This is a genomic window from Mucilaginibacter gracilis, assembly GCF_003633615.1.
In the GTDB taxonomy this organism is placed as follows: Bacteria; Bacteroidota; Bacteroidia; order Sphingobacteriales; family Sphingobacteriaceae; genus Mucilaginibacter; species Mucilaginibacter gracilis.
In genome coordinates this window covers 5,881,961-5,997,303 of record NZ_RBKU01000001.1, presented here as the reverse complement: position 1 = coordinate 5,997,303, position 115,343 = coordinate 5,881,961, and the positions used below count along the sequence as shown (strand labels likewise).

Sequence of the window (115,343 nt, the reverse complement as noted above, 5' to 3'; positions counted from 1 at the left end):
GGAGCGTATGGTAGCCGCGCGCCACGGCAAAATGTATCTCGATTTTTTGCAGAACCGCCCCGGTGCCACCATTGCCGGGCCATATTCGTTACGGCCAAAAGTAGGAGCAACGGTATCAATGCCCTTGCATTGGGAGGAGCTTAAACCAGGCCTCACCATGCGCCACTTTACTATATTTAACGCTATCGACCGTTTAAAAGCGGAAGGAGATTTGTTTAAAGGCGTTTTAGATGAGGGTATTGATCTGGAAAAAACCATTACCAAGGCAAAAAGTATTTTTAAGGTTTAGGTTAATGAGCACATTAAGTGCATTGTGTGTTCAAAAATGCGGCTTAACGTGTTTGCAATTGCGGTATTTTGGTTATTATTGTTTATAAAACCACTTGCCACAATGAAAATTAAATTATATGGACTTATAGGGCTTCCATATTACCCGCCAATTATAAAAAGAGAGTTCTCAAACATTAAATTTTCAATACTATACGTTCGGTTTCTCGCTATATTGTTAATGGCTGCCGCTTTACAAGGCTGCGGCCCCGGCCAGCCTGGAGTTTATAAAAATGAAGCAATTAAGAGTAGTAAACGCGATGAGTTTCATAAATTGAATAACCAATTGCTTGATGCTATTAAGGCCAATAAGGTTTACGCTGTGGAAGACCTGTTATCGAAAGAGCTGTTAGCTAATGACGAATATAAGCGGACGGTTGAACTGGCAAACGTGCAAAGCCAGTTGGGCAATTATTTGCTGCTGGACGAATATTATATTGTGAGTGATAAACCAAGTGACAAGCACAAACTTGATACAAAGGCAACCGACGGCACGCGGTATAAATTATACTGCGCCACCGCAACCGAAGAAATGTACATAGCATTTATGGCACCTAAAAACCAGGCCGATAAATATATGCTAACCGTGGTATACTGTAAATACAATTACGGCTGGCGAATAAATAACCTGGAGTTACAACCCTATACCATAATGGGCAAAACCGCTCCCGAGCTTTATAAAATAGCCCTTAAAAACTACAACAAAGGCTATAATATTGATGCTTTTACCTACTTGCAGTTAGCAGATAAATGCGCCGAACCAAGCCGATTATGGCAGTACGAAGACGATAGCGAGATAACTGCATTTCGCGGAAAATTGATGGATTTTTTAAATAAATTTCATTACCCTTTGGTGATAAGCGGTGTGCCAACCAATCCTAAAATATTCGAAATTACGCACCAAACAACTGGTGAGGGTGTATTTCCGGCTATCCACTATATATCGTCTATCAATGTTAGGGATACAACTGCGTTAAAGCGCGAAAATGAAAATATTATTAAAGTGATAGGGAAGATGTTTAACGGTATTGATAAAGATAAAAAGTATATCTTTTTTTCGGCCTATAATCAAATGCCAACTAGCAAAGCTTCGGTAGCATCTTTCGATATGACTGCTAATTTAACATCAAAGTAAAAAAGCAAGTGGTATGCATTGTTTGCATACCACTTGCCTATAGTTTTCAATGATGGCTGTGCTTGCGTTCGTCAGCACGATAAATTCCAAAAAAAACGTTTGCGGCAATTAGTACAACAATTAGCGTTATCATCCGGGGATCCTCCTTAGTGTGTTTATATATATTATAAATTGGTTACTGTTTAAACGACAAAAAAACCACTTAGTTTTGTCTAAACCAACTTTTATGTATTTATTCGGGGTTTTTTAAATGCGAAAATGGCATTATTAAGGATAATTAAAAGCTAAAATTTTAATACAAATAGAAGTTGAAATTAATTTTACATAGAATTTATTAATTTAATGTAAATAAATTAATTTTTTACCCCGCCCAAAAAACAAAATAGCTTACTTTTTTATGACATTTAAGCAAAGCGGAATCTCATAATATGATAGCCTTTGGCCGAAAAATTTGAAGTCCTGTTAAAAAGGAATATCTTGTTTTTTACTCAACGCGGAGTGCTATTAACATAACAACTGATGCTTTTATTGCAAATTAAGTGGATGTTAAAAAAAAAGTGCGTCAGCGTTAAAAATAATTGTAATTTCAACATTTTTTATATATATTAATGATAATCAGTTAATTGAAGTTTTTTGGTGTGGTTGCCGCGGTGTATAATAAATTAATACTAAATCCATGTAAAAATAAATTACCTAAGTGTTTTTTTTACACATCGCAAAATCATACTTTTAAGGCCAAATTAAACTACAAGATATGATTATCATCGCCGACGGTGGCTCAACTAAAACTAACTGGTGTTTAATAACCGACGAACAAAAGAAGGTTTATTTTAACACCGAAGGGTACAACCCTTATTTTTCGAGTGCCGATTATATTATTAGCTCTTTAAAGGAGAGTTTACCTGTTGACCTGCAAATAGATAAAATAACCGAGGTTAATTACTACGGTGCAGGCTGCTCTGTTGATGATAAGAAAAAAATTGTTGAAGCTGCCATGCAAGCGGTGTTTGTTAATGCAAAGGTTAACATAGGGCACGATTTGCTTGCCGCAGCAAGGGCGGTTTTAGGCACAAACGAAGGTTTTGCGGCTATTTTGGGTACAGGTACCAACTCTTGTATTTATGATGGCCAAAATATTATACACAACATTGATTCGTTAGCTTACATTTTGGGCGACGAGGGTAGTGGCTGTTACATTGGCAAAAAACTATTGGGCGATTATGTACGCGGTTATATGCCCGAGCCGGTGCGCGAACTTTTTTGGGAAACCTACAAATTAACTCCCGACGAGGTGATTGATAATGTATATACTAAGCCACTGGCTAACCGCTTTTGTGCAGGCTTTAGTAAATTTGTTTATGATAATACGGTAAACATTGAGTATTCGCGCAATTTGGTAAAATCGTCGTTCGATGATTTTTTCCGCAACTTAGTTACGCATTACCCCGATTTTCAAAAATACACCTTTAACTGTATTGGTTCGGTAGGTTATAACTTTCGTAACGTACTTGAAGAAGTGGTTACCGAAAATGGGATGAAGATGGGTAACATCATCCGCTCGCCTATAGATAACCTGGTTAAGTATCACATGGAATTAGCACCGTCGTCTAAAAATTAATTTAGGCGCAACCTCAAAATAACAAATAAAGCGATGGTAAACCCATCGCTTTATTTGTTATTAGCCTGTTCGGTTTAATTTTCGGGCGTTAAATCGTTTTGAAATATCTTGTAATATTTCCGCCGGTCAAATTTGTACAGCTTGGCAGCCCTGTATGATACGCCTTTTTGTTTTTCGTCCAACTCTTTCAAAAAACCGTAGCTCAACATTTTTTTACGGAAATTACGTTTATCAAGCTTTTTATTCAATATAGCTTCATAAAGTAATTGTAACTGCGTAAGTGTAAATTTTTCGGGCAGTAGCTCAAATGCAATAGGCTGATAGCCTAAACGGCGGCGTAATTTTTGTATGCTGGTTTCAAAAATTTCACTATGGTCATAAGCAAGTTTAGGTAACTCGTTAACCGAGCGCCACGCCGCTTTTTTTGCATATTTGGTTACCGGTTTTACTTCTTTTTGGCCAATTATTCTAATTAAAGCATAATAGGCAACGGTAATTACTCTGCCCAGGGGGTGCCTTTGTACGGCTCCAAAAGTATGAAACTGCTCCATATGCATATCGTGCAGGCCGGTAAGCTCATATAAAATGCGGGTTGCCGCATCTTCAATACTCTCGTTATTTTCTACCATGTTGCCGGGTAGTGCCCACCAATCTTTAAACGGATCTTCGTTACGCTCAATTAATAAAACCTTTAGCTCACCGGCTTCAAATCCAAAAATTACGCAATCAATAGAAAATGCAGAATCAAATTTAGGTAAACCTGTTTCCAAATGTGTGTAGTTTTAATTAAAAATAAATATAGAGTGTTAATTTCAATCAAAGAGAATAAAAAATAAAAAATAAATTTACATAGTGTAAAAAATACACATTATCTTCGCATATCCTGATAAACCCAAATCGATCATGCAAAATATCCGTAAAATAGCTGTTCTAACGTCGGGCGGTGATGCACCTGGCATGAACCCCTGTATACGTGCCGTTGTGCGCACTGCTATATATAATGGCAAGCAAGCTGTTGGGGTGATGCAAGGTTACCAGGGCCTTATTGACGACAACATGAAAGACATGAACACGCGTTCGGTAAGTAATACCCTGCACCTGGGCGGAACGATATTGAAAACGGCCCGCTGCATGCCCTTTAAAACCGATGAGGGGCAGGCAATAGCCTACAAAAACTTAAAAGACCGGGAAATTGACGCCCTGGTATGTATTGGCGGCGATGGTACCTTTACCGGAGCCTTGCGGTTTTCGAAAAACTATCCTGATATTGCTGTAATTGGTGTACCCGGAACTATTGATAACGACTTATATGGGTCGGACTATACATTGGGTTTTGACACCGCTACCAATACCGTTATTGAGGCTTTAGATAAGATTCGTGATACCGCCGACTCGCACGACCGTTTGTTTTTTGTTGAAGTAATGGGGCGCGATTCGGGCTGTATAGCTTTGCGTGCAGGTATAGCCGGCGGTGCCGAAGCTATTATGTTACCCGAAACAGAAACAGCTTTAGACGATTTGATACGCGATTTGGAAAGTTCGCCAAACAAATCATCAAGCATTGTTATTGTTGCCGAGGGCGATAACCATGGGGGTGCTTATGATATTGCTAAAATAGTTAAAGATCGTATTAAATCATATCACACTAAAGTTACTATATTAGGGCATTTGCAACGGGGCGGAAGTCCGAGCAGTTTTGATCGTATTTTGGGCAGCCGTTTAGGTTATGCAGCAGTTAACGCGCTGTTAAAAGGCGAGAGCCGTAAAATGGTGGGTTTAAGAGGAAATGTTATTGTTTTAACCGACCTGGAAGAAGCTTTAGCTAACCACGAATTTAAACTGGAAGATGATTTGATGCAGATGATGAAAGTTTTATCTATATAAATTGAATGATAGCAGTAGTTTACAGTGGTTCTAATTTTGCCGACTGGCGTTTAGCCATAAAGGATAAAACCGTTGCTACTTTTAAAACTCAGGGCATTAACCCCTATCTTAACGACGAGAAGTTTATACTGCAATTGCTCAACAAAAATATAAACCTTATTCACCACGCCGAGGAGATCAAAAAAATTTATTTTTTTACTGCCGGTGCATCATCAGCCGCAAGGCAGCAAACAGTAAGCAACGGGCTATCGGCGTTTTTTAAAAACGCCCGCATATTTGTTGAACACGATGTTTTAGGGGCGGCAATTGCCACCTGTAAAGAACGTAAAGGTATTGTGTGCATATTGGGTAGCGGCAGCAACGCTGCATATTATGACGGTAAAAAGATAAAGGCCAATAATTATGGTTTAGGCTATATTTTGGCCGATGAGGGATCGGCAAATTGGCTTGGCAGGGTACTTTTAAAGAGTTTTATGAACGAAACCCTGCCCGATAACATAACAAAAAAGTTTACCAAACGTTATGATTACGACCGCAAACAAATATTAGAAAAAGTGTATCGTAGTGCCCAACCGGCTTTATTTTTAAGCTCATTTACCGAGTTTTACTCAGAAAACCAACACGACGAATATTTGCGCGAAACCATAAAATTGGGATTCAAAAAATTTATCACCACCTACGTTAAACCCTTGTTAAAGGATGAGCCGCAAACCCCTGTATATTTTATAGGTAGCGTAGCGGCTGCTTTTCAGGATAACTTAATTGAAACTGCCACCGAACTGGATGTTACCATCAGCAATATTATAAAAGAACCTATCAACAATTTATTAAAGTATTATTCAAATAAAAATTAAAAAAAACATGAAAATAGGAATTAACGGCTTTGGCCGTATTGGCCGTTTAGCCTTTAGGGCAGCAATTGAAAGAGCCGACATTGAAGTTGTAGGTATTAATGACCTGGTTGAGCCTGATTATATGGCTTACATGTTAAAATACGATTCAACCCACGGTCAGTTTAAAGGCACCATCGCTGTAGAAGGTGGCCATTTGGTTGTTAACGGCAAAACTATCCGCGTAACTGCCGAAAAAGATCCGGCAAACTTAAAATGGGGCGAAATTGGCGCCGAAGTTATCATCGAATCAACAGGTTTGTTTTTATCAAAAGATACTGCACAAAAACACATTGATGCCGGTGCAAAAAAAGTAGTATTAAGCGCACCAGCTAAGGATGATACCCCTACGTTTGTAATGGGCGTTAACCACAAATTATTAAAAGCTACTGATACCATTGTATCAAACGCATCGTGTACCACAAACTGCCTTGCACCAATTGCTAAAGTATTAAACGATGCTTTTGGTATTGAAGAAGGTTTGATGAGTACCATACACGCGGTAACTGCAACTCAAAAAACAGTAGATAGCCCATCGGCTAAAGACTGGAGAGGTGGCCGTGGTGCTTACCAAAACATTATCCCATCATCAACCGGCGCTGCTAAAGCAGTAACTTTGGTTATACCTGAGTTAAAAGGTAAATTAACAGGTATGAGTTTCCGTGTACCGGTTGCCGACGTATCTGTAGTTGATTTAACAGTTCGTTTGAAAAAAGCAGCTACTTACGAAGACATCAAGAAAGCGATGAAAGATGCTTCGGAAGGTGAATTAAAAGGTATTTTAGGTTACACAGAAGACGACGTAGTATCCGAAGACTTTAAAGGTGACGCACGTACCTCAATTTTTGATGCCAAAGCAGGTATCGCACTAAACGATAACTTTGTAAAAGTAGTATCATGGTACGATAACGAATGGGGCTACTCAAACAAACTGATTGACATGGTTCAGGAAGTTGGTAAACTTTAATTTAATAACACTTCTTTCAATATTGCAAAGCCGGTTGATAGCCGGCTTTGCTGTTTTAAATGTAAAGTGGGCAAGAGTTAATTTCGTCCGGCATCAGGTTTTCCTCTCTTTGTAAGTTTTTTTTCCCGCTCTGTTGGCGGTTATCATCGTCTACAATACCCACACATCACAACCATTTCGCAAACCAATCCACCAGCATTTTCATATGCTCTGGCGTGGGCCGGTGCGGTTGGTTTAGTGCAATGTTCATTTCTAATCGGTTGGATTTAGCTCCATACGCTACCTGTGCCGATTGATAGGCTATTTTTGCGCCAGGTAAGGGGCAATTGGCATCTAATTCGTTGCTTAATACCAGTAGTGGGCGCGGCGCAAACAAGCGTATCATTGATGGGCAATCAAATTCACCGGTAATGCCGGGTAGCAGTTTATCCCAAACAGCTTTAACATTGCGCTGGTTTAAAACCGAATCGCCCATGTCTTTAGCGGCCTGTAAATGAGCAGCCTGTATGGTACTTGTGCGGCCTTGCCATTTATCATTATCTAAACTCCATTTAAAGCTTTGCGCGGCAATATCCAGTACGGCAACCTTAATCCGGCTATCTACCGATGCTGCCATCCAGGTTTCAATTCCGCCCATTGATATGCCAGTCATCCCTATGCGGTTGGCTTTTACATCTGGCCGGGTAACCAGGTAATCGGTAAGTCGCCACAAATCGTAAACAGTATCCCAAAGAAACGGATGAGTTTGTTTTGCGGGGTTAGTATTTTGCCAGGCTTTAATGGCTGCGGCCACATACTCTTTTGAACCATGGTCACCACCCGGAATACGATCGCCGTGGTAGCGGGCATCAATGGCAACAGCCATCATTCCTTTTTTGGTGATTTGATAAAGCATGTTTTTGATGTCTTTATCCTGCTTGTTGCCACTTGTGCCATGTAAGCAAATAACGGTAGGGAAAGCCTTTCGGGCATGGCCAAGCGGTTTGTAGATAATTATAGGTATCTTTTCATCTTGCTCGCTATAAATGGAACCCTTTTCAATAATAACCGAATCGGTAATTATAACCTCAAACTGCGGTTGTGCGGCAACCTTCGGCCTATCCAGTATTTTATAGAAATCGGCAGCTACCTTTGCGGGAGAAGGGTATTGTTCTGTTTGGCCGAACACTACCGGCGTAAAAAAGCAAAATACAAGCAGTAAGATACAAAAGCTGTATACCCTATTTAAATCTTCTATCTTACTTTTCATGTTTTACGTTAACAACGTTTCAACACCACAGCTCCTAAAGGCGGCGCGGTTATCACTATCGAATCCTTTTTCCATTGCCATTCAACTTCTTCGGTTTTTAGCTTGGCAGAGTTAGTTGCGCCGCTACCCCAAAAATGACTATCGTCCGAGTTAAATACCTCTTTCCAGGTACCGGCATAAGGCACACCAATACGGTAATTTTTGCGGGTTACCGGTGTCATATTTAAAATAATAACCAGGTCGTTTTTGGGGTCTTTTCCCTTACGGGTGTAAACCAATACCGAATCGGTAGCATTGCCGCCATCAATCCAGGCAAAGCCATCGCTGCCAAAGTTTTTCTCGTAAAGTGCCGGTTCGCTGCGGTATAGGTAGTTAAGGGCCTTAACGGTTTGCCTTGCACCTTCGTGCGGGGCATATTGCAACAAGTGCCAATCTAACGATTGCTGAAAATTCCATTCGGCACTTTGGCCAAACTCATCGCCCATAAACAACAGTTTGGTGCCACTGTGGGTAAACATATAGCTGTATAGCAGGCGCAGGTTGGCAAATTGCTGCCACTCATCGCCGGGCATTTTGCGTAATATGGAGCGTTTGCCGTAAACCACTTCATCGTGCGATAGCGGCAGCATAAAGTTTTCGGTAAAGGCATAAACCGTGCTAAATGTAATTTTATTGTGGTGATATTTACGGTTTATCGGGTCTTCTTTAAAGTACTTCAGCGTGTCGTTCATCCAGCCCATCATCCATTTCATGCCAAAGCCCAGTCCGCCTAAAAAGGTTGGCCTGCTTACCCCCGTGAACGAGGTAGATTCTTCGGCAATGGTTTGCACATCAGGGAAGTGGCTATACACGGCCTCATTAAATTCTTTTAACAGCGAAATTGCTTCGAGGTTGGTGTTACCGCCAAAAATGTTGGGTTCCCATTCGCCATGCTTGCGCGAATAATCAAGATACAGCATTGAGGCCACAGCATCAACCCGTAAACCGTCAACATGGTAACGGTCGAGCCAAAAAAGCGCGTTGCTTATTAAAAAGGCCTTAACCTCGTTGCGCCCGTAGTTAAATATGTACGATGTCCAATCCGGGTGATAGCCCTTGCGCGGGTCGGCATGTTCGTACAAATGCGTGCCGTCAAAATTATAAATGCCATGCACATCGCCGGGGAAGTGCGATGGCACCCAGTCAAAAATAACACCAATACCGGCATTGTGCAATTCCTCTATCAGGTACATCAAATCCTGCGGACTGCCGTACCTCGACGATGCTGCAAAAAAGCCCACAATTTGGTACCCCCAACTTGGATAAAACGGATGCTCCATTAACGGCATAAATTCCACATGCGTAAAGCCCATGTCCTTAACATACGGCACCAGTTTGGCGGCCATATCGCGGTAAGTTAAAAATACGCTTGGGTCTTCCAATCCGCGGGCCCATGAGCCAAAATGAATTTCGTAAACCGAGCAGGGGGCATCCAGCGCATTGTGCTGCATGCGGTTATTCATCCAATTCTTATCGTTCCATTCGTAATAAGTATGGGTAACTATTGATGCTGTGCGCGGCGGTTCTTCCCAGCGCAAAGCAAAGGGATCGCTTTTTTCCAAATCTTCGCCGGTAGACGATTTGATGTAATATTTATACGTTTCACCGTCGCCAATATTGGGTATAAAACCCTCCCATACGCCGCTTCCGTCCCAACGTACAAACAGTGGGTGCGAGCCCCGGTTCCAGCCATTAAAATTGCCAATAACCGCAATATACTGCGCATTTGGTGCCCAAACTGCAAAATAAGTGCCCACCACGCCTTTATGCGTTACCACATGCGATCCAAACTTCTCGTACAGTTTAAAGTGCTTTCCACTTTTAAACAAACTAATATCAAAATCGGTTAATAAACTAAAAGGCTCAATGGCATTTAACGTTTCGGTTTTAACAACCGCAGCGGTTACTGCACTTTTATTAGCCGGTTTAGCTTTAACGGCAACAGCTTTATCAGCTTTTTTTGTAACTGGTTTAATCTTGTTTTCGGGTGTTGCAGGCGCTGCAGCTTCGGGAACGGCTTCGGTTAAATTGGTTTTTTTGGCCATAGTACTCGGTATATTATAGAGCTAAACAGCAATTAGGTTAATTTGATTTAGCAATCTTAATTTTGTCCAAGTTAGTATATTAATTTTGATTGTAGATGTTTGTCTGAATCAGAATTAATAGAATTTTAGAATTCACAGAATGTTGTTTCAGGGTCAGAAAATTCCTGGCAAGGGGGGATAAAGTAAGAATATTTTTCAATGCTTAATCAGAATTAACAGGATTTTAGAATTAACAGAATTTATGTCCAAATGTGAACTATCACAAGTATTCTGTTAATTCTAAAATTCAATAAATTCCGGTTCAGACAATACTCTGTTAATTCTAAAATTCAATAAATTCCGGTTCAGACAATATTCTGTTAATTCTAAAATCCCGAAAATTCTGATTAAGTCTTACTTAAATATCTGTATCATCCTAAAGTTCTTATTCGCTTTAAAGCGATAGCGTTCCAGTTCGTCAATTGTAGTCTCAATAATCTGCTTGTTATCCACCATTACCTTTGATGGTTTAAACGGCAAGCCTATTATTTTCATCTCATAATTTTCGTAACGGGGCGTATATAAACCTTCTACCGATTGTGTGATGGTCATGCTCTGTTCATCGCCAATGGTAACAAACTTTTTTTCGAGGTAAATATCCTGCTCGTAGGCAAAGGTTTCGCCATAGTCTTCAAAAAAGAAGGAGTTGGCCTCATAATTAGCATAATAAACCTGGAAAAGCAATTCTTCAATTTGCTTTTCGCCCACGTACTGCATCACCGGCGATTCTGGTATTACCGATCCTGCCTTAACAAATATCGGCATCGAATCCAGTGGTGTTTCAATAACCAGTTCGGTGCCGCCTTGTAGTTTTTCGTGCGTCCAGTAATGGTACCAATCGCCTTTGGGTAAGTAAACGGTGCGGTTTTTGACACCTGCTTCCATAACCGGACAAACCAATATTTTATCGCCAAAGGTAAACTCATCCTGGCGGTAGTGGTTTATCTCAACCTCCTGTTCCTGCATAACCAATGGCCGCAGTATAGGGAAACCATAGCGGTAATGTTCCCAAAAGGCCGAATATAAATAAGGTAACAGCCTGTAACGCAAATCAATAAATTTACGGTTAATGCTGGTATACGGTTCGCCAAAGCTCCAGGGTTCACGTTCGCGGGTATCACCGGCGGAGTGTGCCCGCATAAATGGCGAAAACACACCCAGTTGTATCCAGCGCGTAAATAACTCGCCATCGGGCTCGCCGCTAAAGCCGCCAATATCCGTTCCGCAAAACGGTACGCCCGACATTGATAACCGTTGGCATTGTATATTACCCAATTTTAGGTGTTCCCACGATGCCACATTATCGCCCGTCCAAACACAGGCATACCTTTGCAGGCCCGAGTAACCCGCTCTTGTAATTGTAAACGGGCGTTTATTCTTCATTAGTTTACGCAAGCCCTCGTATGTGGCGCGCACCATTTGCATACCATAAACATTGTGAGCTTTGCGGTGCGAACCGCGGTGCCCGTCGTACTGGTGGCGCACGTCATCAGGGAAGGTGCCGGCTCCAAACACTGCCGGTTCGTTCATGTCGTTCCAAACACCGGCAACACCTAATTGTACCAGTTCATCAAACAAACCGCCCCACCATTCGCGTACCTCGGGGTTTGTAAAATCCGGAAACTGGCAGCGGCCCGGCCAAACGTGGCCCTCCATAAAATAATCGTCGCTGCGGCGGCAAAAGTATTTTTTTTCCTTGCCCTCTTTAAACACGCCGTAATTATCGTCAACACGTATACCGGGGTCAATAATTACAACGGTTTTAAAGCCCTGGTCGCTCAGTTCCCGTATCATCTTCTTCGGATCGGGGAAGTATTTGCGGTTCCAGGTAAAACACCGGTAACCATCCATGTAATCAATATCAAGGTACAGCGCGTCGCAGGGTATTTTATTGTCCCTAAAGCCTTTGGCAATTGCCTTAACTTTACTTTCGGGATAATAGCTCCAACGGCATTGCTGGTAACCCAGTGCCCACAGCGGGGGCATAGGGTGCGTGCCGGTTAAGCTATGGTAACGCTTAACCACATCCATCATGTGCGGGCCGTGTATGTAGTAATATTGCAGCTCGCCGCCATCGGCCCAAAAGCTGGTTTTGGTTTTATCTTCGGCACCAAAATCAAAGTGCGATTTAAATGTGTTATCAAAAAATATCCCGTAGGCAATTCCCTCTTTTAAGCTGATGTAAAACGGTATGCTGCGGTACAAGGGGTCCTGGTCTTTAGCAAAAGAGTAGGCATCGGTGTTCCAGTTTTGTAAACGTTTGCCCTTCAGGTTAAGTTCGGTAGCCTTATCGCCCAGGCCAAAAAAGCTTTCGCCGTTGTGGCATTGCTTGGTGCCAAAAACATAATAGCCGCCAAAGGCCACATTCTCTTCCCAGTGCATCGGCTTGGCGTCTGAGCTGGTAACGTGGTTGTCGTTATCCGAAAAAGAGATCAGGAAATCGGCCTTGTTAATATGGCAGTTAACGGTGTTGGTACTAACTATATATTCTTTATCGGTTTCGTTTAACGAAAATACCGAAACCTTTTGCTCAAGCCCGGTAACCGCGTACGAAAACTCGTCTAAAAAAACGCTGTGCGGAGCCAGCCTCACGCGGATAATATCGTCGCTAACAATAATTACCTCAACCTTGGCATCGCCATCGGTAAAGTAGAATTTATTTCCCTCCTGTAGCACGCTTTTCACAGCACCGAGATATTTTTTCACGATGGGTTTAAGCGCGGCAACCGGATTATTCAAATGCTGAATTACGCCTTCTTCAACTAAATCATGCTCTGGTAGTTCAGGATCTTGTACTTCGTCCATTTTATTTGTGTTTGATCTGAAAAAATGAAAATTAATTAGGGTTAACCGATTGCAATAATATTGTGTTAACCTGAAATTAACTAATATATTTCAATAAACACGCCATATAAAACCTTTTGTTGAAAAAAGTGGATTATTGTTTTAGGACAATAGGTGCCATCGGGACAATAGGTTGGTAGAAAAGATTATAACAGAGATTCTTTTGCCCCGTTAGGGGCAATACTCCACTTTACAGCAAATACGCAATGAATATGAATTTGCGAATAGCTGTTGGGCATGATAACCAAAATTTGTATGTGAAAGATTTGCTAATTGATGTATTGTGCCCCTAAAGGGGCAAAATACTTTATTTTCTACCGACCTATTGTCCCGATGGGATATATTGTCCTCAGTTGTCACGACGTTATCTATCTCAGTTTTTCACGCATGTATACCCAATCTATAACTCCCTACCAGACACTCTAACAGCGAATAGATATTTTAAAAATCAATCTCAAAAACTCAGCACCAACCCACTTGCCCCTGGTATTCTAAAACCTATCCCGTTTTTAATATCCGTAGTATGGTAAACTTTATCGCCCAGCATATCGCTAAACGCGGATGCGCCATCTAAATTCCACTTGGTTAATAGTTCGGTGGGTAGCTTTACGTTAAAATCGTGAGCATTGCGGTCAAAGTTGGTTACTACCAATATGCGCTGTTTATCGGTATAACGCAGGTATGCATAGGTTTTTTGGTCAAAGCCATAGCCTTCGTGCAGGTTAAGCAGCATCAGTTCGTAAAAATCGCCAATGCTAATGGCTTCATTATTTGCAGAAACGTTAAGTAAATTACTATAAAACTCGCGCAGGTGCTTTTGCGAATCGGATAGCTGCCCGCCGTCAAACGCTCCGTTATTTACCCATTTTTGGTGTTCGGGTACACCACAGTAATCAAATATCGAAGTCCTTCCGTCATTGCCGCTAAAGCCTTCGCTGCCGTTGGCCGGCTCGCCAACTTCTTGCCCCGAATAAATCATTACCGGACCAGTAGATAACGTTGCCGTTATTATCATTGCAGGCACGGCAAGCCAGGCATCTCCAGCGAAACCGGGCGCGGCAATGCGCACCTCGTCGTGGTTTTCCAAAAAGCGCAGCATGTGTTGCGGAAATGCCACACTTTCGTGGAAACAAACGCGGTTAATATCCCAAATGGTGCAATTTGCTTCGTTGCGCATCAGGCGTTTCAAGCCATCGTATAAGCCAACTTTATCATACAAATAATCAAAGTGACCGGTAAAAATGTAAGTGCCGTATTTTGCCGAATCGTAAGCTTCGCCAATAAATATCAATGCCGGAAATTCGGTTTTTATTTTCGGGATAACCCAGCTCCAAAACTCCACCGGCACCATTTCCACCATATCGCAACGGAAACCGTCAATACCTTTGGCTGCCCAGTAATGCAATATATCGTACATTTTTTGCCAAACGGGTGGGGTAGGGGTAAAGTGCTGCTGGCGGCCATTAAGGTAGTCAACACCGTAGTTTAGCTTCACGGTTTCAAACCAATCGTTTATGCCGGGCGTGGCACTAAAAACATCGTTACCGGTTGCTTTGGCGGGCCATTCATTAAAAGTTCCGTTTTTTAGCGGATTAACAAACTCATCGCCACCGGGGTTGTAACCCGGCGGTACAACAAAAGCCTGCCCCGGCGTATAATAAAAATCATTTTGCGGACTAAACCTCCTCAATTTATCATCATCCGCACCAAAATCGCGCACGCCTTCAGGCCTGGCGTCCGAGTTATAAGTGCGGGCAATATGGTTAGGCACAAAATCAATAATCACCCGTAGGTTATTAGCATGTGTGCGTTTAACCAGGCTCCCAAATTCGCCCATCCGGTTGTTTACATCAACGGCAAGGTCGGGGTCAATATCATAATAATCCTTTACCGCATACGGCGAACCTGCCCGGCCCTTCACCACATCCGGGTCGTCGGGCTTAATTCCATACTGGCTATAATCCGTCATGGTAGCATGTTCAATTACGCCGGTGTACCAAACATGGGTAAAACCCATTGCCTTAATCTCGGTCAGGGCTTTATCGTTAATATCATTCAGCTTACCAACACCGTTTTCCTCAATCGAACCATAAAATTTATTGGTGGTGTTGGTATTACCAAACAACCTCGGTAGCATTTGGTAAATGATGAGTTTATGATTGGTTTTTTGATCCATTATACTACGTTGATTGTGTATTAATGATTTACAAATGTAGGTTGTGTTTAAATTGGTGTATATGTTTGCAGTATCTCTAATAAACGTATAAATTTTTGTTCTTCTAAAGGAGTTGCGTCCTTAAATTTAAGTGAATTTATGCTGATGCCTAAGTAAACATTATAAGATAGAGTCATTTCGCTGCCTTCAAAATCAAAATCCCAATATAAATCATCAAAGCCGTCAAATTTATTTTTGTAATTGATGCCTGTGAGAGATGCTAATAATTCAGCGAATAAATAAAAATCAGCATAATCGCAATTATCATCAATGGTCAATTGTTTAATACCATTCGGGGTGATCTCTATTCTCATATTACAACCCCATCAACCTCTCCAGCGTCATCTCACTTAACCCACTCACCACCAAATTCGCCTTCCCCAAAACATCTGCCGAACCAATCCCCACGCTCTTCATTCCTCCCGCAATAGCGGCTTCAATCCCGGCAATGGCATCCTCAAAAACCACACACTCATTAGGTTGTACGCCTACCGCTTCGGCACCTTTTAAAAACACTTCGGGGTCGGGTTTGGCTTTGCTAACCTTGTTACCGTCAATAATGGCATCAAAAAGGTTAACCATGTTAATCTTCTCCAATATCATCATCGAGTTTTTACTTGCCGAACCTAATGCCGTTTTCAGCCCTGCATTGCGGCAATCCTCAACAAATTGTTTGGCGCCGGGCAAAACCTCATCAGGCTTCATTCGGCTTATCATTTCAACATACCAGGTGTTTTTCAGGGTAGCCAGTTGCTCCTGCTCGGCCTCGGTTTTAGTAACCCCGCCCCAGCCCAGTATCAGTTGGAGCGATCGTACACGGCTCACGCCTTTTAACTGTTCGTTCTGGTGTTCGGTAAAATCAAAACCCAGGCTGTTAGCTAACTGCTTCCAGGCTTTGTAGTGGTACACGGCCGTGTCAACAATCACGCCGTCAAGGTCAAAAAGGCAAGCTTTAATAGTGCTCATGGTGTTAATGTAAAGTTCTCTAAAGTATCATTTTATTAATTACCAACATAAAATATGCGGGCCAATAAAAACAAACAGGTTAATTATTGTGTAACACAGTCAATACAATTGTAAATTATAGTAATAGTTTTATTTAACTTAGAGCAAAAAGAAACCTCCCCCGATTATGAAATTCTTTATAGCCTGTTTGGTGTCGTTTTGTACACTATTGCTGATATGGGCACTACAAACTAAATTTGGCGACATACCGCCTATAGGCAAGTTTTTAAACCCGGTTAGCGGTTTTTGGCAAAACGCCGAAAGCAAAAATATTGATACTAAGCGCAATATTAAACTCGATGGTTTAAGCGGTAACATTACCATTAAATACGACGAGTACATGATACCCCATATTTTTGCCGATAACGACCACGACCTGTACTTTGCGCAGGGCTATGTTACCGCGCAAGACAGGCTTTGGCAAATGGATATTCAAACCCGCTCGGCATCGGGCCGCTTATCCGAAGTTGTGGGCCCCAAAGCGCTCGATCTTGATAGGTACCACCGCCGCATGGGTATGGTTTTTGGTGCCGAAAACACGCTGAAAGAGTGCATGAAAGACCCACAGGTAAAAGCCATGCTAATGGCCTATTGCGATGGCGTGAATGCTTACATTCATAACCTGCCATCAAAATATTACCCTATAGAGTTTAAGCTGCTTGATTACGCTCCCGAAGATTATACACCGCTGGATTGCACCCTGGTGCTCAAACTCATGTCCGAAACGTTAGCCGGTGGCTCGGATGATTTTCAACTAACCAACACCCTTAAATACTTTGGTGCCAAGGTTACCAATGATTTGTTTCCCGACCATTATTTTAAGGACGACCCCATCATCCCCACAGGCACAAAATGGGATTTTAAACCGCTGCCCATCCCTAAACCATCAAAAGGTTTTATTGGTGAGATGACCGATACCATAAAAACCAAACAAAAGGTTGATGGCATTGGCAGCAACAATTGGGTTGTGGCAGGCAGCCGCTCGGCAAACGGCTATCCCATTTTAGCTAACGATCCTCACCTTAACCTAACCTTCCCTTCCATTTGGTATCAGGTACAATTGGCTGCGCCGGGTGTAAATGTAAATGGTGTTTCGCTGCCCGGTACACCGGCTGTTATTATAGGCTTTAACCAGCACATTGGCTGGGGCGTAACCAATGTAGATGCCGATGTTTTAGATTGGTACCAAATACGGTTTAAAGATTTGAGTAAAAAAGAATACTGGTACAACGGCAAATGGATACCCGATACCCGCCGCGTGGAAGAAATTAAGATACGCGGCCAAAAAACCATGTTCGATACCGTTATTTACACCCACATTGGCCCCGTGGTTTATGCATCGGGCAATAGTAAACCCAAAATGGGCCGTGCGGCAAATGTGCCCGTTGGCCACGCCCTGCGCTGGATAGCGCACGATCCTTCGTTAGAGTTTAAAACCTTTTACCTGCTTAACCGCGGTAAAAACTATACCGATTATCGCGAGGCGTTAAAATACTTTTCGGCACCTGCCCAAAACTTTATTTTTGCCAGTAATGATAAAGATATAGCCATTACGCCAAACGGAAAATTCCCGCTGAAATATAAAGATCAGGGTAAATATATTTTAGATGGTGGCGATACCGCCGATGCCTGGCACGTTTTTATCCCGATGGAGCAAAACCCAACCGTTAAAAATCCCGAACAAGGTTTCCTGAGTTCGGCCAATCAGGAATCAACCGATAGCACTTATCCCTATTATATCAATTGGCACTTTAGCTCGTACACCCGTGGCAAACGTATAAACGATAAATTGAGGGCCATGCACCATGCAACGGTTGATAGCCTGCGCCTTTTACAAACTGATAATTACAGCATATTTGCCGAAGATGTTTTAGGTACCATGCTTGCCGATCTCGATCAATCAAAAATGAGCGGTGAGCAAAAACAAGCCTACAAAGTAATAGCCACCTGGGATAAACAATATTCGGCGGGCTCTATAGCCGCCAGTATTTTTGATTTATGGTGGACTAAATTGTACCTGGCCATTTGGAGTGATGATTTTACCGTGAAAAAAGACATCAACATTCAGCTTAAATGGCCAAGTAACTACCGTACAATTGAATTGCTAACCACCCAAAAAACCTCCAAATGGTACGACGATTCGCGAACCCAGGAGGTTGAAACGCGCGCAGCCCTCATCAACAAATCGTTTGATGGCACAATTGATTCTCTAACACGCAAATACGGCAAGTTAGGAGCAACATGGCAGTGGGGAACGGTTAAGGGTTCGGATATAGCCCACTTAGGTAATGTTCCTGGTTTTGGTACAGGCCCTTTCTCGGCAGGCGGGGCCGCAGGAGTAATCAATGCCCTGTCCGACACGCACGGCCCTTCATGGCGAATGGTGCTGCAATTTGGCCCTAAAGTACAAGGCTACGGTGTGTTTCCCGGCGGCGAATCGGGCAATCCCGGCAGCTATTATTACGATAACATGTTCACCACCTGGAAAAACGGCCAGTTAAACCCACTATTGTTTTTACAAACCCCAACTGATGCCGCCGCTCACATTAAAACAACTTTAACCCTTAGCAACAAATAATTATGTTATTCTTCATCATACTCATATTAAGCCTGGTGGTAAGTTTTGTATTACCCTGGTGGGTAGTTGCCATTATTTCGTTTTTATCGGCACTGGTTATAGCCAAAACGTTGTCGCATGCTTTTTGGTCGGCTTTTTTAGCCATATTTATAGTTTGGGTAGTGTTGGCTCTGTTTAAAAGCGTACCCAACAACCACATATTAGCCACCCGCGTTGCCCACCTTTTACCCTTGGGCGGGCAATGGATAGTGCTTTTATTAATAACCGGGTTTATTGGTGGTTTAGTTGCGGGTTTATCTGCCCTATCAGGAGCTTTGTTTAAAAAAGCCATTAAAAACTGAATTTAATATGTAAGTTTTATTTAACCAGGCTTAATGCTAATTTATCGGCTCGCAAATAATTTCAAATAAGTTATCTTTGCGGTAATGAGCCAGCCGGGTAAAAAACAGGTATTTTCTATCGCTAACAGCGGGCAATTTAACACAATTGCTTTACACGTATTTCGTCACCAGGCCAAAAACTGTGCTGTTTACCGTCAGTTTTTAAACGGGTTAAATGTTGATATTGATTCAATTACCGCTATCGGTCAAATTCCGTTTTTACCTATCGAGTTTTTTAAATCGCATAAAGTTTTAAGTGTTGATAGCAATGCCGAGGTTACGTTTACCAGTTCGGGCACAACGGGTGTAATTACCAGTAGCCACCTCGTTACCGATGTGAGCTGGTATGTTGATAGTTTCCGCAAAGCATTCGGCCTGTTTTATGGCAATATCCAATTGTACACCGTTTTGGCTTTGCTGCCCTCGTACCTGGAGCGCGAAGGCTCGTCGCTCATTTACATGGCGGATGATCTCATCAAACAATCGCAAAACCCGGATAGCGGGTTCTATCTCTATAACCACGAGGATTTGTACAAGCAATTAGTAAGGCAGCAAAATGCGAAAAAGCCTACGCTTTTAATTGGCGTTACCTTCGCACTATTAGATTTTATTGAGCAATACAGCATAAACTTCCCCGAACTCATTGTAATGGAAACAGGAGGGATGAAGGGCCGCCGCAAGGAGATGATTCGCGAAGAACTTCATCACGATTTATGCAAAGGTTTTGGCGTTGAAACGATCCATTCCGAGTACGGGATGACGGAGTTACTTTCGCAGGCTTACTCAAAAGGAGAGGGTGTTTTTAACTGCCCGCCCTGGATGCAAATCATCATTCGCGATACCAACGACCCCTTTACTAACCTGTCTTATGGTAAAGCAGGCGGTATAGATATTATCGACCTGGCTAACATCAATTCCTGCTCTTTTTTAGCAACGCAGGATCTGGGTAAAGTTGAGGCCGATGGCTCGTTCCAGATACTTGGCCGGTTTGACCATTCGGATATTCGCGGCTGTAACCTTTTAATTGGCTGATAAAGCAAACCATAACTAAAAAATATTCTTTATTTTTGTCACAAAGCATTAATCATCAAACTATGATCGAGAAATTTTTGAACGACCAGCAAGATCCTAAAGCCATTGAAAAGGTTTACTCGCGCCTGGTTGACCTTCGTACAACCGACGAAGAAATTTTATATATAGCGGTACAAAAAAAACCTATAGTTAATGTATTGCCCGATTGCATTGCTTTAACCAACAAACGCATCTTGTTTTTTACTCCGGCCAACCTTGGCCTATCAATGAAATTTGTTGATTTTGTTTGGAAAGATGTTGTTGATGTACAAACCAAGGAAGAAATTTTAGGAGCCGTATTCAGCGTTAAAACCGCTAACGGTGCCGAAATGGGTGTTGATTACCTGCCTAAAATACAGGCTCGCAAATTATACCAATACGCCCAGGAGCGTAAAGAGGCCGAGCGCGAAGCCCGCCGCCAGCGTGATTTGGAAGAAAAACGTGCCGAATCTGGCGCCATGCATTTTGAGGCACCCATTACACCAGCCTATCAGCCACCCGTAGTGGCACCAACACCGGCCTACATACCGCTGCCGCCTGCTCCCGAGCCGGTTGCTATAGCACCACCCGAGCCGGTTGTTGCAGCAAAGCCTGATGAATTAACCGAAAAGCTAAAAAAATTAAAAACTCTGTTCGATCATGGTTTGATTTCGCAGGAAGAGTATAACCTCAAAAAAATGGACTTGTTGAGCGATTTTTAAGGCAATAATCGGTCATCAAAACTAAAAGGTTCAACACTAATAATCGTCAGTTTTGCTGCCCCCGTATGTAGGGGATTAGCCAGATAATTAAATTCTTCGGTTACAATTGACGAAGGTACTTTAAGCAGCAGGTTTTTATTTTCGGATAAAAACCTGTCGCCTTTTTCCTTTAAAATCGGCACACTGGAGTTCTTCCAGTTTTTGGGCAAAGTGCTTAAATCAACTGTTTCGTAATCATCCGGTGCTTCAATACTCACCATAACATAGTTATCCGGAATAATTAAAGGCGATAAGTGTACCAATACTTCTAAAACGGCGAGTGATCGGCTTGATGTTAGGTAAAGCATAGCTTTGCCTTTGTTGTTCCACCGGCCACCATAAGCCTTTGCACCCGCTCCCGACAGGTCGTTGGCGTAAGTTTGTTTAGTTAATCGGTAAAGTATCACTATGCAAAAATGCCGTGCTCTATGCGGCCCAATTCATCTAAAACCATATTAAACCCAAACGAAGTATCTAATAACGACAGCGGTGCTTCGCCTTTAAATACCACACTTGGTGTTCGTATCCATATTTTAAATTTTTCTATAGCACCAAAAACCTCGGCACCCCTGTCATAAAGGCGGGCCAATGCGATGGCTTTTTCGGAGTACTCGGTTTTAATAACATCGGCATCATCATAGCGCTGTAGTGTGCGCTCGGATATGTGCATAATATCGGATATTTCTTGTTGGGTTAGCGATATGTTTTTTGCCATTTGCATTAACGTATGCTTTGGCAAGCCCTTACGGGTTAAGTTTAAAATATCCCACTCATTGGCAGCGGTACTAAATTTTGCTCCGCCCAAAATATTAATAAAAGGCGTACCGGTGTTGTGTGCGGTATAGTATGGGGCCTGTGGCTCTTTTACTACGTTATCCTCGGTTTTCTTTTGCTTGTACGACATAATAACAAATATATTTACATTTTGTCGTAATTTCAAATTTTATACCAATTTATAAAAATTTTATCTGTCTCTTGTTTTACACTACCCAGCAATTTTAAATACAAAAAAGGCCATCTCTACCTTATTGAGAAATGACCTTTTTTGTTCGTATCCTAAATACCGGCTACTCTATAATTATCAAAAAGTAATTCTTTTTGCCTTTTTGTGCAACCAAAAACTTGTTGTTAATTAATTGCTCTGTACCATAAATATCGTCGGCAGTGGCCACTTTTGCTTTGTTAATGGCAACACCACCACTTTGTATCATTTTTTTTGCTTCTCCCTTTGATGGAAAAACCGCCGATTTTGTAGCAAGCAAATCGGTAACGTTTATGCCTGCGCTATAATCTTCTTTGTCGATATTAAAGTTGGGCACTCCGCTAAACAGCGCAATAACTTCTTTATCGCTCAACTCATTCAAAAACTCGATGCCCGTACCGCCAAACAAAAACTCGCTCGATTTAATGGCCTTCTCATACTCGGCCTCGCCATGTACGCGCACCGTAATGTCTTTAGCCAAGGCCTTTTGTAGTGTCCTCAAATGCGGAGCTGCAAAATGTTCGGTTTCTAAAGCTTCTATCGTTTCTTTATCAAACAGGGTAAATATCCTAACATAGCTTTTTGCATCCTCGTCGCTGGCGTTTAACCAAAACTGGTAAAACTGGTATGGCGATGTTTTTTCGGCATCAAGCCATATATTGCCGCCTTCGCTTTTGCCAAACTTGCTGCCATCGGCCTTTTTAATTAACTGTGTGGTTAAGGCAAAGGCTTCGCCGGCATCTTTGCGCCTTATAAATTCTGTTCCGGTAACAATATTTCCCCATTGGTCGCTGCCGCCCATTTGCAGCATGCAGTTTTTGTTTTTCCACAAGTAGTAAAAATCATAACCCTGCACCAGTTGGTAGCTAAATTCGGTGAAGCTCATGCCGGTATCGCCGCTTATCCGGTTTTTAACCGAATCTTTGGCCATCATGTAGTTTACGGTAATGTGCTTGCCTACATCGCGTATAAAATCCAGAAAGGTAAAATCTTTAAACCAGTCGTAATTATTAACCACTTCGGCACTGTTTTGGCCGCAGTCAAAATCCAAAAATTTCTCTAACTGGCCTTGTATGCCGTTCAGGTTTTTTTGCAATACATCTTCGGATAATAAGTTACGCTCCGCCGATTTACCCGATGGGTCGCCCACCATACCGGTAGCGCCGCCAACCAAAGCAAAAGGCTTGTGCCCGGCGCGCTGAAAGTGTATCAGCGTCATAATTTGGGCCAGGCTGCCCACGTGCAGCGAATCCGAGGTAGGGTCAAAACCTATATATCCAGATACCATTCCCTTGTTTAACAGGTCTTCGGTACCGGGCATAATATCGTGTAAAATGCCTCTCCAGCGTAGTTCTTCAACAAAATTCATATCACAATTTTTATTCGGAAAGGCGCAAATATAGCACAATCGGGCAAAAGTAACTTTCGTTTTTTAGTTCATCTTAGTCAAATAATTTTTGTACCTTTCCCATTAAGCCGCCTTTCGGGGATACGACTATGAATTTTCTATCGCACTTTTATTTCGACCGCCATACAACCGATCCTTATCATATTTTAGGAACCGTACTGCCCGATTTGCTTAAAAATGCCGATAAGAGTTTCAATATCCATCCCGAGAAACTACCCAAACATCCCGATAATGCAGTTAATTGCATTATTGAAGGCTGGAAGCGGCACCTCGAGGTGGATAAGTATTTTCATTCATCAGCTTTTTTTACCCATCATTCGCACCAGTTAAAATTGGTTTTAGCCCCGGCAATTGTAGGCTCGGTGGTAAAACCGTTTTTTTTGGGTCACATTGCATTAGAGCTTATTTTAGATAATTTGCTCATTACCAAAAGCAAGCTCAATGTTGACGAATTTTACCATCACCTGGATAGGATAGAGGCCGAAAAACTGGAAATTTTTTTTAGTTACAGCGGTTTAGATAATTCGGCTAAGTTTTTTAAATTTTTTGCCGATTTTAAAAAGCACCGTTACTTGCATACTTATGCCGAAAGTGCCCAAATAGCTTACGCTTTAAAGCGTATTTGTATGCGTGTTTGGCAGGATCCGTTTACCAAAGAGCAGGAAGAAAGCATGACCGACGTACTTTTGCAATACCGTTTGCAATTAATGGCAAACTACACGCAAATATTTAACGATATCGACCTTTATTTGGCTTCATTGTAATACAGTGCACAAATTTTTGAGGTTCGCCAATTTTTGAGGCGTTTTAAAACAGGCGTTTGCAATAAAAAACTTCCTATAAATCAGCTAATAAGATAAAAAATATTTTTTTGTTAATTAAATATATCCGTACCTTTGCAGTCCCAATTGAATTGGGAAAAGGAGATAAATTATTTAATGGCAAAAAAACAAGAAGCAGAAAAAGAATTAAAGGCTAAAGAAGCCGAGTTGGGTATCGAAACGCTACCTAAAGAAAAAGAAAGCATCGAATCAGAAGCTGATTCACTTTCTATTGAGCAAATCAAATCAACAATCGCCCATGTAAAACCTGAGGATTTTGATTGGGATGCTGATGACAAAAAATTTGGTAACTACAGCGACTCTGATCGTGAAGCCTTAGAAAAATTGTATGACGGAACTTTCAGTTCAATCAACAAAGGCGAAATCATCAGCGGTATCGTAGTTAACATTAACAACAAAGATGTGGTATTAAACATTGGCTTTAAGTCTGATGGTTTGGTATCGCTATCCGAATTCCGTGATACACCAGATTTGAAAGTTGGTGACGAAGTGGATGTGTTTGTTGAATCGCAAGAAGATGCTAACGGTCAGTTAGTTCTTTCTCGTAAACGCGCAAAAACTCAAAAATCATGGGAGCGTATTAACAGTGCTTTAGATAACGATGAAATTATCACTGGTTTTGTGAAGAGCAGAACTAAGGGTGGTTTAATTGTAGATATAATGGGCGTTGAAGCCTTTTTACCAGGTTCACAAATCGATATTAAACCAATACGCGATTACGATGTGTACGTTGGTAAAACAATGGAATTTAAAGTTGTTAAAATTAACCACGAGTTTAAAAACGTAGTGGTATCGCACAAAGTGCTGATTGAAGACGATTTGGAAAACCAAAAAACAGAAATTGTTGCCAAGCTTGAAAAAGGCCAGGTATTAGAAGGTACCGTTAAAAACATTACCGATTTTGGTGTATTCATCGATTTGGGTGGTGTTGATGGTTTACTTCACATTACCGATATTAGCTGGGGCCGCATAGAGCATCCGAAAGAAGTATTGGCATTAGATCAAAAGATCAACGTTGTTGTTCTGGATTTTGATGACGAGAAAAAACGTATCGCTTTAGGCTTAAAACAATTAACTCCTCACCCTTGGCAGTCGTTAGATGAAAATCTGGTAATTGGTTCTAAGGTTAAAGGTAAAATTGTTACCGTTGCCGATTACGGTGCATTCCTTGAAATTATCCCGGGTGTTGAAGGTTTAATCCACGTGTCAGAAATGTCATGGTCACAAAACTTACGCAACCCACAAGAATTCTTGAAAGTTGGCGACGAAGTTGAGGCTCAGGTATTAACCTTAGATCGCGACGATCGCAAAATGAGTTTAGGTATTAAACAATTAACTCCCGATCCGTGGCAACATGCTGCCGAGAAATATGCTCAAGGCACTCAGCACATCGCTACAGTTAAAAACATGACTAACTTTGGTGTGTTTGTTGAACTGGAAGACGGTATTGATGGTTTGATCCACATCAGCGACCTTTCATGGTCTAAAAAAGTAAATCACCCTAACGAATTCACTAAAGTTGGTGAAAAATTAGACGTGGTTGTTTTAGAACTTGATGTTGATAACCGCAAACTAAGCTTAGGCCACAAACAACTGGAAGAAAACCCTTGGGATACTTTTGAAACCATCTTCACTATCGATTCGATACACGAAGGTACTGTGTTAAAAGTAACTGATAAAGGTGCTATAGTTGCTTTACCTTATGGTGTTGAAGGCTTTGTGCCAACAAAACACATGGTTAAAGAAGATGGGAAGAGCTTAAAGGGCGACGATACAGGCGAATTCAAAATCATTGAATTTAACAAAGAAAATAAACGTATTGTTATTTCACATGCCCGTATATGGGAAGAAGCGCGTACCGAAGCAAGGGTTCAGGAATTTGAGAACCGCAAAAAAGAAGCTAAGGTTGCTACCAACGCAGTAAAGAAAGTTAAAGATTCGGTTGAAAAATCAACTTTAGGCGATTTGAGCGTGTTGGCCCAATTGAAAGAGCAAATGGAAGGTGCCGAAAGCAAAGCCCGCAAGGCTCCTGCAGCAGCTCCGGCTAAAAAAGAAGAAGCAACACCAGAGGCAACTGAAGAAGAATCAGAAGAAGCCGCTAAATAAGCTTTTAAATAATTTTCTCTCAAAGCCCTGTTCTTAATTGAACAGGGCTTTTTTGCGTTTATATTTTACTGCTCCGGCGGATGGACGTTATATAATTTGGCATCGTGCAAACTTATCTTAAGTAAGTTTGCGTTAAAATTAAAGTCCGTTCATGGGATTCTAATCACAACTTCATGAAAAAACTTTTCCTGCTTTTTTTATTATTAAACTTTGCTGCCCAGGCACAGCAACAAATTAAATGGCCCAACAACAAAAAGGCCGTTATTGTGCTTACTTATGATGATGCTTTGTTAACACAACTTAATACCGCAGTGCCCCAGCTTGATGCTGCTCGCCTAAAGGCAACCTTTTTTATTACCGGTGATGTTAACAGCCAAACCATATCCCGCTGGCGCAAACTTGGCCAAAAAGGTTACGAGTTAGCAAACCATACACTGTTTCATCCCTGTGCAAGCAGCAATGATAACCCTGTATCGTCTGATAATTATACCGCTTACCGTATGATACGCGAAATTGAAGTGATGAACCATTTTTTATACGCAATTGACGGTAAAACAAGCCGTACCTATGCCTACCCGTGTACAGAAATAACCGCAGGTGGAAAAAGTTATGTTGATACCTTAAAATATTACAATCTGGTAAAATATGCACGCATTGGCGGCGATTCAAATGCTGTAATTACCGATTTTAAAAACCTCGATCCATTGCAGGTGCCATCTTACGGGATTAAAGATAACACAACCGGGGCCCAACTTATAGCCTTTGTAAAACGGGTACAACAAAGCGGCGGCATGGGCGTACTGATGTTTCACGGCATAGGCGGCGATTACATTACAACGCCCGCCGAAGCACACAAACAATTGCTGGCCTATCTAAATAAAAACCGGAAAGAGATTTGGGTGGCAACATTTCAGCAGGCGATGGATTATATAACCGAGGCAGGTAAATCAAATAGTTTTGTTCCTTTGGAGTAATCCAACTGAGAAGCTATCTTATTCTACAGCAGAAATCCATAATAATATGAGCGGCCTGCTAACGCTCCTATTAGCATCCAATAACTATTTGGTTACCTGGTTAATAAACCTGTCAACCGTATAAGTAGCTAGCTGGCCGCTTGGTCCATTCAGCGTATAGTCGCAACCGTGCGTTGCCCAGGGCAAAGTGAGCAAAAAATGTTTAACACCCAATTGCTGTAATTTTGCATCAAGGCGGCGGCTATGCTCGTAAGCCACCAGCACATCATTTTCGCCATGAATTAAAAGCGTTGGCACCGAATTTTTATTAACCGCCAATATAGGCGAACTGGCCGCGTAGTGTTGAGGCACACTATTGTAAGTGCCACCCAGATAATCTTCCATCACCTTGCGCGAATCTAACACCAGCGGGTTTGCCGGTACCGAGTAGCCCCAAACCATATCCGCAGGGGCGTAATAACTTATTACAGCTTTTATACCAGTCGTTTTTAGCGTGTATGCGGCCTCTAAAGCTATTTGCCCGCCTGCCGACCTACCGAGCAATACAAAGTTATTGGTGTCTATCAGTAGCGCTTCTGAGTGATTTTTTAAGTATATAATAGCATCGCGTACATCTTCAACAGCAGCCGGGCTCTGGTATTTGGGCGCGAGCCTGTAATTTATAGCTGCAATATTGTACCCCATTTTAATTAAATGAGTATTTAACTCGGGCAGTTGGCGGCTATTGCCACTACTCCACGAGCCTCCATGAATTACAATTATACAAGGCTTTTTTTTGTTTCCGGTAGTTTTATAATAATCAAGCGTTAAATTATTGGAGGCCTTATAGGTTAATGTTGTAAAAACAGCCAGCCTTTCGCCAATGCCCGCCAGCATTTTAAAAAACCTAAAGGGCTCTTTAAGCATACGCGCTTTGGGCGTAGTAGTACCGGCACCAAATACAGCCTCAAATTTGGGTTTAAGCGAGCTTGCTACATTATAGGCCCGGGCAACCGGCGTGCAAAATAACACCAAAGCAATTAGGCCGGGCACGGCACCTGCTACCTGATATTTATTTACACCTATTCCCCAAACCAGCAAAAACAAAGTTACCACAATAAATATCCACGGAAATTCGGTTACAACTATTGATACCAGCCATAAATAATAAACAGGTGCTTTGAAAACAGTAAGCAACGATAATAAAAACAGAAACCAAATAAAACCTACTCGTATCATCTTTCTTTTTAGTCTTTAACTATATAATTGGCGGCAACTGCAATGTTGCCCAAAGCATTTTTTACACTATTGCTATAGCCCTTTAATATAAAATACCTGTAAGCGTAGCAACTGTTATATCGCCATATTGTAAATAAAAAAATGCCTCGTATCAGTCAGTTTAGCTCATAGCAAACAAAATGCTGCGGATTAAAGCCAAACAAACAGATTACACTCGGTAGATTACAATATTTTTAACGCTGCGGTTTAAATTGGTTCAGCTTTATAAAAAATGAAGATAGATATTATTATTATGAAAACAGGCTAATCAAATAAATTTAACTTAAAGGTATAAAAGGCAATCCCTAAACAACTGTAAAAGGCAACGTTAATTAGTTAATTGCGCGGGCATGCTATAAATATCCCCGCTTACATGCACTTGTGTTTGTTAATGGATAACCCCCCAATAAACAGCACCAGAGAGTGCAAATAGTAAAAAACAACAAAAGTGAGCACAGTACTCATCTTTCTATAAAATTTTTTTAATATTCAATTAGTTGTTTTTGAGCAGGTTAAAATAGAATTAAAAATTTATTAATAAATACCTTGCACTATATACCAAATAACTCTATATTTGCACCACCAAAAAAAACGGGAATGTATTTAAGATTCCGTAGCTCAGCTGGTAGAGCATAACACTTTTAATGTTGGGGTCCTGGGTTCGAATCCCAGCGGGATCACAGATTCCAGAATCAAATCCGTTTAAAAGCCTGCAAATCAAATAATTGCAGGCTTTTTGCTTTTCAGGGCAGCCCCAAAATATGCACCGGTTCGCATAAAAAAAGTGAGTGATCCGGTGAGTAGTTTTAAGAATGCCGTTTACTCACCGAATCGTGTATAAATATCTGATATACAGCTAGTTCAATAACTGAACATCTTGACGTTTTAGACTGTAAGGCTACTTTTGTTAACCTTTTAATCAGTTTATTATGAAAACTAATTTCAGTTTGCTTTTTTACATGAAGAAGCAAAAAAACTACATCAAGGGCTTGGCCCCGATCTACATGCGCATTACCGTAGCCGGGAAACGTTCAGAAGTGACCACCGGGCGGGAATGTGAGCCGGAACGTTGGAATTCCAAGACAGGGCGCATGGCCGGGACGAAGGAAGATGCCAAAAGCTTCAACGCTTATTTCGATCACTTACAGGCGCAGGTTTACCAGGCGCATAAGACACTGACCGAAGCTGGGGAAATCCTTACAGCTGACTGCCTCAAAAATAGCTTCCTGGGCAAAGAAGAAAAAACGCACACTTTATTAGAAGCTATCAAAGACCATAATAAAAAAATGGAAGCTTTAATCGACAAAGAATATGCATTAGGGACATTAGACCGGTTCGAGGCGCTGGAAAACCATGTCACTTCGTTTTTGAAAACCAAATACCAAGCTGACGACATCAGTGTTAAAAAGATAGATCATGCCTTTATCAGTGCCTTTGAATTTTACCTGAAGACGGAAAAGAATTGCGCCCACAATACCGCTATCAAATACCTTAAGAATTTAGGCAAGATCGTCCGCATCTGTATCAGCCTTAAATGGATTGACAAAGACCCGTTCTTTGGCTATAAGCTTAAATCCAAGTCTGTAGAGCGGCCATTTCTTTCCGATGATGAATTGCAGCGTATCGCTAATAAAAAATTCAGTACGGACAGACTTTTACAGGTACGTGATGTATTCCTTTTCTGCTGTTTTACAGGATTGGCCTATGCCGATGTGAAGGAACTTAAACTGTCCAACATCAACAAAGGCAGTGATGGTGAGCAATGGATCACTATCAACAGAAAGAAAACCAAGACACGTTCCTCAATCCCGCTGTTGCCCCCGGCCATTGCAATCTTAGCGAAGTACAGTGATAGCCCGTACTGCATCAATAAGGACAGGGCCATGCCGGTATCAACCAATCAAAAAGTGAACGAATATCTCAAAGAAATCGCTACGCTCTGTGGAATTGATAAAAACTTGAGTTCTCATATTGCCCGCCATACTTTTGCCACTACGGTAACTTTACAAAAAGGTGTACCGATGGAAAGCGTGTCCAAAATGCTCGGTCATGAACAGATCAGGACAACACAGATCTATGCAAAAGTTTTAGATATGAAGGTTGCTGCGGATATGGCGCATTTAAGGGATAAATACAACGATGCCATTTAACCTGCCGTAATAACCTTGAGGCGTAAGTTTCAGGGTTATTACTTAAACAAGATGGAGCGCACTTGAATGTACCCCATGCAAGCAGGAAATGCAAGTACAGCATAGATTTTGCCGATAGCAGCCGGAACGCCCCCCCCCCCAAAAAAAGTCGGCCATCTGTGCCTATATTCCTTATTACTCTCACACAAACAACTTTTCGAATGATATTAATGAATAGGGTAATTTATGGGTATAAATTGGTAAAATCCAATATTTGCAAGTCGTTATATATCATATATTTAAGTATATAATCTATAACCTTAAAAACAAAAAAATGAAAAAACTAATCTTTATTGGCTTTTGTGCGATAAGCTTTGCCGCGCAAGCACATGGTGTAAAACCGGTTACTATTGAAAAAAAGCCGGAGCTTAAAAAAGTAGAAAGTGCTACCGCGTTTGAAGATTGCATTGTAACTGTAGAGAAATCAGGGATTGTTGACTTCACCTGTATGTATACGGGAACTGAAACTATTGTAACTATCTCAACATCCTGCACCGTTACATCATCGGCCACGGAAACTCCATGTAGTGATGCTTTTAATAGGGCTAATCAATGTGCTACAGCTGCTATGGGGAAAGCTACGCAAGAAAAAATGACCCAACTTCAAAATTCATGTATCGCGCCATAATCGGCCTTGAAAATTGAACTTAATTAAGCTCAGCTTCATTCCTGATAGATGGCCGCAGCGTAATCCTTTTTAAAAATCGATTACGCTGCTATCGTTATTTTGCCATTCACGGCATATAGCGGAAATATCTTTTCAAAAGGAATAAGAAAGATATGCACATATAAAATTTTACACCAACACGCTACTATTATGTTTCAACTTAAGAGAGTCTCATTACTTTTTTTATTATTATTGATAAATTGGGGTACCAGTGCACAAAATATAAAAGCTATTTATCGGATAGAAAAGGAGATTAATATTAATGGAGGGAACGGTAACAAATCCCTATCCCTGAGCCTTACCGGGCATTATTATAAAAGTGGTAACAAGTATATCTACTGGGAAACCCCTGATTATCTGGCTAAATATCCTGATGGTAAGGTTTCTATTTCAAACGATAACGTATTTAATATTTACACGCTTAATCCTGATACAATTCAAAAGCTATATTATCATGACTATGATAGCCTGATAGTAAGAATGGGCTTATTTAGCGAATATCAACGCCCTATAACGGAATTTAAGTTTGAGGCTGATGCCTCCTTACCCTGGGTTTTTGAAACCGATACCAAGGTAATAAACGGGTTAAAATGCCAGCTTGCCACATGGAGCAACCAATGGCGTGTTTGGTTCTGCCCGGATATATCAGTGAAAACCAGTTTGCATGGATTACAAGGTTTACCGGGGCTGGTGGTTGAAGCCGATTGCCCGCCGACCAATGCTCATTATACCTTACTGAACTACGATATGCCGACCATGATTCAAGAAGCGGTATTTAACCCCGCTGTGTTTAAACAGCCTATGGTTAAAGGCGGACTGCTGAAACGCAAGGCAATCCCTGTAAAGACAAAGCAGGAAAAACAGGCAGAGTTGCTCAAACAATAGACCTTGACTTTTTAATAAGATGAGGTGGCTGGTGATTTTTTTGATTTGGTTCCCGGCCAGTGTACGCGTTTGTATAGCCCAGGTTACACCGGTCAACCTTGCCATAGTAAGCGAGGCAGGTGATGGTATCACCGATTGCAACGTAAAAATCATGGGCAATAATAGTGGTTTGATATACAGCTACTTTAGCATGGGGAATACCTGGGTGATAAAAAGACAAATTACACCAGTCAGAAAAGACGACAGTTTATTGGTGTCGATAAGTCATATTTCATATAGGGATACCACGGTACGAATAGTTGTTGGTAAAGCCAGCAAAATCAATCATGTTGTCCTTAAGCTGAAGTTCAACATCTTAAAAGACATTAAAATTAAAGGGCCGCCGGTGTGGAAGCAGGGTGATACCACCAGTTTCAGGGCAGATGCTTTTACACAAGGGGACGAAAAAAAATTAAAAGATATCATCCGGAACCTGCCCGGATTCAGCATTACAGAAACTGGCGAACTGCGTTATCATAACGTGGCAATAACGCGTATTTTAATAGATGGCGATGAACTATTTGCTGATAAAATCAAACTACTGCTGAACAGTTTCCCTTCCAGGGTGATCAACCTGTTGCAGGTAAGACAAAACCAAAGCAATAATAAGTTACTGAAAGGGGGATCGGAAACGGTTTTGAATCTTACACTGAAAAAAGGCACATTTAGGGCAGCCTTTGGCGATTTTGACGTGGGGATAGGCGATAAGGGGCGTTACCAGGCTAATCCGGTACTATTTTCTTTAAATAGATCTTTTAAATTGGGTTATATTGGCAATCTCAACAGCCTGGGCCAGGGTTTGGGATGGCAAGAATTACAGGAAGTTAAATCTTTAAACGAGACTGATGCCGATGGTCTTTTGATCAGTGGTACACCAATACACCTGATAACAAATATGCCCGAAAAGTATTATTTAAAAAACAGGCTCCTTGATAACCGCTTTGAAGCAAACACACGCATATCCTCCAAATTGAACATTAAAAGTTCTGTTAGTATTATTAGCGACAGGCAGCCGCAAGAAACCTACGACTCCAATAATTACTTTAACGGCTATACTTACCAAAACAGGCTTGAGCATTGGCAATCTGCCTCAAGGCCCTTTTTGATCAATATTGGACAAACTTACAATTATGACATCAACGCCGCAAGCAACCTGTTGGTTAAAGCCTGGTGGTTTGCTGATTACGGACGTAGCGTAACCAATACCACATATCTCACGGGCGATACGAGCAGCTCAATCGGCAATCAAACCAAAACAAACCGTAACAGCTTTAATATCATTGCGCGGTACACGCATATAAATCAGCAAAAACGGGCTACGACCACAACAATACAGTATAATTGGCAGCAGCTTAATCAAAATAGCGGGACTTTTTCGTTACAGTGGCCACAAATTTTTCAGCTGTCAAATCCCGGTTACAATGCTTTATATCAAAAAGAAGCACATCGTTATTCTTCACTTGCTGTCGACCATTCAAGGTATTTTAAAATCGGAAAGCTTAATTTTTCTGAATCTCTTTCATTTAAGCGTAAGGAGATGTGGCTCGAACCTACATTAAGTTTGTCGGACAGCTCCGGCACTCTTCCGGCTATCGCTCCGGAAGTATTTAATTTGAAAGGAAATTATGTTAGAAATAGTCTGTCATTGATAACGGACGGTAAATTTGTCATATCGACCGATAAACAAACATTACGCGCTAAAGAACTATCCTATCATCTGGATTTAGGCCTAAGCGATACCCACTATGAAGAATTAATTTTAAGACAAGCCGTATTTCAACCCCAAATCAGCATCCGGGTTGAATTTAAGCCCGAGTTGATAAAAAAACTTAATGATATGATCTCACTTTCATACGATGCTGCGCCTCCGCAATTTACCGGTATTAATACACTCTTCTTACCGCAAAGTGCAACCACTTATCGAAGGTCTGCTTTTACGGGTGAGACGGCCAAAACCTTTGCCATTAACTACAATAGTTCGCTCTTATGGAAAGACGATCTCACTACAACTTCATTTTTCGCTTACTATTTACATAATTTTAATAATTATGTAACCATCAGTGGCTACAGCGACTACTTGAATAAAACTACCGATTCATTAGCCAATAAAAGCGTAAACTCAATGACTTTCGGAGTATCAAACACCATACCCTCGCTGTTACTAAACGCTGTTATAGTGCTTGAAGGGCAAATAAACTATTATCCCAATCTGTTTTTTTATCAGAATGCGCTTTTGAAGAGCATCAACACCCAAATGGCATTGAAGCTATCAATAAAGAAAAATTGGAACAAAAAATATTTCATCATACTCAGCAGCAATTACAATTATACGGGCAATTATAGGCCAGCTTTGGATAACACCCTAAGCTATAACAGTAGGCTGGATAATTTTACCTTGGGATTAAAGCAACGCGCGGTAATTTCCAAATCCATTAGCGCGATTATAGAAACACAACAAGCCTACAATGATTTCCGGTCGCCCGGCGGGGCAAATTTTCTGCTCCTTGATACTGAGTTAAACTGTAAACTTAAAAGAACGCCGTTAACGATAACTTTGAAGGGCGAAAATCTCACCGATCGCAGAAGCTACATCGTAGCATACAATTATGTTGCAAGCCAAAGCGTTAGTACAATTCCATTAATAGGAAGAAACTTTTTTGTTGCTCTTCGCCTTGAATTATAATAGTTTACTAAGCAAACGGACTTAGCCCAAGGATTCGTTCGCTTTGTCAAACAGACGAAACGTTTACCTGTTCGAATATGGGTGGTATTGTTCGATTCCTGAAGGTAATATCAATTCCAATTAACGTTTGCTGATCCTATAGAATTCGGACTTCAACGGCGGCCCCATGGAACTGATCAGATCATCGCTTGAATAAAATTCAAACTCCGCTATAGTTTTCCATGTGATTTTAACTGTGTCAAATAGGCCAATCCTTCCACAGTCAATGCCAATTAGCTATTATCATTCCATTGGAATAAGCCCACTTCGCCTAACTCATCACCTATCGTATTAAACTCTTCCGTATCAAGAAGATGCTGATGTTTTTTAGTTAGGCCTCCTCGGACTATGCCCACCACCACTACATCATTAATTTCAGGGCAGTGATAGAGTTTAAACATTGACAGAAAAATTTTAGTCTAATTTGATCAATGGTTGGCATACATTACAGTTACTTGTTGGGCGATATTGTTACGGTTTGTAATAACAATGTTGGTTGGATAGCATTAGCGACTATTCATTTTCTAATAGCAGCCTCCCATATTCAGTTGTAGTATAGGTCTTTATAACCTTGCCTTCTTCTTTAGTCTGCTTTTGAGTTAACCAATTAATTTGAACACAAGCCTTAAGCAAGGCAATAAAATTATGAGATTTTCTTTTAAGACTTATAAGATTTAATATTTCAGCTTCCGTTTTACTGGTCATACAGAAAGTTATTATTTTCCCAATTCGCTCAATAGCTTTAATATCGGTAATGATTTCGTTTTGAGAATTATTAGAAACTTTTAGAAGATTAATAATTTGAATGTTAAGTCTTTCTTGTTCAGAGATGTTTTTATTATCTTCTTTGAGTTTCAAATTACCGAATAAATCGTTCTGCATTTCGGATGGAGCAACTTTTATGCTCATTGCAATTAATTGTAATTCATACGCTTTTAGAAAAGTTATCGATTCATAGCATAACCACGTCATTCGAGTCGGATGAATTCCTGTTTTACGACAGACTTCTGATTTATTTATTGATCTCTTAGCTAAATATTCTCCTAACTCGTTTAGTTTTCTGTCGCTTTTTTTAGCCATCGCAGGTGATTTTAGTTGAAAGTACCTGCTCGGTGTTTATTTACACATAATAGTTTGTTTTATACATATATTATGTATATTTACTGAAATTAATGCAAGTTTAGAGTTGAGGACTCTCAATTTGTAATGAATGTATTGAAGTTATTACCAAAGGTCTTGTGAAGAAAAGTAGGACGTTCTGAACACAAGAGGCATGGTAGAACTCAATTCCTATACTATCTTTGTGTAGTATAAGGATTTGGGTCGCCTGCTTTATTCTGTGTTCAGCCGTGAAAGCGGTGGCGGTCCTACGCCTTCTTCGCAGAATAAGCACTAAGGCGGCCCTTTTTTGTGCTTGTTAAGTTTCCTTTTGGTATCAAAATGATATTGAAAGAAAAATGAAACGTCTGAAAAGCAACTTATTTTATAATATATACATCAGATGGTTTAAGAGTGGATTTGTTCGTATTCTTTTACTCCACCGTAAAAGGCCTTCTGCTAATCTCATCAAGCCGGTATTCAAACCTGATCATGTTATTTCTGATCATAATCAAATTGACCTTAGCCGACAAAAGCCATTTGCCGCGGATGTTAATGTCAGACCTTTTAAACCAGCTCTATTCTCCCCGGAGGAAGTAGCCGTAGACGATTTCTTCAGTAATGTTAAGTTTGAGCAGGTTAAAGACGAACTCAACAGGTGGTTCTTTTTCGGACTTGCAGGCCATGGTAAACAGATTGCCGACCTTACGCCCGCACAGGTAGAATGCTTTAAAAACGAATTACCGCAACTAATCTCCGCATTATATAACTATCACCGTTCTACAAGAAAGGAGGCCGGTAATGACGCTTAACCCCTCATCTTTCCTATTTCTGCCAATAGTATTATTGGGCTCATCCGAACCACAGGACATCAAATACTATCGATTTTTCATCTTTTAACTGAAAGAAGTCATGACACGAAAAGACTATCAAACCCTTTCCGATGCTGAACTGACCGAATTGCTGAAAGCCTCCGATCATGCCGCTTATACAGAAATTTACCTGCGTTACGCTAAAATCCTTTACGTGCATGCTTATAAAAAGCTTCAGAATGAAGCACTGGCCAAAGACATCATTCAGGACTTGTTTACGGCCATCTGGCATAAAAGAGATAGTTACAATATTCCAGGTGAAAATCTTTACGGGTATTTATACAGGGCTATGAAAAACAGGATATTTGAATTTTTTGCTCATGAGAAGGTAGAAAGGAAATATCTTGATTCATTACAGGCCTTTATCAATAGCAATCATAGCCCCACAGCAGATTACCAAATCCGTGAAAAACAGCTACAGGCCCATATTGACAAAAACATTGCAAAGCTAACCCCTAAAATGAAGGTTATATTCGAATTAAGCAGGAAAGAGCAACTCCGCAATAAGGAAATTGCAGAAAAATTGAATACCTCCGAAAACAACGTTTCCAAACAAGTTAATAATGCTCTGCGGATTTTAAAAACGACGCTGAGCGTCATCATGTTTTAACAGAAAGAAGCCATGACCAGAAAAGACTATCAAACCCTTTCCGATTCAGAACTGACCGAATTGCTGAAAGCCTCCGATCATGCCGCTTATACAGAAATTTACCGGCGTTACGCTAAAATCCTTTACGTGCATGCTTATAAAAAGCTACAGAACGAAGCACTGGCAAAAGACATTATCCAGGACTTGTTTACGGCCATCTGGCTTAAAAGAGATACCTATAATATTGGAGGTACAACTCTTTACGGGTACTTGTACGTGGCGATGAAAAACAAGATATTTGGATTTTTTTCCCATGAGAAGGTAGAAAGGAAATATCTTGATTCCTTACAGGCCTTTATCAAAAGCAACCATAGCCCCACAGCAGATTACCAGATCCGCGAAAAACAGCTACAGCGCCATATAGACAAACACATCGCAAATTTGCCCCGGAAAATGAGGGGTATCTTTGAACTGAGCCGGAAGGAGCAACTGAGCAACAAAGAAATTGCTGTCAAATTGAATGTAACTGAAAGTAACGTATCCAAGCAGATTGGCCATGCAGTCAGGATTTTGAAAACCAAGCTGGCCGTTATAGTCTTCATCAGCCTACTCATCCAACACTGATTCATAATGCAAGCACAGCACAGTACCATAACATTTTATGTAGACATGATCTACAGGCTGCAAATGAAACGTATCGCGGCTGACTATACTCAGGAAGAGTTATCTTTTCTGCTCGGTTACCCTCCGGATCAGGTTAGCAGGATTGAGAGTTTTGATACTGATGCCTTAGTTTATTTAACCGATCTGAACCGCCTTGCAATAATTTTTGATTGTGAGCTTTTAGCATTAACACCGGGCTATCCTATATCACAACAAAAGATTGAAATCTTCACAGATTACAATCAGGACTCCTTTAGAAATTATTATAGCATTTACCGGATCAAGGCAGCAGGTCAAAGCGAACTGTTTTACAAGATCATAGAAGACAGGCCTGAATTTGCCAGTCAGCCGAAGGACAAGGAAGCCATTCAAGTTAAAATTGAGGAGTCGATCAGCCGGTTAATTACCGGCGGGAGTTTCACGGAAGGAATGGAAGTCTGGGATATCTATCAATGCAGCCGGGAACAAATCCAAAGACGATATGCGCCCCGATTGCTACAGGAGGTATTGCAAAAGTATGTTTACGGCGACCATCCCCTACTGGAAGCCAGGACAGTAGAAAACCGGGTGACATATTACGTTAAGCAGGGCTGACCCTTCCGGCTCCGGCCAGCGGCTGCATGCTTCCCGCGATAAAGCGGGCTGCTTGCCACCGCCCGCCTCGCCTCGCGCAGCAAAACTGAAATTCGCTACGCTCATAACAGATTTGCTCTTTCCCTTCGCTCGTGAAAAAGAAAGAAAAAGCAACCCAATTACACCACAATCGCAAAGATAGCCCACGCCGGGATAAAACGTCAAGGCTATACAAGCGGGCGGGAAGTTGTCCGCTTTTCAGCGGCCCCGCCCTTGACATTTTACCCGGCTACGCGCTTTTGGTGCTTAAGTGGTGAAAATGGGCCGATGTGCGTAATGACTTTCAGGACGCAAATGCCCGCTGGTATAGCTGTTTAGGCAGAATGGATTAGAAATATCCTGGGACCGTTTTAAGTTAGTGTATTCCCGGCAACTTGCTTGGCAAGAGGCTGTAGACCAGTAGCGCAATCCGACAATTGCCATGCCTTGTAAAATAACTACCGGCAACGCGGCAGCGTTCAGCAAAGATGTATTTTTGTCCACAAATAACTTTGCCGCCTGCTGCGGAGGCCTAACGGGGGGGCGGAACTTCCCCCTTGGCATTTTCAGCTCAATCTTTAAAAAAATAATGTAAATCACTGAAGAGTGGTTGATGTTAGTTGTCTCACCATAGCAAATGATAATATTTAATTAATGTTAAAATTCCCAAATGCGGGAATTTTAACATTATATTTGCCTCGTTTAGTAAAAGCTATATTATTGATATGGTGAAAAAAGCTAAACCAACAAAAAGTTAACTATCTGCCTTAAAACTAAACCTTTATGAAGAAACGATTATCAATTTTATCGTTGTGCGCCTTTGCACTCATCTGCTCTTGTAAAAAAGAGAATTCACTACAAAACAGTTCATCACCCACCGACCCTGCATTTCAGAAACTTTCCACTGCCCGGTTATCCAGTATGTCAACATCCGACATTTCGGTTCAGGACGGAAGGTTAACTTTTGCCACTACAGACGCGTTTCAAAATTTGATGCAGGAAGCATTGAACGATACTACTAATGTGGTAATTAAAAATACAGTCAATGCCATCGCTCACCCCAATTTTGTTTCTTATTCGGACTGGGTGTCCACTGTAGCTAACAGTAATAATTTAAATGCACGGTCCGCTGCCGGGCGCCCCGTTCGTCCAGGTAACGGCACCCCGGAGATGGATCAGGACAGCTTGATTGATGATCCACTGTTTAACCAGGTTGTGAACGCAAGCGGAGAAATTCAAGTAGAAAACACTGTTTATAAAATTACACCAAACGGAACATTTGCTACAGTACCATCGGCGGTTGCACAGTTAAACGCGATGCTTGATGCAGGAGGCATGTTACTCCCACAATACCGAAGCTCCTTACAAACAGTTGATCAGGATGCTGGGAATTATAAAGTCAATGATGATATTTATCTAACTGACACATATGGCGTTATCAGGACAAATCGAACATTAAGCGGAGTTACTTACAATAGCACCGATGGGGCTGTTGTAGTTAACGGTGCCAGACCGTGCTATCCACAGGTCCCTGGCTCGTGCAATGTTCCTACGCCCCCCCTGTAAATAGCAATGACCCTTTTTCCAGTATGGACATCTATCCATTCGAACCGAAAAAAGGCTTTTGGGGTGGCTTATTGGAAAATATCTTCGGCGACCCTCATTACAACTACTATCGAAACAGTTCCGACCGGAGGCTTAAAGTCAATTTTTCGTCTAAAAACTGGCTTGTATACGCGTCCCTGGGTGTAAGGGCGGTTATTCAGAAAAAAAACACCTTTTTATTCTTTAACGTATGGGGGCCTGTAGACAATAAAGACGAAATGCGGTTGGGTTGGACACCTTTGGTATTTAAGCTCGACATCCCTGCATTTACAATGCCCGGGACGACTCCACCACAAGACCCTTTTACAGTTGCGGGTAAAATGCTTGCGCATTCTATAAAAATCAATTTGGGTGGCGAATACACGACACTGAGGGTGAGCGATGTATTGGATGCAAATACCGCATTTCCATTCCTGCCAGCTGGTTATGGAACGAAATTAAATGATCTTAGCTTCGATGTAAACGCATTTTTAAACCAGCAGAAAAATAGCGAGATTGATAATCTCTTTAAAATAATCAAAAAGCAAATTGGTTATACCGCTGCTCCAACAAAACTGGCTTTTATCAATAATGACAAGATCATGATTGACGGAGATGTTCAGGTACACAACAGCTCTACCGGCAATGGCGTTATGTCAAAAACGTTTACCTTTAACACTGCTATAGTAGGATTTTCTTCGACCGGATCGAATAAAGTATTCATCTTTAAACCAGCTAAAAAGATTGAATTAGTTAGCGGCGGCGTCTATGCCGTTGGTAAATTAAACGGCGAGTGGAAAGGTATTGCTGTAAAAAAAGAATAGCATTATAAATGCATGAGCGGTATGATGAATGTAACATTATACCGCTCCTTAATGTAATTGACCCTATATCACATGAAAAAAAAATTATTATTATTTTGCATCCCTTTTTTAATTTCAACAGGCTTGTTCGCCCAGGATACCACATCTTATTTAAAAGCGAAACAGCTTAAAATTAATGCTGAAGTGATCGGGGGATCGTTCAGCTATGAAGCCAAAGTCAGTCAGACTAATACCATGTATTTTGAAGCGGGCGCACAATATGGCATTTCGTACCGTTATTCCAGTGATTTCGGAAACGATTACCGCTACGCCTTTTCCCCACTCATATCAATAGAAGGACGGCACTATTATCATTTCAAAGAAAGAATTGCCAAACATAAGGACATTAATAATAATGCCTCAAATTTTTGGTTCCTGCGTACAGGCTATACATTTAAACCCCTTAGTCAAACTGCGGGTTATACATTTAGTGATGCCCTTTCAGTAATGCCAGGATGGGGTATACAGCGTAACTTAGGTACGCATTTCAGTATGGAAGTCCAGCTTGGTGTCCCAGTCAACTATTACCCAGCTGACAATTCTTGGTATGTTGGGCCTGGCGGAGGATTTAAAATCGGTTATGTATTTAAATAAAAACCGGATACTTTCGCTACGTTCTAAGTGCAATGATAACTGCACTGTACTACATGATGATATGGTATAAAGGAGGGACTTTAATATGCGTTTACTCACACTGCTTACTTTTCTCTTCTTATTCAATATTATTCCTTATCAAGCTGCTGTTGCCCAGAATAATGGGTTTACTATCGGGTTGTCTACCATGTGGCCGGACTATGGGCTCCCCAGAAAAGACGACGGTTCAGCTACGCTTTCAACAGCCATCGACCTGGGGTACCGTACCTACATATTAAAGAATGCACATTTAAGTACGGGTTTCAGCGGTTTTTTTGAACTTTATGACTGCCCATTTACTTTAGCAGGATCAACAGACCCAAAGGATGCCCTAAAACCGCTTAAGAGTCTATATGGTACAACTGTCTTTACCGGCATAGGGATCACCCCATCATGGTGCTTTAACCCGGACGGAGATTGGACATTTTCAGTGGCTGTTAAACTTAAAGCAGGCAATTATTATGGCTGGGGAACCGTTCAAGGGCAGGATGCTGCGGGCAATACCATTAATTATGATAAGCAAAGCGCAAATGCCGGGTTAGGAGTGGCTTGGTCGCCACGACTTGTACTCGAACGTGATATAGACTCGCACAGCATAGGTTTATTGATCGGTTGGGACAGTACAGACTTTGGCAAAGGTGTCAGAAGCTTACGCTCTACTTACTACCCTAACCAGACTTATCGTTCATCGGCAATCGTCTTAGGAGTTATTGTTAGGCTATAACGAACAGTCTAAAATCTGTAATATTCACTGTATTTTTTTGCTCGCGCATATCTCCATGATTATCTTTTCTTGTGCGGTAATTGTCTTATAGACTGTTGTCGCTAACTCAGCAGAAGCAACTGATCTTGCTACATAGGGAAGAAAGAAGTAATTGATCCATGCACTGTCCCTGTCAGAAAGATAACCTCCCTGATAAAGATAGGAACCATCTTTCTTGGTATACATAGGCGAATTTATGTTATTCAGTATAGATGTACTTGATGTAAGGGAATAATGGCCCGCAACCGAATTAAAATCATAGATACCGGTCTGATAATAATTTGTGGATGGTTTATTAAAATGGACCTGGGCGTACCGGGTAATTATCCCAACAAGGGGAATTTTTATACTTTTATTGGGATTTACATATCCACCTTATGACAATAAAACACAACATCGATTTTCAAAAAGCATCCTTTAAAGATTTCGAACGGGTACCAGATTTAAACGCATTTCAGCGGGCTGAGATTTTTAAGGATTTTACGGATTACATGGAAGTGCAGGGACATATGAACTACCGTTTTGTAACGAGTAATGGTTGCGGCCCCGAAATGTGGGTAAGTTCACCTTTCCAGAAAGAGCCTAAAAAATGTGTCAGCCTGGTTTCCAATGATTATTTAAATTTCACACAGCATCCCAAAGTAAAGGCGGCGGCCATTGCAGGAATAGAAAAATACGGAACCGGAGCCGGGGCCTCCCCCCTAATCGGAGGCCATCACGAATATCACGTAGCTTTGGAGGATAAACTTTCCGCTTTCTTTCACCGTCCTAAAGAATCATCTATTATTTATACCACCGGGTATACGGCTAACAGTTCGACATTGCTGGCGATGCTGAAAGCCGAAGATTGCGCTATTGTAGATATGGCCGTTCATGCCAGCGTATATGAGGGTTTGTATGAAACGAACGTCAAAAAATTCCCTCACAACAGCCTTGTTCACCTGGAAAGGGCCTTGATTGAGGCGCAATCAAAATTTCTTACACGCTTAGTGGTGATTGATGGGGTCTATTCACAGGACGGCGACCTGGCCCGGATGAATGAAATTTACGACCTGACAAAAAAACATGGAGCCTTTTTAATGGTAGACGATGCCCACGGAATCGGGGTTCTTGGTGAAACGGGACGTGGCGCTATCGAGTTATTTAATTTGCTGGATAAAGTAGACATCATATCGGGCACTTTAAGCAAGGCATTCGGGCATATCGGCGGATTTGTAATTGCTAAGCCGGAAGTTGCTAATTACCTTAAATTTCAATCCCGGCAGCAGGTATTTTCTTCAACCTCTACTCCGGCGGCAGCGGGCTTACTGGTGGCCATCGATTTAATCGATGAAGAACCGGAATGGCGCGCTAAACTTGCCGAGAATGTCGCTTATTATAAAAAAGGGTTACTGGATATGAAATTGGAGATTGGCAGCACAGCCTCACCTATCATACCTATTAAAGTCGGGGATGCGCATAAAACGGGCGATGTCGCACGATTACTGTTACAGGCCGGGGTATATACCAACGCTATTGTTTATCCCGGTGTATCCCGCAAGGATGCGCGGATCAGGACAAGCCTAATGGCAACCCATACCCGTGAACACCTGGACATCGTTTTAAATGCGTTTGAATATGTAAATAAAAAGATAAGGTTTGCCAAGACCGGTAGTTAGTGATGTAATATCACTGCTACAAAGCGCTGTCCCTTCGCCGATAGGCTGATCCCGGTGGCCCCCTGTTATTAAAAATGCATAAATTAGTCAGCACGAAAAAAACATGATGACAAAAAAAAGATACCAAGGGCCATCTAATGACAGGGGTCGCTCTACCCAAAAGCTTATCGAAGCTGTTGGGACAGTTATCAAAACCAAAGGGTATATCGGCCTCAGCGCGACCAATATCGCCAAAGAGGCGGGCCTGAGCAGGCGGCTGATCTCCTTTTATTTCGGCACGGTAGACAGTTTGATCGAGACTTACGTCCGCAGCAAGGACTATTGGGTCGCAGCCCCTGGTAATGCCGGGGATTTGCTGAAGGAAAAAAAACAATCAGGGACTAAAGATATTTTGGAAGCTATGCTGATCAACCAGCTTGATTTTTTTTCTACCGAAGAAGAAATGCAAAAGATCGTTTTATGGCAAATAAGCCAAAGCACCAGGATCATGAAGGAGGTCTGCGAGGAAAGGGAATTATTAAGTACACATTTTTTTGCATTGTCCGATAAAGAATTAAATGGCAAAGACATTGATCTGCGGGCGGTGTCCGCTTTGTTGGTCGCAGGTATCTATTACCTGGTACTACACGCCAGGTCAACCGATACCACTTTTTGTGAAATCGACCTTAATAAAAAGGAAGGAATGGAAAGGATAAAAAAAGCGATTAGTTTGATATTGAAGAACACCTACGGCAATTAACTGTTCTGACCTTGCAAGACAGTTTTTTAAATAAACTATCTACCTATGAGCGTCACCTATTTTAAACCCCGCGACCGTTTCGATTTTTCAAAAGACACCCTTGATATTGGCAACCCGCTGACATGGGATCGTGAGCAGTTTTTAAAGCACTTGTTTAAAAGGATATTCGCCATTAGCGAAGATCGAATTGAAGAATTTTACCAACGCCACCTGGCTTATTACTTAACCAAGCATGCCGACGGCAGTGAAGAAATTTTTCTCAGGTATTTATGGGGATTGATCGAAAGGCAGCTCAAAGTGCTGATGGGAAGAAATATATACGATAAAGACCATGTGACAAACGAGCGGCAGATCAGGCAGCTAAATAAATTCACCGAAGTGCTGATCTCAGCCGACCGCTGGAATATCCATAAAGCTAACGATGCTGTCATTGCACAGCAGGAGTTTGAAATCCATACCCTCAAACAACAGGTTGCAGATTTAGAAGCAGAATTGAAAGAAACCCGCCAATGGGAAACCGATGGTTATATTATAATCAGGGACGGCCAGGCATTGGCAGTGCTCGACCTCTGCCTGCAAATGCAGGAACTGAAAGCCACGGACGGCAAGGAGTTATTAATCACCCCCGCCCAGAACGCCTGGGCCAAGATGATCAGCAAGTACTTCCGGGAATATGATGATGAAAATAAAGGCCAGCTTAAAGAAATTAAAATAGACAGGTTAAGGCACTATCTGCGCGGCATCGATCCTAAAAATCCTTTGAGAAGAGAAAATGAAATACCCGCGAAGCACAAGCTTTACACCATCACCCCGGTAAAAAAAGGGAAATAATGCTTTTACTGCTTTATTGAAATCCCCAAAAGCAGCAGTTCTCTATCAAATTGATATTGAACTATTTAATGTGCTGGTTAAATAAATTCAAAGCACTTCAAATTTACCACGCAGGCATTGTGGTAACAAAAAGCCGGTTCCATAGCATTCTTTTGTCCTCAAACAAAGGCTATGGAAATTATCAACAACGAAGCCCTTAGCCGGTGCATCAGGGATGCAGTAAGGGCGGAACTACAGGAACATTTTAAAACAGGTGGCAGCCAGCAGACGGCTGAAGAACGTCTATTGTCCAAACAGGAACTGGCGGCTGAATTAGGCGTGTCACTGGCGACCCTATCCGATTGGATGAAAAAGGGCCTGCCCTTTTTGCGCCTGCACAAGCGGGTCTATTTTAAAAAGAGCGATGTGCTGAAAGCCATGCAGCAAAACATGACAGATTAATTTAAGGAGGGAAAGAACTATGAATGTGGAGATCATCACCAAAGAAGATTTAAAACAATTTAAAAGCGAAATGCTGACCGAGATCAAGCAGTTGATCAAGCCCGAACAAGGCCAAAGCAAGCAATGGCTCAAAAGTGCGGAAGTACGTAAGTTGCTCAACATCTCACCGGGCACCCTGCAAAATTTGCGCATTAACGGGACGCTGCGATATTCGAAGATCGGCGGGATGATGTACTACAAATTAGAGGACATCACCAAATTATTAGAGGGAGGCAAGCAATGACATCTACAGCAATCCATCGTGAAGCAGCCGACTATAGCCGGTGGGTCAGGCGCATGAGCGCCGACAGCAGGATGCTGGCCACCCATGTGAGCCTGTTCGCTGGCCTGTTTGTTTGCTGGCAGCGGAGCGGATTTGCAAATCCATTTTCCGTTAACCGGAAAACGCTCATGGCCTATAGCCGGATCGCGTCGGTAGCGACCTATCATAAGTGCATTCGTGAACTTGATGAATCAGGTTACATCCGTTACCAGCCATCCTATCATCCGACAAGAGGATGCTTGGTTTACTGGCCGGAATGGCCTGGATGACCGGGGTTATTTATATCCCGATATGGCGATATAAAATAGCTGAATAGCTATGTATCTGGATATACAGCTATATAGCTATAAAATCCCGGTACAAAATATTGAATATCTATGTATCTGAATATACAGCTATACAGATATGAAATCTCCCGGTACATCGTACCGAGAGATTAAGTAACCAACAACTTAGTAACCTGATACGATATGACCAGCGATTTAGTAACCCGTTATCGGATAACGGGAGATGGTATAACCCGTCACAATAGAACCAGCGATTTAATCGCCAGATACAAAGGAGCCGGTTACGACGTAACCAACAGCCGTATACCATCCTTCGTATTGCCGCTGTCAGCGCCAATACGAATTCCAATACCTAAAAAGCATCGTTTTTGTAACACAAAAACAGTTAAGGCCATGCCTAAACCACGGCAAACGGCTCAGGGGCCGGTAAAAACGCAGTTTTTACCGAAAGCACGTGTCCAAACGAAAAATCGTTTGGAGCAAGCGGGAATTGGGCAGAGCCCTATTCTGCTTGCCATTTGCGCTGCAAATGGGGTTTTGAGTATCCTCCGGGGATACTCAGCCGCGTTTTTACCGGCAAAAAGAAAGAAAACAGGATACCGGCGGGTATCCTTCATAACTGTATATACGCTTAACGCGCTGTATCGCCCCATACCAGGCGGTTGGTACAGCCTATTACCAATAACAAAGAATATATGGACGATATTAATGTTAAGTCAGTAAGATACCCCGAAGCGGTTGACCAGAAGTTTGAAAAGATAGCCCTCAAACTGGGCCGCACCAAACGCCAGGTCTTTATTCAGATGGTGGACTATTTTTACAAAAGCAAGAAAGACCCCGCAGACCTGAATGATGAACTGTTAAAAAATGCACTGATGAAGAACCACCAGCAATATATCGGTTTTATCAGGACACAGGAGAACATGCTACTCATCCCCATTAAAACAGAGATGGACAGGGTTTCCGAATCACAGGGCAAGATCATCCAGCGCTTCAATACCCAAGTGCTGGAACATAATGTAAAAGTGCTGAACAATCAAACCGCCCATTCCAAAGCGTTCGGCGAAATAGGCCGTGTGCTGGACATCATCCTGAAAGCCATGCAAACCAAAGAGAACCTGAAAAGACAGTTTGTGCTGATCCTGGATGGCTATATCCGGTCGAGGGATGCTTTTGGCGTGATGACATCGGGTCGGGAAAAGGAAGAACTGATTGCTGCCACCAAAGAGCAGGTCAGGTTACTATAATAATTTAATTCCCCTTCAGGGGGTTAGGGGGCGTATGTTTATCAATATTTCAGACAGCAGGGAAGCGGAAAACAAAGGGAGCAGCAGCAAGCTGGTGCATTACCTCGAAAAAGAGAACCGCATAGATGGCAAGCAAAAACCGGAATACTGGTTCAACGGGCAACATGTGAGTATTCAGCCTTATGAGGTCATGCGGAAAATAGACGGGAATGTTGCCAAGCTGGGGAAGGACGATGCCAAATTCTTTTTGGTCAATATCAGCCCGAGCCAGAAGGAGATTGCTTTTCTAAAGGAGCAATACGGCGAAGATGGTGCCATAGACCAAATGAAAGGATTTGCGGTCAGGGTGATGGATGCCTACGCGCAGAATTTTAAACGGGAGGGCATTAACGGCCACGAAGATCTGATATGGTTTGCCAAGCTGGAAAACTACCGCTATTACAGTCACAGCGACCCTGAGGTTAAACAAAGGCTCAAAAAGCGAGGCGACCGCAAGGAGGGCGAACAGCTGCATGTTCAGATCATCGTGAGCCGTAAAGATGCGAGTAATACGGTTAAACTTAGCCCCATGAACAATTCGCGCGGCAAAAATGCGGCCCATTCCAAAAAGATGGGCCAGTTTGACCGTTTGGCCTTTAAACAATGCGGTGAAAGTCTGTTCGACAACCTGTTTGAATTTGACAGGCAGCTTAAAGATACACTGGCCTATGCCAATACCAAAAAGAACGGCAGCGTAACCGAAAGGGCGACAATGGAAAAACGGGAACAGGAAACGTTCGTTAAAGCGCGGGAGACAGAGATTGGTACAGATATATCCCAGGAACAGGTAGATTTAGAATTGGCACCAGATATACAAGAACAGACAACAGAAATCGGCTATTCGCCTGAGAGTTGGGCTGCACCTTTCAGAATAGACATCGCAGACGATATTGATGACGAGGCCATTCTCGGTAGGAACCGGCACCGTAAAAGGAAAGCCAGGACCAATATGCGGTAGGGACTGATTCCTTTAACAATCGAATTGTCCTGACCAACCCGGCAATTAGACAGTACGGTTATATAAATAAGGATGGAGCAGTTTTAATCATTGTGGGTAAAATGATAGTCCACCTAAAATGCTGATCGGACAAACCACGAGGCTGACCAATTCGGCGAGATTATCTTAATTTGAGTTGTTCCGTGATTAATTACCTACTTCTTTCCAAAAATCACCCCACTGTGAACCCTGATCATTTTGGAATTGTTTATGTCTTACATAACAGAAAGCAATTGTAGAAAGACAGTTTAAGCCAAAAAGTATCTTAACATATTTTTAATCGAATTGGAAAATGTCGGAAATTTACTGTTTAAGTAATTCGCTTTTACTAATTTTTATTTGTATTATTACGAATAAAAATACCTTTAATGAGGAAAATAATTATAGTTTCTTTATTATTAATAAATTGTATTCACTCGTTAGGACAAATTAAAAATCCTGGTTTTGAAAATATAAAAGATACAGTAGATCGCAAACCGGAGAACTGGAATGTTACTAAAGTACAAGGTTTTGTCATTTCTGTGGATCATGATACAAAATTCCAAGGTCTTAACTCTTTAAGCGTAATTGGGAGCGATAATGTTAATGAAAGTTCGTTCGCACCCTTTTCTCAGATTTTAACAATTGATACTCCAAATTTACGGCAAGTGTCAATATCAGCCTACATTAAGACTAAAGATATTAAAGGAAGTGTAGGATTATGGTGTCAAATACTGGACAAAAAAGGCAATATAATAGGGTTTCAAAACTCACAGATACAAAATGTCCTTATCAACGGCACAAATGATTGGTCTAAGTACAAGCTAAGTTTATCTTTAGATACTAATGCCAAAAGGATTGTTTTTGGAGGTTACTTACAGGGATTTGGTTCCGCTTGGTTTGACAACTTTAAACTTAATAATTTTATTAAGCGAGAGGGGAAAACTTCAAAGGAAGTTGTTGACTTTTTAACCGAAGTCATCGACTTAATAAAGGAGCATTCTATCGTAGCAAATAAATTAAATTGGTCCGATATAAACGAAAACATCACTAAACTTTCATTAGGTTTAAATAAAACGCAAGATGCGCAGGATGTATTAGAATACATTTTAAATCAGCTAAAGTTAGTAGGAGACAATCATTCTCTTATTCTATCCAAGGAAATGGCTGATAATTATGCCCGAGGTAACAATGCCGGTTCAACTGAATTAATCGATTCGCTAGTATCTAATAATATAGGGTACATAAAGTTAAATGGCTTTAGCACAACTAATGTATTGACATCTCAAAAATTTGCGTCTAAAATTCAAAATATAATAAGACGAATAAACAAGCATCACATTAAAGGCTGGATTATTGATTTAAGGAATAATTCGGGAGGGAATATGTACCCCGAGATCGCTGGCCTGGGTCCATTATTAGGAAATGGCGTAGCCGGTTATTTTGTAAGAACGATTGGTGGTAGTAAGAAATACACATCGTGGTCGTACAACGATGGTAAAGTATACATTGGGAAGGTCTTAGTAATGCAGGTTAAAGATGATTATAAACTGAAAAATTCAGCTACAAGGATAGCTATATTAATTGGAAATAAAACAAGTAGCAGTGGAGAGATGATTGCTGTATCTTTTAAGAATAAAAAAAATACTAGATTTTTTGGGCAAGCATCTGGCGGATATTTGTCTGCAAATCAAGGATATAAACTATCGAATGGAGATGTGTTTTATTTGGCTAGTGGTAATGTAGCAGATCGAAATAAGAATGAATATGATGATAAATTAATACCTGAAATTCTAATAGATGAGGACACTCATAAAAACCCTAATGAACTGATAACGGTAGCTAGAAACTGGATTTTGAGAGTACTTTAGAGAAGGGATGCGTTTTTTCTACTTCAGGATTTTTGGAAACTTAAATAAACTCAGTTGCCTGAATTTATTTAAGTTGGAAAATTAAGCAGTTGCAGGCGGAGGGGTACATTTACCATATGTTATACAAACATAAGTAATGAAACAAAGGGATGTTATATATACAGTTCCTCCTTTGGTTGTTGCCATCGATTCCTCATTAAGTTCTGTGATTGATTCCAAGTTTAGAGCCAATTTTTTGTTTAATTTTTTTTTCATGATAAAAAGTTAAGATTTGTTATTTGTATATAATAGATTACTATTAACGCGCAGCCAATCATTACTCTCAAAACATCCGAGGTTTTTATATCAGATCCTCTAATCCAAGAGGATAAAATGATAGACATTCCAATTGGAGGCAATACAGAAATTAAAACGTCAATAAAAATTGGACGGTCATGTTTTTTCAATTTCGACATCTTCAAATTTGTCATAAGTAAATTTATAGATTATAAATTGTAATAAAGAAAATTTGCTAGCTTATTATTGCAGATTGTTTTCGGTAATGTAGCCATAAAACGTTGTATACTTCCATTTCGTTTCGCCTAATGTCAGATGAATTAAGCTTATTCATAAATAAATGTACGCAATTGGACATTAGGTTAATTTTCTCAAAATTACTATACTTAAGTTTTTTTTGACCGAGAATTTGCAAAATGATATTTTTTTCCTTTTTTGATTTGTTATTTAATAATTTGATGATCTTGACATCAATCAATTTGTGGATTTCGTTGATATCTGTGTTTAATAAAATATTTAATTTTTCGGATTCATTTCTGAATAATTCGGTAGTTTTCTTTCTTAAAATAGTTGTATTTCCAAATTCATCTAGAAAGTTTTTTGCGATATTTCCCGTAAAAGTTAATTTTTCATCAAAAGAAAGGTTGAAATTGTTCAGAAACATATCGATACATTTATAAGCAATAAATTTTCGATCTACCTTTAAAAATTCATTTTTTTCAAATTGAAGTAGGGAAAAGTAAAAATCAGTATCAATACTAAATAGTTTTTCGACAAGCCGAATATCGAAAGGCCCATAGGAATCAGGTTTGTAGCTATCAATATGTAATTTCCAAATTATATCATCAGATACATATTGTTTAACGGCTTCGTTAAACATATTAAGTAGTATATGGAGGCTAGATTTTTCAATAAGTTGATACCTTAAGCGAAGGTGTGGATCACTGTCATCATATCTTACAAAGAAGGAATTACTGATCATTTTCGTTGTTTTTAATTCTTTTTGCAACGACTGTAAGCATTCCGCTAATATAATTTCCTGCACCGCAAAACCAGCATATACCTTGAGATACAACCATTCTGACCCGATTGGATAAGAAGATAGTTTTCTTGAATCATTAATACTTTCTTGAATCTGCGTTGAGTTACTCGATCTGGGCTTTTGATAAAAAAACACTATTTCATTCCCATAGTTTTTGCCTTCTTCATCCTTCACAATTGCGTCATCTCTATCAAAATCAGTCAAATATTCAAATATTCTTATACTTTTTTGATTCTTTAGAACCTGCAACATAAGCTTTAAGCAATAGGCATTTTCCAAATCTATAACAATGAAATTATCCCCGTTTGCAATTGAAATGTATCTGGGAATTTCATGACGAATTCTCCACTTTTTCACTTCATCTCCGAGTGACAAATCGTTCAGGTACCTCCATGAATCAAATTCTTTAGTTTCAAATATCCAGTAGGCTTCATTTAAAATTATATTTTCATAAATTACTCTAGGTATAAAGTTGGTTGAAGATTCGAACCACGTCCAATCAATTACTGCATTGACAGTACTTCCCTGGTTTTCCAGATCACATAAAAATTCATATACTGGAGTAGAGAGGTATTTGTAATTATGGGCATTATTAAGTTGCGGAATTATGATTTTATTTAGTGATTTAGAACGCAATACTAATCGTTCATTTTCCACACTTATCAATAAATCCTCTGGAAGAATTTGTGTTTCATTGTTCAGGGTAGACCTTCCCAAATATGGTATCTCATATTTATGAAATTTGGGCCTGGTTAATAGATTTCCCCACTCAACATTAGAAAAATGGTTGATTTCTGCTATAATTGAATTGTCATTCTCAGAATATTCTTGGCTGTTTATTATTTCTTTCGCCAAAGATTCTATAGTACGATCAAGTTTACAGAATCTCCCTAATATCTTTGCCCCTCCGGGGTTTCTAATGGCTGATATTAATACATTTATATCACGTTCGCCTTTAAGCAAGGATACAACACACGAAAATGAATTTGACAATCCCCCTCGATCATCCAAAATTAAGTCATCCAACTCATTTTCTTTGAGCGTTATTATTCTCAAATTGTGTTTAGTTGCGTGTAATAATTTTTTTAATAAAAATTGTCGAATTGATCTTGTTGACGCTTCATTAGTAGCACTTTGGCCTATATGTATTTCTCTTTTAGTTGGATAGCCAATGCCAGCATCACCATCCAATGCAAGCAGCAGTGGGATTTCTGCAAATGCGCCATACTTTTGTAAAAAGCTTCTCTTAAAATTAAAAAGTTGTGAATCGCTGTTGGACAGATTTAATATCAGCTTAACCCCCTTAAGTACGTTTTCTGGTATTTTTTTGTCTATTTCGCAAATGTTAAAACTTACAATGGAGTCAGAATGCAGTACATTTTGACTGAGCTCATTTGAAATGAAAGCAAATTTATCTTCTATCTCTCTATAGCGACTTACTGAGAAATTAGAGCTTGTTAATTTCGATTCGCTTATCTGCAAAATATCGATAAGGTTTCCAGCGGAGATATCATAATTATTGATACGAAGAGTTGTTTTAGTCGGAATAGATTTTAATAAACTTACCAACTCCTCGATGTTTTCTCCTGGCACCAAATTAGATTCAAGGTTAGTTGTTAAAATTTGGTTTTTGATGCAATTATCTATGTAGCTAAGTATTTCTTTTTTAGCAAGTTTCGCGTCAAACAAATGAATTTGCTTTTCTAATTCTTTTAAAGGGATCGCTGTTCCCGTTGCGTTCAATATAAATTCTAAATGCGGTGTCGATTGAATTGAAACCACACGATATAAAGTTTTTGACTCTTTTAAATATTTTTGAACATATCTTAACTGCGGGCCTACTCGATAAACACTGGAGTTTTTGACAATTGCCAACTTTGATTTTATGGAAGGATTTTTAATAAGTTGTTCGCTCAAACTTGAAATTAACTTAATTTTAAGTTCGTTCTTTAAAATAGTTTTGGATGGGTTAAGTTCTATCGAATTTTTCTGGCCAATATTACCAGTGCTAACACCGGCAAATAATCCAAATGGAGTCGATCTAGTTGACGAGCGAATCAAATATTTAGACAGAGACAGAAGTAAGTTCTCCGTATCTTTCGGCTTGGTAATCTGACCATTTTTAAATTGCAGAAATCGTTCATGTAATGATGGTGAGGCAATATATAGGGCAAGTTCATTCGAGGGATTTGAGAAGTGGTTGATAATAAACTCAACTACCTCTCCGTCAGTTTGGACTTGGAAAAAAAGCCATAGATAATTCTTTGAAACTATAGGTACCCGAATAAAAAAACGGTCAGTGTATTTATGATCCATTTATTTTAATGATGATAAAAGTAAACATGAATCCCAATTAGTTTTACTGGAACAAATACTATTAAGGAGTACCATTCCAATACCGGCCATGCCTTCCAATAATCCTATTTCACCAAGCAATGGGCTGGAAGTACCCGATATAGTACTAAAGGGGGTGTGATCAACAATTGCATTTTTAGAGCTTGAAAAACTTAGAGTCTTATTGATCCAAAAACGAGCTGCATCTTTACAATTTAGGTCTGCTGTTTTTTGATACACCATATGAAAAATATGTGCGATACCGGCGGTTCCATGACAAAACCCTGCATCGTAAACTTCATTGTCCGGTAAAGACCTCCTATTAGCGCTATACAAGAAAATTGCCATTGCAAGGTCGTAAGTTGAACTGTCGTTCAAAATTGCAGAGGCTTCTAGCAAAGCCCAACCTATGCCCAAGTCGCCATAACACCATGCAAGACGTGACTTTTTTTTTGTATTATTCTGATCTGTATAAAGCATATCTGGGAAAAAGCATTTATCTATGTCTGTATTTTGGCAAATGCTATGATAAAAATTTACAGCCCTTTCAATTAATTCCAAACATATACTAGGAGCAATTTGAGCTTTAAAAGCCTCGCATAAGAATAGAATTATACTAGCCATCCCATGTGATAGACTTGTATTTATTTGCCCATTATGACGACCATTATAGTCGTAAAATGTCCACTTTCCTGTATATTTAGGGCCCTTAATGCATAGCAAGTTTAATTGTTGTACCAAGTTCTCAAGTCCAATGGTGAGTGTTAAGTCCTCTAATCCAGATAATAAATAAATTCCTGTTCCAAGTGCTCCATGCAGATAATCATAATTGCCATCCTTAATTGTTTGTCCAGCAAAATTTAATAAATATGGATGGCTAGGTCTAAGAACATCAATTGAATCCTCGTCTATAAAGTCGTTTTTAATCAAGTAATTTATAAGCCAACCAAAACCAGCCAATCCGTTACTGAGTGAGCAAGAAACTTTGCTGTTATTTATTTTTATAATACTATCTTCTATGATTTTGACTCCATGATTTATAAACGTTTGATTATCGGTTAATATGCCGAATTCAAACATGTATATTGCTTGGCCCCAAGTTCCGGACATTAATCCGACGTTCGAGCGATGACTTGGTTAGCCTGCTCATTCTTTCTTCGTGGAAATCCGATGAGAGCTGCCCTCTGATGATCATTGGCCCTTTCTTGGCAAACCATCCCAGTAACATCGGATCAAATGACTGGATAGCAAAAGCGCCTTTATATCCCAATAAGCTATTCAAAATAACCATATTGGCATTCTTCACCCAGGGCTGGCGTTTGATTTCAATGAGCAATGGTACCCGGCCTTTGACCAGATTTAACACATCTTTTAAAAGCGGTATCCGCTCATCTGTATTTAAAAGAGGGTAATATACGAGATTTGTTTAGTCAGGGAATCAACCCTCCGTTCCACACCACACATGCGTTTTAACCCCTAACTCCGCATAATTACCCCGTCTATTTTGAAAAATATAGTGGAACAACGCTTGATTGTTCCTTTTTTTGTTTATTTTGGGCTACCTAATTAGGTTGTCTATGTCGTTACCTTCCTGGATTCAAAAATTTAAAGAGCCAAAAACAGAGATCAGGCTTATCAAGGGTACATTTTACAAGTACGCTGTTGAGTATCGTTATAATTCTGAAAAAAAGCGGACGGATAAAATAACCCTGGAACTTCTTGGTAAAATCACCGAGAAGGAGGGCTTTGTCCCGTCGGATAAAAAACTAATAAAAGATAAAGGCAACAGCCTGCCGGTAGTAGATATCAAAACATACGGATTGTATAATCTCTTTACGTCTTTGCTTGCTGAGGATCTTCCCAGTTTACTTACACTCTTCCCAGAGCCTGTTAGTCAAACATTATTGACAGTAGCAATGATGCGTTTTGCTTATCAGCACCCAATAAAGCGTATGCCGTTTCAACATGCACATGACTACTGTTCTCTGAACTGGGTCACAAAAGGTCTTGATGACAAAGCAATTACAGCTGCATTGAAATATGTAGGAGAAAACAGAGAACTATTGCTGGGCTGGATGAAAGGCAGATTAGGGGTAAGGGAAGCTATGCAGGATAAATTTGTAATGATTGATTCTACGCACATACCATCCCTTTCAGAACATCTTTCAGTCAACGCAATGGGTTATAATCCACAGCATAGCTATGATCCACAAATACGCCTGATGTACATTTTTTCTGCACAAATGCAACAACCGGTGTATTATAGACTTATCAATGGGAATATTACTGACGTTACATCGATGAAGATATGTGTAGACGAACTAAATATCAAAGATGTGGTTTTCATTGCCGACAAGGGATTTTACAGCAAGAAAAACGTCGCTGACCTCAAAACTGCCTCCATTCATTTCATTATCCCACTATACAGAAATAATAATCTCATAGATTATGAACCGCTACAGCAAGCCAATTTTAAAAAAGGTATAAAGAATTATTTCACCTATCAGAAGAGGGTGGTCTGGTATTATGAATATGAAAAAGAAGGACTGATGCTAACTACTTACCTTGACGAGCGCCTTAGAGTAGAAGAAGAAGCTGATTTCCTTACCCGTACTCAAACACATCCTGATAAGTATAAAGAAGTTGATTTCTTTGAACGGGTTGACCGTTTTGGAACACTTACACTCACGAATCACCTGCCTGAAGCGGTGTCCGCACAAATGTTATATGAAACCTACAAACAGCGCAATGAAATAGAAGTCATGTTTGACGCCTACAAGCACTTCCTGCTTGCAGACAAAACCTACATGCAGAACCGATATGTGCTGGAAGGATGGTTAATGGCAAATTTTATAGCCATGATCGCATACTACAGGTTGTATACACGACTAAAAACAGCAAACAAACTTTCAAAATATGCACCAAAGGACATAGTAGAAATATCAAAAAGCATCTACCAAACTAAAATCCGAAACACCTGGGTAAGATCCGAAATAACAAAAAAGACAAAAGACCTCTTTAAATCTATTGACATAGACTACCTAAATTAGCGGAGTTAGGGTTTAAACTGTCGTCATGAAACACAACTACCTCGTGGCTTAGCGTAACATGCACGTCAAGTTCGATAGCATAGTTGTGCGCAATTGCGTTTTCAAATGCGCTCATAGAGTTTTCCGGCACCGAATTTTCGCGATCATGCAAGCCACGATGGGCGATCGGCCGGCTCGTTAACCAGTCAAGTTGTTCTGTCATTTTCACTATTTACAGGTATCACAAACAGTCATACTGAGCTGGTAATGCCCGGAATTATTTTGCCATTCTTTATCATTGACCAGCAATTGCAACTCGTCATTTTTAGCGACTTTGAGCAAACGGAGATCAGCAGCGTAACGATATTTCGACCAGGCCGCGCCTTGCCGTTTGATCCGGTAAAGTAACGCCGCATGGCGGTAAGCACCGAATCCTTCAACGTTATAGGCGCTGTCGATGGGCATGCCCATAAAACCGCATGTTGTTCCGGCAGGCGAGGTATAACCAACGAAGGTTCCAACGACAACATGCCCGCCGGTGGAAACCGTAAGTTTCTGGTCTGCCAGAAAACGGTAGGTACTATCTGTTTCCTGTTTTACTTGGGGTATAACCGTATGGACTTCGTATTTACTTTTCCAATAAGTGTCCTTGCCATAGCGCATATAAAATGGAAGGCCGAAAAAGCCAAGACATATGGATAGCAAAAGGCAGTATAAAAAAACATCCTTCACATTTTTCTTTTTCAATCTGATCCGAGGGTTATCAGCCAGTTTGTAGCGCATATAATAGCCCGCCAGGGTGGTGTGATAAAATTTCATTTGAAAGCCGGTCGGTATAATTAAACCCATATCTTGTTGTGATTGCACCCAGGGACTATAGTCTAACGGCGCAATCCCACGGAAATAAAGATTGATGCGAAGTATGCGGTGATTGATCACCTCCATTCCGCCAAACCACAAAAAAGCTAATACAGCGATCCCGAACGATATTTTGAAAGAAAAAAACCAATTCCCCATGCCCATTCGGATCATCACAAAATAGTAAAGTACACAAACCAACACGCCAACCTTGACAGCATGGATGACGGCGTGACGACGGGATTCTTTAATCCCGTAATTCAGTTTCTGTTTCTTTCCCGTGTCTTCTTCGATCTTATCGTTATAACGACCAGCCAATAGAACAATGATGATCGATGCCACAAAAAAAGTAACGAGGAAAGCATAAATGAAAATCGCAATATCAATGTTCCGGTCGGAGATTTTCACGCCGCCGAATTTTATAACGATCTTTTGGAGATAAGGAACGAGCCATTTCCTGATAAAGACCGTTTTCGCGTAATGGTGCCTGACATAGATGGCAATGCTACCGGTAATAACCCCACTTGTAAAACCCCATGACAATCCATATTTGAAAGCATGAGGCCAGTCGAAGTGGAACAATTCCACCGGCAGGATATATTGTTTCTTGATCTTTTCCATAATCACCCGATAGCTGAAGATCGTACTCAAAGTAATGCCCAGGAGAACGCCCGGCCAGCATTCCGTTGCCGAGAAATAAGGTGTCGCCATTTCCTCCGGCGCGCGTGGCAAGGTCAACCCTTGGTATGCACCGCAGACTAAGATGAGCGTTAAGATCATACCCAGTGAAAAAAGCAAACTGGAAAGCCAGGGGGGCATGCGCGTTGGCGTGGGCCGGCCATTATAAAGTCCGGCAAAAATGGCAATAGTGATCCCGCCTACAATACTGCCTGATAACAATGCAAATGGGGTCGAAATGATACAAGAAAGCGCAACACCGATGATCACCGAGGCTATAATTCGAGTCGCCAAAAAATAAAGTCGTTGAACCGCTTTATATTCAACGACTTCTCCTCCCTCGATTCTTGAAAGCCAAAACGGCTGGATGGATTCGATAAAGAAAGACCGGTAGCCCATGATCTTCGCCAACCATACCGTTATAGTCCTGATTGCCAAAACATCACTATCACGGGGCAGTTTCTTTTTAACGATAAAATCTTCATAATTCGTCCAAAGCACATCCATAGTCGCATCCTCATCCGCGGACTCTAACATTCTCTTTTCTTCCGTGCTTAAGTTATGATAAACGCCAATAAACAAATTCAGGAAGATCGGGCGCGACATATGCTGCTGTAAGTTCGGTTTATTAGTAATAAACGCGATCATCTCGGCCTTTTCTTCGTTGGGTCGATCAGTCAGGGCGAGGATAATTTCCTTTACCCATTCGATGGATAAAGGTTTGAGGAAATATTCCGCTGGAAAACATTCTCGCGACAGGATATTCATGTTTTCAAGTTCCTTAAATACTTTCTTCCGGCAGGTTACGTGTACACCTGTGTCCTCCGAAAGTTTGATCATCTGCTTTACACAATCATCCCTATACTGCTGTAATACTTCGTCTACACCATCAAAGAAGTAAATCACCTCATTACTGGTTAACAAAGCCGTAATTTGCCGTTGACTTAAGCTTTTATTAGCTACAGCGGCTGATTTACTAATGTAATCAACAATCCAGTGATGATCTAATTTACGATCCAGTGATTTGAGCTCGATGTATAAGGGTATCTTTTTTTGGCGCAGTAATTCATGTTCAGTCAATCCGGGCATCAATTGTTGACAAAGAAAATGTACGCGCTTGATCAATTCGAATGTTTTCCCGCTACCTGATATACCGGTTATAAACAGAAATTGTTTATTGAGGTGTGATTTCCAGTCTTTGGTTTTATTTTCAGGTTTGGTGCCTTCTTTAAATTTTTCATCCACTCCGAAATCAAAACTGAATATTTCCGGACTATTAATGAGATCAGTACGATTAGTGATCTGTTCTAAAGTATAAGTCAAAACCCGGCTTTTGAACTTTTCAAAAGGCTCTCCGGTGGTTGAACTTTCGTCTTTTACCTCCCCGAGCAGAATATCGAAAAAAGCGTATTTACGCAGTTCGTAATTGAGTTTATGGATGAAGGGTGCTCTCGGCCATATTTTCGCTATTAAAGCATAGCTTCCAGTAATTACGGCAATGACGTTGCAGAGCTGCTTGATCAACCCGTCGCTAATAAAGGTATTTATCAGGAGTAACAAAATCGCTCCTAGGCCGACTGCTAAGCGCGAAAGGTTGGTTCTGTTATTCACAAGCCGCAATGATTTCCGTTATTTGGTATCCATAAGGCATTATAGGCTTTCCAGCCAGCCGTGTCTTTTTTCATCAAATTGTTCCAAGGCTTCACATCTTTAAAATAATGGCCGATCAGGCCAAAGTACCTGACCGTCATCAAGCCATTTTTATCTTCACCACTACAAGCGCTTTTCTTATCCAGCGTTCCTGCTGCCCGGCCGCTAACAATTAGGTCGCCCTTGCTATCATAGCAACATTGTTGGCAAGATTTACCTTCTTCAGTCTTCACGGCCGGATACGAACGAAATGAAGCGGTTGCTCCTTTATGGTATTTAGCCAGATTCCCTTTATCCTTTGCCCATCCGTCATTTAATTTCACACCATTAAAATCGGGATTTCTGCAAGGGCAGGCCGGTAGTTTCTGATACCAGCGCGTGGTATCCTTTTGCTGGGCAACTACAGTAGCATTCATCATACTCAAAAGCAGCAATACGAGGAAGATTAGTTTCATTCAGGGATAAAGTTTTAGATCACGCATTAAACTTAACATTAAAAAAATTATGTAAAAAATTAAGAGTATATTATTGTGCAATAAACTATTAGCTCGGATTTGTTCCTGAAATATTCACCCAGCCAGGTCTGTGCTTGAGCGACGAGGATGTTTGTGCTGCAGGTTAGAAGCGCAAACAATACTTTATAAAGTATTTTCATATATGTGATTAAGGTTGGTTTAAATATAATTATTATTTTAGGTATATGAAAAAATATTTACCTGTCCTTATCCTCCTTCTTCTTTTTTCAAGCCCTATACTTTTTGCGCAACCAAGGCCGGTTTTAACCATCAAAGTGGCCAATAACATTGATCCGGTTTACCGTAAAATGGTGGCCGATGCTGTTAAACTAATCAACGAGATCATTCACGACCCTGAATTTGAACGGGGGTTCGTGGGTCATCATTTTGATTGGGAGCGTTTAGGCGGAAACGTACGTAATGGTCTTACAGCTCAGGGCGCCTTCGACACGCTCTATCGCTGGACCGATACCGCCAGAATTAACCTCGTAATTAAACCCCGTGGCCTTCGTCCTGGTGTTTACTTGTCCGGTACCATGGGAAGTACTGGTCCCGGACAGAACCTGACCACCACTTACCGCAATTGGTTATTGCTTGATCCGCCGTGTTACAACTGCACCATGATCACCTATGCCAGCCACATCGCCCATGAGTTTTGCCATCAGCGTAATTTCTTTGACAAAGATGTCCGCAATCAATCCGACTTCCGGGATGTGGTACCCTATGCTGTAGGCGATCTCATGTGTGCATTTATTCAGCGTAAATACCCGGCAGACAACTGCAATTGCCAAACAAAGCCCGTACGTTGTAATTAGTTTGCGACGGAGTTATTAAAACGGAAAGATATACCTACATAACGTTAAATTTAAAATGTGACAATGAACGACGATCCTCGGAGTTGCAATAATTTGTTTGCTAACATTAAAATTTAAAAGATTGTTAGAATAACATTAGTTAGCAGGATCACGAAATCAACTCGGATATTTTCAAAAAACATTATCCCACAACGCCGATATTTATTATAAAATCGTATATTTACATATCACGAATTAGTTCTTTAAATCATATCAAAGCGTTCCAAAATGACTGGTGCCCTAAATGGTGCCCACTTTGATTAGAAAAGTTGATTTCAGCGCTAAAAAGCGCTTTTCTATAGATAAAAGTGATCCCAGCGGGATCACAAAGACCACCCAACAGGTCGAACGTTTAAAGCTAAAAGGCGCATGAAAATGCGCCTTTTCTGTTTAAAATGCATTTTAAATGCAGATTTGGGATCAAGCAGAATTCTTGTGGGTTAATAAAAAAAGTATTTGATTTGCGGATAGGAATAACGAATACGAATACCCTTGTCTACACCACACGAAACCCTTGTCCGTTTGATCTTACCTGAAGGTCTTTTGGAATATTTTGAACTTATGGATGTTCGCTCACCTGAGAGTGGGCAAATGAATATTTACCTGGAAGAAAAGAACGAGCCACCATCGGGTTATGAAAAGTCACAATTGGAATCGAAAGGTTTCTTGCCTGAAACAGCTATACAGGATTTCCCTATACGGGGTCATAAGGTAGCCCTTTGCATCAAAAGACGCAGATGGGAAGTTAAGGGATCAAGCAGAATTCTTGTGGGGGAATAAAAAAAGTATTTTTCCTGGACCTGTTTCAGCTTTTTAATTTCGACTATACCGGCAATCATTTTGCGGACAAAGATTTCTTATATGGGGGCATACTTTCACTGGCACTTTTAAGTTCGGCGTTGTTTTTTATGAAAAATGATAAACGTTGACAAAATAATATCTTTAAGGCATGAAGTGGATTACACGGGAACGACCCAAAATTGACCGCATAGCTTGCCCTTGGTTGATCAAACGGTTTATTGATGTAGAAGCGGAATTTATTTACGTGCCATTCAGCGAAGTAATTACCAAAGCTAAGGAGTTGGGGGCTATTCCTTTTGATCTGCCGGGCGTTGAATACACCCATTATGAAGACCAATGCACTTTTGATTATTTTATTAAAAAGCACCAATTAAAAGACGAGGCTCTTAACCGAATGGCGGCTATAATACGCGGCGCAGATACCGACCGCCACGATTTTGCTCCGCAATCTGCTGGTCTTGAAGCAATTTTTTCAGGGTTAGCCTACAACAGTACTGATGATATGGAATTACTGGCGTTTGGAATGCGCATATATGACGGCATGTATAGCTGGGCGCAATACCTGTATTATGAAAAGCATTCGCAGACCGGAACGGTAGAACAAATGTTACTCGAAGTCTTCACAAAATATCTGCAAGATAATAAAGGAAAAAAAGCGCCCGCCTGGGCCAAGGAACTCAAAGAAATGATCCAGGATCAGATCGATACTAACATGAGTTTGAGTTTACAACAAGTATCTAACGAGTTGGAAATCAATCCGGCTTACCTTTCACGGGAGTTTTCTAAATATTTTGATAACCTATCATTTGGGGATTATATCCGAAAATTGCGTATCGACAAAGCAATCATTTTGATTGAAACGACTGATTATAGTTTAACAGACATTGCTTACCTCACCGGGTTTTCTGATCAGAGCCATTTTAATCGCATTTTCAAAAAGCAGACAGGACAAAATCCATCTTTTTACAAAAAAAGCATACTGAAAAGTAAAAAGGATACAAGTAGTTAAATCTGTACAATTTCGTTTGCTTTTCTACCGGTAGTATTGTATCACTCATACAAACGCTACTTATGAAAACGGAAAGCAACAGAAGAACATTCTTACAAACAACTGCATTAGCCGGAACTGCATTATTATTACCCATCAATAGGCTCAATGCCCTCCCACTTCCAGCGGGAAAAACGCCACCGATCACCGCCGATGAAATTGCAGCTATTGATGCCGCATTAGGCAAAAAGGGAACTTACAAAGATTTAGAGCAAGTTTATACTACGCCGCTTCCTCGCAACGATCTCAAAATGAAGATCAAAGGGGAAGCGGTACCGATCCCGTTTGGTTTCGGTGGTTGGGTGTCATTTAAGAAAACCGCTGATGGCAAATCGGCGATGGTTATGAGTGATACCGTATTGCAGATGGAAGAAGTCAATCCTTTGATTTCGGCTGCTCATGCCAACGGATTAGAAATTGCTGCTATCCATAATCATTTTTTTTACGAAGAACCCCGCATTTTCTATATGCACATCCACGGAATGGGTACTATCGCTGACCTCGCTAAAAAGTATGCAGCAACAATACGAGATAGTAAGTTATTTCCAGCCAACCAACCAGCCCCATCGGCGCCAAATCCAGTAACAGGGAAAGAAAACTTCGACCTTCCGTCACTGGATGCTATCGTAAAATATACCGGAACAGTGAACGGCCCAACTTATAAATATACCGTTGGCCGTGCAGATCTGAGAATCACAGCAATGGGTGTAGAGATGACGACAAATATGGGGCTGAACAGTTGGGCATCATTTGCGGGTAAACAGGATGATGCGCATATCGCGGGCGATATTGCCATGCTGCAAAGCGAAGTAAATAGCGTAATTAAAACATTACGCGCGCATAACCTTGAAGTTGTTGCGGTACATAACCACATGCTGGGCGATGAGCCGCACATGATCTTTTTGCATTATTACGGCAGGGGTAATGCAACAACATTAGCACAGGGCTTCCGTGCGGCTTTGGATGTGTTGGGTAAGGCTTCTATGAGTGGTATGAAAATGTAATGAAAGAACAGGCAATAAAACCCGGTTATTCCCTATGGGATATCACCTTATACTACTTAAAACTCGGAACTTGGGGGTTTGGCGGCCCCGTGGCTTTAGTAGGCTACATGCAACGCGATCTGGTAGAAAATAAAGGCTGGCTGACTGAAGAAGAATATAAAGAGGGTTTAGCATTAGCTCAACTGGCCCCGGGGCCATTAGCAGCACAACTGGGTATCTATATTGGATACGTTCACTATGGGCTGATCGGAGCGACTTTGACTGGCTTGGCATTTGTGCTTCCATCATTTATTATGGTGGTGTTATTGGGGATGGCTTATCAGCTTTATGGCGGCTTGCCTTGGATGCAAGCAGTTTTTTATGGAGTAGGTGCGGCTGTAATAGGTATTATTGCGATGAGCGCGTATAAACTCACCATTAAGTCTATCAGCAAATTTGAACCTGCGGCTATGAAAGCTAAATGGTTATTGTGGTTTTTTTATTTGGCAGGCATCGTGGTAACCGTTGTAACTGAGCGTGAAGAAATATTACTTTTTCTTTTTTGCGGCGTAATATATATGCTGTTAAAGGCGCCACCGCAGTGGATCAAAAAACCTTCGGTATTGCCCGCAGGAATTTTAATCAGTACCGGATTTTGGAAGTATGATGGCAAAACTTTAGAGCAAATGGCGTGGTTCTTTGTAAAGGCGGGTACGTTTGTATTTGGTAGCGGATTGGCTATCGTACCGTTTTTACATGGTGGCGTGGTTAAAGAGTTCGGTTGGCTGAATGAACATCAGTTTTTAGATGCGGTCGCCGTAGCTATGATTACTCCGGGACCGGTGGTAATTACCGTTGGCTTTATAGGTTATCTGGTAGCTGGATTTCCCGGCGCATGTGTAGCTGCTTTGGCAACTTTCCTGCCTTGTTATCTATTTACAGTAGCATTAGCCCCATCATTTAAAAAGATTGCTAAGAATGCCAGTATTAAAGCCTTTGTAGAAGGTATAACCGCTTCCGTAATTGGTGCACTCGTTGGTTCGGTTATTATAATTGCCTTGCGCTCAATCATTGATATTCCAACCGCATCAATAGGCATTGCTGCGGTATTAGCGCTAATCTATATTAAAAAACTGCAAGAGCCTTACATCATCGGCCTTGCCGCTATTATTGGCATTCTCATTAAAACTCTATAAATATGTTTAAATCCTTTACTACAACCTTGTTATTATTATTGATTTTAAAACATGGCTATGCGCAACAATCCCCCAATTATCCTAAAGTAACGGGCTACTTTAGTGTACTGCAACCATTAACCACTTACACGGATGGAAACTTTGCCAGCAATTTTGGAAATGTGTATGTCATTGCATTTCCTTTTGGAGTTAATCTGATTAAAAGCGACAGTTTCGGTATTAGCTTTGAGGTAGCACCCGCGATCAGAACCGAAAAGAACATTTCTAAAGTTAATTCGGTTTTATTTCATCCCGGCGCCATGTTCCGCTTCAAACATGGGTTTACTTTTATCGGGCGAATGGCTTTTGAAACTGGTGGTCGCTTTGGGTTTACTCCTGTACTTAATCAGGTTCTTAAGAAAGGGAAGGATGCCAGCCTATTTGTTTCGGTTCCATTTCCAGTCAGGTTCGGCAATGATTTGCCGGCTTCTGTTAGCACAGGTTTACAAATAGGGGTTTCCTTTTAATAACTTATTCCCATAATTATATTCATTAGCCAAATACATAATTATACAAATTTATAATTACATAAAGCCTAACTAATTTGTTAACATGTAATTAACAGGTTTAATTTTTAAAGGTACAATTGGTATTTTGGGGGTTAAGCCCGCAAAAAAATAATTCCCCCGGCGGGTTTAATTTTGCCGCTTTTCTTATTTCAGTCGTTGGGATTTATATAAATGTCAATATATTTTGAATGCCTGTTTTTTGTAATGCGGAGATAAATAGGGCCCCTGCCACTGTTTTTGATTTTATCCATTGTTGGGAAAACTTTTACTGATGCCATATAAACTAAAATGTTAAAAAATGGCCAAGGTAACTCTAAAATGGATATAAGTAATCAGAGCCCTATAGTTGTTGAATTTAAGGGTACCGAACACAAAGGGTGCGTCCGGACTAACCGAACTCGCATTGGTTTTATATTAAACATCGCCCTGATTTCCGAATAAATTGTAATAAGCCGTGTGGAGGATCGGCACAATAACACAGTTTACATTAAATTAGTTATTACGCATTTATAAAGGCGAGTACCACGAATTCCATTGCAACTTGATGCTTCCGTTTGCTTACAGGACTCTTTTGTAACATTTTTATCATTATACAATATAAAGTCTATAGATTTGGTAGATTATAAATTAATTTATATGTTTGCTGCCAATCATGGAAACTGTCTCGCAGAACAATTACTTTTCAAACAAAGTATCACCACCAAGCCAACAAAAGTCAAATGCATGGGAAGCATTTGAACTGTGTTGTTGTTGAAATTAAAATAATCTTACTGAAAACGATGTGAAGGGTACTGCCTACAGGCACGCCCACGAAGATCAATCCCCAATCAACACATTAAGTTTTTAATTATATGATCAAGTAAAACCATAAAAAATAAAACCGGCAAGGAAGCCTTGCCGGTTGAACATGAAAAGTCAGTCTCGTAACGCCAATCACTTACTGACCTTCATTGAGTTACTTAATTGAGTTCATCAAAAACGAAACCTTGTTAAATATATATGAAAATATTTATACGCACGAAACATTTATATACAAAGTCGATTAAACTGTTTCTACTTCTATTTATCCCTCTTATCTCATTTGCCCAAACTGAAACCCCGCCTACAATTAATTCCAAGTTAACCGGTGTTGTAATAGATGCCATAACTAAGCAACCCATACCTGGGGCAGTTGTGAAAATTTTAGGAACAACGCATGCTGTAGCCACCGATAGTAGGGGCCAGTTTAACTTTATAACCGGTCAAAAATTTCCATATACGCTCGTTATTAGCTTTATAGGCTACAAAACACAAGAATTTACAGCAAATGGTAGCCCTGTAAAAATTGCTTTACAGGAAGACATAAATCAACTAAATGATGTTGTGGTAATTGGTTACGGTACCGCGCAACGTAAAAATTTGGTTAGTGCCCAAACCACCATCAAGGCCGATGAAACCAAGCAAATACCGGTTGCCAGTTTTGATGCCCAATTGCAAGGTAAAGCACCGGGCTTACAGGTTAACTCCAACACTGGTACGCCCGGCGATGGTGTATTTGTACGCGTTCGGGGTACAACTTCTATCAATGCCTCTAATGATCCTTTATATGTTGTGGATGGTGTTTTTTTAAATAATACCAGTTTACAAACGGTGAGTACAGGCGGCAGGGCCACATCACCCATTGCCGATATTAATCCTAACGATATTGAAAGCTTCGAGGTATTAAAAGATGCCAGTGCAACCGCCATTTATGGTTCGCGAGGTGCAAACGGCGTTGTAATTGTAACTACCAAACGCGGTAATTATAACGATAAACCCAAAATTAATTTTAACACTACCCAAGGTGTGGCTTACGAACCAAAAGGCGACCTGTGGAAATTAACAACAGGTCCGCAACATGCCGAAATCGTTAATGAGTTTTATAGAAACTCAAACGCGGATATCATAGCTGCGGCAGCCGCAGTAGGAAATACCAACCCTTCACAAACTTACGCATATCAACCTTTTCGTGCATTAACAGATAATCCTACAAAAAGCCCGGCACCAAGAGGATTACCTCAGGATCAACAAACATACGATCGTTTGGATGAATTGTTCCGTACCGGTTTACTCACCGACTATAATCTTTCGATCAGCGGTGGTTCAAAGGACACTAAATATTTTATTGCCGGCGGTTACTCAAGCCAGCAGGCAGATATTAAACCTATAAGCTTTAACAGAGGAGATTTCAGGGTAAACCTGGATCAAAAAGTGAATGATTTTATAACCATTGGCGTAACCAATAATATTTCGCGCTCTTATCGCAACCAGGCCCGCGCAGGCGACGGCCCGGCAGGCGGCCTATTACAATCAGCACTTCATACCCCAACATATCTGCCCGAAAACAATGCCGATGGTACACCTGCCAAATGGGCTGGTTTTGATAACCTGCAGGTGTTGTTAAATAACTATAACGTTAATACCATTAGCTTACGATATGTGGGTAATTTTTATGCCGATATTCAACTGGCTAAAGGGTTGAAATTTAAAACAAGCTGGAGCCTTGATTATAATAATTATAACGAGTCTGAGTACTGGAACGACCAAACGCAGTTAGGCACATCTTCTGGTGCGTCTCCTGTAAATGGTTTGGCAACCTCATCAATTACCGACAATAGCGCCTGGATAAATGAACAAACACTTAACTACCATACCATTTTCGCTAACAGGCACACCTTTGACGTGATAGTTGGTAACACCTTACAAAGTAATCTAACCAAAAATACTTTCGCACAGGGTTCTAACTTTCCCAATAATGCTTATACCGATATTGTATCAGCGGCTACACGTACCGCGTCTCAAACACAATCAAAGTATGATCTTGCTTCATTCTTCGCAAGGATAGCTTACAATTACGATAGCAAATATTACATTGAAGCCAGCGCCCGTGCTGATGGATCGTCAAAATTTGGCCCGAATAATAAGTGGGGTTACTTTCCTTCAATTGGTGCAGCATGGCGTGTGAAAGAAGAGAATTTCCTACGCAATGTTAACACCATTAGTGATTTAAAGCTACGAGCCAGTTACGGTGTTGTAGGTAATTCAAACGGTATTCCGGCCTATGCCGCTCAGGGATTATGGAACGGTGGCGCAGGTTATCCGGACAGCCCAACGAGCGGCGATAAAGCGGGTACAGCACCACAGCAATTACCAAACCCTAACCTAAAATGGGAAAGCACCACCCAGGTAGATGGTGGTTTGGATCTGGGCTTATTTAAAAATCGTCTGAATCTAACGTTCGATCTTTACTCAAAAATAACCGACCACGTATTATTGCAGGTTCCTGTTCCGCAGATCACAGGTTTTAGTACGGTTTGGAGCAATGCCGGTAAAGTGAGCAACAAAGGTTATGAGTTAGGCATTAATTCCCGCAATTTTAAAACTACAAACTTCAGTTGGGAAACAAGCTTCAATATCTCTGGAAACGTAAACAAAGTAGAAACCCTGCCGGCACCAATTTCGGAATATAGCCGCGACTGGATCCGCCTGCAACAAGGATATTCCATGTATTCATTTTGGTTGTATAAACAATTGTATGTTGACCCTCAAACAGGTAACTCGGTATTTCAGCATGCCGACGGTACAACAGGAACTAGTGTAACTGTTGCCGACAGACAGGTAGTAGGCAATGCATTGCCTAAGTTCTTTGGCGGTTTAACCAATAATTTCACTTACAAGTCTTTTGACGCAGATATCCTGTTTTCGTACCAGTATGGAAATAAGATCATGAACCTTAACCGCTTCTTTGGCGAAGGTGGTGGTACCCGCGACGCTGCTCGCGTTATATTTGCCAGCCAGTTAAACAGGTGGACAACACCGGGCCAGGTTACTGATGTGCCTCGTGTTACGGCTATCGGTAACAACTACACCGTTGATCAAAATAGCCGCTTTATGGAAGACGGATCATTTATCAGGCTAAAATCATTAACGTTGGGTTATACTGTTCCAAAAAGCATAAGCCAAAAGATAGATATCCAATCGCTACGGATCTACTTTGTAGGCACAAACCTGTTATTGTTCACCAAATATACCGGCCCCGATCCTGAAGCTAACGTAAGCGCCGTTTCACAAACTCAGGGCTTAGATTTGGGTACGCCGCCTCAGCCGCATACATTACAGCTTGGCATAAACATCACTTTATAATAACCGACATGAAAAACTTAAATCAATTAAAATATATAATACCGGTAGTTATTTCTTTGGCTGTGTTACCATCCTGCTCAAAATTCCTGGAGGTTAAACCAAAAGATGCCGTAGCCGATGATCTCACCATTTTTGATAAATCATCGTCAGAAACTGCAGTACGAGGCATTTATCGCGGCTTATCTGCGGATAATTATTATGGCGTGAATTTTACATCTATAGGTTACTTATCAGGTGATAATGTAAAATGGACAGGTTCGCAATCTATTGTCCAGGATTTTATTAACCACAATGTTAAGGCCGATAATGCAACCGTTTCCGGCGTATGGGCAGCTATTTATAGTACAATTAACCGTGCCAATAATGCCATAGCTAAAATACCCGGGGTTAACGACGTGAACTTGCTGCAAAGCGAAAAAAATCAATTGGTTGGCGAAGCTTATTTTATAAGGGCATTGGCCTATTTTGATTTGGCACGTACCTGGGGTGGTGTTCAGGTTGTTACTACGCCAACCACAAGCGCTACCGATAAAAATGGCACCCCGCGTAGTAGCCTGGCGCAAACCTATGCACAGGTATTAAGCGATTTAAACACAGCCGAAGGTTTATTGATAGCACCCACAGCTCAAAACCCTATACGCGCCAACAAAGAAACCGTATGGGCATTAAAAGCACGTTACTACTTATACCAAAATGATTGGGCAAATGCCGAGCTTTATGCTTCCAAGGTTTTAGGCGATGTTACATACTATAGCCTGTTAAAGCCTTACAGTGCCTGGTTTGCCAACAATGTAGTAGCCACCAAAGAGTCGGTATTTGAGCTGGCTTATAGCGCAACTTATACCAACGGAGAGCGGGGGCAATGGCAACCACCTGTTAACGGCGGTACCAGGCAATGGGCGCCTAACGACGCTTTTGTTGCATTGGTTAATAACCCGCTTATTGGCGGCACCCGTAGTTCGTTAGTAGCATCGGCAACAATTGGCTGGTACGGTAATTTGTACTATCGCAGCCCGGCTACCGACCCGGCATATATTATCCGTATTGCCGAGTTGTATCTTATTCGTGCCGAAGCGCGCGCGCAACAAAATAATTTACTGGGTGCCAATAGCGCATCATCAGATTTGAATTTGATACGCGATAGGGCTGGCTTAACTGCAACCACCGCTTCAACGCAGGCAGATATTTTATTAGCGATTGAAAACGAGAACCGTGTTGAGTTTGGTTTAGAGGGCCATCGCTGGTTTGATCTGGTTCGCACAGGTAGGGCGGCAACTGTATTGGGCATCACCGATACACGTAAATATCTTTTACCTATCCCGGTTGATCAGGTATCTGCCGATTTGCCGCAAAACCCAGGATATAATTAATTATAAAAATATAACCTATCAAACACGATGAGTAAAACAGAAAACAAGCCGGCCAATTCACATTGGTCGGCCATCCAAAAGGGAATATTTCGTTTCCTTTTCATTTACTTTCTATTGCAGGCCATCCCGCTCGACTGGAAGTATTATGCAAAAATTAATTGGCTCAGCTTGGGCTATGGTGATATTTTTAACATTACGAGGTACATTCCGCGTTTTTTATCAGCTGGTTTGGGCTCGTATGCCGACTGGATTTTAATTGCCGTAATAGCCTTAGCAGGCTCATTAGTTTGGGCATCGCGAGATAAGAAAAGCGAGCACTACGATGTGCTTTATTACTGGTTAAGAGTTATTGTACGTTACAGGTTAGCTATTGGTATTATTGGTTACGGTTTCCTCAAGTTCTTCCCTTTGCAGGCCCCTTTTCCATCTATCAGTAATTTGAATACCGCTTATGGTGATTTCACCGATTGGAAAATATTTTCGATGAGTTTGGGTATCGTACCTAATTACGAATCTTTTTTAGGTGCTGTGGAGATATTGGCAGGTTTGCTGCTATTCTGGCGCCGAACGGCTACAGTAGGCGCGTTGATCATTTTGGTATTTACAGGTAACGTATTTATCTCGAATTTAGCTTACGAAGGTGGCGAACAGGTTTACAGTTTTTACCTCATCAGCTTTGCGCTGTTTGTGTTATCGTTTGATGCTATCCGTATCTATAATTTAATATCGCTTGAAAAGCCTACCGAGCCCAACCGTTTCAAGCCTTTGCTAACCGGTAGCCAGCCTATCGTCCGTATCGCTTTAAAAAGCCTGGTGGTTTTCTTTTTCGTTTTCCTTTATGGATTTAAAACTTATTCGGGTTTTCATCATAATCCATACCAGTTCCCAACAACACCTGGTTTAGCCAAAGCGAGCGGCATTTATAACGTAAGTGAATTTCGTGTAAATGGTAAGGTATTGCCTTATTCGGCTACCGATTCAGTAAGATGGAAGGATGTAGTATTTGAAAAATGGGCTACAATTAGCGTCCGCTCAAACCGCCCGGTGTTAATTGACTCAGCGAATTATGAGCAGGTTTTTGAAAAGGACCAAGACCGTGATTACGAATTAACCGGCACCACAGGCAGGCATTATTACAGTTACACGCAAGACACGGTTAACCATACACTATTGCTTGAGAACAAGAACAGCCATTACAAAGGAGAAAAACTGAGCTTGAAATACACCCGCCCGGATACGGCAACGATCATCTTATCGGGTATTGATCGCAACAAGGATTCAATTTATGTGGTGCTGAATAAGATCAATAAAAAGTATCCGCTACTGCTTGGTCGCCGTAAGGTATTGAAGCTCTAATTTATTCATTGGTTTAAAATCAAAAACAATGTCCGTCAATAAAACTAACACAGATCATCCCGGGTCAAACACCGATCCGGTGCAAAATAAAAAGCCATGGTCCTGGTCTAAAAAGCTGGTGTTCCGCATCCTTTTTATTTTCTTCCTGGCTATGTCTATACCGGTAACTGCAAGCTGGTATGTTAATGCTTTCACCATTAACTGGTTCCGTCCGCATTATCGTGATATTTACGATATAGCCCGTTTTTCACCAAGCTACCGCACCTTATTTGGCGGTAAAAACGAATACGATATAACAGATGCACCTCAAGGCAACGGGCCTTCGGGCAGTTCAGAAAAAGCAAAAGTTGATCAGGGGGGAAAAGATAGCTCTGCATCAGGAAACGGTAAAAATAGCCGCCATCGCCATCATGGCGGCGACTCGACACAAGCTAACGATGCGGGTTTAGATACTTCCAAACATCACCATCGTGGCGATTCGGCATTGGTTGCCGGGCAAGGCGCTAACCGTGAAGGAAACCATCATCACCACGCTAAAGATTCAACCCAAACGGATACCGGTAAAACGTTTATCGCAGCAAATAAAGATAAGCATACGGATAGTTTAGCAACTGATACCGCCAAGCACGATTCGACTCAGATCGCGTCAGCAGGTGGTAGTGACCGCCCTAAAAAAGATAGTAAAACCGACAACATATCCGCGCCTAAAAAGAACTTTTTGGTGGACTATACTGACTGGGGAATCGCCTTACTTATAGGCATTATAGGTGGACTGATATGGACCTTGATAGACCGTAACCGTACCAAAGCTTACGATATATTGTATTACTGGATCCGTGTGGTGGTAAGATACCGCGCTGGTATTGGCATCATTGGTTTTGGTTTTACCAAGCTGTTCCCAACACAGATGCCATACCCGTCGTTAGGATTATTGAACAGCAACTTTGGGGATTTTACCGCGCAAAAAATCTACTGGCTATCGGTTGGTATAGTGCCATGGTACCAGGTTTTTGGCGGCGTGGTTGAGTTGTTGGCAGGTGGCATGTTATTCTTCCGCAAAACATCAACCTTTGGTGCTATATTATTAGTTGGCGCTTTGGGCGATATTACCTTTGTAAACTATGCCTATGATGGCGGTGTACACGTATACGCGTTCTATTTTGTGTTACTAGGCCTTTTTGTACTGGCTGATGATTTGCCTAAATTGTATAACTTATTGATACTGGAGCGCTACACCGTTCCCGTAAGGTTATACCCCGATTTTAGCAAGCCATGGCTAAAATATACTCGTATCACATTGAAGGCATTAACCTTTATTATCTTTTTCGGGATACTGACTTATACCGAGGTGATCAACTTTAAATACGACCCATACAAGCAACCGTCAACCGCTGGGGTAAAGCAACTTCGGGGGAATTATCACGTAACCGAATTTAAGATCAACGGGCAGGATATAGCCTACAATCCCTTGGATAGTACGCGCTGGCAGGAAGCCACCTTTGAAAACTGGACAACACTTACTTTCCGTGTAAACAAACCGGTTATCATTGACCCATCTAACGGTGGGGGTAGCCCAATGAAGGATATTCAACGCACCTTCGAAATTACAGGCGTAGCAGGCGGCGAACGCGCGTTCCATTACTTAGCTGATACCATCGACCATGTGCTTTACCTACAGGATAAAAACGTAATGGCTTTACGTGGAGGCCGCAGGCGTGGTGGCAATAAAGTAATTGGTGGCGACAAAAAGCCTGCCGATAACTGGATAAGCCAAACCGCCTTACAACACATTGGCGACGAAAAAAAACTGATCGACGAGCATGCCTGGTCAACACGTCGCGACAGGGAGTTTGCTGCCAAAACCAAAGAGCCTAAACGCAGCCGGATGATACTAAAATATGAAACAACCGATGGTAACCGGGTTATTTTGAGCGGTGTGAACGAAACCAAGGATTCGATTTACGTGGTGCTTGATCGTTACAATAAAAAATACACTTTACCTGCCAGTACATTAGTTGCGGGCAAATATTGATAATGGTACAGTTAGATCAAACAACGGCCAAAAGATGGACAGCCTGGCAAAAATTTGCCTTTAGGGTTGCTTTTGTGTTCTTCCTTGTTATGGCTATCCCATGGAACGGATTTTGGTATGCTAACCTGGCTTCACTAAGGTGGAGCACTTTAGAGTATCGTAACCTGCACGTATTTTGCGAATACACACCCAAGATCATCGAGCTCAAAACCGAGAGCGGGCATTGGGGAATTGCATCTTATGTAAACTGGGTGATCATTTTAGCAATTGCCATTGTTGTTGGTTTGATATGGACCTTATTTGATGGTAAACGATCAAACTATACCGTACTATCGTACTGGTTGCGTGCGCTGGCCCGTTACAGGGCCGGTGTAGGCATTTTGGGTTACGGCTTTACCAAACTGTTCCCAACACAGATGCCTTATCCGTCCATTGGTATCTTGCATACCAATTTTATTGATCTTACGCCGCAAAAGGTGTTCTGGCTATCGGTGGGTAGCGTACCTTGGTATGAGTCGTTCACGGGTTTGCTGGAACTTGTTGCAGGCGTACTGTTACTTTTCCGCAAAACCAGTTTGTATGGTAGCATTTTACTGGTTGCCGCTTTGGGCGACATTATATTTGTAAACTTTGCTTATGATGGCGAAGTACATTTGTTCTCAACCTACCTGGCTTTATTTGGTTTGGTGGTACTGGCTTATGATGTGCCTGCATTGTACAGTTTGCTTATTAAAGAGCGGTATACCGTGTTGCGCCATTATTATCCAACGTTTTCGAAGAACTGGCAATTAACCCGTATCGGTATCAAAACAGCTACACTTGCCATTTTTATCGGGCTGTTCGCTATCCTGATGTATCAAAATTTCAGATATGATCCATACAAGCTTCCGCATAATAAAGGGCTGGCGCAAACCAGTGGGTTTTATAATGTAACGGAGTTTAGGGTAAATAATAAACTTATCCCCTACTCACCATTAGATACGATAAGATGGCAGGATGCGACTTTCGAAAAATGGTCGACGTTGACTTTTAAGGTAAACAAGCCTATCCAAATTGATATATCGGGCGGTGGTGGAAGGCCCAAAAAAGACATCGACAGGCGTTTTGAAATGGCAGGCGTAGCAGGTGGCAGGCGGTTCTTTACCTACCGGGCCGATACGATTAATCACATTTTATACTTACAAAATAAAAATATTCCGGATACGGCTCAACGGCTGGTATTTCATTATAACAAAGCAAGCGCATCACGGATCATTCTGACTGGATTGAACGAGAACCGGGATTCATTGTATGTGGTTTTGGATAGATCGAATAAAAAACCGGTATTACCTGAGAGTACCTTACAGGCAGGAAGCTATTGATATGGAACTACAAAAAACGGAATACGATGCGGTTGTTATAGGCTCTGGACCAAATGGTTTGGCCGCGGCTATTTTGTTACAGCAAAATGGTTTATCGGTTTTATTACTGGAGGGGAAAGACAAAATAGGAGGTGGTTTGAGTACCGAGGAGTTGACATTGCCGGGATTTAAGCACGATGTATGCTCGGCTATTCACCCTATGGCTGCAGGCTCGCCGTTTTTTCAAAGCCTGCCCTTGCATGAACATGGTCTGGAATATATATATCCCGATGTTGCCGCCGCCCATCCATTTGACAATGGCACTGCTGCGCTATTGAAAAGATCGCTCACCGAAACGGCCGCATTATTAGGCAAAGATCAAGATGTATACCTGGACTTGGTTCAACCCTTAGTACAATCGTGGCCAGGTATAGTAGACGATGTGCTGGCACCATTACATTTTCCGAAGCATCCGATAGATATGGCAAAGTTCGGACTAAACGCCATAACATCGGCTACCTATTTGGCCAAACGATTTAAAACTGAAGCCGGTAAAGGGCTTTTTGCCGGGATGGCCGCGCACAGCATACAGCCTTTATCTAATTTGTCTACATCCGCTATTGCATTAGTACTTATGGCTAACGGGCATTTGAAAGGTTGGCCTGTTCCAAAAGGTGGTTCAAATCAGATAGCGCAAGCGTTGGCGTCTTATTTTGTATCTATAGGAGGTGAGATAGAAACCGGCCGTTATATTTCATCTTTGCACCAATTGCCCTCGGCAAAAGCAGTGTTATTTGATGTGACACCCCAACAGCTTTTAACCATAGCTGGTCATCAATTCTCTGCTATCTACAAGTGGCAACTGGAACGTTACCGTTATGGGATGGGTGTATTTAAAATTGATTGGGCGCTCGATGATGCGATCCCTTTTACTGCATCAGGTGCGAGCGCGGCCGGTACTGTACACATTGGTGGTGCTTTGCAGGAGATCGTACAAAATGAAAAAGAAACAGCCGGAGGTAAGCATCCTGATAAGCCATTTGTATTATTGGCTCAGCAAAGCTTATTCGATGATACGCGAGCGCCAAAAGGAAAGCACACGGCCTGGGCTTATTGCCATGTGCCAAATGGTTCATATAAAGACATGACCGAAATTATAGAGCGTCAGGTAGAACGCTTTGCGCCCGGTTTTAGGGAGCGCATTTTGGGCAGGCATACCTTTAATACAAGGCAACTGGAAAGCTATAACCCTAATTTTATTGGCGGAGATATCAATGGCGGCATCATTGATCTGGCACAGCTTTTTACCAGGCCTGCATTGCGAAGTTCGCCTTACAGGACTTCGGCAAAGGGATTATATATCTGCTCATCATCAACGCCACCGGGCGGCGGCGTACATGGCATGTGTGGCTACCATTCGGCAAAGCAAGCTTTAAAAGATGTATTTAATATCAGCATCAAATGATAAAGAATATAATTAAAAAACGAAAATCATACATCGTAATCATCGGCGGGTTATCAATAGTCGGTTTGACCGCCTTTAATGATGGCAGAGGTATGCATCATCAAAAACGATCATTAACGGATACAACTAAAATACCCGCTAAGTATGGTTTTGGTAGAGTTGTAACCCAGCAGGAAATTGATAAATGGGATATTGATGTGAGGCCAGATGGCAAAGGTTTACCAGCTGGCGAAGGAGATGCGGCCAAAGGCAAAGCCATTTATGCATTGAAATGCATGGCCTGCCATGGTGCAACTGGAGAAGAGGTTCCGGGAGTTAAACTACCCGCACCAGCCCTGGTTGGTGATACAGCCGCTAAGAGCAAACCCAAAACCATTGGAAACTACTGGCCTTATGCTACCACGTTGTTTGATTATACACGCCGTACCATGCCCTATAATTTACCAGGATCGTTAACCGATAACGAGGTTTATAGCCTAACAGCTTATCTGCTGAGTGCGAATAAGATTATTAAACCAGAAACCGTGCTGAACGCGCAAACCTTGCCCCTGATTGTGATGCCTGCACGCAAATTATATATTATGGATGACCGGAAAGGCGGACCCGAAGTAAAATAATGATTGAAATGGAAGAGTCAGAAAAAGAACAGCAACCCAAAGACACCGGGCATAAAATAAGCAGGCGTGCCTTATTGGGCGGAGCTATGGCCGCCGCTATTATCCCGGTAAGTTCGTCATTCGCAAAATATGTGCCGACGGTTGTACCTAAATTGCCGGTACCCATCGACCCAACCAAACGCATAGGGCCCGGCCCAAGCAAGTTAGGTAAGCGTTCTCCTTTTGAAAACCCGGTGCGTAAGCCCTCCGATATTTCATCACGCTCACCTTTGCAGGATTTTTATAGTACAATAACACCGGCCGATCTGCATTTTGAAAGGCACCATGCCGGGATCCCGGATATCGACCCTGCTACGTATGAATTACTGATACATGGTATGGTGGAGCGGCCGATGAAATTTACTCTGGCCGAATTGAAAAGGTTTCCAGCAGTAACACGCACTTGTTTTATTGAGTGTGCCGGTAACTTTAGAACTGGCAGCGAACAGATGACACCCCAGGATATTTTAGGGCTGACCAGTCAAAGCGAGTGGACGGGTGTAATGCTATCCACTATTTTTAAAGAAGTTGGCGTTAACCCAAAAGCTACCTGGTTTTTAGCCGAAGGTGGCGATGCTTCTGTAATGACAAGGAGTATTCCGGCGCACAAAGGCTGGGAAGACGCCATGATAGTATATGGTCAAAACGGCGAGGCTATACGGCCTGCCCAAGGTTACCCCGCACGTTTGTTGTTACCCGGTTATGAAGGTAACATGAATGTGAAGTGGTTACGACGTTTGGAGCTATCGGACCAGCCATACTGGACTCGTGAAGAAACATCCAAATACACCTATCCCGTTCATAACAAGATCAGGATGTTTAGTTTTGAGATGGATGCGCGGTCAATTATCACTTATCCCAGCTATCCCCAAAAGGTAGATAAAGGTTGGATAGAGATACGCGGTATTGCCTGGACCGGCCGTGGTAAAATAACCAAGGTTGAGGTAAGCACTGATGCTGGTAAAAGCTGGAGTGAGGCCCGTTTACAAGGGCCTGTATTAGATAAAGCCCATACATACTTCAGGCACCTTTGGCAATGGAATGGTGACGAAACTGAAATACTGAGCCGCGCCATTGATGAGACAGGTTATATACAGCCCACGATAAAGCAACTAATAGAAGCACGCGGGACAGACATTGGCGGTTACCATATGAATCCAGTTACCGCATGGCGCATCAAACCTGATGGCGTGGTGCTTTTTAAACCCGAAAGTTACAGATAGACTATTAATTAATTCAAAAACAGATATATGACTACAGATAATACAGAAACAACCACTGCTAAACCTTCAATATGGCAGGAATTATGGTTGAAAGAAGATTGGTGGGCGGTTTGGCTGGGGTTAGGCATTGTTGGCCTGGCTTATATTTTTTACCTCAGCGGTTCCAGTATTTCATGGCTGGCCGTGTCGCCCGGTAAATGGTCAACCTGGTCGCAATTGGGTACACAGTTATCAGCTAACGGTATCAGGTACGTTGCTCTGCTGGCAGCCTTCCTGGTGCTGTTTACCGCCGTAACCTCGTTCATCGGGCAAAAGCCTAAAGTGTTTATCCCGGCCTTTATTTTCATCTTTGTTGTTTCGCTGCTCATATACATCGCAGGCAGCTGGGATCAGGCCAACAAATATAACCTTGAACCGCCGCTGGTAGCACTCGCACTTGGCTTATTTATTTCGAACGTAATTGGCTTGCCGCGTTGGCTTGATGCCGGTTTCCGGGTTGAGTTTTATATCAAATTGGGTATTGTATTGCTTGGTGCCACTTTACCTTTTACCCTGATTATTTGGGCCGGGCCGGTAGCTATTTTACAAGCCTCAATAGTTTCGTTAGTTACGTTTTTGACCATCTTTTTTGTAGCCCGAAAGCTGGGGCTGGATCATAGGCTGGCTGCGGTATTGGGAGCAGGCGGCGCGGTATGTGGTGTTTCAGCGTCCATCGCGATAGCGGGGGCTGTGCGGGCTAAAAAGGAACATCCGCCGATAGCAATAAGTCTTGTCGTTTTTTGGGCTATAATCCTCATTTTTACTTTGCCGCTGGTTTCGCGGGCGCTTCATTTGCCAACTGGCGTAGCCGGAGCATGGATTGGGACATCCGAGTTTGCGGATGCTGCTGGCCTGGCTGCCGCACAATCATATGGAGGTTTAACTGGCACACATGGAATTTCCGGAACGGCAGATCAGGCGCTCGCTTCTTATACGTTAATCAAAGTAATCGGGCGTGATATTTGGATCGGTATCTGGTCTTTAGTATTAGCACTCATTTCAATAACCTATTGGGAACGTTCTGAAACCAATTCGAAAGTGCAGATCGGCCAGATATGGTGGCGCTTTCCTAAATTTGTGATCGGCTTCCTGATCGCTTCAATACTTACCTCACTTATTGTTCACGGCTATACACTGGCCGACTATAACAAATTAGTAAAGCCATCACTCATCTTACCAATCACATCATTACGTACCTGGGCATTTACCTTTAGTTTTTTGAGTATAGGGCTTACAACACGTTTCCGTGACCTGGCTAATGCCGGAGTTAAACCCTTCATCGCGTTTACCGTAGGAGTTGTTGTGAATGTAATTTTAGGGTATGTTTTATCGATTGTGGTTTTCGGTCATTACTGGGCTTCTATTGTAACACATTAAGGCATGAAGATTCTTGACTTGTTTGATAGCTCTATGCCGAAAACCGCGTGCGGTAATTGCAGGCATTTCCAAAATGATCCTGCGGTTGTTGAGGTGGCATATCCCGGACTTACAGTTTTTAGTTCGGGATATGCTTCTGTTCGGGACCAGGATGGCCTTTGCAGTCAGCATCAACTTTATCTTTCTGCAAGAGATAGCTGCCAAAATTTTGCATTAGCTACAAAAGAATGCCGTTAGGGTAACAAAAAATGTTCTATAAGGAGGGGCAAAGTGTGAGATAGGCTTGGTGAAATTAAATATAAGTTATGTTTAAGGAAATAGTAATAGAATGAAACAATTAAATGAATTTATAACAACAGGCAGATCAGCCGGTGATTAACCATCTCTGCAAAAACTAAACATCCCTATTTTTGACTCGGTATAGGTCTTGCTCTAAACTGACTTTTTTTACCATTCGAGCCCCCTTATTCCGGTTAAGGTCAGCAATATTATTCCTGATCTGGTTTTTTCCGACGATTTTGGGAGATTGTAGCAATATATTAGGACGACAAGCCTGGGTTTTAAAGAACAGGCTCAATTATAAAGTGATCGCCAACTGGGAGATCGCCGAACATAAGTCGCAGGGGGCGACCCAAATGACAATGAATGATGGGGATCTGGAGGGATTTTGGTATTTTAGTTTGAATGGCGAAGCGGTTTAACGAAGACCAGCCAATTGTTTAATTTGCTGAAGCAAACACCGGGGCTGAATTAATCGCTAAAGCACTCTTGTAAAAGTTTGCTGCGTCGGTTTTAAATTTGGCATCACCATCTCCAATGTAAACCATATGCCCCGATTTGTACTCGTTAACCCTAATGTTAGGCCGAAGAGCCGGGCTCAATTTTAAATGGTTAATCACTTCCTTTGTAGCAGCCATCGGCGTCGATAGATCGTAATATCCGCAAATGACATTGACGCGTAGTGACGGGTTGTTGATTATTACTTTTTCCAGTGTATAGGAAACATTAAGAAAACCATTTACCGCGCCGCTGCCATAGTTCCAGGGCGGATTGATCGTCGCCCGGTATGGCCGGTCCGTTTTATAGTTCAGGCCTTCATGTATATACTTATTGAAACTGCTGAGAAACAGACTTCTGATATTGGTTTCACTGGGGTCTATATAACGATTTTGTAGTGCTTTGCCTGTAAACCGGCTATCAAAACAACCTGTTACTAACTTGTTTTCACCCAATACATTATTCATGAACAGGTTATCGCTAATTCTCCCTTTTGTTTGAGTGATCAATGTTCGTGACAACCCGGTATAATAATGTATAGAATCTACCAGGAGTGCCGGCATCGCCGTTCCATGCTGACTGAGGTAAATCGTGAAGGCGTGCTTAGCAAAATATGCAGCCTTATCATACAAAACTTCCGGGCTCAATTTTTCCAGTGCAGGATCAAGCATATGATGATACTGTGCGGTAAGTGCATAAGTTGGTAAATAAGCGGCGTAAGGTTGGTTGTTACCGTCCCGAAAGTTAAGCAGTTCATAGTTCAAAGCCGGTGAGATCAGGGTGATGCCGCTTACCTTAACCTGTAAGTGTGTTTGCAGGTAATCAGTCAGTCCTACGGCCCTTGCAGCACCGTAGCTCTCTCCCGCGATAAATAGCGGGCTGTTCCCGCGTTGGTTTTGATCAAGGTAACGTGTAATAAATTTTGCGATCGCATGAATATCCTGATCGTATCCATAAAACTGTTTGGGGTCCGACCCTTCGGCTGCCCTGCTGTAACCTGTAGAAACCGGGTCTATAAAAACCAGGTCGGTAAAGCCCAACCAGGAATAAGGGTTTTCCTGGTATTGGAAATCTGATAGTGGCGCATCGCCCTTACTGTTTTTGAATTTGACCCGGATCGGGGCAAAAGAGCCCATATGAAGCCATACCGATGCTGACCCCGGTCCGCCATTAAAAACAAAGGTTATTGGCCTCTGAGATGATGATAAGCCGTTTTTTTGGTAGGCAACGTAAAATATATCCGCAGCAGTACGGTCATCCGTGTCATGTACGCGAATAGAACCGGCTGTTGCCTTGTATTGCAGTTGCTCGCCATCAATAAAAGCATGGTGCAGGGTAAGGCAATAAGTTTCCGTGATCCTGCTCCACGATCCGAATATCAATACGCTGATTAAAGCAAAGAGCGACAAATAGATTTTAGATTTCATGAATATTCCACTTAGGCTGCTTTTAAAATTGCCTGCCTTTTCCTCCGGATCAGGTAAGCGATGAATAGGGCGATCAGCATGTTATTTGACTAATGCGGCGAAGCGCTGGTAAAAGGCTGTAGGACTGTCGGCTGTTTTGGGTTCATACTTACCGGCGATGATCGGTATATAGATTACCCTGCGGCGGCTTTCTTCGCCCGTCACCGAGGATTGGGCCACCCGGTGCCATAACCGTCCATCATGAATGGTCAAATCACCCGCGGTTGGTACAATGGCTACCTCATTGGCATCGGCCTCGTTATCCAAAAAATATTTCTTTCGGAATAGCATTTGATAAAGATTTTGCTTGTGTGTTCCAGGTAATATCCGGAGGCCGCCGTTTTTAGGTTTCAACGTGCTTAAATGAATACCTACATTCAACATGGGGTTAAGCTTTTGTCCGTGAAAGATGTCACGTAATCCATCGGTATGCCAGCCCATTTGTGTAAAGCTGCTTTGTTCGGCGTTAACGTAATGGTTAAATACCATACCGTCTTTTTCATTCGTGCCTAACCTTGCGCCGGGACCGGTAAGACTTAGTAACACCTGAAGACGTGGGTCCAGGGTAAACTCATGTAATAAAGGGCTGTGCTGGTTGATGAAAGCAAAGCGTTGAACGATCGGTGTTCCATCCAGGTCTTTGCCATATTTAATAGGCACACCGTTCACTTTTTCAACGGCCCCTGCTATCCAGTTTTTTTGCACCTCTTCGGAAGCCTTGATGATATCGTTAACGGTTTCGGGTTTGATAAAATCTTTAAAATGGATAAAACCGTTACGGTTAAAAAAGTGTTGTTGTTCTTCGGTAAGAACTGATCCTAAAGTGAATTTTTGGTATGCGGTATTCATAATTGTAGTAATAAAACAGATAAGACAATACAACCATCCGCACTGATGCGGTTAGTTTACAAAGAGAAGAGTAGGAGGGAGATTAACAACAACAGCTACACATGACCCTTTGGGAAAGGGACATTCGCATACAGGATGCGGGTTGGATATGTTGTTTATTTTTCAATGTTTATAAAGTCTATAGGTTTTATAAACAATACAAATGTAGGTAAATATTTGCATTGCAAAAATTTATTTGAAATTATTTAGCGTTTCGGTACAAACCGGCGCTAATATGCTCTATCCAAGCTTTGTACAGATGTTTGGCACCGTATGCGGATAACTTATTTAAGAAGCCAGGAATGATCTCGGCTTTACCAACCAACATTCCTTTTAGTCCGATCCGGGCAACATCCGCGGGCTGCATATTAAATTTATCGGCAAGGTCTGCTAAGCCGTCAAGTCCTGCACGGTGCGCAAAATTCGTATCGGTAGGGCCGGGAGAAAGTACAGTTACCGAAACGGACGTATCTTTTAATTCATAACGAATGGCCCTGCTAAACGAGATAATGAAAGCTTTGCTGGCAGCATACATAGCCAGTGTAGGAAGCGCCTGGTAGGCCGCCGTACTGGCTACATTTAATACATATGCCCGCTCTTGCTTTTTAAGCAAGGGCAGCAGGTGGTAAGTTAGTTCAACCACAGCGTTTAAATTAACTTGTAACATACCCATTTGTTCGGCCAGCTCTAATTCTTCAAAGTTTCCCCATAATCCGTAGCCGGCATTATTAACTAAAATTGACACATCTACATGGAGATCGATACACCAATTTGCTACCGTTTTAGGACTCAGATGATCAGAAAGATCTGCAGAGAGGTGGTAAACTTTTATGTTATGCCGAGCGGTAAGTTCGTAAGATAATGTTTGCAATTCGTTTTCAGACCGCGCAATCAATAATAAGTTATACCCATCTGTTGCCAACTGTGCAGCCATTGCTCTGCCTATTCCTTTACTTGCACCTGTAATTAAAGCGTATGATCCCATAATTTTACAAGGATAATAAAAAAGACTACCAAATTTGTAGTCTTAATTAAAAATAGTATGTTTGTCCCTAATGAAAGGTATTAATTCTCTTCATGGTGTTGTAACCAGCTATCCTGGCTGCATTTGTTGTTGTTGGTAACAGCACTACCTCCGCTCCACTTTTAAGTTTCCTTATTCACCTTCTTTTTTTTTACAATGACCTATCTTGATCAGCCACGCCGCCTTTACTTCTTTACAATAATACTAATTGTATTCACTATACCAGCTTTTGCGCAAAGAGTGGTATCAACAAATTTTAAGACCTCGTTTAAAGATTCTTCCGCTTACAGCTTGTTCAAGGATCACCCGGTTATCGCCTTAAACGATACACGCATAACCAAAGCAACAGAACCATCAATTGCGACCGTTCCTGAAGATCAATTGACAAATAAGATCGACCTTGTTATTAAAGAACCGCAGGAACGAAAAAAACTGTTAAGCTATTTAAAAACAATAGAAGTCCAAAACACTACTGCAACGAGCCAAGCGAAGGTTAAGTTCTATTACCATATGGCCAATATTTTTGCCCGGTTGCGTTTGTACCCCCTTGCCATGAAATGTTTCTTAAAAACAGTCCCTAAAACGGCAAAAGAAAAAAGCAGGCAACCCGAATCCGTTACCGATACGGATAGTGACACGGTAGATACGACCGAAGAACAATACCTTGCGATCAATAGTAAAGACGATTCCCTGGTTAATAACCATGCAGCAGAATTGAAGTTGAACAACCCGGTTGAAAGTAAGGCGATCACTTACGAACGGATCAGGCAAACGTTCGACGACGGAAAAAAAGCGGTCGCTTATGCCATGCTATTCCACGTTAAGCAACCTGCGCGGGGGAAACGCAAGATATTCGTACTGAATAATGTGGGGCATACTTTTATCACCCTGATTAAGTATAATTCGGATTCTACCTACACCTCAGTATCGGTAGGCTTTTATCCTAAGAAAGACAATCTGCTATCAGCAACTCCTTTGATCCCCTCTACTTCCTCTGTCTTTAAAGATGATTCGGGCCATGCCTGGGACGAGATTTTAGGCAAATTCATCTCTAAAAGAAAATTTGAAAAGATCCAGGGCCTGATCGGGCAATATAATGGGATCAAATATAACCTCAGTAAAAATAACTGCACGGACTTTGGAATCAAGGCCGCTCAGCTTGCCGGCATCAGCATGAAAGAAACCTATGGAACCTGGCCTTTGGGTTGCGGGAATAATCCCGCGATAACCGGGCAGAGTATCCTGGAGCATAAATTTTCTAATGCCGATATGGCTAATGCAAACGCAATCTTTATGGATGCGTTTGCAGCCGTGACGCAACAGTAAACAGCATTCAAGTTAATTTCCTGAAAGATTTTCTAATAATTTTCAAATAGAATATATAATCTATAGATTTAATATACTATAATTGTAAAGTATCCTTTATTCAGGCTACAATTGACAGATTATTAACTCATTTTTCTAATTATTTATGCCCGATCAAAAAAACAAACAGACCGCTTTAGGCGACGTAGCGGCCAGGCAGTTGGCCATCGCTACCAGAACCGTTCCCCAGTTAGGCACCATTACACCACGATGGCTAACCCATTTATTAAACTGGACACCGGTAGAGTCAGGTGTATACCGTTTAAATAAGGTAAAGGATGCCGACAACGTAGAGGTTGATTGTTCAAACCGCGATGAACGTGAACTGCCGTCTACCTATGTAGACTATGTAGAAAACCCGCGTGAATATAATTTGAGTGCTGTAAATACGGTACTGGATGTGCATACGCGCGTATCCGATCTGTACAGCAAACCCTTTAACTAGATCACGGAGCAATTGCGTTTAACGATCGAGATCATCAAGGAGCGCCAGGAGAGTGAACTGATCAATAACGAGGAATATGGCCTGTTGCATAGCATTGTGCCGTCGCAAAAAATCAAGACCAGGCTCGGCCCACCTACACCGGATGACCTGGATGAACTGATCACCAAAGTATGGAAAGAGCCAGCTTTTTTCCTCCTGCACCCTTTAGCTATTGCCGCTTTTGGCCGGGAATGTACACGCCGTGGTGTACCGCCGCCAACCGTATCTTTATTTGGATCTCAATTCCTAACCTGGAGAGGTATACCGCTGATCCCTTCTGATAAATTACCCATTGTAAACAACAAATCGAAAATATTATTGCTCAGAACCGGGGAAAGCCGGCAGGGAGTTGTAGGTCTCTACCAGCCTGGCTTACCGGGCGAGCAGTCACCCGGCTTATCTGTTCGCTTCATGGGTATTAATAACAAAGCTATAGCATCTTACCTGGTTTCGTTGTATTGCTCACTGGCAGTATTAACGGATGATGCGATAGCGGTTTTGGAGGATGTGGACTTAGGAAATTATTATGAGTACAAATATTAATTCGGAAGAACATCCAAATCTGAGTGCACTCGAAAACCTGGCGAACCAGTTTTTTAAAGCCTTACCGGGGCAAAGTATTAACCCGGAACCCGTTGTTGAACAGGTGGGCGAACAATTGCCGTTAAGGAACGACAACTTGCAGCAAAGCTACGAGCCTCAACTGCGCGACCAGGCTTTGCGTGATAATAGTTTTGATCATTCACCGCCCTCGGCTTCGGGCGTGGGGATATCGCCATCAGCTGCCAATCAAAATAACGCGGTGGATCTGCGGAACCCCCAAACCAGTTTTGCTGACCCAAATTTGGCAGTAGCTAAACCTGCCGATAATTTGGCCTTACCTTTTCAGGACGACCAGCCTTTTGAGAGCCGGTTGCAGGAAATATTGAGTAATGTTCGTATATCCTCACCGGCAATAAGAATTCCTTTTGATGAGGATACCGATGTACCGTTTTATTTCCTAAAAAACAGGAATAACCCCTTACAGGGAAAAAATATTTTTGACCGTGATACGGCGAGGGCGGGGCAGCCAATAGCACCGCCTTTTGACGTGAACCTGGTCAGGAATGATTTTCCCATCCTGCAGGAGCGGGTAAATGGCCGCCCCCTGATCTGGCTGGACAATGCCGCAACTACGCAGAAACCCAGGCAGGTCATTGACCGGATATCTTATTTCTATGAGCATGAAAACTCCAATATACATCGTGCAGCGCATGAACTGGCAGCAAGGGCAACCGATGCCTATGAAGGTGCCCGTGAAAAAGTAAGAGCTTTCATCAATGCCGCGTCGGTTAACGAGATCATCTTTGTACGGGGAGCTACCGAGGCCATTAACCTGGTTGCCAAGAGCTGGGGGGAACAGCACCTGAACGCGGGTGATGAGATCATTGTGAGCCATTTGGAACACCATGCGAACATTGTTCCCTGGCAACAGCTGGCAGCCAAAAAGGGTTTAAAGATCAAGGTGATACCGGTTGACGATGAGGGGCAGATCTTACTGGATGAATACGCCAAATTACTCGGCCCGAAAACTAAATTGGTTGCCTTTACACAGGTGTCTAACGCATTAGGAACGGTCACACCGGCTGCGCGGATCGTTGAACTGGCGCACCAGGCCGGGGCGAAAGTATTGGTGGATGGCGCACAGTCGGTATCCCACATGAAAGTTGATGTGCGGGCGCTGGATGCTGATTGGTTTGTTTTTTCAGGGCATAAAGTTTTCGGGCCGACCGGCATCGGTGTGGTTTACGGAAAAGAAGCGTTGCTGAATGAAACCCAGCCATGGCAGGGAGGTGGCAATATGATCGTTGATGTAACTTTTGAATATACCCAATACCATAAGGCTCCAAGCAGGTTTGAAGCCGGAACAGGCAACATTGCCGATGCGGTGGGACTTGGTGCGGCTATCGATTATGTGAACAAGATCGGTATCGATAATATTTCGAGGTATGAGCATTATTTATTGGTTTACGCTACCCGCTTATTAAAAGAAGTACCTGGTATCCGTTTGATCGGAACCGCCCCGGATAAGGCCAGTGTATTATCATTCGTGCTGGATGGGTATAAAACTCAAGAGGTTGGTGCTGCGCTTAATAAAGAGGGAATCGCCGTACGCTCGGGCCACCATTGTGCGCAGCCTATTCTACGCCGCTTTGGGGTTGAAGCAACAGTACGGCCATCCCTGGCTTTTTACAATACCTGCGCGGAAATTGATACGCTGGTGAATATCTTACACAGACTGAAAAAATAACATGAAAGATCCGCAGCTGAATAGTTTCATTGAATTACTTTTTCAGACGCATAAAGCGGAATGGGAAGCTACGCCGTCTAACGAGCAGGCGATCCATTGGCTCAATGACCTGCTTGAATTTTTGTTCCCCAATAACAGGTTGAATAAAAAGATCATTTACGAGGGCCAGCTAAGAAAGAATCAGATCGAACTGGAAAACATCCTGCTCAGTTACCTGGATACCGACCAGATCAATATCGGTGATGCGGTGGATCGTTTTTACGGTGCCTTGCAGGATATCTACCAGGATTTGCGGTCGGATGCGGCACGTATTCATGAAAAGGACCCGGCAGCGGGAAGTGTGCACGAGGTGATCGTTTCCTACCCGGGCTTTTATGCGATAGCCGTTCACCGTATTTCGCATCAGCTTTCCAAATTATTGGTACCCATTCTGCCCCGGATATTGAGTGAACATGCCCACGGTAAGACAGGGGTTGACATTCATCCAAATGCGCAGATCGGCGTACCATTCTGTATCGATCATGGTACCGGTATCGTGATAGGTGCTACCAGTATCATCGGCAAAAATGTGACGATCTACCAGGGTGTTACTTTGGGTGCATCGCAGGTGAGCAAAGATCTGTCAGCTACCAAGCGCCATCCAACGGTAGAAGATAATGTCACCATCTATGCACGTAGTACGATATTAGGTGGTAAAACCGTGATCGGGCACGACAGTACCATTGGCGGAAGTGTTTTTCTGACCAAGAGCGTGGAACCGTATTCGCATGTATTTAATACCCATCAATTAAGGATAGAGGTTAAAACTAATTTATAAAATATTGAACAGAAGTATTCATGGTATCCAAATTAAGCTCTTCTGAAATTATACATTTTTTGCTGATCCTGATCGCCATTTTGATCCCGGCCAGGGTATTGGGTGAGGTGTGCCGCAGGTATAAGCTGCCTGCTATCATCGGTGAAATTTTTGCGGGAATTATTATCGGGCCAACTTTGCTGGGGGCCTTCTTTCCTGGGTTATTCAAAAACCTATTCTTGGCTGCACCTCAGGCTTATGGTGCTTTTGATGGTATCGCCAATATCGGTATCATCCTGCTCATGTTCATCGCCGGTTTTGAAGTGGACTTGAAGCAGATCAGGCAGAACGGGAAACAGGCTTTGGCCATCAGTTTAACCGGGATCATTTTTCCATTTGCTATTGGTTCTATTTCGGTATGGTTCCTGTACAACAGTCATTTCGCCAATTCCGCCAGTAACCAGCTAACTACATCGCTGTTCTTCGGCACGGCCTTATCCATTACCGCGTTATCAGTGATCGCCAAAATACTGCTTGATCTCGACCTGCTGAAAACCAAAATAGGGAACATCGTATTGACCGCAGCGATGGTCGACGACTTTTTAGGATGGATCTTATTTTCGATCATCATCAAAATGATGAACGCCGGTAAAGAAAACACCTCGTTCTGGTCGATCATTGTCGTTGTGTTGTTCGCAGCATTTATGCTGACGGGCGGCCGCTGGATCATCCATCGCCTATTGGAGTTTGCCGGTAAAAGCCAAAAGATTGGCCATGTATTTACAGTAGCGGTGTGTCTGTGTTTTATCGGCGCAGTGATCACAGAGTATTTAGGTGTACGCGGTATTTTCGGGGCATTTTTGGTCGGCATCGCCATCGGCGATTCGGAATACTTTACGGCAAAGCATAAGGATATTTTGCACCAGTTCACCATCAATGTCCTGGCACCCTTATTTTTTGCTTCCGTAGGTTTACGGCTTGATTTTATCGCCAACTTCAACCTGGAGGTTGTGGTGATCATCTTGGTGATCTCGTGTTTGGCCAAGCTCATCGGGGCTGGTATTGGCGGCGTAGCGAGCGGCATGTCCAAAAACGAATCGATCGCCGTGGCATTTGGCATGAACGCCCGCGGATCACAGGAGATCGTTCTGGGACTGATCGCCCTGCAAGCAAAGATCATCACCGAACCCGTATTTGAAGGGCTGGTGGTCATGACCGTGGTAACTATGGTTATATCCGGGCCTATCATGAAATATTACTTCTTAAAAGAGCAAAAAGAATCCGGCGCAAAAATAGCTTATTTGAAACCCGTCGAAGTGTAAAACAAATCCTATCAACTCATGAAAAAAAGAATCTTATTCCTGCTTTTAAATTGCCTGGCCGTCGGCGCGTTGGCCCAAACGGTTGCTACAAAAACCGGTGATGACCGGGGCTATATCGTTAAAGTAGGCGATGTTGCGCCGGATAACTTCTCGTTAAAGTTGGCTGATGGCAAAACAACCTCGCTGAAAGAACTGCGTGGTAAGGTAGTGGTGTTGCAATTCACCGCAAGCTGGTGCAGCGTGTGCCGTACCGAAATGCCGTACTTGCAAAAAGATGTATGGGAAGCCAACCAAAACAAAGACTTTGTACTGATCGGCGTAGATAGGGATGAACCTTTGGAAAAGGTTCAAAAGTTCCACCAGGATATGAAGATCACCTACCCGCTGGCGCTTGATCCGGGGGCCGATATTTTTGGTTTGTTCGCAGATAAAAAAAGCGGCGTGACCAGGAACGTGGTGATTGGTCGTGATGGCCGTATCGTTTTCCTTACGCGACTGTACAGCCCGGCAGAATTTGCTGCGATGGTGAAAGTAATTGATGGCTTGTTAGCTAAAACCAGTGCATCTGCCAACTAATTAACTATGTTATAGCTTCCGAAAGGCCTTTTCGCCAATATTTTGTGGATTGGTAAAGAGGATTAATAGGCGAGCTATTCATAGTATTGATATTGGCTTATACAAATTAAAGCCTATTCACATATGGGCTTGAGTACGGAATTATTTATAATAGCTCCTTATATTTGCATCATATGAGTTTACCATTGCGGATTACATTTGAAAACAGTGATTATACTTATACGGTATTAACTAAAGGGATCAGCCGGGAAATGGCTTAGATCAAGATCGGCTTTCAGGGCGAGGAATATACCACGAGGCTTAACCAGCACCGAGAATGGTATGTAGTTGAGCATACGATTGGCGATGAACCGGGTCCGCTGCACGTCATCGCGAAAAACGTGGCGCTGCGGTATCGGCTTTGAATTAAACAGGTGTCATGTTAAGTAATATAATGAATATTTCGATGGGTAACAATAACAGAAAGGAATGCAGTGCTGTAAAACGCTGCATTCCTCGCCAAATTAGTGCCTGCCCCGAAAAACTATCCGGATATAGGATAGCGCTCGAAGCAGGACTTTATTCTTTAAATAGCAACTAAATAGCCGTCAATTACCTTACGGGTTTCCACTTTGCATTTAGCGGCATCCCATCTTTCCTTGGTCGATCGATCTGCCAAATCAAATAACCTTTCGTATAAAAGTTTACCATCTGTTTTACCTTTAAGTTTTACTTGTGCGTGTTGTGCGTAAACCTCGTCCCATACTTGTCTAACAGATGTCCAGTAGGGTTGCTGGGTTTTCCACCAGGTTTTGGCGTAATTAAATTTGCTTTCATCGGCCTTGATAAACTCCTCGTAGCCTTTTTCTCTGGCTAATAATTTATCTCCTGAGGCAGAGCGGATGATCTTTTGGTTATCCTGCTCAAACATCCATCCCGTAGGGGTTATGTAAATGCGGTTACCACGGCGCAATACATTATAGTCGTTGCGCTTGGTAAACTCACGGCGTGGCAGCGGCGAATCACATTCGCTGTGCCATTCATGCCTGCCGTCTACATGCACCCAGGTGCCAATGCTTTCATAGCGCGGACTGTCGTCTACCTGAAATACCTTTTGAACCCACCGACCTTTCGTTTCGTTGGTTTTTAAAGCGGTTGTTTTCCAGGTATTATCCTTGTCAAAGGTTACGATCTTGTTTTCCTCGTACACCCAGTCTTCGCGCCAGTGTTTGATCACCGAAGAATCACCTGTAACCAGGATATGCTGAATGACTATTTTTTTTGGAGATTCCTCTTCTACCACCGCCCACTCATAACCTGAGGCATGATATTGCGGATGGTTTTTGTAAGCTGTATCGGGCGCGAAGGTTTCGCCATAGTCAAAGGTTACTTTATAAAAGCCGCCCAATGAGCGGATAGCGGCGCGGTCCTGGTCGAGTTTTGATTGCGCGTAGAGGCTGCCTGTCGCCAGTGTGAGTAGGGTTAAAATTAAATGGAGCTTCCTTTTCATGATGATTATGTTGTTCTTGTTTTGTTTGGCCAATCTTGTTTATTGCAGGCTGGTTGTACCGTCACCTTGATAGGCAAAACGGAAGGTATAATAGCTTGAAGCGGGGCGTGTAGCCAGGTTAGCAAAATCGGCAGTGGTCGTATTCGGGTTGCCTTTGTAATAGCTAATCATTTCTACTTTCGCATAGTTGCCCGCGCTGGTTTTAACCACAAATATCTTTCCCGGAACGGTTAATAGGGCATGCTGTGGTTCGGTAGTAGCAGTATAAGTATACCAGCCCGAAATGGCAGGTACACCGCTTGCATCCGCCTTATAACCTGTAGTTGGGGCAATTGTTAAAGTTTCAAAAGTGCTGCTCACCACCTGTGCTTGTGATGTTCCGATGCCCGATGTGCCGCTGTTAATAAAAACGCTGGTCGCTTTAAACTTAATGTCCCATTTGGTGGTCGCTGTATCAGCCCCTGTAACCTGCGTACCGGTTGATAGGCTGTAATATACGGACCCTTTTGATCCATCCAGATCGGTAACCGTTTTCGTAGTTAGTTTGCTTACTGCGGGCGTTGCATCATCAGTTTTTTTACTGCACGATGAGGCCACCAAAATAATTGCGCTGCCTAATGCTAAAGATAGCGTTGTGATTTTTTTCATGGATTTTGCTTTTTTATGTGATTTTTAATTTGTTGTTACTTTTTACTGAAATTGTAGGCTATACCCGCATAAATGAGCCTTCCCGGAAGGTTGAGGATTACCTGGGTATCTTTGTAGTTGAGCAGATTTTGCGCGGTAAGCTGTAGTCGGATAGCTTCTTTAAACATAGGTTTGGATAGCGAAGCGTTAACCAATACATAACCTTTGGTGTATTCATCATCACGGTTAACAATCCCGTTACCATCGCTATCCTTGTAGCCATAGCGACCACGGTAGATGGCTCTTATAGCGGCATTGATACCTGTTTTTTGATCCAGATAGTTTACACGCACATTATAAGTGTATTTTGAACGGCCCAGCAAACCGCCGTAATCGCTACTTTTGATTAATTTGGTGAGGTTGGTTGCGGCATCTTTGGTAAATACCTTTCCGGCCGCTATCTGGTTTAGCACGTCCTGATCATAAGCTTCGAGGTATTGAAACCCGCCTGCTAATTGTAAAGGCTTAAATACCTGGTAACTCAGGTCGGTTTCAATGCCTTGCGTGTAAACTTTGTTTAAATTGAAATAGGAGTAAACCGATTGCCCGTTGGTTTTGATGGCGATAGAAGCCGTTTCTATGAGATTGGTTATGTTATTGCGGAAAAGGTTGGCTGTACAGTAAATTTTGGTAGTTGGCCTATACCTGTATCCCAAATTGAAAGCGGTTGAGCTTTCGGCATTTAGTCGCTGTAAAGAAGCGGGATCGATTAATACCGACTGGATCTGACCTTGTTGCTGTAAACGCTGTATCCCCGCGGCGGCTTCTTCGTAACCAAAAACGCTGTATCCTACTTCGGCATTGGTAAAGTTTAAATAAAGCTGCCTGAAATCGGGCGCTTTGTATCCTTTACCAACCGAGGCCAGTAAGGTAAGTTTGTTATTAACCGCATAGCTTGCAGCCAGTTTAGGGCTGAACTGTGATTTATAGACGCTATGCAGATCATAGCGCCCACCGGCAATGATATCCAATCGTTTGATGGGTAACCAATCTGCCTGAACATATCCATAGCCCGATGTAAAAGATTGCAATTGCGTGTACCGTGTAGCTTCTACCGTTTCATACTGCGCACCAGCCCCTGCTGTAAGTTTCAAGTTATCTTTTACCGTGTAATCATTCTGTAACTCGGCGCGGTTAAAAGCCTGGTTAAAGTAGGTTTGGTCGTATACCGATCTGTCATCCTCATACCGTACATCCGAATTGGTTTTATAAGTTGAACGGTATAGTTGCAGGGTTGAAAACAATTGGTCGCTAAAATGATGGGTTATCACCGGGGCGAAATTAAAATCGCGTTCGGTACCCGTTCCCCCTGCGTAACGGCCGCTTACCAGGTACCGGCTGTCCTGATCGTTCGTATAATACCTTACCGATAATTTAATGGTGGTGAGGTGATCTATTTTGTAAGACGATTTAACATTCAAGGTATATCCTGCAAAGGGCGACACCGTAGGCAAACCCGATGATGAGTTTAGGGTATAACCGCCACTGCTGTAACGGTTGGCAAAACCAGATATGGAAAATTTGTCGTTTTGATAAGCCGAATTTAAGCTTACATCAGCCGTTTTATTAGTTCCGTAACGTATGGAGGTTCCTCCCGATACACCCTTTTCAGGATCGGCCGTAATGATATTCACCACACCAGCCATGGCTTCGCTACCGTAAAGTGATGAGGTTGGACCTTTCACGATCTCTATCCGCTCGATGTTATTGGTCGTGATCCTGGATAGTTCGAGTATGCCTGTATTACGGCCGATGATAGGCAGGCCATCTATCAGTATCATGGTATAAGCCGGATCAAAGCCTTGTATCTGTATGCCTTGCCCATGCGGATCGTCCAAAATGGTCATGCCGGTTTGTTCGGATAAAACCTCGTTCAATCGTACCAGGCCTTTTTTCCTGATCTCTTCAGCAGTGATCCGCGTGATGGGTATAGGTACCTGTTGTAAGCTTTTGGCGGTTCTTGTCCCTGTGACTACTACTTCTTTTAGTTGTTTGGTATTCGTCGTATCCTTTTTTAATGGGTCATGCCTTTGCGCAAAAACCATTTGGATGGTAAGTGGCATAGCTAAAACGTAAAGGATATATTTTATTTGCATTTATTTAGACTAATTAAAAATAATGATGCAAATTTGAACGATTTATAATGAGCATGATAACGCATGCGGGATTTTAATACACGCGATACGGATTAATAATGATCAGAATTACCTCGGCTTTATGGGATGAATATGTATATGATCTGGATGCGCCTTCAAAAAGAGAGAACCTCATCAATTACGCTGGAAGTTGGGGTAGTGTAAGGATAGTCACCATATACACAGCTGACATCAGCGTATTTGTTTTCGATCTTAACTGTAAAGATGATTGCCCCGTAATATTAGAGATCAACACCTTATGCCTGATGATGATCTTTACGCTATCGGGAACATATAGGCTAAATGCCGGTAAAAATGTTTTATTTACAGCATCAAAACACCATAGCCTTTTTTCGTCGGGCTATCTCCGCTCGTCGGCTATACTTCAAGGTGATCTAAAACTTTTTGCTATTTGTTTCACCAAAAACAGTTTGCAAAAAACCATACCAACTGCGTTAGTTCATTTCAACCCCAATGAAGGCATCTTTACTGAATGGCCTGCTTTATTGCGGTCCATCAGACCTACCACACCGCAAATGAGTATGATTATTCAGGCTATCATGGTTAATATTGATAAAAATAAAAGAGGTAATCAACATATTTATTTTGAAGCGAAGGCATTGGAATTACTTTTTCTGGAATTGGAACAGATAGATGCTTTTGCCGGTAGATCGACCAATTCATATTTAAAAGAGGATGACCTGGAGCGCATCCATCAGGCCAAAATAATAGTTGAACAAAATCTGCTGAACCCTTGCTCATTAATAGAACTGGCCCATAAAGTCGGGCTTAACGATTTTAAACTAAAAAAGGGTTTCAGGGAAGTTTTAGGAACAACGGTTTTCGGCTATTTGTATGATCTGCGAATGGAAAAAGCCAAATTTCTTTTGAAAAGCGGAAATTCTGTAAGGGAAGTAGCCTACGAAGTGGGCTATAAAAATGCCCATCATTTCACAACTGCATTTAAGAAGAAGTTTGGACACCTACCCAGCAAGGTTAATAAGCTTTAATGCCTCGTTTTGGGTATCTACCCTTTTTGACACTTGATGCCGGTACCCTGTTAATTCGTGGAGACGCCAGCCGCCTATCAAGTTTTTTATACATACGACGCTCCGAATTGAAGAAATAAAAAACTTCCTGGTCAAACGGCGAAGTCATTAAAACAAGTGGACATTAACTATGGTGAGGAATAAACCCTGATGCCTAACCAACACAGAAGGATATCATGAATAAATATCAGGTTCACCTTTAAAATAGAATTGCTGACAGGCATATAGTTTTGCTTTTCTGATTGACTTTTATATCAGCCAATAGAGGAAGATCATGTTTTTTTTATTGTCATTTGATTCGCATTTTTCGGAAGTGGTAATGTACAGTATAAGTTCATGATTTGTAGATGGCCGGTATTTATTGTAATAATGTACTACATCTGTATTTCATCTGATTTTCATTTATAGGGTATACCTTAGTTAAACTGATCGGCTCAACGGGAGAAAAGGAGCTTTCGTCGATACCCGTTGGTTTCTATAGCCGTTACAGCTTAACTTAACCTTATCACGTTGATCATAGTAAATGCCATGCGCTTTTGTACCGGCCTGAAAACTAATTTTTCTATTAAAATTTGTGCCGGATGCCTTTTAGGCTTTTTTTTGGGTACGTTAAAAGTGCAGGCACAATTGTGCAGCGGTGCATTAGGTGACCCGATCGTCAATATTGATTTTGGATCGGGGACCGGGCGCGGTGCGGCACTGGGTTCTGCCATCACAGCCTATACATACCGGGCTTCGGGAGATCTTGGTGAAGGGGAGTATACAATTGCCAACACCACAGCGGGTTTAAAAGGCACCGCCTGGAAAACAACTACTGACCATACCGGAAATGCCAACGGTTTTATGATGGTCATCAACAGCGCAACATTAGCAACGGAAGGTGTGTTTTATAAAAAGACCGTGGATGGCCTTTGCCCTAATACAACCTATGAGTTTTCCGCCTGGTTGTTCAATGTCATGGCGGTCGTTTCGCCGAACCCCAACGTAACTTTCAAGATCAAAAGAACAGACGGCACCCTGATCAAAACTTACGATAGCGGTGATCTACCCATTACCGGTAAATGGGTGCAATCCGGCTTTTATTTCACTACCGGGTCAGAATCCAGTGTGGTTATCAGTATTTCGAATAATGCCCCAAGCGCCGTGCCGGGCAACGACCTGGCTTTAGACGACATTACCTTTCGGGCATGTGGCCCCATCGTAACCAGCGGTATTAATTCCGGTAATCAAACTACAGCGACGATATGCGCGGGCACAGCAGCAACTATTGAATTAGATGCTTCGGTAACCTCGGGGCTAAGCACACCGCAATATCAATGGCAGGTAAATGCCAATGGTGCAGGCTGGACAGATATTAGTGGTGCAACACAAACCAGTACCACGGTGCAATTTGCAAATGCGGTAGCGGGAAGCTACCTATATCGCTTGCAAGTTGGTGAGGCAGCCAACTTTGGATCGACGAGTTGCCGGGTAGCCTCGCCAACATTAACCGTTACTGTTAGCGTGGCAGTGCAGGCAACGGCTGCCAGCAACGGGCCTTTGTGTATAGGTGAAACGCTAAACCTAACATCAAGTGGGGGCGGCACATATAGCTGGATTGGTCCCAATAATTTCAGTTCAAAACAACAAAATCCGGTGGTAACTACGGTAAGCGATAAGAATGCGGGCACTTATACCGTAACCGTTACATCAGATGCAGGCTGTACGGCAACGGCCCAAACCACAGTAGCCATAGGTAGCCGCCCTGTGGTATCGGTTAGCCCTGCGGTTACCCTTTGCCAGGGGATGAGCACCACTTTAACAGCTTCAGGTGGCGTAAGTTATAAATGGACACCTGCTACCGGATTATCCAACGCCAATATCGCTTCACCGGTAGCCTCACCAACTCAAACCACCACCTACAAAGTAACCGTGTCTGACGCAACGAGTGCCTGCCCGGCCATCGACAGTATAACAGTGACAGTAATGAATGTACCAGTTGTGAGCGCAGGGAACGACAAAGGTGTTGTAAAAGGAAATTCGGTGCAATTAAAAGGAAGTATTACAGGCAATGGTTATACTTACGTATGGACACCGTCTACCGGTCTAAATGATGCCACCAAACTGAGCCCGGTAGCTAAGCCAACACAGACGACAACCTATATGCTTACGGCGACATCTACCGAGGGCTGCGGTGTAGGCACTGATGTAGTAACCGTTACTGTGTTTGAAAAGCTATCCATTCCCAATACGTTCAGTCCCAATGGTGATGGCGTAAACGACGTCTGGAATATTTCGGGTTTGGATTCCTATCCCGGTGCAACGCTTTCTATCTTCAATCGCAATGGTGCAAGGCTTTATTATAGCGTAGGTTACCCAAAAGCATGGAACGGTACTTACAATGGAAGTCCTTTACCCGTGGGCACCTATTATTATCTGATCGACCCCAGGAATAACTTCTCATTGCTGAGCGGCTGGGTATGCATTGTGCGGTAAACAAACAGAAAGATTCTGGAAGATCAATTGATCGAAAAGTGTATCAAGTGGTTAAATCAGCGGCATCAATAAAAAGTCATTTCTATATTGTCGTTAGGATTATTGCGGTCAGTAAAACCATAGTCTATTAATATAGTCAACGTATTGTATACCTGGCCGCTCAAAAAAATCAAAGAATGGATATAAAATACTAACAAACAGTTAATTACAATAAATCTTTAAAAGTTAACGCATCACCAATATTTAGTATTTATAAAACAATGTCGTTTAGTTAAGCAATTTAAAAATGCGCCATCGGTGCAAAAGGTCGGTAGTTAAGTAATAATTGCACATTGCATGCCGTAGCTATGCCACCTAAACAGGTGTTGTACCTACGGCACAAATTTTTATTTAATTCGTTTTGCTACCGACCTTTTGCCCCGATGGGGCCCCGACTCTTAACTAAACGATCGTGATTTATAAAATATCAATCAAGATTACATCTTCGCCACAAACCCACCACTCGGGCGTAGCTTGATGGTCAATACATCCTTATTACTTACAACCTGTTCTTTCCGGTCAACGCTGGTATTGGTTTCTCCATCATAAACTAAGCTGGCTTTGGTTGGTTTGGTTAAAAAGTTAAGCGGTATTTTTACTTCCTGTTCGGTGGCGCCGTTCATTACGCCAATCCACCAGGTATTGCCTTTGCGGCGGGCAAAAGCGGCTATATCGCCCAGGCTGGTGCAGCTTAACACGCGGGTTTCGTCCCAGGTGGTAGGTATCTGCTGGAACAGATCGAAAAGGGGGCTATCCAAATAAAACTGGTACTGATCGGCAAAATGGGTTATCGGCGACAGGTACACAATAGTTTGTGCAAACTCATGCGGCCAGGTAAATTTGGTGCTGGTTAATTCCTTAGGATTTAATATTACCGACGTAAAATCTGCCGGACCAGTCAATAAACGAGTAAACGGCACAGTTACATCATGCTGTGGCGGCATAACGCGGCTGTAGCGGGTCATGTGGTACTCGTTGCCTCGTATCGCTTCGCGAGTAATATCATTAGGGAAAGTGCGCCGCAAGCCGGTAGGTTTTACGCTGCCATGAAAGTTAAGTAGTAAATGCAGGTCGGCACATTCCTTTTGGGTTTCAGCATACCATTGCATAATTTCGGCAGTGGCATCGGGTATAAAATCTATTTTAATACCATCAGCCCCCAAAGCCTTAACTTTTTGAAGATAAGCCCGGCGCTCGGGCGCTTTCCTAAACTCCTTTGAATCAACCCAAACAATTGATTTTACACCTACTGTTTTGCCATAATCTATCACTTCTTTTAACAGTTGCCATTGGTCCTTACCGTCCTGTTTCCAGTTGCGCCAACCATCATCAACCAGGTAATACTCCCATTTTAATTTAGCGGCTGCATCATACCATTTTTTCTGATCGTCAAGCTTTGGCTCGCCAACGCTCCACCATTGCCATAAACTACGGCCCGGTTTAACCCATGAAAAATCTGAACCCTTTGCAGGCGGCGGACATAGGTTGGTTATCAGATCTGAATTTACCAATTGGTTCAATGAGCCAGCTACCAAAGTAGTGCGCCATGGCGAAACTGGTTTGCCTTTATAAGTGCCTTTTAAAACAGCAGTAGCAGGTTTTATTTCCCAGCCTTTTTTAGCGAAAGGATAATTTACGCTCAGCACATTGCCGGTACGCATAAATGCCATATCCGGAAAATTCTCGCAATCAGCTTCTGATATTGATACGTAGTAACCATTGGTTTGGAAAGTAATTGGCCCCATAATGGTTTTTCCTTCGGTAACTTTATCAAGAGGGGTTACATAATTTAGCCCCTCATAGCTTTGCGAGTAATCGGCCCAGGCAATTTTAGCAATGTTATCTGGTAAGGTCCAGGCAGTATGCTCGCTATCAATACGTTTTGCGTTAGCCGGAAGGGTATAACGTATAGCCACACCATCATCATAAACCCTAACTATCAGGCTGAATTTTTTACCCCACGCAGTTACAGGTATCTCGGCCTCATTAGCACGGTTATGTGCTACTGTGTGGTTACCAATAATAGCATAATCTTCATTAATCTTGCTTAAAACTGCGGCGCCTGTTATACGCGCATTATCGCCCAGGTTGGTACTATCAACCACCAAACCTAATGCTGATGATTTAATGATAGTAGTATTACCCAACTTAACCGAGTAAGCCAATTTTTTGTCGGCAGTATTTACAGTTAGCATTAACCGTTTGTTGGGGCTGCTAAATACAACTGATTGCTTTTGACAATAGGAGTATTTAGCAGAAGTTAACAGTAAAAGGAACGCGAAAAAATTTAGATATTTCATCAATTATTTATTTGAAAATTTTAAGATCCTACTATATTATATTTCATTCCTTTTTTGGTTGCAAAACTGGTTACATAACCATATTTTGTTTTAACCGTTTTAGCATTTATTCCAGTAATTGAAATAGGAGCTGTTGTTCTTAACCGGCATAAACCACCTGACCCGGAGTAAATAGAAGCAGTAACTATTTTTTTTCTTTTCCAGTTCATTGATACTTCAAAATCTCCTCGTCCCCTTAATCCGGATACTTGCCCTTCGCTCCATTCATCAGGGATTGCAGGTAGTAGGTTTAATTCGTTTGATTGGGTTTGAAGCAACATTTCGCACATGCCCGATAGGGCACCAAAGTTTCCATCAATTTGAAACGGAGGATGTGCATCAAACAGGTTAGCATAAGAGCCGCCACCATTGCTAAAATTAGTTCCACTTGTGCCAGTTAATTTTAAAATATCATGAATCATTTTGTAAGCATGATTACCATCCAGCAACCTTGCCCAAAAGTTAATTTTCCAAGCTAAACTCCACCCGGTACCAGCATCTCCTCTTAACTCTAAACTTTTTTTAGCCGCAGTAGCTAATTCAGGAGTTTCAATAGGCGATATTTCGTGCCCTGGGAACACCGTAAAAAGATGTGATACATGACGATGATGTGGGTCCTCATCCTCCCAATCTTTATACCACTCCTGTAAATTCCCTTTCTTTCCAATATGTAATGGGTATAGTTTTTTTCTGTATAAAATTATAGAATCCCTGAAACTTTTATCCGTTTCCAACTCATTAGAAGCGTCAATAACGCCGGTAAATAAATCCCAAATAATAGCCATGTCCATTGTTGTAGCAATAGAAACGCTATTTTTTTCCCCTTTGTCATCTATAAAAACATTTTCAGGAGATACGGATGGGGCGGTTACTAAATGGCCATTATAAGGAACTAACCAGTCCATACAAAACTGAGCGGCGCTTTTCATTATCGGATAAGCTGTTTTCGCGAGGTACCTTTTATCTTTTGTAAACTGATAGTGCCACCAAAGATGTTGCGATAACCATGGTGAACCCATAGACCAGTTTGCCCAGGTTGGCGTTCCGCCGCCGAGGTCGCCCACGGGATTTGAAATAGCCCAAATATCGCTGTTATGATGAACCGCCCATCCTCGGGTATGATAAAAATTAGTTGCGGTTTCCTTACCGGTTACCGAAGCGTTCTTTATATAATCAATAAATGGAAGGTGCATTTCTGATAAATTAGCTACCTCTGCTGGCCAGTAATTCATTTGCACGTTTATATTAGTAGTGTAGTTAGAACTCCAGGGCGGTCTCATTTCTTTATTCCAAATGCCTTGTAAATTTGCAGGAACTCCTCCGGGACGAGAACTCGAAATCAATAAATATCTGCTATATTGAAAATATAATGTCTCTAACTCAGGGTCCGGGGAAGTAACACTATATGCTGCCAAACGTTCTTCAGTAGGCAACTTTGCATTCGTATTAACTGCAGGTGTTTTCAAACTGAAGTTTACCCGGTTAAAGTAATGGTGGTAATCAATATAATGCCTCGATAAAATTTTTGACCAGTCTTTCAATAAAGCCTTTTCTAAATATCCCGAAGCCAATTTAATTTCGTCTTTTCCTTGAGTAACCGGGCTTTTGTCAAATCCATTGAAACTTGTAGCTGCCGAAAGATATACTGTTACTTCTGTTGCATTTTTTACACTAATTCCGCTTGTATCGCTGCTAATTGTTCCGCCATTATTTACTGCTTTAAGCAATAATTCAAACCGCATTCCACGCCTGCCGGTACTGTCGTCCCAAGTAATTGGAGTTTTGGTGCGAATGTAATTTGGCTGAATATGAGCTGGTGCTTTTCCTTTTATCGCAATTTCGCTGTTTGAAATTACTTCATTTTGGTGTTTTAGTAAGCAGGCCGTACTTAATTTGAAATTCAACTGACCAGGCTTACTAGCTGTAAAATGAATCACCATCACTTGGTCAGGAGCGGAGCTAATCATCTGTCTGGTATACTCAGTGCCAGCAACCGTAAATCTGGTGGTAGCAATAGCGTTTTTTATATCGAGGTCTCGATAATAGTTTGATGATGACGTATCTTTAAAATCCTGACTTATTTTAAGGTCGCCTAATGGCAAATAAGATTCTGTGTAGTAACCCTGCATTTTTTTTGCGTACTCAGAAGCCTTCGCATAATCCTCGTTTTTAAACAAAGCTTCTCTTGCTAATAATAAATTTGCATAAGCATTCGGGTTTACGTTTTTTAATACTGGTCCGCCTGTCCATAGTGTACTTTCATTTAACTGTATAAGCTCCTGTTTAACACCACCAAAAATCATTGCACCTAAACGCCCATTTCCAACGGGTAATGCTTCGGTCCACACTTTGGCAGGTTTTTTATACCAAAGCTTAAGTTTGTTTTGGCCAAAACCGAAAAATGGCATCAATATAAACAGGAACGTAAATAATCTTTTTAAAACTATTGTATTTAAAATATATCTCATGTTTTATTATTAACAATAATTAATTATTAAATTGATGGTCCTACTATAGTTTTTAAGGTCATATATTTAATTTTTTAAAGGTGAACAATAGCAGGTTGAAGTGCCAATTACACCTACATTTTTAACGATTTGTCTTTTTATTAAAGTGCTTTTTACCGTAGGCCTATCATTTTAAAATGCAAATAACTGAATCTCGTTTTTCGTAATTGAAATCTTCCGTTAAACGCATCGCCTTTAAGGCTCTACCTAAAGTTTCTCTTTTAAAAACAGCTGTAAACCCCAACGTTTTTAATTCTTCGTTTTTAAATTGATTTAAAAACAAGGCTGTTTTTTGCCTTTTTATACTTTTAGTAAAACGGCCTCACTTACATTTTTAAAATAAGTGAGGCCGTGGTTATGGTTTAATTAAACATCCGAAAAATGCGCTATATTTCCAGGTGTTTTCCTATTTACTTTATCAAAGCTTTTCATTTTATTTAACCTGTAATGCTCATTTTATAGATTTTTAGTTAATATCCCGGGTTCTGCTTTAATAATGGATCAATTGTTAAATCATTTTGCGGAAGCGGGAACAGATAATTTTTGGATGGATCGAAATTGATAGGAGGAGGGCTATTCCCCGGAAGCTTTACTTTTGTCATTACCTGTTCGGCAGTCCGCCATCTTATTAAATCGTCATATCGATTTCCTTCAAATGCCAGCTCAATCCTTCGTTCATGGCGGATAAAGTCTCTTAGTGTAGATTGGCTTCCATATAAAGACTGATCTACGTTAGGCATATGTACCCTTGTCCTGATTTGATTTAATGCGGTGTAGATTGAAGCATCGGGCCCCGATAACTCATTTTTGGCCTCTGCATACATCAATAGAACATCCGCATAACGAATGTGGATAATATTTTCGTCACGGTCATTTGTATGGCTATAGCCCATCGGAAATAATGTCGAATCGATATATTTCACCATTTGATAACCAGTTTTAGAAGTATTACCGTCATGCGTAACCAGGGTACCATCTGGATTGAACCACGTTTGATCGACCCCTCTTAGGCTTGCCTTTAGGCGAGGATCACGGTTAACATATTGTTTAGCTCTTGTATACCCTGAAGTAGGGTCGGTTATCAGTTTTCCATCAGCAGTTTCATAACTATCTACCATCTCCTGGAAAGGGTCTATCGCCATCCACCAGCCAATTTCAATATCCAAACCACTAGTTTCCTGCTGGTCATTAGGCGCCTTATAGTTGGTAGAGAATATAATCTCGGGGTTATTGTCCTGGTTTTTTCTGAAAAACAAACCAGTGTAATCGGCATACAGGCTAAATTTCCCGCCGTTAATAACCTGGTTAGTTAATGAAACCGCATTGGTCCAATCTTGATTAAAGAGCGCCACTTTAGCTTTCAGCGCAAGAGCCGAACCTTTTACTACGTGTCCGTTAAAAGCAGCGTCAGGAAGGTTAGCTATAGCAAAGTCCAAATCGTTGTTTATAAAAGTTAATACCTGCGCTTTTGGAGTTTTGGCTACAGGAGCAGTGGCTTGGTCGAGGGTTGCGGCTTTGTCATACAAAATCACATCACCAAAGCGATTAACCAGATTAGAATAGAAGAACGCGCGTAAAAAGCGCACCTCAGCAAAGTATTGATTTTTGGTTGCCGCGTCCATTGCTATAGGCGTAACGTTGGCTATGTAAAGATTGCACTGTGCTATACCAGCATAATTGGCGTTCCATACGGTATTTATTGCACTACTTGTGGTAGAATAGTTGCCTAGTTGTATGTTGTTAGCATCATAATTATTAAAGTTTGCATAAGCGTTGTCGGCCAGGCAATCCTGATAAACTTTGCCTGCGCCGTTAAATCCTTTTTTTAAGGAGGCATAAACTCCTGTTAAACCTTGTTGGGCGTCGCTCGCTGTTTTATAAAAAATAGCAGTTGATATCTGGTCTTGGGGTTGTTTGTCTAAAAATTCCTTGCTACAAGACGATAGAACAACCATCGAAGCCAAAAGAAATGACATTACTGGATGTTTATATATTTTTTTCATGATGTTTTTATTAAAATGTAACATTTAAACCCGCGGTAAACATGCGTATCTGAGGATAGGCAGCATAATTGCTTGTGGCTCCGTATGCATCCGTCCCAGACTGGCTAACCGGTCCTGTCTGAAACCGTTCGGGATCACCCGGAAACTTGGTGAAAGTGAAAAGGTTATCGGCGGAGATAAATACGAGTGCATTTTTCAACAATAACCTTTTAGCCAGATCGGGCATTAAATGATAAGTTAAGCGCACATTTTTTAGCCTTAGATAGGAGGCATCTTTTAAATAATAGGTTGAATTTTGACTTGTATTTGGTGCATAGCCCGAATTGCCGTTGTAATCGAATATAGCAGGCACAGTTTGAGAATGATTTTCAGGTGTCCAGGCATTTCTGAAGAATGTTGGCGGAGCTCCTCCTTGCCTAAACGGATCCATCCCCCAGCCTTGTACATAGTGGTATACTCCTTGTACCCCTTGCCAGAAAGTACTGAGGTCCCAGTTTTTATAACTGAAATTAACCCTGAAAGAATAAGTGTAATCAGGAAAAGCCCCTTTGGTAATTTGCCTGTCATTAGCATCTATTTTATTATCGCCGTTAGCATCTTCAAATTTCAAATCGCCCGGTTTTGGACTGGCGAAAGCCTCCTTGGGCGAATTATTGATCTCATCTTGCGAATTGTAGATACCCGTCCACTTTAACATATAAAATGAGCCATAGGGTAACCCAACTTTATTGATATACATACCTTGATCCTGTGTTCCATTAGCCAGATATAGAACCTCGTTCCGGTTAAGTGAAAATATAAAGTTAGCCGAATATCTGAAGTCATTTCCGATATGATTAGCGTGGCCCAGATCAAGTTCAAAACCCCTGTTCTGTACAGTTCCTGCATTTGTAACCGGTGCAGTTAATCCTACAGCTGCCAATACGTTTGGTTTAAACAGAATGCCCGATGTTTTTTTATTATAATAATCGGCGGTAGCGGTAAAAAGTCCTTGTTTGATACTCAAATCAAAACCAATGTCCGTATTGTCCGTTTTTTCCCACTGAATATCGGTATTGTTTAGGTTTTGCTGATTAACCCCCTGAATAGGTCCTGTGCTGGTAAAAGAGTATTGGGTTACATTCAATAACGCCTGATATGGGTAATAACCAATATTCTGGTTACCCAATCTGCCATAAGAGGCACGTATCTTTAAATTATCAACCCAGGTTAGGGGCTTCATGAAGTTCTCTTCTGATAAGCGCCAGCCAATAGAGGCCGCCGGAAAGAAACCCCAACGTTTGGATGGAGAAATTCTGGAGGTGCCGTCGTTACGGCCATCTAACTGAAGTAGATATTTTCCTTTATAATCATAGTTAATTTGTCCGAAGAATGATTCCAGTGCATACTGATATTGGTCGCCACTAAGACTCTGACCTGTTACCGAACCTGCATTAAGCTGCGTTAACTGGTTATTGGGAAATGAGGTTCTTTGGCCGGATAAATATTGTTGGGTATAAGACTCAACGCTAACTCCACCCAAAACATTTAAATGATGATTAGTTGCTATGGTGGTTTTATAATTTAAGGTGGAGTACGCATTTGCATACAATTGGCGCGTATCCCCATTAAAAACGCCTAAGCTGGTTGGGCTACCGTTATCTAATACGGTATAATTGCCACTAGCATCTGGTTGAAAACCGTATTGATTTACCGCGTATTGGTTAACATCCAGAAACTGATCATTATAATTATAGGCACCTTTTACCATCCAGGTAAAGCCTTTAGCTATAGTTGCCTCCAGATAAGTTTGAGCTCTTACCTCATAATTATTGGTTACCCTGCCGCCGCTGTTTAAAACGTATTCAATGCTGCGATTATGGCCGGCGTTGTTATTGGAATAATCGGTTTTGGCAATCCTGCCGCTGCCATCTGTTAAATATGGTGCATATGTTGGGCCTGCTCCGTAAATTAAAAGTATCAGTTGATCATTACCTAAAACAGGTTCGGTAATATCCTGTTTGTTTAGTGATACAGTTCCACCTACTTTAAAGGTTTTATTAACCTTTGAATCCAGGCTTACTAATAAGTTATAGCGTTTAGAGTTGGTGCCTTTAACAGTTCCATTCTGCTGTAAATAGCCGGCTGCTATATTAAATGTAGTATTTTCACTACCCCCGCTTACACTAACGTGATGGTTTTGTGAAAACGCGTTTTTAATGTAATTATCGATATAATTATAATTGGGATACTGGGTGCTGTTAGCCGGAGCATTTTTATAGCTATCTATTTGGGCTTGGGTATAAACAGGTGTACTATTAGTGCCGTTATGTGCCCTTCCTTGATTATACATACTCATGTACTCGACCGAATTCCATACCAAATCTGGCAGGCCAATGGCTTGGTTTATAGAAAGATCAGTATTGTAATTGATGGCGGTAGTTCCAGGCTTTCCACGCTTGGTAGTAATTAAAATTACACCATTGGCTGCCCTGTTGCCATAAATAGAGGCCGAGGCAGCGTCTTTCAATACGCTTACCGATTCTATATCGTTTCCGGCAATGGAATTTAAGCTGGTTACAATTACTCCATCTACTAATATAAGAGGCGAGCTACCTGCCCCGAATGAACCCATTCCGCGGATCTGAAGATTAGGTGCGTCTTTACCTGGTTGTCCTGTTGCTTCTACTGCATCCAGCCCGGCTATTGTTCCGGATAAAAGGTTAGCAGCGTTTGGCGTTGATCTTTGATTAAGAACTGCCCCGCTAACTGTGGAGACAGAACCGGTAAGATCAACTTTCTTTTGGGTTCCGTAACCTACTACCACCACCTCGTTGAGGCTTTTACTTTCGGGCTTCAACTGAATATTCACGGTTGTTTTTCCGTTTAAAGGATACTCCTGGCTACCGTAGCCGGTATAAGTAATACAAGCGTGCCGGTATTATCGGGGGTAGTAATAGAAAAAGTGCCTTGCACATTGGTAGTGGTTACGGTACTGGTTCCTTTTAGTTTCACTACTACGCCGGGCAACCCCTGCCCGTTTTCATCGGTAACTTTACCAGTAACTATTACCGACATGCCAGATGCATTACTGGATAACGCAATGCTGGTAAAGAAAACAAGGAGCATTAACTGGCTACATGCTCTTTTCATGATTTTACGCCAGGAAATGATTTTTTTTAAATTAAAACTCATATATTGAGATGTTTTATTTGGTTAAAAAATGAGACAATAATCCCCCTTTCACCTTATTTAAAAGGTGGCATAGATACCTGGAGAGGGATGGTTAAGAGCGTGTTGGAACCACGTTCTCGATCTTTAAAGATTTTTTTGTGTTCTTATCTTTTCATAAGTAATACCCGTAGTGCATTATCAGACTAAATTTATTTTAATGTGATTCATGTTCCTTTTAAAGATAAATTTGTTGAGGTATTGAATGGTGGTCAGGGCAGTTATTTTACTTAACGTCCTTGTCTTAAACCCCTCAAAAGTTTTGGCATAATTTCTTCTGATCATAAACTGATCGCACAGTTGCGAAAATAGCGTTTCAATCCTTTTCCTTGATTTTTTGAATAGGTATGGATACGGTTTGAATTTCTTTTGATTGTTTCTCATCGGGGTTTCCAATCTAATGTTTACAGATTCAAAAAGATTGACCTGTACCTCTGCGGACAAATAGCCTTTGTCTCCAAGTAGCACGCAATCAGTCATTTGTTGTTGTATATCTTTCAGGTAATGTATGTCATGTACGGAAGCAGGGCTTAGGTCAAAGTTCTCAAAAACACCATCTACTGAACAAACTGCATGCAGTTTGTATCCATAATACCTCGAACTTTGCGCAGCACAAAAACCATGGTTTGGAAAAGCGTATTCCTGTTCTTTGCAGATTTTACTTCTTGCTGCACGGGCATTTTTACATACCTCTAAAGGCATTGAATCGACAATGAAACAGTCCTGGACAGCGTTCAGTTTCTGAACAAGCTTTTTTCTCACCTCATTTATGTGCGGGAACAATTTTCTTTTTCTCTTATTGTAAACACTTCGTTCGATCAAGATATCAAGCGGGGTACCTTTCAGGTTTCTAAATAACTGATATTCAGAATCTATTCCACAATATTCAGCGGTCAAATTTAACGTAATTAACTCTAAATCAGACAGTCTTGGCCTTACTGGTTTGTAATAAAAGTCCTCTTTTATTGACAGTTTCCTAAACTCTTCTAAAATAAAAGTGTAATTTTGAATCAAGTTGTTCATGTTTGTAATTGATTGTCAGTCAATACAATATACCATTTATTGGCGAAATGAACAACTTTCTTTATAATGCACTACGGGTAAGTAATATTTTAGGTTTAACAATAATTGGTTAGTTAGTAACAATACCCTCTGAACTTTAATCTTCTCATCCCGTCCAGAGAAACAGCAACTTTTTTAGCGTAATCGCCTGCTCATACCTTAACTTATAAACTCGCAAGGTTTGTTATTTATGATCAATAATAAAAGCGGAACAAGTAGGCTTTGGTTTGCTGAATTGGTACACAAATGTAACTTTTGGAGCTTGTTTAAAATATTACTTAAATAGACTTTTTTTTATACAAATCAGACATTTGTGATATGTTCATAATAAATATTTACCTAATTTTCTGATGTTTGGATTTATTAATTTTAATTCAATGTCGTTTAGTTAAGCTATAGTTTTTTGTAATTCATGTGATATTGCTTTTTGGTTCGAGGTTTTCGCGGAATTAACCTACCGGGTCTGATAATTTCGGTTGTTTTTCTTACGATATTATCGAATACTTCCAAAGCTGGTTTGTACATCCGCTTGATAAAGATGCCTATCATAGCATCCTTTTGCCTGGAATTATTGAGCAACTTATTCCTTACCACTGTATGCAGGTAGGCAGCAAGGTTTTCTTCCAAATTTATGTTTCCGCGGTTGTTCCATAGGTATACAAAAACGTGTGGGCGGTAGCCTGCATATCTAACTTAACCACATATGTTTTAACCACCGTTATCTGTGCCGTTGCGCCGCCCAAAAACAAAACCATCATCAACCCAATCGGTAAGGTTACTTTAACTTTCATATCGTATTACTAAACCGGCTTAGGGTAAAATATCTTGGGTTATTTAAGTCCCTTTATTCCCCTTACAGTCGGCGTCACCTGTTTAATGCTCCCATCCGGGTTGAATTCCAGCTTATCGATACATACCTCCCGGTGATAACCTGCTGCATCGCCCATGGTGATACCTTTTGGGCGGTTAAACCTGTGATAAACGATATACCATTCATCTTTACCTGGGATTTGCAGTACGGCATTATGCCCCGTTCCATAAATGGCATTATCAGGATCTTTGGCCAGTACCAAATTGTTCTCCGGAACAGTAATAGGCCCCAGCGGTGCATCAGCAATGCCATACCTAACCTTATAATTTTCACTGCGGGTATCATCGTCCGACCACATAAAATAGTATTTACCCTTCCGGTAAAAAACTTCCGTCCCCTCCCGGAAAGTTTGGTTTGGTGTTAACACCTTGATCGAATTTGTGTCGACGGAGATCATATCCTGATTCAGTTTTGCGCCGGCCAGGTAACCATTTCCCCAAAATAAATAACTTTCACCAGTTTTTGGATCAGTAAAAACGTCAGGGTCTATTTGCTGGCCACCCTTCACGCCGGGCGGCCGTTTAGTGATCAGCGGTTTGCCGCTGTCTTTAAAAGGCCCGGCAGGGTCATTTGCAGTAGCCACGCCGATCTGCTGGGCTGCGCAGAAGTAATAATAGTAGGTAAATAGGCCATCTTTCTTTTTCTCAGCTATGGTTGGTGCCCAGGCATTTCGTTTTGCCCAGCTAACGTCCCGGGGCAGATCAAGGATCACGCCCTCGTCTTTCCAGTTGATCAGGTCAGTAGACGAAAAGGTTTTAAAGTAGGTACCACTCCAGCCCGTAAAGCCATCGCTGGTAGGATAGATATAATACTTACCCGTCTTTTGTGAATATAATATCTCAGGGTCGGCATATTCACCCTTCAAAACGGGATTATGGTCATCCGTTCCGCCCCATTTAGCTTTTAACCGGCCTAATTCTTTTGCAGTAATTGGCAGCACGGTGCCGTGCCTGGGGTGAAAATCCATGGTAACCTCCTGATCGATGACCTTGAAATTTTCCAGGTCGCTGCTGCGGGTGAACTGGTAACGCCCCTTGGTATAAAGATCATACATCAGTATATAGTCGGTGCCCTCGTTCAGTTTAAATACACCTGACCCTTCCACTGGCTCGCTGGTTTGCTGCAAATATTTCTCCTGCTGGATATAACCCCGGGTAAGCTGCGTTGAAACAGCTTTTTTGATGCCGTTACCTAAACCCTCGGTTTTGAAGAATAGATTATACTTTCCATCCTTTAAAATAATATCAGCATCGATACAAGAACTTTGGGTAGGGCTGAAAAATAACTGCCTGGGCTCGCTTTCCAGCCCGGTAAAATATTTGTTGGCATAAGCATAGTAAATAATATCCGCATTATTGCCAAACCTCATAGACCAGTATAGCATATACTTCTTTTCTTTCTCATCATAAATAGTTTGCGGTGCCCAAACCCTGTTCACACCGGCAAACTCTTTAAATACGGTGGGTATATCAACCACAACCGATGACCAATTAACGAGGTCAGTTGACCGGAGCAACACCATAGCCGTGTTGGGACCCCAACCATTTTTGGCGACCTGCATATCAGTAGCCACCATAAAACAAGTTTTATTATCTGCACCCCTTAAGATATGAGGATCGCGCACCCCGCCGGTTGAACTGATCGTGCGTGAATTCAGTACAGGTGCGTCATGATTCAGCGCCTGATAATGGTAACCATCGGAGCTAACAGCAAAATGAATGGCTTCTTCCGACTTGCCATTACCGGTGAAATAGGTAAAGAGATAAGCAGTTTTTTTTTGTGCGGAGGTACTCAATACCAGGCCGATACACAGCATCGCCGTTAAGTAAAAATGCCGCGTGATGTATTTGCTTTTTTTCATTGTGTGTTGAATTGAAGGAGTAAGTTACTACAATTGATCAAGAATGGGATGATCAAGCGCATCTAGTTCCGTTTTATCATAATTAAGCAGTTCCAGAACTGTTACTTTATTATTGCTTTTGTTTAGCCATTCGGCAGCTCTACCATCGCTTTGATCACACCTGTAGCCGGGTCAAGCCAGCTTTTAAATGCACTCGCTACTTCATCAAATTGTACGCGGTGAGTGATGTAGTTTACAGGGTCTACAAGCCCCTTTTTCATAGACGCTATGACGTGTTCAAAATCAGCACGAGTGGCGTTACGGCTACTCATCAGTGTTGCTTCCCGTTTATGAAACTCGGGATGGCTGAAACAGATATCGCCCTTTTGCAAGCCCACCAATACGTACCGGGCTCCATGCGCCATGTATTGAAACCCGTTATTGATAGCGCGTTGGCTGCCGGTACAATCAATTACCACGGTGGGCATATCGCCATTGGTAATTTCATTTAGCTTAGCCATTACATCATCATCAGTTACGTTAATAATATCATATACCTTTAACTTATCCTTGCAAAAGGCCAATCGCCCTTCATTCATATCCATCGCTATTACTTTACCGCCGGCTATGCGG

At 41.7% G+C, this 115,343-nt stretch carries 96 protein-coding genes, 1 tRNA gene and 1 pseudogene (2 of these 98 running past the window's edge); 62 read left to right on the top strand and 36 right to left on the bottom strand.

The genetic code is table 11. The features are described 5' to 3' along the window. The 3 genes from ligD to BDD43_RS26640 all read left to right on the top strand — a co-directional run. A protein-coding gene (gene ligD, locus BDD43_RS26650) for a DNA ligase D (RefSeq protein WP_121201274.1) crosses the window boundary here: on the top strand, positions 1–289 show its end. The gene continues 2,426 nt to the left of window position 1, outside the view; 289 of the gene's 2,715 nt are visible here — the last part of the coding sequence; the start codon falls outside the window, past its left edge; it ends in the stop codon at positions 287–289. A gap of 102 nt (positions 290–391) precedes the next feature. Then, complete coding sequence (locus BDD43_RS26645) at positions 392–1,462, top strand: hypothetical protein (RefSeq protein ID WP_147425752.1); 1,071 nt, start codon at positions 392–394, stop codon at positions 1,460–1,462. 754 nt (positions 1,463–2,216) lie between these two features. After that, positions 2,217–3,080, top strand: a complete 864-nt coding sequence (locus tag BDD43_RS26640; RefSeq protein WP_121201272.1) for an N-acetylglucosamine kinase — start codon at positions 2,217–2,219, stop codon at positions 3,078–3,080. 74 nt (positions 3,081–3,154) lie between these two features. Here BDD43_RS26640 and BDD43_RS26635 read toward each other — a convergent pair whose 3' ends face one another. After that, the gene (locus tag BDD43_RS26635; RefSeq protein ID WP_121201271.1) at positions 3,155–3,850 is read right to left on the bottom strand and encodes an NUDIX hydrolase; all 696 of its coding nucleotides are present in this window, start codon (positions 3,848–3,850) and stop codon (positions 3,155–3,157) included. Between the two features lie 133 nt (positions 3,851–3,983). Here BDD43_RS26635 and pfkA point away from each other — a divergent pair, with 133 nt between their 5' ends. Genes pfkA through gap form a run of 3 tightly spaced genes read left to right on the top strand, consistent with a single transcriptional unit; the run spans position 3,984 to position 6,821 of the window. Beyond that, the gene (gene pfkA, locus BDD43_RS26630) at positions 3,984–4,964 is read left to right on the top strand and encodes a 6-phosphofructokinase (RefSeq protein ID WP_211339739.1); all 981 of its coding nucleotides are present in this window, start codon (positions 3,984–3,986) and stop codon (positions 4,962–4,964) included. Positions 4,965–4,969: 5 nt separating this feature from the next. Then, a complete protein-coding gene (locus BDD43_RS26625) occupies positions 4,970–5,818 on the top strand; it encodes a hypothetical protein (RefSeq protein ID WP_121201269.1) in 849 nt (282 codons plus the stop codon). Between the two features lie 7 nt (positions 5,819–5,825). Then, entirely contained in the window at positions 5,826–6,821 is a 996-nt protein-coding gene (gene gap, locus BDD43_RS26620) for a type I glyceraldehyde-3-phosphate dehydrogenase (RefSeq protein ID WP_121201268.1), read from the top strand. A 166-nt stretch (positions 6,822–6,987) separates the two neighbouring features. Here gap and BDD43_RS26615 read toward each other — a convergent pair whose 3' ends face one another. The 6 genes from BDD43_RS26615 to pgmB all read right to left on the bottom strand — a co-directional run bounded on the left by BDD43_RS26615 (position 6,988) and on the right by pgmB (position 16,218). After that, positions 6,988–8,070, bottom strand: a complete 1,083-nt coding sequence (locus tag BDD43_RS26615; RefSeq protein WP_121201267.1) for an alpha/beta hydrolase family protein — start codon at positions 8,068–8,070, stop codon at positions 6,988–6,990. Positions 8,071–8,078: 8 nt separating this feature from the next. Then, positions 8,079–10,154, bottom strand: a complete 2,076-nt coding sequence (gene glgB / locus BDD43_RS26610; protein WP_121201266.1) for a 1,4-alpha-glucan branching protein GlgB — start codon at positions 10,152–10,154, stop codon at positions 8,079–8,081. A gap of 393 nt (positions 10,155–10,547) precedes the next feature. Then, positions 10,548–12,998 carry a glycoside hydrolase family 31 protein gene (locus BDD43_RS26605; protein ID WP_121201265.1) on the bottom strand — a complete coding sequence of 817 codons (2,451 nt, stop codon included), beginning with the start codon at positions 12,996–12,998 and terminating at the stop codon, positions 10,548–10,550. Positions 12,999–13,491: 493 nt separating this feature from the next. Further along, positions 13,492–15,174 (bottom strand): alpha-amylase family glycosyl hydrolase, encoded by a 1,683-nt coding sequence (locus BDD43_RS26600; RefSeq protein WP_394339643.1) that lies wholly within the window; start codon positions 15,172–15,174, stop codon positions 13,492–13,494. Positions 15,175–15,260: 86 nt separating this feature from the next. Continuing rightward, the gene (locus BDD43_RS26595; protein ID WP_121201263.1) at positions 15,261–15,566 is read right to left on the bottom strand and encodes a DUF3630 family protein; all 306 of its coding nucleotides are present in this window, start codon (positions 15,564–15,566) and stop codon (positions 15,261–15,263) included. A gap of 1 nt (position 15,567) precedes the next feature. Further along, complete coding sequence (pgmB, locus tag BDD43_RS26590; RefSeq protein ID WP_121201262.1) at positions 15,568–16,218, bottom strand: beta-phosphoglucomutase; 651 nt, start codon at positions 16,216–16,218, stop codon at positions 15,568–15,570. Between the two features lie 166 nt (positions 16,219–16,384). On the opposite strand from pgmB, the gene BDD43_RS26585 reads away from it, so the two are divergent. From BDD43_RS26585 to BDD43_RS26570, 4 genes are all read left to right on the top strand, one after another. Next, complete coding sequence (locus BDD43_RS26585; protein WP_121201261.1) at positions 16,385–18,835, top strand: penicillin acylase family protein; 2,451 nt, start codon at positions 16,385–16,387, stop codon at positions 18,833–18,835. Between the two features lie 2 nt (positions 18,836–18,837). Continuing rightward, positions 18,838–19,176 carry a hypothetical protein gene (locus BDD43_RS26580; protein WP_121201260.1) on the top strand — a complete coding sequence of 113 codons (339 nt, stop codon included), beginning with the start codon at positions 18,838–18,840 and terminating at the stop codon, positions 19,174–19,176. A gap of 84 nt (positions 19,177–19,260) precedes the next feature. Then, a complete protein-coding gene (locus BDD43_RS26575; RefSeq protein ID WP_121201259.1) occupies positions 19,261–20,247 on the top strand; it encodes a LuxE/PaaK family acyltransferase in 987 nt (328 codons plus the stop codon). Positions 20,248–20,309: 62 nt separating this feature from the next. Next, positions 20,310–20,987: a PH domain-containing protein gene (locus BDD43_RS26570; protein WP_121201258.1), complete on the top strand. Its 678-nt coding sequence runs from the start codon at positions 20,310–20,312 to the stop codon at positions 20,985–20,987. On the opposite strand, the gene BDD43_RS26565 is transcribed toward BDD43_RS26570, so the two are convergent. The 3 genes from BDD43_RS26565 to tyrS all read right to left on the bottom strand — a co-directional run bounded on the left by BDD43_RS26565 (position 20,984) and on the right by tyrS (position 23,377). Beyond that, on the bottom strand, positions 20,984–21,433 hold the full coding sequence (locus tag BDD43_RS26565) for an RES family NAD+ phosphorylase (RefSeq protein ID WP_162847179.1): 450 nt from the start codon (positions 21,431–21,433) through the stop codon (positions 20,984–20,986). The genes BDD43_RS26570 and BDD43_RS26565 overlap by 4 nt on opposite strands. Next, the gene (parS, locus tag BDD43_RS26560) at positions 21,433–21,930 is read right to left on the bottom strand and encodes a type II RES/Xre toxin-antitoxin system antitoxin (RefSeq protein WP_121201256.1); all 498 of its coding nucleotides are present in this window, start codon (positions 21,928–21,930) and stop codon (positions 21,433–21,435) included. Before parS ends, BDD43_RS26565 begins: the two co-directional genes overlap by 1 nt. Positions 21,931–22,093: 163 nt before the next feature. Beyond that, positions 22,094–23,377 carry a tyrosine--tRNA ligase gene (tyrS, locus tag BDD43_RS26555; RefSeq protein WP_121201255.1) on the bottom strand — a complete coding sequence of 428 codons (1,284 nt, stop codon included), beginning with the start codon at positions 23,375–23,377 and terminating at the stop codon, positions 22,094–22,096. 128 nt (positions 23,378–23,505) lie between these two features. Here tyrS and BDD43_RS26550 point away from each other — a divergent pair, with 128 nt between their 5' ends. The 3 genes from BDD43_RS26550 to BDD43_RS26540 all read left to right on the top strand — a co-directional run bounded on the left by BDD43_RS26550 (position 23,506) and on the right by BDD43_RS26540 (position 27,338). Continuing rightward, a complete protein-coding gene (locus BDD43_RS26550) occupies positions 23,506–24,180 on the top strand; it encodes a hypothetical protein (protein ID WP_121201254.1) in 675 nt (224 codons plus the stop codon). Positions 24,181–24,354: 174 nt separating this feature from the next. Further along, positions 24,355–26,364 (top strand): 30S ribosomal protein S1, encoded by a 2,010-nt coding sequence (gene rpsA, locus BDD43_RS26545; protein ID WP_121202136.1) that lies wholly within the window; start codon positions 24,355–24,357, stop codon positions 26,362–26,364. 173 nt (positions 26,365–26,537) lie between these two features. Continuing rightward, the gene (locus BDD43_RS26540) at positions 26,538–27,338 is read left to right on the top strand and encodes a polysaccharide deacetylase family protein (protein WP_121201253.1); all 801 of its coding nucleotides are present in this window, start codon (positions 26,538–26,540) and stop codon (positions 27,336–27,338) included. Between the two features lie 84 nt (positions 27,339–27,422). Here the strand turns inward: BDD43_RS26540 and BDD43_RS26535 are convergent, their stop codons facing one another. After that, the gene (locus BDD43_RS26535; protein WP_121201252.1) at positions 27,423–28,556 is read right to left on the bottom strand and encodes an alpha/beta hydrolase; all 1,134 of its coding nucleotides are present in this window, start codon (positions 28,554–28,556) and stop codon (positions 27,423–27,425) included. Positions 28,557–29,202: 646 nt separating this feature from the next. Here BDD43_RS26535 and BDD43_RS26530 point away from each other — a divergent pair. The 5 genes from BDD43_RS26530 to BDD43_RS26510 all read left to right on the top strand — a co-directional run bounded on the left by BDD43_RS26530 (position 29,203) and on the right by BDD43_RS26510 (position 35,058). Further along, a tRNA-Lys gene (locus tag BDD43_RS26530) sits at positions 29,203–29,275 on the top strand. 249 nt (positions 29,276–29,524) lie between these two features. Next, entirely contained in the window at positions 29,525–30,745 is a 1,221-nt protein-coding gene (locus tag BDD43_RS26525) for a site-specific integrase (protein WP_121201251.1), read from the top strand. Positions 30,746–31,058: 313 nt separating this feature from the next. Further along, positions 31,059–31,412 carry a hypothetical protein gene (locus tag BDD43_RS26520; RefSeq protein ID WP_147425751.1) on the top strand — a complete coding sequence of 118 codons (354 nt, stop codon included), beginning with the start codon at positions 31,059–31,061 and terminating at the stop codon, positions 31,410–31,412. Between the two features lie 189 nt (positions 31,413–31,601). Continuing rightward, positions 31,602–32,336, top strand: coding sequence for a hypothetical protein (locus BDD43_RS26515; protein ID WP_121201249.1), 735 nt, complete (start codon positions 31,602–31,604; stop codon positions 32,334–32,336). A 19-nt stretch (positions 32,337–32,355) separates the two neighbouring features. After that, a complete protein-coding gene (locus BDD43_RS26510) occupies positions 32,356–35,058 on the top strand; it encodes a hypothetical protein (protein ID WP_121201248.1) in 2,703 nt (900 codons plus the stop codon). 272 nt (positions 35,059–35,330) lie between these two features. Here the strand turns inward: BDD43_RS26510 and BDD43_RS30295 are convergent, their stop codons facing one another. Continuing rightward, complete coding sequence (locus tag BDD43_RS30295) at positions 35,331–35,498, bottom strand: hypothetical protein (protein WP_162847178.1); 168 nt, start codon at positions 35,496–35,498, stop codon at positions 35,331–35,333. Between the two features lie 112 nt (positions 35,499–35,610). Further along, positions 35,611–36,177, bottom strand: coding sequence for a hypothetical protein (locus tag BDD43_RS30440; RefSeq protein ID WP_211339738.1), 567 nt, complete (start codon positions 36,175–36,177; stop codon positions 35,611–35,613). A gap of 377 nt (positions 36,178–36,554) precedes the next feature. On the opposite strand from BDD43_RS30440, the gene BDD43_RS26500 reads away from it, so the two are divergent. From BDD43_RS26500 to BDD43_RS26405, 18 genes are all read left to right on the top strand, one after another. Then, positions 36,555–37,007, top strand: coding sequence for a hypothetical protein (locus tag BDD43_RS26500; RefSeq protein WP_121201247.1), 453 nt, complete (start codon positions 36,555–36,557; stop codon positions 37,005–37,007). Between the two features lie 100 nt (positions 37,008–37,107). Next, positions 37,108–37,677: an RNA polymerase sigma factor gene (locus BDD43_RS26495; protein ID WP_121201246.1), complete on the top strand. Its 570-nt coding sequence runs from the start codon at positions 37,108–37,110 to the stop codon at positions 37,675–37,677. A 12-nt stretch (positions 37,678–37,689) separates the two neighbouring features. Further along, positions 37,690–38,280, top strand: coding sequence for an RNA polymerase sigma factor (locus BDD43_RS26490; protein ID WP_121201245.1), 591 nt, complete (start codon positions 37,690–37,692; stop codon positions 38,278–38,280). 6 nt (positions 38,281–38,286) lie between these two features. Continuing rightward, on the top strand, positions 38,287–38,913 hold the full coding sequence (locus BDD43_RS26485; protein WP_121201244.1) for a helix-turn-helix domain-containing protein: 627 nt from the start codon (positions 38,287–38,289) through the stop codon (positions 38,911–38,913). Between the two features lie 801 nt (positions 38,914–39,714). Further along, on the top strand, positions 39,715–40,497 hold the full coding sequence (locus BDD43_RS26475) for a hypothetical protein (RefSeq protein ID WP_147425750.1): 783 nt from the start codon (positions 39,715–39,717) through the stop codon (positions 40,495–40,497). A gap of 23 nt (positions 40,498–40,520) precedes the next feature. Continuing rightward, on the top strand, positions 40,521–41,339 hold the full coding sequence (locus BDD43_RS26470; protein WP_121201241.1) for a hypothetical protein: 819 nt from the start codon (positions 40,521–40,523) through the stop codon (positions 41,337–41,339). 72 nt (positions 41,340–41,411) lie between these two features. Next, complete coding sequence (locus BDD43_RS26465) at positions 41,412–41,972, top strand: hypothetical protein (protein ID WP_121201240.1); 561 nt, start codon at positions 41,412–41,414, stop codon at positions 41,970–41,972. Positions 41,973–42,057: 85 nt separating this feature from the next. After that, entirely contained in the window at positions 42,058–42,735 is a 678-nt protein-coding gene (locus BDD43_RS26460) for a hypothetical protein (protein ID WP_147425749.1), read from the top strand. Positions 42,736–43,151: 416 nt separating this feature from the next. Beyond that, positions 43,152–44,432, top strand: coding sequence for an aminotransferase class I/II-fold pyridoxal phosphate-dependent enzyme (locus BDD43_RS26450; RefSeq protein ID WP_121201237.1), 1,281 nt, complete (start codon positions 43,152–43,154; stop codon positions 44,430–44,432). 103 nt (positions 44,433–44,535) lie between these two features. After that, entirely contained in the window at positions 44,536–45,171 is a 636-nt protein-coding gene (locus tag BDD43_RS26445) for a TetR/AcrR family transcriptional regulator (protein ID WP_246001803.1), read from the top strand. 45 nt (positions 45,172–45,216) lie between these two features. Then, positions 45,217–46,002, top strand: a complete 786-nt coding sequence (locus tag BDD43_RS26440) for a hypothetical protein (protein WP_121201235.1) — start codon at positions 45,217–45,219, stop codon at positions 46,000–46,002. 171 nt (positions 46,003–46,173) lie between these two features. After that, complete coding sequence (locus BDD43_RS26435; protein ID WP_121201234.1) at positions 46,174–46,443, top strand: helix-turn-helix domain-containing protein; 270 nt, start codon at positions 46,174–46,176, stop codon at positions 46,441–46,443. A 19-nt stretch (positions 46,444–46,462) separates the two neighbouring features. Beyond that, positions 46,463–46,726, top strand: coding sequence for a helix-turn-helix domain-containing protein (locus BDD43_RS26430; RefSeq protein ID WP_121201233.1), 264 nt, complete (start codon positions 46,463–46,465; stop codon positions 46,724–46,726). After that, positions 46,723–47,034 (top strand): hypothetical protein, encoded by a 312-nt coding sequence (locus BDD43_RS26425; RefSeq protein WP_121201232.1) that lies wholly within the window; start codon positions 46,723–46,725, stop codon positions 47,032–47,034. The genes BDD43_RS26430 and BDD43_RS26425 overlap by 4 nt, the downstream gene beginning before the upstream one ends. A gap of 201 nt (positions 47,035–47,235) precedes the next feature. Then, positions 47,236–47,775, top strand: coding sequence for a hypothetical protein (locus tag BDD43_RS26420; protein WP_121201231.1), 540 nt, complete (start codon positions 47,236–47,238; stop codon positions 47,773–47,775). After that, complete coding sequence (locus BDD43_RS26415) at positions 47,748–48,299, top strand: BfmA/BtgA family mobilization protein (protein WP_121201230.1); 552 nt, start codon at positions 47,748–47,750, stop codon at positions 48,297–48,299. Before BDD43_RS26420 ends, BDD43_RS26415 begins: the two co-directional genes overlap by 28 nt. 34 nt (positions 48,300–48,333) lie before the next feature. Then, positions 48,334–49,296: a DUF5712 family protein gene (locus BDD43_RS26410; RefSeq protein ID WP_121201229.1), complete on the top strand. Its 963-nt coding sequence runs from the start codon at positions 48,334–48,336 to the stop codon at positions 49,294–49,296. A gap of 407 nt (positions 49,297–49,703) precedes the next feature. Then, a complete protein-coding gene (locus tag BDD43_RS26405) occupies positions 49,704–51,185 on the top strand; it encodes a S41 family peptidase (protein ID WP_121201228.1) in 1,482 nt (493 codons plus the stop codon). A gap of 81 nt (positions 51,186–51,266) precedes the next feature. On the opposite strand, the gene BDD43_RS30290 is transcribed toward BDD43_RS26405, so the two are convergent. From BDD43_RS30290 to BDD43_RS26395, 3 genes are all read right to left on the bottom strand, one after another. Next, positions 51,267–51,440, bottom strand: a complete 174-nt coding sequence (locus BDD43_RS30290; RefSeq protein ID WP_162847177.1) for a class I lanthipeptide — start codon at positions 51,438–51,440, stop codon at positions 51,267–51,269. Between the two features lie 256 nt (positions 51,441–51,696). Further along, entirely contained in the window at positions 51,697–54,819 is a 3,123-nt protein-coding gene (locus BDD43_RS26400) for a lantibiotic dehydratase (protein WP_121201227.1), read from the bottom strand. Continuing rightward, a complete protein-coding gene (locus BDD43_RS26395) occupies positions 54,820–55,947 on the bottom strand; it encodes a lanthionine synthetase C family protein (protein WP_121201226.1) in 1,128 nt (375 codons plus the stop codon). A gap of 467 nt (positions 55,948–56,414) precedes the next feature. Between BDD43_RS26395 and BDD43_RS26385 the strand changes: the two genes are divergently transcribed. Continuing rightward, a complete protein-coding gene (locus BDD43_RS26385) occupies positions 56,415–57,887 on the top strand; it encodes a transposase (RefSeq protein ID WP_121195838.1) in 1,473 nt (490 codons plus the stop codon). On the opposite strand, the gene BDD43_RS31155 is transcribed toward BDD43_RS26385, so the two are convergent. The 3 genes from BDD43_RS31155 to BDD43_RS26370 are packed head-to-tail and all read right to left on the bottom strand — an operon-like array spanning position 57,862 to position 61,507. After that, positions 57,862–58,089 carry a glycerophosphodiester phosphodiesterase family protein gene (locus BDD43_RS31155; RefSeq protein ID WP_121201224.1) on the bottom strand — a complete coding sequence of 76 codons (228 nt, stop codon included), beginning with the start codon at positions 58,087–58,089 and terminating at the stop codon, positions 57,862–57,864. The two genes, BDD43_RS26385 and BDD43_RS31155, sit on opposite strands and share 26 nt — an antisense overlap. Positions 58,090–58,094: 5 nt before the next feature. After that, positions 58,095–61,013, bottom strand: a complete 2,919-nt coding sequence (locus BDD43_RS26375; protein ID WP_121201223.1) for an NACHT domain-containing protein — start codon at positions 61,011–61,013, stop codon at positions 58,095–58,097. Next, entirely contained in the window at positions 61,010–61,507 is a 498-nt protein-coding gene (locus tag BDD43_RS26370) for a hypothetical protein (protein WP_121201222.1), read from the bottom strand. Before BDD43_RS26370 ends, BDD43_RS26375 begins: the two co-directional genes overlap by 4 nt. 245 nt (positions 61,508–61,752) lie before the next feature. On the opposite strand from BDD43_RS26370, the gene BDD43_RS26365 reads away from it, so the two are divergent. The 6 genes from BDD43_RS26365 (at position 61,753) to BDD43_RS26340 (ending at position 66,955) form a co-directional block, all read left to right on the top strand. After that, positions 61,753–62,382 carry a hypothetical protein gene (locus BDD43_RS26365; protein WP_121201221.1) on the top strand — a complete coding sequence of 210 codons (630 nt, stop codon included), beginning with the start codon at positions 61,753–61,755 and terminating at the stop codon, positions 62,380–62,382. Between the two features lie 531 nt (positions 62,383–62,913). Beyond that, positions 62,914–63,201 carry an ISAon1 family transposase N-terminal region protein gene (locus tag BDD43_RS26360; protein ID WP_147425748.1) on the top strand — a complete coding sequence of 96 codons (288 nt, stop codon included), beginning with the start codon at positions 62,914–62,916 and terminating at the stop codon, positions 63,199–63,201. 169 nt (positions 63,202–63,370) lie between these two features. Continuing rightward, positions 63,371–64,231, top strand: coding sequence for a chromate resistance protein ChrB domain-containing protein (locus BDD43_RS26355; RefSeq protein WP_121201219.1), 861 nt, complete (start codon positions 63,371–63,373; stop codon positions 64,229–64,231). Positions 64,232–64,293: 62 nt separating this feature from the next. Continuing rightward, positions 64,294–65,274, top strand: a complete 981-nt coding sequence (locus tag BDD43_RS26350; RefSeq protein ID WP_121201218.1) for a DUF1259 domain-containing protein — start codon at positions 64,294–64,296, stop codon at positions 65,272–65,274. After that, positions 65,274–66,449: a chromate transporter gene (locus BDD43_RS26345; RefSeq protein WP_121201217.1), complete on the top strand. Its 1,176-nt coding sequence runs from the start codon at positions 65,274–65,276 to the stop codon at positions 66,447–66,449. The genes BDD43_RS26350 and BDD43_RS26345 overlap by 1 nt, the downstream gene beginning before the upstream one ends. 2 nt (positions 66,450–66,451) lie before the next feature. Further along, positions 66,452–66,955: a hypothetical protein gene (locus BDD43_RS26340; protein ID WP_121201216.1), complete on the top strand. Its 504-nt coding sequence runs from the start codon at positions 66,452–66,454 to the stop codon at positions 66,953–66,955. 191 nt (positions 66,956–67,146) lie between these two features. Here BDD43_RS26340 and BDD43_RS31150 read toward each other — a convergent pair whose 3' ends face one another. Beyond that, positions 67,147–67,248 (bottom strand): hypothetical protein, encoded by a 102-nt coding sequence (locus BDD43_RS31150; RefSeq protein WP_394339642.1) that lies wholly within the window; start codon positions 67,246–67,248, stop codon positions 67,147–67,149. A 748-nt stretch (positions 67,249–67,996) separates the two neighbouring features. On the opposite strand from BDD43_RS31150, the gene BDD43_RS26335 reads away from it, so the two are divergent. The 10 genes from BDD43_RS26335 to BDD43_RS29790 are packed head-to-tail and all read left to right on the top strand — an operon-like array spanning position 67,997 to position 82,253. Next, positions 67,997–71,158: a SusC/RagA family TonB-linked outer membrane protein gene (locus BDD43_RS26335; protein WP_121201215.1), complete on the top strand. Its 3,162-nt coding sequence runs from the start codon at positions 67,997–67,999 to the stop codon at positions 71,156–71,158. An 8-nt stretch (positions 71,159–71,166) separates the two neighbouring features. Then, positions 71,167–72,528 (top strand): RagB/SusD family nutrient uptake outer membrane protein, encoded by a 1,362-nt coding sequence (locus tag BDD43_RS26330; protein ID WP_121201214.1) that lies wholly within the window; start codon positions 71,167–71,169, stop codon positions 72,526–72,528. 27 nt (positions 72,529–72,555) lie between these two features. Then, positions 72,556–73,884 carry a DoxX family protein gene (locus BDD43_RS26325; protein ID WP_121201213.1) on the top strand — a complete coding sequence of 443 codons (1,329 nt, stop codon included), beginning with the start codon at positions 72,556–72,558 and terminating at the stop codon, positions 73,882–73,884. A gap of 28 nt (positions 73,885–73,912) precedes the next feature. Next, entirely contained in the window at positions 73,913–75,916 is a 2,004-nt protein-coding gene (locus tag BDD43_RS26320; RefSeq protein ID WP_121201212.1) for an acetate uptake transporter family protein, read from the top strand. A 2-nt stretch (positions 75,917–75,918) separates the two neighbouring features. Then, complete coding sequence (locus tag BDD43_RS26315; RefSeq protein WP_121201211.1) at positions 75,919–77,277, top strand: hypothetical protein; 1,359 nt, start codon at positions 75,919–75,921, stop codon at positions 77,275–77,277. A 1-nt stretch (position 77,278) separates the two neighbouring features. Further along, complete coding sequence (locus tag BDD43_RS26310; protein ID WP_121201210.1) at positions 77,279–78,721, top strand: phytoene desaturase family protein; 1,443 nt, start codon at positions 77,279–77,281, stop codon at positions 78,719–78,721. Beyond that, positions 78,718–79,338, top strand: a complete 621-nt coding sequence (locus BDD43_RS26305) for a c-type cytochrome (protein ID WP_121201209.1) — start codon at positions 78,718–78,720, stop codon at positions 79,336–79,338. The genes BDD43_RS26310 and BDD43_RS26305 overlap by 4 nt, the downstream gene beginning before the upstream one ends. Positions 79,339–79,346: 8 nt before the next feature. Continuing rightward, the gene (soxC, locus tag BDD43_RS26300; protein WP_121202135.1) at positions 79,347–80,600 is read left to right on the top strand and encodes a sulfite dehydrogenase; all 1,254 of its coding nucleotides are present in this window, start codon (positions 79,347–79,349) and stop codon (positions 80,598–80,600) included. 27 nt (positions 80,601–80,627) lie between these two features. Continuing rightward, on the top strand, positions 80,628–82,016 hold the full coding sequence (locus BDD43_RS26295) for a YeiH family protein (RefSeq protein WP_121201208.1): 1,389 nt from the start codon (positions 80,628–80,630) through the stop codon (positions 82,014–82,016). A gap of 3 nt (positions 82,017–82,019) precedes the next feature. Next, positions 82,020–82,253, top strand: a complete 234-nt coding sequence (locus tag BDD43_RS29790; protein WP_147425747.1) for a hypothetical protein — start codon at positions 82,020–82,022, stop codon at positions 82,251–82,253. Between the two features lie 482 nt (positions 82,254–82,735). On the opposite strand, the gene BDD43_RS26285 is transcribed toward BDD43_RS29790, so the two are convergent. The 3 genes from BDD43_RS26285 to BDD43_RS26275 form a co-directional block, all read right to left on the bottom strand. Next, entirely contained in the window at positions 82,736–84,220 is a 1,485-nt protein-coding gene (locus BDD43_RS26285) for a S10 family peptidase (protein ID WP_121201206.1), read from the bottom strand. A gap of 81 nt (positions 84,221–84,301) precedes the next feature. Then, positions 84,302–85,108, bottom strand: coding sequence for a phytanoyl-CoA dioxygenase family protein (locus BDD43_RS26280; protein WP_121201205.1), 807 nt, complete (start codon positions 85,106–85,108; stop codon positions 84,302–84,304). A gap of 241 nt (positions 85,109–85,349) precedes the next feature. Continuing rightward, positions 85,350–86,132: an SDR family NAD(P)-dependent oxidoreductase gene (locus BDD43_RS26275; RefSeq protein ID WP_121201204.1), complete on the bottom strand. Its 783-nt coding sequence runs from the start codon at positions 86,130–86,132 to the stop codon at positions 85,350–85,352. Positions 86,133–86,327: 195 nt separating this feature from the next. On the opposite strand from BDD43_RS26275, the gene BDD43_RS26270 reads away from it, so the two are divergent. The 7 genes and pseudogenes from BDD43_RS26270 to BDD43_RS30280 all read left to right on the top strand — a co-directional run bounded on the left by BDD43_RS26270 (position 86,328) and on the right by BDD43_RS30280 (position 93,584). Further along, complete coding sequence (locus BDD43_RS26270) at positions 86,328–87,497, top strand: hypothetical protein (RefSeq protein ID WP_121201203.1); 1,170 nt, start codon at positions 86,328–86,330, stop codon at positions 87,495–87,497. A gap of 145 nt (positions 87,498–87,642) precedes the next feature. Continuing rightward, positions 87,643–88,563, top strand: a pseudogene (locus tag BDD43_RS30705) (family 2A encapsulin nanocompartment shell protein). Next, a complete protein-coding gene (locus tag BDD43_RS26260) occupies positions 88,547–90,310 on the top strand; it encodes a family 2A encapsulin nanocompartment cargo protein cysteine desulfurase (RefSeq protein ID WP_121201202.1) in 1,764 nt (587 codons plus the stop codon). The pseudogene BDD43_RS30705 and the gene BDD43_RS26260 overlap by 17 nt, the downstream one beginning before the upstream one ends. A gap of 1 nt (position 90,311) precedes the next feature. Beyond that, positions 90,312–91,127, top strand: coding sequence for a serine O-acetyltransferase (locus BDD43_RS26255; RefSeq protein WP_121201201.1), 816 nt, complete (start codon positions 90,312–90,314; stop codon positions 91,125–91,127). Positions 91,128–91,147: 20 nt separating this feature from the next. Next, on the top strand, positions 91,148–92,428 hold the full coding sequence (locus tag BDD43_RS26250; protein ID WP_121201200.1) for a cation:proton antiporter: 1,281 nt from the start codon (positions 91,148–91,150) through the stop codon (positions 92,426–92,428). Between the two features lie 18 nt (positions 92,429–92,446). Continuing rightward, the gene (locus BDD43_RS26245) at positions 92,447–93,004 is read left to right on the top strand and encodes a TlpA family protein disulfide reductase (protein ID WP_121201199.1); all 558 of its coding nucleotides are present in this window, start codon (positions 92,447–92,449) and stop codon (positions 93,002–93,004) included. 418 nt (positions 93,005–93,422) lie between these two features. Further along, positions 93,423–93,584 carry a hypothetical protein gene (locus tag BDD43_RS30280; RefSeq protein ID WP_162847174.1) on the top strand — a complete coding sequence of 54 codons (162 nt, stop codon included), beginning with the start codon at positions 93,423–93,425 and terminating at the stop codon, positions 93,582–93,584. Here the strand turns inward: BDD43_RS30280 and BDD43_RS26240 are convergent. Genes BDD43_RS26240 through BDD43_RS26230 form a run of 3 tightly spaced genes read right to left on the bottom strand, consistent with a single transcriptional unit; the run spans position 93,570 to position 97,276 of the window. Continuing rightward, positions 93,570–94,493: a DUF6607 family protein gene (locus tag BDD43_RS26240; RefSeq protein ID WP_121201198.1), complete on the bottom strand. Its 924-nt coding sequence runs from the start codon at positions 94,491–94,493 to the stop codon at positions 93,570–93,572. The two genes, BDD43_RS30280 and BDD43_RS26240, sit on opposite strands and share 15 nt — an antisense overlap. A gap of 39 nt (positions 94,494–94,532) precedes the next feature. After that, positions 94,533–95,141 carry an HmuY family protein gene (locus tag BDD43_RS26235; protein WP_121201197.1) on the bottom strand — a complete coding sequence of 203 codons (609 nt, stop codon included), beginning with the start codon at positions 95,139–95,141 and terminating at the stop codon, positions 94,533–94,535. Between the two features lie 35 nt (positions 95,142–95,176). Continuing rightward, positions 95,177–97,276, bottom strand: coding sequence for a TonB-dependent receptor plug domain-containing protein (locus tag BDD43_RS26230; protein ID WP_121201196.1), 2,100 nt, complete (start codon positions 97,274–97,276; stop codon positions 95,177–95,179). A 98-nt stretch (positions 97,277–97,374) separates the two neighbouring features. Between BDD43_RS26230 and BDD43_RS26225 the strand changes: the two genes are divergently transcribed. Together BDD43_RS26225 and BDD43_RS26220 are read left to right on the top strand one after the other, a co-directional pair. Further along, positions 97,375–98,325, top strand: a complete 951-nt coding sequence (locus BDD43_RS26225) for a helix-turn-helix transcriptional regulator (protein WP_121201195.1) — start codon at positions 97,375–97,377, stop codon at positions 98,323–98,325. Positions 98,326–98,874: 549 nt separating this feature from the next. Next, entirely contained in the window at positions 98,875–100,839 is a 1,965-nt protein-coding gene (locus BDD43_RS26220) for a T9SS type B sorting domain-containing protein (protein WP_147425746.1), read from the top strand. A 476-nt stretch (positions 100,840–101,315) separates the two neighbouring features. On the opposite strand, the gene BDD43_RS26215 is transcribed toward BDD43_RS26220, so the two are convergent. From BDD43_RS26215 to BDD43_RS26175, 10 genes are all read right to left on the bottom strand, one after another. Beyond that, the gene (locus BDD43_RS26215) at positions 101,316–103,178 is read right to left on the bottom strand and encodes a glycoside hydrolase family 97 protein (protein ID WP_121201193.1); all 1,863 of its coding nucleotides are present in this window, start codon (positions 103,176–103,178) and stop codon (positions 101,316–101,318) included. A 20-nt stretch (positions 103,179–103,198) separates the two neighbouring features. Continuing rightward, positions 103,199–105,685 (bottom strand): glycoside hydrolase family 95 protein, encoded by a 2,487-nt coding sequence (locus BDD43_RS26210; RefSeq protein ID WP_211339735.1) that lies wholly within the window; start codon positions 105,683–105,685, stop codon positions 103,199–103,201. Positions 105,686–105,851: 166 nt separating this feature from the next. Then, positions 105,852–106,007, bottom strand: coding sequence for a FecR domain-containing protein (locus tag BDD43_RS31145; protein WP_394339627.1), 156 nt, complete (start codon positions 106,005–106,007; stop codon positions 105,852–105,854). A 187-nt stretch (positions 106,008–106,194) separates the two neighbouring features. Next, a complete protein-coding gene (locus tag BDD43_RS26205; RefSeq protein WP_162847173.1) occupies positions 106,195–107,727 on the bottom strand; it encodes a RagB/SusD family nutrient uptake outer membrane protein in 1,533 nt (510 codons plus the stop codon). Between the two features lie 10 nt (positions 107,728–107,737). Then, positions 107,738–110,578, bottom strand: a complete 2,841-nt coding sequence (locus BDD43_RS26200; protein ID WP_246001799.1) for a SusC/RagA family TonB-linked outer membrane protein — start codon at positions 110,576–110,578, stop codon at positions 107,738–107,740. 14 nt (positions 110,579–110,592) lie between these two features. Continuing rightward, positions 110,593–110,859 carry a carboxypeptidase-like regulatory domain-containing protein gene (locus BDD43_RS26195; RefSeq protein WP_162847172.1) on the bottom strand — a complete coding sequence of 89 codons (267 nt, stop codon included), beginning with the start codon at positions 110,857–110,859 and terminating at the stop codon, positions 110,593–110,595. Between the two features lie 219 nt (positions 110,860–111,078). Continuing rightward, complete coding sequence (locus tag BDD43_RS26190) at positions 111,079–111,960, bottom strand: IS982 family transposase (RefSeq protein WP_121196630.1); 882 nt, start codon at positions 111,958–111,960, stop codon at positions 111,079–111,081. Positions 111,961–112,628: 668 nt separating this feature from the next. Then, the gene (locus BDD43_RS30275; protein WP_162847171.1) at positions 112,629–112,790 is read right to left on the bottom strand and encodes a hypothetical protein; all 162 of its coding nucleotides are present in this window, start codon (positions 112,788–112,790) and stop codon (positions 112,629–112,631) included. A 39-nt stretch (positions 112,791–112,829) separates the two neighbouring features. Then, positions 112,830–114,731: a family 43 glycosylhydrolase gene (locus tag BDD43_RS26180; RefSeq protein WP_121201188.1), complete on the bottom strand. Its 1,902-nt coding sequence runs from the start codon at positions 114,729–114,731 to the stop codon at positions 112,830–112,832. A gap of 122 nt (positions 114,732–114,853) precedes the next feature. Next, on the bottom strand, positions 114,854–115,343 hold the final stretch of the coding sequence (locus tag BDD43_RS26175) for a zinc-binding alcohol dehydrogenase family protein (RefSeq protein ID WP_121201187.1). 533 nt of this gene lie beyond the right edge of the window; 490 of the gene's 1,023 nt are visible here — the last part of the coding sequence; its start codon lies beyond the right edge, outside the window; the stop codon is at positions 114,854–114,856.

Excerpts from the sequence above, each read along its gene's own strand:
- BDD43_RS26645 (WP_147425752.1), top strand. The coding sequence starts at position 392 with ATGAAAATTAAATTATATGGACTTATAGGGCTTCCATATTACCCGCCA.
- BDD43_RS26640 (WP_121201272.1), top strand. The coding sequence starts at position 2,217 with ATGATTATCATCGCCGACGGTGGCTCAACTAAAACTAACTGGTGTTTA.
- pfkA (WP_211339739.1), top strand. The coding sequence starts at position 3,984 with ATGCAAAATATCCGTAAAATAGCTGTTCTAACGTCGGGCGGTGATGCA.
- BDD43_RS26625 (WP_121201269.1), top strand. The coding sequence starts at position 4,970 with ATGATAGCAGTAGTTTACAGTGGTTCTAATTTTGCCGACTGGCGTTTA.
- gap (WP_121201268.1), top strand. The coding sequence starts at position 5,826 with ATGAAAATAGGAATTAACGGCTTTGGCCGTATTGGCCGTTTAGCCTTT.
- BDD43_RS26615 (WP_121201267.1), bottom strand. The coding sequence starts at position 8,070 with ATGAAAAGTAAGATAGAAGATTTAAATAGGGTATACAGCTTTTGTATC.
- glgB (WP_121201266.1), bottom strand. The coding sequence starts at position 10,154 with ATGGCCAAAAAAACCAATTTAACCGAAGCCGTTCCCGAAGCTGCAGCG.
- BDD43_RS26605 (WP_121201265.1), bottom strand. The coding sequence starts at position 12,998 with ATGGACGAAGTACAAGATCCTGAACTACCAGAGCATGATTTAGTTGAA.
- BDD43_RS26600 (WP_394339643.1), bottom strand. The coding sequence starts at position 15,174 with ATGCTACCGAGGTTGTTTGGTAATACCAACACCACCAATAAATTTTAT.
- BDD43_RS26595 (WP_121201263.1), bottom strand. The coding sequence starts at position 15,566 with ATGAGAATAGAGATCACCCCGAATGGTATTAAACAATTGACCATTGAT.
- pgmB (WP_121201262.1), bottom strand. The coding sequence starts at position 16,218 with ATGAGCACTATTAAAGCTTGCCTTTTTGACCTTGACGGCGTGATTGTT.
- BDD43_RS26585 (WP_121201261.1), top strand. The coding sequence starts at position 16,385 with ATGAAATTCTTTATAGCCTGTTTGGTGTCGTTTTGTACACTATTGCTG.
- BDD43_RS26580 (WP_121201260.1), top strand. The coding sequence starts at position 18,838 with ATGTTATTCTTCATCATACTCATATTAAGCCTGGTGGTAAGTTTTGTA.
- BDD43_RS26575 (WP_121201259.1), top strand. The coding sequence starts at position 19,261 with ATGAGCCAGCCGGGTAAAAAACAGGTATTTTCTATCGCTAACAGCGGG.
- BDD43_RS26570 (WP_121201258.1), top strand. The coding sequence starts at position 20,310 with ATGATCGAGAAATTTTTGAACGACCAGCAAGATCCTAAAGCCATTGAA.
- parS (WP_121201256.1), bottom strand. The coding sequence starts at position 21,930 with ATGTCGTACAAGCAAAAGAAAACCGAGGATAACGTAGTAAAAGAGCCA.
- tyrS (WP_121201255.1), bottom strand. The coding sequence starts at position 23,377 with ATGAATTTTGTTGAAGAACTACGCTGGAGAGGCATTTTACACGATATT.
- BDD43_RS26550 (WP_121201254.1), top strand. The coding sequence starts at position 23,506 with ATGAATTTTCTATCGCACTTTTATTTCGACCGCCATACAACCGATCCT.
- rpsA (WP_121202136.1), top strand. The coding sequence starts at position 24,355 with ATGGCAAAAAAACAAGAAGCAGAAAAAGAATTAAAGGCTAAAGAAGCC.
- BDD43_RS26540 (WP_121201253.1), top strand. The coding sequence starts at position 26,538 with ATGAAAAAACTTTTCCTGCTTTTTTTATTATTAAACTTTGCTGCCCAG.
- BDD43_RS26535 (WP_121201252.1), bottom strand. The coding sequence starts at position 28,556 with ATGATACGAGTAGGTTTTATTTGGTTTCTGTTTTTATTATCGTTGCTT.
- BDD43_RS26525 (WP_121201251.1), top strand. The coding sequence starts at position 29,525 with ATGAAAACTAATTTCAGTTTGCTTTTTTACATGAAGAAGCAAAAAAAC.
- BDD43_RS26520 (WP_147425751.1), top strand. The coding sequence starts at position 31,059 with ATGAAAAAACTAATCTTTATTGGCTTTTGTGCGATAAGCTTTGCCGCG.
- BDD43_RS26515 (WP_121201249.1), top strand. The coding sequence starts at position 31,602 with ATGTTTCAACTTAAGAGAGTCTCATTACTTTTTTTATTATTATTGATA.
- BDD43_RS26510 (WP_121201248.1), top strand. The coding sequence starts at position 32,356 with ATGAGGTGGCTGGTGATTTTTTTGATTTGGTTCCCGGCCAGTGTACGC.
- BDD43_RS30295 (WP_162847178.1), bottom strand. The coding sequence starts at position 35,498 with ATGTTTAAACTCTATCACTGCCCTGAAATTAATGATGTAGTGGTGGTG.
- BDD43_RS30440 (WP_211339738.1), bottom strand. The coding sequence starts at position 36,177 with ATGGCTAAAAAAAGCGACAGAAAACTAAACGAGTTAGGAGAATATTTA.
- BDD43_RS26500 (WP_121201247.1), top strand. The coding sequence starts at position 36,555 with ATGAAACGTCTGAAAAGCAACTTATTTTATAATATATACATCAGATGG.
- BDD43_RS26495 (WP_121201246.1), top strand. The coding sequence starts at position 37,108 with ATGACACGAAAAGACTATCAAACCCTTTCCGATGCTGAACTGACCGAA.
- BDD43_RS26490 (WP_121201245.1), top strand. The coding sequence starts at position 37,690 with ATGACCAGAAAAGACTATCAAACCCTTTCCGATTCAGAACTGACCGAA.
- BDD43_RS26485 (WP_121201244.1), top strand. The coding sequence starts at position 38,287 with ATGCAAGCACAGCACAGTACCATAACATTTTATGTAGACATGATCTAC.
- BDD43_RS26475 (WP_147425750.1), top strand. The coding sequence starts at position 39,715 with ATGAAGAAACGATTATCAATTTTATCGTTGTGCGCCTTTGCACTCATC.
- BDD43_RS26470 (WP_121201241.1), top strand. The coding sequence starts at position 40,521 with ATGGACATCTATCCATTCGAACCGAAAAAAGGCTTTTGGGGTGGCTTA.
- BDD43_RS26465 (WP_121201240.1), top strand. The coding sequence starts at position 41,412 with ATGAAAAAAAAATTATTATTATTTTGCATCCCTTTTTTAATTTCAACA.
- BDD43_RS26460 (WP_147425749.1), top strand. The coding sequence starts at position 42,058 with ATGCGTTTACTCACACTGCTTACTTTTCTCTTCTTATTCAATATTATT.
- BDD43_RS26450 (WP_121201237.1), top strand. The coding sequence starts at position 43,152 with ATGACAATAAAACACAACATCGATTTTCAAAAAGCATCCTTTAAAGAT.
- BDD43_RS26445 (WP_246001803.1), top strand. The coding sequence starts at position 44,536 with ATGATGACAAAAAAAAGATACCAAGGGCCATCTAATGACAGGGGTCGC.
- BDD43_RS26440 (WP_121201235.1), top strand. The coding sequence starts at position 45,217 with ATGAGCGTCACCTATTTTAAACCCCGCGACCGTTTCGATTTTTCAAAA.
- BDD43_RS26435 (WP_121201234.1), top strand. The coding sequence starts at position 46,174 with ATGGAAATTATCAACAACGAAGCCCTTAGCCGGTGCATCAGGGATGCA.
- BDD43_RS26430 (WP_121201233.1), top strand. The coding sequence starts at position 46,463 with ATGAATGTGGAGATCATCACCAAAGAAGATTTAAAACAATTTAAAAGC.
- BDD43_RS26425 (WP_121201232.1), top strand. The coding sequence starts at position 46,723 with ATGACATCTACAGCAATCCATCGTGAAGCAGCCGACTATAGCCGGTGG.
- BDD43_RS26420 (WP_121201231.1), top strand. The coding sequence starts at position 47,236 with ATGACCAGCGATTTAGTAACCCGTTATCGGATAACGGGAGATGGTATA.
- BDD43_RS26415 (WP_121201230.1), top strand. The coding sequence starts at position 47,748 with ATGGACGATATTAATGTTAAGTCAGTAAGATACCCCGAAGCGGTTGAC.
- BDD43_RS26410 (WP_121201229.1), top strand. The coding sequence starts at position 48,334 with ATGTTTATCAATATTTCAGACAGCAGGGAAGCGGAAAACAAAGGGAGC.
- BDD43_RS26405 (WP_121201228.1), top strand. The coding sequence starts at position 49,704 with ATGAGGAAAATAATTATAGTTTCTTTATTATTAATAAATTGTATTCAC.
- BDD43_RS30290 (WP_162847177.1), bottom strand. The coding sequence starts at position 51,440 with ATGAAAAAAAAATTAAACAAAAAATTGGCTCTAAACTTGGAATCAATC.
- BDD43_RS26400 (WP_121201227.1), bottom strand. The coding sequence starts at position 54,819 with ATGGATCATAAATACACTGACCGTTTTTTTATTCGGGTACCTATAGTT.
- BDD43_RS26395 (WP_121201226.1), bottom strand. The coding sequence starts at position 55,947 with ATGTCCGGAACTTGGGGCCAAGCAATATACATGTTTGAATTCGGCATA.
- BDD43_RS26385 (WP_121195838.1), top strand. The coding sequence starts at position 56,415 with ATGTCGTTACCTTCCTGGATTCAAAAATTTAAAGAGCCAAAAACAGAG.
- BDD43_RS31155 (WP_121201224.1), bottom strand. The coding sequence starts at position 58,089 with ATGACAGAACAACTTGACTGGTTAACGAGCCGGCCGATCGCCCATCGT.
- BDD43_RS26370 (WP_121201222.1), bottom strand. The coding sequence starts at position 61,507 with ATGAAACTAATCTTCCTCGTATTGCTGCTTTTGAGTATGATGAATGCT.
- BDD43_RS26365 (WP_121201221.1), top strand. The coding sequence starts at position 61,753 with ATGAAAAAATATTTACCTGTCCTTATCCTCCTTCTTCTTTTTTCAAGC.
- BDD43_RS26355 (WP_121201219.1), top strand. The coding sequence starts at position 63,371 with ATGAAGTGGATTACACGGGAACGACCCAAAATTGACCGCATAGCTTGC.
- BDD43_RS26350 (WP_121201218.1), top strand. The coding sequence starts at position 64,294 with ATGAAAACGGAAAGCAACAGAAGAACATTCTTACAAACAACTGCATTA.
- BDD43_RS26345 (WP_121201217.1), top strand. The coding sequence starts at position 65,274 with ATGAAAGAACAGGCAATAAAACCCGGTTATTCCCTATGGGATATCACC.
- BDD43_RS26340 (WP_121201216.1), top strand. The coding sequence starts at position 66,452 with ATGTTTAAATCCTTTACTACAACCTTGTTATTATTATTGATTTTAAAA.
- BDD43_RS31150 (WP_394339642.1), bottom strand. The coding sequence starts at position 67,248 with ATGGATAAAATCAAAAACAGTGGCAGGGGCCCTATTTATCTCCGCATT.
- BDD43_RS26335 (WP_121201215.1), top strand. The coding sequence starts at position 67,997 with ATGAAAATATTTATACGCACGAAACATTTATATACAAAGTCGATTAAA.
- BDD43_RS26330 (WP_121201214.1), top strand. The coding sequence starts at position 71,167 with ATGAAAAACTTAAATCAATTAAAATATATAATACCGGTAGTTATTTCT.
- BDD43_RS26325 (WP_121201213.1), top strand. The coding sequence starts at position 72,556 with ATGAGTAAAACAGAAAACAAGCCGGCCAATTCACATTGGTCGGCCATC.
- BDD43_RS26320 (WP_121201212.1), top strand. The coding sequence starts at position 73,913 with ATGTCCGTCAATAAAACTAACACAGATCATCCCGGGTCAAACACCGAT.
- BDD43_RS26315 (WP_121201211.1), top strand. The coding sequence starts at position 75,919 with ATGGTACAGTTAGATCAAACAACGGCCAAAAGATGGACAGCCTGGCAA.
- BDD43_RS26310 (WP_121201210.1), top strand. The coding sequence starts at position 77,279 with ATGGAACTACAAAAAACGGAATACGATGCGGTTGTTATAGGCTCTGGA.
- BDD43_RS26305 (WP_121201209.1), top strand. The coding sequence starts at position 78,718 with ATGATAAAGAATATAATTAAAAAACGAAAATCATACATCGTAATCATC.
- soxC (WP_121202135.1), top strand. The coding sequence starts at position 79,347 with ATGGAAGAGTCAGAAAAAGAACAGCAACCCAAAGACACCGGGCATAAA.
- BDD43_RS26295 (WP_121201208.1), top strand. The coding sequence starts at position 80,628 with ATGACTACAGATAATACAGAAACAACCACTGCTAAACCTTCAATATGG.
- BDD43_RS29790 (WP_147425747.1), top strand. The coding sequence starts at position 82,020 with ATGAAGATTCTTGACTTGTTTGATAGCTCTATGCCGAAAACCGCGTGC.
- BDD43_RS26285 (WP_121201206.1), bottom strand. The coding sequence starts at position 84,220 with ATGAAATCTAAAATCTATTTGTCGCTCTTTGCTTTAATCAGCGTATTG.
- BDD43_RS26280 (WP_121201205.1), bottom strand. The coding sequence starts at position 85,108 with ATGAATACCGCATACCAAAAATTCACTTTAGGATCAGTTCTTACCGAA.
- BDD43_RS26275 (WP_121201204.1), bottom strand. The coding sequence starts at position 86,132 with ATGGGATCATACGCTTTAATTACAGGTGCAAGTAAAGGAATAGGCAGA.
- BDD43_RS26270 (WP_121201203.1), top strand. The coding sequence starts at position 86,328 with ATGACCTATCTTGATCAGCCACGCCGCCTTTACTTCTTTACAATAATA.
- BDD43_RS26260 (WP_121201202.1), top strand. The coding sequence starts at position 88,547 with ATGAGTACAAATATTAATTCGGAAGAACATCCAAATCTGAGTGCACTC.
- BDD43_RS26255 (WP_121201201.1), top strand. The coding sequence starts at position 90,312 with ATGAAAGATCCGCAGCTGAATAGTTTCATTGAATTACTTTTTCAGACG.
- BDD43_RS26250 (WP_121201200.1), top strand. The coding sequence starts at position 91,148 with ATGGTATCCAAATTAAGCTCTTCTGAAATTATACATTTTTTGCTGATC.
- BDD43_RS26245 (WP_121201199.1), top strand. The coding sequence starts at position 92,447 with ATGAAAAAAAGAATCTTATTCCTGCTTTTAAATTGCCTGGCCGTCGGC.
- BDD43_RS30280 (WP_162847174.1), top strand. The coding sequence starts at position 93,423 with ATGTTAAGTAATATAATGAATATTTCGATGGGTAACAATAACAGAAAG.
- BDD43_RS26240 (WP_121201198.1), bottom strand. The coding sequence starts at position 94,493 with ATGAAAAGGAAGCTCCATTTAATTTTAACCCTACTCACACTGGCGACA.
- BDD43_RS26235 (WP_121201197.1), bottom strand. The coding sequence starts at position 95,141 with ATGAAAAAAATCACAACGCTATCTTTAGCATTAGGCAGCGCAATTATT.
- BDD43_RS26230 (WP_121201196.1), bottom strand. The coding sequence starts at position 97,276 with ATGCAAATAAAATATATCCTTTACGTTTTAGCTATGCCACTTACCATC.
- BDD43_RS26225 (WP_121201195.1), top strand. The coding sequence starts at position 97,375 with ATGATCAGAATTACCTCGGCTTTATGGGATGAATATGTATATGATCTG.
- BDD43_RS26215 (WP_121201193.1), bottom strand. The coding sequence starts at position 103,178 with ATGAAATATCTAAATTTTTTCGCGTTCCTTTTACTGTTAACTTCTGCT.
- BDD43_RS26210 (WP_211339735.1), bottom strand. The coding sequence starts at position 105,685 with ATGAGATATATTTTAAATACAATAGTTTTAAAAAGATTATTTACGTTC.
- BDD43_RS26205 (WP_162847173.1), bottom strand. The coding sequence starts at position 107,727 with ATGAAAAAAATATATAAACATCCAGTAATGTCATTTCTTTTGGCTTCG.
- BDD43_RS26195 (WP_162847172.1), bottom strand. The coding sequence starts at position 110,859 with ATGAAAAGAGCATGTAGCCAGTTAATGCTCCTTGTTTTCTTTACCAGC.
- BDD43_RS26190 (WP_121196630.1), bottom strand. The coding sequence starts at position 111,960 with ATGAACAACTTGATTCAAAATTACACTTTTATTTTAGAAGAGTTTAGG.
- BDD43_RS30275 (WP_162847171.1), bottom strand. The coding sequence starts at position 112,790 with ATGAAAGTTAAAGTAACCTTACCGATTGGGTTGATGATGGTTTTGTTT.
- BDD43_RS26180 (WP_121201188.1), bottom strand. The coding sequence starts at position 114,731 with ATGAAAAAAAGCAAATACATCACGCGGCATTTTTACTTAACGGCGATG.